The sequence below is a fragment of the Paractinoplanes durhamensis genome (assembly GCF_016862175.1).
Classification (GTDB): domain Bacteria; phylum Actinomycetota; class Actinomycetes; order Mycobacteriales; family Micromonosporaceae; genus Actinoplanes; species Actinoplanes durhamensis.
Window position 1 is genome coordinate 1 of sequence record NZ_BOML01000034.1, and the last position, 111336, is coordinate 111336.

Here is a 111336-nt window from a genome sequence, read left to right on the forward strand (position 1 = left end):
CCCAGCCCGCCCGGCTCGGCCCAGCCCGCCCGGCTCGGCCCAGCCCGCCCGGCTCGGCCCAGCCCGCCCGGCTCGGCCCGCCCGGCTCGACCTGCCAGCTCGGGCCTGCACCGACCCCTGGCCTGCACCGACCCCTGGCCCGCCCGGCCCTGGCCGGCCCGGCCCTGTCATGACGCGACGGTGAGATCGCGGCTATGGCACCACCAGCCCGTTTTCGTAGGCCGCGATGACGAGCTGTGCACGGTCGCGGGCGTGGAGCTTGGCGAGGAGATTGCCGATGTGAGTTTTGACGGTCCGGATGGCGATGGTCAGGACATCGGCGATCTCATCGTTGGACAGCCCTCGCCCGACGAGGGTGAGCACCTCGGTCTCCCGCTCGGTGAGGATGTCCGGCCCTCGGGCGAGCGCGGCCGCGGGCCGCCGCACGTAGTGCTCGATGAGCCGGGTCAGGATCGCCGGGGCGAACAGCGATTCGCCGGCATGGGTGCGGCGAATCGCGTCGAGGAGCTCATCGGGACGGGCGTCCTTGAGGAGGAAGCCGGAAGCTCCGGCGCGCAGTGCCCCATAGACGTATTCATCGAGCTCGAACATGCTCAGGACAAGCACCCGGCAGCAGCCGAGCGTCGAGTCGGTGGTGATGGTGCGGGTCGCGTCAATCCCGTCCCCGCCGGGCATGCGGATGTCCATCAGGATGACGTCCGGGCTCAGCGCCCGGCTGAGTGCCACCGCTTCGCCTCCGGTGGCGGCCTCACCGACCGTGGTCAAATCGGACGCTCCACTGATGAGCAGGCTGAGGCTGTGCCGCAGGAGGGGCAGGTCGTCCGCGATGAGCACCCGGATCGCAGCCGGCCCGTTCTCATCGGTCATGCCTCACCCCCACTGGCCGGCTCGCTCTCGTCGGTCATGCGTTACTCCCGCCGGCCGGCCCGTTGTCGCCGGTCATGCTTCAGCCCCGTTTGCTTTAGCCTCGCCGGCCGGGGAAGCCAGGGGATGCGGCTGTCTTGGCGAGGTGGCCGACTCGGGGATGCGGGCGACGAGCAGCCAGCCGCTGCCGGTGGCCTCGGCGTCGAGGGCGCCGGCAAGAGCGTTCAGGCGTTCGCGCAGCCCGTGCAGGCCGTGGCCGGCACCGGGTCGTGGTTGCCATCCGGGGCGGGGGCCTTCGTCCCGGACGGTCACGACGACGGTTTCCCGGTCGCGGTGGACCTCGACGCGAGCGTGGGTGGGGCCGGCGTGCCGGAGAGTGTTGTTCAGCGCTTCGCGGACCACGGCGCAGACGGTGAGTTGCACGCCGGGCGACATGTCGCCCGACTCATCGACGGCCAGGGCGGTGGTCACCCCGGCAGCGTTCGCGGCGGTGACGATCGCGGGGAGATCGGCCAGGGTGTCGCCGGGGCGCAACGGCGCCGGACCGGGGCTTCGGAGGACGGCGAGCATGCGCCGCAACTCGGTGGTGGCCTGCCGGCTGATGTGCTCGATGTCGGCCAGCGCGGTCACCCGCTCGGCCTCGCCCTCCGGCCCGGGCACGGTGCGAGCGGCGCCGGCCCGGACGGTGATCAGGCCGAGCCCGTGCGAGGCGAGGTCGTGCAGCTCGCGGGCGATGCGCAGCCGTTCACCCTGCGTCGCTCGCTCTGCCGCCCAGGCCGCCAACTCGTCTTCGTAGTGGCGGCGCTGCTCGCTGGTCCGGATGAGGGTCCAGCTGATCACCGCGACGGTGAATCCGGCAGCGGCCGCGAACGTCGCCCACGCGGAGACCGGATTGGCGAAGCCGGTGGTGGTGAGCACCAGCGCCAGGAAGACGAGCACGGTGACGGCGGTGATCCAGGCTCGTGATCGCCAGGCCGGCCGCTCGGTTTCCATGGCCCGAGTCTAGGTTTCGGCTCGATCCGGGGGATCGGTCCTGGGTCGGAGGGACCTGGGACCGAGACGGCAGCCGAAGGTCCGGACCACGGTCCGATGACGCCGCGGCAGCCGCCTGGTGGCATGGATCCATGCTTTCGATCAGCGGCCTCACCAAGCGGCACGGCCCCCGCACGGTGCTCTCCGACGTGACGTTCCAGGCGCGGCCCGGTCGCGTGACCGGCTTCCTGGGGCCCAACGGGGCGGGCAAGTCCTCGACGCTGCGCATCCTGCTCGGGCTGGACCGGCCGACCGCGGGGACGGCGCTGATCGACGGGCGACCATATCGAAAACTGCCCGACCCGATCCGTGCGGTCGGCTCCATGCTCGACGGTTCCGGAGCGCACCGCTCCCGCACCGCTCGCAACCATCTCGCCTGGGTCGCCCGCGCGGGCGGTGTCCCGAAGCGCCGGATCGATGAGGTGCTCGACCAGGTGGGCCTGGCCGGCGCCGGCCGCACCCGGGTCGGCAAGTTCTCGCTCGGCATGGGGCAGCGACTCGGGCTGGCGGCCGCCCTCCTGGGCGAGCCGGCGGCGCTCGTGCTGGACGAGCCGGTGAACGGCCTCGACCCCGAGGGCATCCGCTGGATCCGCGGCCTGCTCCGCGGCCACGCCGATGCGGGCGGCACCGTCCTGCTGTCCAGCCACCTGATGAGCGAGGTCGCCGAGATCACCGACGACCTGGTGATCATCGCCGGCGGCCGCATCGTGGCGACCGGTCCGCTCACCGAGGTGATCGCCGGGCACGCCACGCTCGAGGAGGCGTTCTTCGCACTGACCGGCGCCGACCGATGACCCGGCTTCGCGCTGACCGGCGCCGGCCGATGACCCTGCTCCGCGCGGTCGTCGCCGAGCTGCGCAAGACCGCGACCCTTCCGGCGAGCGCAGCCGCCACCGCGGTCGCGGTGCTCGGTCCCCTCGGCATCACGGTGCTCAACGCCTTCAGCGTCCGCAATGCGATCCGGTCCGGGCAGCCCGGCCTGGTCGCCTACACCTCCCCGGCCGAGGCGGCGTTCTCCGCGGCCCCGCTCGGCACGATCGGTGCCATCATCCTCGGCGTCGTGGTGATCAGCAGCGAGTTCACCGCGAACAGTCCCGATGCCGGCGGCGGACGTCAGATCACGGCGACCTTGGCGGCGACACCTCGCCGGCTCGTCGTTCTAGCGGCGAAGGCCGTCGCCGTCGTGCTCAACGTCCTCGCCGCCGCCGCGATCACCCTTCCCGCCTGCCTGTTCGTGGCCGACTTCGTGATCGGCGACCTGGCCACCCCAGACGACCTCGGGCCGACGGCGGCCCGCGCCGCCGGCGCGGCCCTCTACTGGACGCTGACCGCGTTGATGGCCTTGGCGATCACGGTCCTGACCCGCAGCGGCGTCATCCCGCTGATCGTCCTGATCGTGAACAGCTCCCTGGTGTCGGTGTCGATGGTGCTGACGCACGTCACGACACTGGCTTACTACCTGCCCGACGCGGCCGGGATGCGCCTGTTCGCCGACGACCCCTTGGGCGAGTTCGAGCACGCACTCGCCCCGCTGACCGGCGGACTGGTCATGGCGGCTTGGGCACTCGGGTTCCTCGCGGTCTCGTCCGCCGTGTTCACCCGGCGCGACGCGTGACCACCAAGCCGACCCGCACGGCGGCCGTCAGGCTGGCCCGCACGGCGGCCGTCAGGCTGGCCCGCACGACTGCCGCCGAGCTGGTCAAACTCCGCGGCCTGCCCGCCATACTCGGGACCGCGCTCGGAACGGTCGTCACCGGAGCGTTCCTCGCGGTGGCTTTGGCGTCCTCCGCGCCGACGGCCACCGACGCCACCGACGTGGTGACGCACACGGTGCTCTTCCTCCAGATCGGTCCGATCCTCATCGGCGTCCTGGCCGTCGCCACCGAATACGCCGGCCGGCAGATCGCCACCACGCTGACCGCGACACCGAACCGTCGCCTGCTCCTGGCCGGAAAGGCCGCCGCCTATCTGATCGTGGCGACCGCTACCAGCGTCACCACGATCGTCGCCGGCCTGGCAGCAGCGCAGCTCACTCTCATCGCCCGGGACCGGGCCGCCGAGGCTCGGGAGTTCGATCCGTGGCCCGCCGCCGGGGCCGTGACCTACCTCGTACTGATCGGGGTGCTCGCCCTGGCGCTGGCCACCCTCCTCAGGTCACTGATCCCACCGCTGGTGGGCATGCTGACCGTCGTTCTGGTCGTCTCGCCGCTGTTGTCCGGCTACACCGAGCACGCCCGATGGCTCCCCGACCGAGCCGGAGGCCTCCTGTACCTGCCGACCACCGACCCGGTCCTCGGAGCGCGGACCGGCACCATCGTCCTACTCACCTGGATCGCGCTGACCGGATCGGCCGCGATCGCCGCCTTCCGGTCGCGCGACGCGTGAAGGTCCAGGCCACTACATCGGGCCGTCAACGCCGTTTCAACAGATCCTGGAACGTCCGGATGGTCGACGCCGACCGGATCTCGGTCAGCGGCATGTCCGGTAGTTCGCGTTCGAGTCGTGCCCAGGCATTTCGTGCGGTGCGGACGCCGATCCAGATGAACGGGGATGGCTATGGCGCTGGCCAGCAGGAACCAGATGTTCAGATCGGCGAAGGCAACGATCAGGCCGAGATCACCATCCCGGCGAGCCCGCCCAGGTAGAACCGGGCCGCGCGGAGCGCGCGGGGATAGGAGGTGGCCTGCCGGACGACGTCGAATCCGGGATGGCTGGGCGGCGATATCACGGTCAGTTTCCCTACTGCGGCGGATGACTGATCGACCTTGTTCTGATGGCCGGTGCGCCGTCAAACATGCCCGGTCTATATCCCCGGGTATAGATGGATCTCCGACCGGCGCGGGATTCGCCGGTCGGCGGCGGCTGCCAGGCTGTTTCGCATGGAGAACACGAAAATCCAGGTCCCCGCCCCGGCTGCTCGGCCCAGCGTTTGGCTTCGCCGGGCAGTGGTGGGCGTTGCCTGCGCGCCGTTCGCGGCGATCGGCTTCCTGCACGCGTTGGGTCGCTCCGGCGACTTCGGCGTGCTGGGAAAGTGGTACGTGATGGTCCCACTGGCCGTGGCCGGATTCTTCGCGTGGCACCTGATCGAGAAGGCCGCCTCCTGGGCCACCCGTCGGACGGCGAGTGCCACCGAGCCCGCGTCGGCGGTCGGCAATCAGAGCCACGAGACGCCATAGGTGGCCCTGCTCATCGTCTCGGCCTGCGGCCGGTCCACACGGAGCCGGCCCGAGGGCCGGCCGGCCGATCTGCCGAATCTGTGAGCTTCACGCCGAGCGACCATGCAGACCGGCAGGGCGACGCAGACCGGCAGGGCGACGCAGACCGGCAGGGCGACGCAGACCGGCAGAGCGATGGCCAAGCCTTACCCCGCTGATGTCGGTTGGGTGGGCCGGGCCGTGAAGAAGCGGATGATGTCGTCCGCCGCGGTGGGGGAGAGCATCATCGCCTGGACCCGGGTGGACATCTCGGCGATCGGGTGAATGCGGGTGAACATCGCCTCCTCGTACGCCCGGATCGCGGCGTCCGGGTCGGTGGGGTCGGCGGCGAGTGCGGCCGCCAGTTCGGCGGCGTCGAGCATCGCCTGGTTGGCGCCCTCGCCGACCGGCGGCATGAGGTGCGCGGCGTCGCCGATCAAGGTGCTGCCCGGGCGGCTCGGCCAGCGCGTACCGATGGGCATCGTCTCGATCCGGCGTGGCGTCGGTGCGCCGACGCCGGCCTCGATGAGCGCGGTGAGGCCCGGGTCCCAGCCGCCGAACATGTCGAGCAGCGCACGCCGGTCGCGGTAGGCGTCGAGTGGGCGATCGCCGTCGCGCAGCGAGATGCCGACCTTGAGGCTGCCGTCGCCGAGGCGCTGCGCCGCGAGGATCTGGTTCGCGCCGAGACACCACAGGTTTCCGGGGCCGACCAACTCGGCGAGAGCCGGGTGGCGCCGGTCGACGTCACCGATGTTCAGCTCGACGAGAGTGGCCACATAGGACAACTCCGCGTCGGTCAGCAGCGGCCGGACGACCGAGCGAGCGCCGTCCGCGCCGACGAGGACGTCGCAGTCGGCGGTGCGGCCACCCTCGTACACCAGCTTGAAACCCCTGCTCGGACGAGGCGTCGCCTCGGTGAGCCGATGCCCCCACGCGATCGCGTCCGCGGGGAGCGAGTCGAGCAGAAGGTCGCGCAGCACGCTCCGGTCGATCTCGGGCCGCCCGGCGAACGAGCCGGGTCGGGGCTTGTGATGCAGGAGCGTCCGGCCGGTCGGGTCGAGGATGCGGAGTTCCTCGCCCTCGGGCCGAGCCTGCGACCGGAAGCGGGCGGTGAGACCAGCCTCGTCCAGCGCCCGCTGCCCGGACTCCGGATGCAGGTTGAGCATGCCGCCCTGCGATCGTGCGGATCGGTCGGCCTCCCGCTCGTAGACCACCGCGTCGATGCCGTGCCGATGCAGGATCCGTGCCAGCGTCAGCCCGCCGAGGCCGCCGCCGATGATCGCGATGCGCATTCCGATCTCCTTAGCGTACGATGTACGTCATGGATACACCGTACGGTAGCGAGGCGCTACCCGTCTGGGAGCGCCCCGAGCCGAGGCCGCGGGCGGCGCCGGTGGCGTTGAGCCGGGCGAGGATCGCCGCTACCGCGATCCGGCTCGCCGACGAGCACGGCCTCGACAACCTGTCGGTCCGCAAGATCGCCAAGGAGCTCGGCGTGGGTCCGATGCGGCTCTACGACTACGTCCTCAACCGGTCCGAACTGCTCGACCTGATGATCGACGACGTCCACGCCGGGATCGCCGAGGCCGGCCGGCGCGCCGAGGCCGACTGGCGGGCTACGGTGCTGGCCATCGCCCGAGCAACCCGTGCGGCCGCGCTCGAGCACGAGTGGTTCGCCGACCTGCTGGGCGGACGGCCGCACCTGGGCCCGCACGCCCTCGCCATCGGCGAGGCAACCGCGGCGGCATTCAGCCAGGCCCCGGGCGTGCGCGGCATCGAGGATCTCCAGCGGGTCCTGGGCGCCTTCAACGCTTTCCTGGCCGGTGCGATCCGCCGGGAGGTCACCGAGCGCCGCACCACCCGCGCCACCGGCACCGACGAGGCCGCCTTCCAGAAGAGCCTCGGCCCGTACCTGACCCGGATGCTGGCCACCGGCCGTTACCCGACCGTCGCCCGGCTCGTGATCGACGGAGCCCACCTCAACCCCGAGGAGACCTTCAACCACAACCTGGCCACCATCGTGGACGGACTCACGCCTACGACTTGAAATACTCCGCCATCACGCCGCTGACCCACTCCGGCTGGGCCACGCCGACCGGAAGGAACTCCACCAGCACCGGCTTCAGGTCGATGACCGGGGTGCCGGAGACCGCGTCGAGGCCGGACACCGTCAGTTCGCGACCGTGGACGGACTCGATGGCGCAGGAGGTCACGCCGATGCGGTTCGGCCGTCGCGGCCCGCGGCCGGCGAAGATGCCGACGGGCGGGAGGGCGGCGAGGCCGCGATAGGGGCGCGGTTCGCGGTAGTCGCCATCGTCCGGGAACTGATCGAAGACGAACAGGACCTCCACGTGCGAGAAGCCCTCGAGGCCCTGCAGGCATGCCTCGCCGAAGCGCTCATCGACGATGATCGTGCTGCGGACATCCCCCCAGTTGTCGGTGTGCTGGATATCCGTTCGTTCGTTCCGGACCGTACCGATCGAGGTGATCTCGAAGCTGGGCATAGCCGGCAGGCTAGCCCGGCCGGCCAACAGGGGAGTGGCATGACGATCTGGGAAGTGATGGCGGACGCGGACCGCGAGCGATGGACGTACGTGCCGTTGATCAGCGTCGGCCCGCTGCGATTCGGGATGAGCCCGGCCGAGGCGGCCGCCGCCCTGGAAAACCTAACTGCGGAATTGACGGAGGTACGAGCCGACAGTGCCCTGAAGGCCGAGTTCCGCCGTCCCGCCCCGCCGCCATGGTTTCGCGGTGCGGTCACGGCGTACTTCGGAACGCTTGAAGGCCTTTTCTGTGTCGTGGTGGACGCACAGTCCGGGCCGCAGGTGGTCATGGACGGCATCGAGCTGGTGGGCCGGGCGCCGTCGCACGTTGAGGCGGAGCTGAAGGCGCAGGACCTCGCCCTGCGGTACCAACCGGAAGGCGACTCGGAGGCCGAGGGGCTGGGTCTGACGATGCGCGCCCAACGGACCGGCGACGTAGTCCTGACCCGCCCCGTCTTCGCCGTGATGGGCGACCGTGCCTACACGCTGTGGGACGCCATCCCGGCCGACGAGCTGCACGTCCACTGACAAAAGACGAATGCCGTGCAGCTCGAAAGCTGCGGAGCGCAGTTTTGCGCGACTCCAGGGCATATCGCGCGGAGTAGACCCGCAGGGCCGCGCCCGGTACGGCGAGGAGGACCTCCGGTCGGCGTTGGATGGCGGACTGCCGGCGCTGGCGGCCGCGGTGCGGCAGATCTACGAACTGACCGCCGAGGACTACGCCGCGCGCGACTACCTGCGCGGCTAGTTTGGGTGCCGGCGAACTGAAGCTCGCCCGCTCGCGGAGTGCCATAAAGCGGGACATCGGAAAGATCGATGACTGTGATAACTTGCCGCCGCCTGCGCCGGGAGGCCGGTCGGGCTCACGGGGAGGAACACATGCGCCGATTGCTTGCGCGTATCACTATCTTGATCATGGCATTAGGCGCCGCCGGCGGTGGCTTGCCGGCCTCCGCCGATCCGGTGCCGATCACTGATCCGTATGCGTTCACGTCCGCCGATGTCGGCTTCAACGACGGCAGCGACCAAGAGGGCCAAGTCGGCCGGATCGCCGCGATGGACGCGTATGTCGGGGACAAGAAGCCGATCATCCGCGTCGACCTGTACTGGCACCTCGTACAGCCGGACCGCGACGTCGCGCCGGACTGGAGCAGGATCGACGGCGTGATCGACGCCGCCCACGAGCAGGGCGTTCGGGTGCTGCTGATCCTGGACTACTCGACGAAGTGGGCCAACGGCGGCCACGATGACACCAGCTATTTTCCGACGGACGACGCGGCCTGGGCCACCATCGTCCGGCAGACGGTGGCTCACTTCGGATCCAAGGTGCAGGCCTACGAGGTGTGGAACGAGCCGAACCTCGGCGGTCAATACGGTGACAACAGCCTCGACGTCCGTGCCGGGCGCTACTGGCAGCTGGCGAAGATCGCTTATCAGGAGGTGCACGCCGGCTGTTCCGGATGTGTCGTGCTGGCCGGCGGGTCGACGGGCGGCAACGTCTACGAGGACGCGAACCATGTCTGGCACGGCGACAACGAGGGTAGCGTCTGGCTGGAATGGGCCTACCAGCACGGGATGGGCGGATACCTGGACGCGGTCGCCTACCACCCCTACCCGGCCCACTACTCGGGCTACCTTCCCTCGTTCGCGCCGGACCCGTGCGAGGGAAGCCGGTTCTGGTTCTGGTTCGGACCGGATGACCCCAAGTGTGGCGGTCTGGCGGCCCTGCGCGAGGTGATGGTCCGCCACGGCGATGCGGGCAAGCAGATCTGGGGCACCGAGATCGGGTTCCCCACCGACGGCGACCGCGAGCCGCAAACGCCGGAGCACGTCCGCGATGCCCTCGAGGAGGGGGTCCGGATGTGGCGGTCCCGCCCCTACACGGGGCCACTGTTCATCTACTCCTTCCAGGACGTCCCCACGTGGGCCGCGCCCTGCGCCAATCCGCACAACAGCGAGTGCCACTTCGGGCTCCGCGACAGCAACGGAAATCCCAAGGAACCGATGTACAGCGACGTCCGCGCCGCGCTGATCGGTGACAACTGGCTGCCGACGCTCGCACCGGGCCGGTCGCTGTTCCGCGGTGCGGCGGTGAGGTCCGCGAACGGCCAGTTCACGCTGAGCATGCAGGCCGACGGCAATCTCGTGCTGTACGACAACCGCGGCGGGGTGCCGGCACCGATCTGGGTGCGGGGCGACCTGCGCGGGTACCGCCTTACCAACCAGCACGACGGGAACCTGGTCATTTACGACTACGCCAACCGGCCGCTGTGGGCCTCCAACACGGCGGGTCGGGGCGTCTCGACCATGCGCTTGCAGGACGACGGCTCCCTGGTGTTCGGCTCCGGCGCCGGCGAGAATTGGTCTGTCGCGTCAGGCGCAACGGCATACCGGCACGTGGCAGGAGCGCAAGCAGAGACAGGAACCGACCCGTACGAAGGGTCGATGTACACGTCAGTTGATGCCACCCAGGCCCTCGGAAGCATTTATCAAGATATCAACCGGACCGTCAATCCCGGCGATACCGTCTGCGCGAACACCCACGTGGTGACCGAAGGTGCAGCCACCGGTGGCGGTGGCACCTTCGCACTCTTTCTCACCGGGGGAAATGCTGAAACCTCGAACAAGAGCCTCGGCAACCTCCCGAACGGCAATAGCTGGACACCATTGAGTACGTGTGTCACTGCGACAAGTGGACATTCGGCCGTACGCGTTCAGTTCTACCCCGCTGTCGGTGGTCCGACGATTGGCGTCGATGCTGTCGACGTGCACCTCAGTATCGCCAAGAATGGCGGCTTCAACAACGGCTTCGACAGCTGGACGGATTCCCCCGGTTCACAGCATGCCGTCTATGGTCCCGGGGTCACCGGCAACAATCCGTATGAAGGTGCCGGGTTCGCTGCTACCAACACCACCGTGGTTGGTGGCGGCATTTATCAGGATGTCAGCCTGACCGTGAATGCGGGGGATACCTTCTGTGGCAGCGCTCGGGTCGCTTCGCAAGGCACGGCAAGGGGTGCCAGTGGCAGTTTCGCGATGTGGCTGATCGGTGGATCTCAAGAGAACTCGGTCACTACCTACGCGAACCTGCCTGGTGGTAACGACTGGACTCCCATCTCCGCCTGCATTACCGCGGCGGCTGCATACAGCAAACTCCGGGTGCAGTTCTATCCGGACCCGAACACCGGCACCGTGGTCATCGACGCCGTCGACATTCACAAGTCCATTGCCAAGAACGGCGGCTTCAACAAGACCTTCGACAACTGGACGGACGCCCCCAGCTCACAGCATGCCGTCTATGGTCCCGGTGTCACCGGCAACAACCCGTATGAAGGTGCCGGGTTCGCCGCTACCAACACCACCGTGGTTGGTGGCGGCATCTACCAGGATGTCAACCTGACCGTAAAAGCGGGGGACACCTTCTGTGGCAGCGCTCAGGTCGCTTCGCAAGGCACGACACGGGGTGCCAGTGGCAGCTTCGCGATGTGGCTGATCGGTGGATCTCAAGAAAACTCGGTCACCACTTACGCGAACCTGCCCGGTGGTAACGACTGGACTCCCATCTCCGCCTGCATTACCGCAGCGGCCGCATACAGCAAACTCCGGGTACAGTTCTATCCGGACCCGAACACCGGCACCGTGGTCATCGACGCTGTCGATGTCCGGCAAAGCCTGGCTGTCAACGGCGGATTCAACATGAAGGGCGATTGCATAGTCTGCTGACAGGTTTCTGAGCCGGGGTTACGCGAGCCGCATTGCCTCCGGGCCGCGGTAGCGGTCGTATCGAAGGCGCTTCACGAGGCGTATTCGTTCGAGATCTCGGTGGCGTAGTTCTTCCAGAGCGGCTTCATGGTCTCGGCGTTGACCGGCTGCCCGGAGTCGATCATGGCCTTGAAGTCGCGGAAGTACTGCACGTACAGGTCCGGCGTGAACGTGTTCAGCATGACCGCGTTCACGCCGCCCACGTTGGCGAACGTGTGCGGCGCCCCGGTCGGCACGATGACCCAGGTGCCCGGCCCGGCGTCATATTGGTCCTCGCCGACGGTGAACCGGAACGTTCCCGCCAGCACGTAGAAGCCCTCGTCGTGCTGGGCATGGCGGTGCTGCAACGGGCTCGGGGTGCCCGGCAGCGGTGTCTGCGGACGGTCCCGATGGGGGGAAGGCCGTCGTCGTCGACATCGTCAGCGCGAGCGTGCGGCGGGTGGAAGATTCAGCCGCCAATGACGCCCAGCTTGTCGCGGTCTCCGCCCACGGCGACCCGATTTGGGCCAAACCCGCGAACACCAGCGCGACCACGGTGCACTGGATCGTGGGAGGCGGGCAGCCCGGCACTGTCGACGCCGACCTGCGCTCCCACCTGCGGCCCGGCGAGATCGTCAACCCGACGGGATGGCCGGGCGAGGTGATGCTCGGCGACGGGATCACCGCCGTGGTGCCCATCATCCGGGCCGGCGGCGACCCACGAGAGGCCCCGTGGGCCGACGGCGATGCAATCCTGCTGGTCGACCTCACCACCGGCGTTGTCCGGCACCGCCTGGATCTGCCCACCAACACCGCACGCGTACGCCTCCACAGCAGTGGATGCGGACTCGGCCCCCACGCCCTCGTCCAGTTCGAGGGAGGCGACCCGACGACCGGGCAGCGGCCGACCGATCCCACCCATCCCACCGACGTGGTCGCGCTCGACCCCTGGACCGGCGCCCGCGGCAGCGGCTACCGCTTTCCCCCAGACGGGGTCCCTTTGCTCATCTGCTGACCAGCCGCAGACAACTCACCGTCGGACCACGACGGGCCGAACATGACGAATCCCTAGCGGGAGTTGCTCCGGTCAGTCGAGTTGACCGTTGTAGTCGGGGAGCTTGAACGTGCGCTCGGCGTGGCCACCGTCCAGGTCGGTGATGCTGTTGCCGATGTTCGCGACGATCGTGTAGCCGCGGCGCTCGATGTCGATGCGGGCGTTCGTCTTCAGGGTTTGGTTGTCGCTGAAGTCGAAGGTTTTGCGCGTGTAGAGGTCGGTCCAGGTGTAGCCGACGACGCTCAGGTTGATCACCGTGGGGCCGCCGATGATCTCGGGGCGGGCGGTGACGAAGAAGATCGCCGCACCGGCGGCCTTGGCCTGCTTAGCCAGTGCCAGGACGGTCGGCGTGGCGTCATACGGCTTGTACTTGCTCTGCAAGGCGGTGTTGTCGATGTCGAGCACAATGGCGGGCTTGATGCCGCTCGCCGGGAGACGCGTGCCGAGGAAGGCGGAGGCCTGATCGGTGACGACTTTGACGTCGGCGAGCCAGGTCTCGTAGGAGGGCAGCGCCTGCGCCACGAGGATTGAGCGCGGTGCCGCCTGGGCGGGCGCGGCGACGCCGGTGGCGAGCGCGGATCCGGCGGCGGCGAGCATGAGGCCGCGCATGATTACGGTACGCATGGGGTGTTCCCCTCGACGTTGTTGACGGGTCTCCGCGAACAGCTGATCGACGCTCGCCGACGCTCGCGGGACTTCGAGCGATCGATGTGGCTCGATTAACTTACCCGACGGTAACTTGCCTTCTCAACAGATCGCGGGATTAATCCGGGTCGATGTGGAGTGGCGTGGGGTAGCCGACGTCGACCTGGGGTCGGCGGGTACGAGGTCGGGAGCCCAGGAACAGCGTGAGTGTCCGGATCTGCCACGAGCCGCTCGATACGTGTGCTGGTTGCGCGGCTTGCCGCGGCAGCCGATGCCGGCGGCCGCACAGCATCCGGAAGCTGATCAGCTTCCAGCCGTTGGCCAGCACCATTGGTCAGCGACCGGGCCCTCCGTGACGTCAAGGTATGACCCACCAGGGATGCGGAAGCCCATTGATCCGCAATGACGGTCATATAAATTGATGCACGTGATTCTAACGCATTGATCCCCGTCTTTTGCCTCTATCGGGCAGGCGGCACGGGGTCGATGCTCGGGAAAGGAAACCACGTGCGCAAATCTCGACGTCCACTCTGGGCGGCGTGCCTCGCCGTCGGGATCGCGGTCCCGACCGCCGTCGCCGCCGGGGCGAACGCAGCGGCGGCCGGCACCCCCTCCGGTCTCACGACGACCGTCCAGATCGGCCAGGCGACCAGCGACGCCCTCTCCGTGCGTTTCACGGTGCGCAACACGTCGGCGGCACCGGTCAACGTGCTCTCCCGTGACCTGCCGCAGGCTCACGACTCCGGAGCGATCCTGGCCGTGACCAGGGACGGTGTGCCGGTGGCCTACCGAGGTAGGTTGGTGAAGCCGGCAGCGCCGACCGCGGCCGACTACACCAGCATTCCCGCTGGTGGCACCTACACCGCGACCATGGACCTGGCCGACGAGTATGACCTGTCGCAGCCGGGCACCTTCACGGTCACGCTGGCTTCGACCCAGGTGCGGGCCTCCGCGGGCACGCTGCGGGTCAACGCCGGTCGCGCCACCGTGCGCACCAGCGCCGGCATCCGGGGTGCCGCCAAGGTGTCCAGTGCCGCGCCGACAGCCACCGAGCAGGTGAACGTCGCCGCTGCGGCGGCAGCGGTCACCCTCACCTACCGTGGTTGCACCACGAGTGAGCAGACCTCGCTGAAGACGGCGATCAGCAACGCCACGACGATGTCGCAGAAGTCCCAGACCTGGCTGGCGGCGAACCCCTCCGGCGGAGGCGCCTACACCACCTGGTTCGGCACGTACAGCTCGTCGCGGTTCTCCCGGGTGACCTCTGCCTACAGCAAAATCACCGGCGAGCTGACCAGCAAGACTGTGACGCTCGACTGCACCAGCAACGAGGACTACTACGCCTACGTATACCCGGACGAGCCGTACATCATCTACCTCTGCAACGCGTTCTGGTCGGCGCCGGCCACCGGTACCGATTCGAAGGCCGGAACACTGATCCACGAGTCGAGCCACTTCACCGTCAACGGCGGCACCGACGACCACGCCTACGGTCAGACCGCGGCCAAGCAACTCGCCGTGTCGAGCCCGGCCAACGCGGTCGACAACGCCGACAACTACGAGTACTTCGCCGAAAGCCGCTGATCCAGCCGTCGGCTCACCCCGTGTTCTTCGGACACCCCCCGGTGAGTGCCGCACTCACCGGGGCGGTGTCCCGCCGGCTCAGGGCCGGCGGGACACCGGATCAGGCGTCCAGCGCCGGGTAATCGGCGTAGCCCTGGTGGTCGCCGCGGCGGCCCGCAATCCCGGCCACCGGCGCAGTCGAAATGGTCCACCGGCAAAAATCCGCTGGGGCACCCGAGATCGCCTCTTCGGAACGGCCCGTGACCAGACGCTCCGGTCGTCGTAAAGGTTCGAAGAACGGCCGCCCACCTGCGTCCCACAAAGATCAAGGCCGTATAGCTCGAAAGCTATACGGCCTGGTGAAGCTGTGGTGCGCCGCGTAGGACTTGAACCTACAACCCGCGGATTAAGAGTCCGCTGCTCTGCCAGTTGAGCTAGCGGCGCTCGTTGGCAACGACGAAAACGTTAGCACGCACCCCCATGATCCTTGAAATCGGCCCCCTCCCATGAGCTTCACAGCTTGAATCAGCCTCAGGGATGACCCGCCGGCTTGCATCCATGCGGCAGGATGTGCCCGCAAACTTCAGAACGGGGTGCTCAGGGATGGTCGGCATGCGGCGCTCGCTGGTGATGGTGGTGGCTGCGGTGGTGCTCGCGCCGCTGGCCCTCGCCGGCTGTGGTGACAAGAAGTCCGGCGGCACCGCCGCCTGGGCGGAGCCCGGTGCCGACGCCAGTGCCAGTGCCGGCGCGGCGCCCGGTGCCAGCCAGGGGCCGGTCACCGAGTCGGCCGACGTTCCGATCAACCTCACCGTGACGCCGGCCGTCGGTAAGAAGGACGTGCCGGTCAGCTCCGAGGTCGGCTTCACCGTCTCCGGCGGCAAGGTCACCACGGTCAGCCTCACCGATGCCGCCGGCAAGGCCGTCGCGGGCGCGCTGCGGGCCGACGGCTCGAGTTGGGTTCCGGCCGCCACCCTCAAGGCCAAGACGACGTATGCGGCGAGCGTCACCGCCACCACGGACAGCGGGCTCACCAAGACCGCAACCACCACGTTCACGACGATGGGCGCGGTCGGTAAGAAAACCGGCACCGGTCTCTACCTGTTCGACGACCACACGTACGGCGTGGGCATGCCGGTCGTCGTCGAGTTCAACCCGGGCATCAAGAAGGCGGACCGCGCGGCGGTGGAGAAGCGGATGTTCGTGGAGACCACCCCGTCCCAGTTGGGCGTGTGGTCGTGGACGTCGAGCGGCACCCAGGCGTATTACCGCTCGAAGGAGTATTGGCAGACCGGCACGACGCTGAAGGTCCGGATCGCGGTCGGCGGCCTGCCGACCGGCGGCGGGCGCTACGGCGACCGGGACCGCGCGGCCACCGCCAAGATCGGCCGGGATTTCCGGATGACGGTCGACAACGCCACCAAGAAGATGGTGGTGACGCAGGACGGCAAGGTGGTCCGGACGGCGCTGGTGAGCCTGGGGCGCAAGAGCAAGCCGTCGGTCAGCGGCACGATGGTCGTGATGGACAAGCTGGCGTCGACGGTTTTCGACACCACCGACACCGACGGCGCGGCCGGTTACAAGACCAAGATCGAGTACGCCCAGCGGATCACCTGGAGCGGTCAGTACGTTCACTCGGCTCCGTGGTCGGTCGGCGCGCAGGGGCACACGAACGTGTCGCACGGTTGCGTGAATGTCTCGCCGTCGAATGCGCAGTGGCTGTTCGACAAGACGCTGATCGGTGACCCGGTGGTCGTGAAGGGCACCGGCGACAAGCTGGCGTACGGCGACGGCTGGACCGCATGGAACGTGAGTTGGGCGGAGTTCGTCAAGGGCAGCGCCCTGCCGGTCCCCGACAGTCTGAAGTGACGAGCCACGCAACGGTTGGGTAGGGCTGACGCGTCTTGGGGGTAGAGAACATGAAACCCCTGCGCCAGAAGCCCCGAATCGGGCGATATGCGGTTTTAGCCTGTGTGACGGTTAACCCCGGCGGCACGAATCCGGGATTGGTCGCATCGCCTTCATAGAGCAGTATTGGGCGCCGGGGACGAACGACGCCGTGAGAGGGACCATGAGGATCAGTCGAGTTCGCCGGCCGTGGCGTTTTGCCGCGGTCGCGTTGATCGCAGGCACTGTCCTGCTCAGCTCCGGCTGCGGTCGCGGCGACAAGTCGCCGTCCTGGCAGGGCGGCGGCACCAACCAGGCCGACGGCGGCAGCGCATCTGCCGAGCCGTCGCCGACGCCCACGTTGAGCACCGTGGCTGTCACCGAACCGGCCGCCGACGCGAAGGATGTCGTCGCGATCACCGCGGTGAAGTACACGAGCGAGGACCCGGAGAACACCACGGTCACCGTGACCGACGCCAAGGGCTCCGAGGTCAAGGGCACGCTCGACAAGGACGACAAGACCTGGAAGCCGGAGAAGGCCCTGGCCTACGGCACTCAGTACACGGTGACCGTCAACGGCACCGCGACCGAGGGCAAGAACGGCTCGGCCACCAGCACCTTCACCACGATGGCGAAGCCGGCGAAGACCATTCGGGTGACCAGCTTCCTGGGTGACAACCAGAAGGTCGGCGTGGGCATGCCGCTGATCATCAAGTTCAGCAAGTCGATCCCGGAGAAATACCGGGCCGAGGTCGAGCGGCGGATGACCGTCACCGCGACCCCGGCGCAGGAGGGCACCTGGGGCTGGGTCAGCCCGACCGAGGTGCACTACCGGCCGAAGGTGTTCTGGCAGGCCAACTCCAAGGTCTTCTACAAGGTGCAGCTGGCCGGCGTGCCGCTGGGCAGCGGTTACTACGGCAAGAGCGACCTGACCGTCGACCTCAACATCGGCCGCGCGTTCGTCATGACGGTCTCCAACAAGACCAAGCAGATGACGGTCAAGGAGAACGGCAAGGTCATCAAGACCATCCCGGTCAGCCTCGGCAAGTCGAGCACGCCGTCGTCGAGCGGCACGATGGTCGTGATGGACAAGCAGCGCCACACGATCTTCGACACCACCGACACCGATCCGGTAAACGGTTACAAGACCCCGATCGACTACGCGCAGCGCATCACGTGGAGCGGCCAGTTCATCCACGCGGCGCCGTGGTCCGAGGGCAAGCAGGGCCACGTCAACGTCTCGCACGGCTGCGTGAACGTCTCCGAGGCGATGGGTGCCTGGCTCTTCTCCCGCACGATGATGGGCGACCCGATCACGGTCTCCGGCACCGAGGAGAAGCTGAAGGACGGCAACGGCTGGACCGACTGGAGCCTCAGCTACGAGCAGTTCAAGAAGAAGAGCTACCTCTAGGCACGACGCAAGCTCGGTTCGAAAAGGCGCGGTCGGCGACGACCGCGCCTTTTTGGTGCGTACGGCGTAAGCACTCTTAATATGGATAAATGCGACTTCTGATAGTTGCCGGTGTCCTTCTGGCGGCCGTGTCCACCGCCGGTTGTGGCGGTGAAGATCAACCCATAGTGACCGCCGCGCCGTCCGGTTCGGCGGCCCGGCCGGCCGATCCGAGCGCCGCCGACGACCCGCCCGGCTCGGTCGGCTGCGCCCAGTTGGCGGTCGCGGTCGAGGCGGGCAGCCTGATGGACGCCGGCATCGTCGACGCGATCGTCACGGCGAGCGGATCCGCGGACGCGCCGCTCGCCGATGCCGCCGGCCGTCTCGGGACCGCCTATCGGGCCGCGGTCGCCGCCCACGGGAAAGCGGATGAACCCGACAGGATCGCGGCGGTTGGTGCCGCTGCTTCCGATATGTCCGGCGTGTGCGCGGACAGTGGCCTGCAGACCGCCGGGTGATCTTCGAGTGATACCCCTCGATGCCGTCTTGACCAGGGATTTCGAGGCTTGCGCGGGCTTCGCGCGTTGTTTCGACATCTGTAGCCGGAGCGTGACACGAGTTCGGTCACAATCCTTCCCAGCCCGGTGATCCAGCAGGCAGGATGCATGCCCGGACCAAGGTCACCGGGGGCAGCGACCAGGTCCTGGGGGAGGAAAACGAGTTATGGCGCAGATCCATCACTTCGACCATGGGTGGATCACACCCACGGTCAGTTACCTACTGTCGGTGCTCGGATCGTTGCTGGGTCTCACCCTCGCGGTGCGGTTCCGGACGGCCAAGGGCAGTGGCGAGCGCACCTGGTGGCTGATCCTCTCGGCGCTCGCCATCGGCGGCACCGCGATCTGGAGCATGCACTTCGTCGCGATGATGGGCTTCAGCGTCACCGGCACGCCGATCCGCTACGACGTCGGCCTCACCGCGGCCAGCGCGATCATCGCGATCGTCGCCGTCGGGATCGGCCTGAGCATCGCCCTGTTCGGCACCCGCGCCCGTAACGCCCGGGTCCTCACCGGTGGCGTCATCGCCGGCCTCGGGGTGGCCGCGATGCACTACACCGGCATGGCCGCGATGGAGCTCAACGGCGAGATCAGCTACTCCGCGACCCGGGTGGGCATGTCGATCGGCATCGCCGTGGTCGCCGCGTCGGTCGCGCTCTGGCTCGCCGTCACGGTCCACCGGCCGGTCGTCATCTTCCTCTCCGCCCTGGTCATGGGCATCGCGGTGAACGGCATGCACTTCACCGGCATGTCCGCGATGTCGGTCGTCCAGGACGACCCGGCCGTCACCCTGAAGGGGGCCACCGCGGCCGGCCTGATCGTGCCGATCGGCCTGGCCGTGGTCTTCGGGATCATCGGACTGGCGTACGCCCTGGCCGCCGCCCCCACCGAGGAGGACCGCGCGGCCGCGGCCTATCTCGCCGCCCGCCGCGAGGCCGGCACCACCGGCGTGATCCCGCGGCAGCCGGGCCCGGACGGTGTCGCCGACGCGCGGCGCGGCCCGTCGTCGCTCGGCGGCAGCTCCTGGACCTACCGCGACCGCTCGAACCGATAACCGGCGCCAGCGCAGGTGTGACGCAGATCGGCGGCTTTCCGGCCGCTGCAACCTGGTGGCACCCGTAATCGACCCGTCCCGCACCCTCCCGTTGCCAGATTCTGCTGAGTCAGGTTGCACGGGAGGAGCAGGACAGACGTGTCGACGCTGGGCGACCTCGGCCGGCCGGGTGCCGTGCTTGAACCGTGCACGACGATGGATCACGTCGCGACGCTGTTGCGGGAGAACCCGGACTGCCCCGGCGTGATCACCGTGCACAACTACGTCATCCACCTGTTCGACCGGGCCCGGATGGACTCGATCATGCTGGGCGGTCTCGGGTTCGGCCCGGTGCTGCAGGCGCGCCGGCCGCTCGCCGCCGTGCTCGACGAGCCGGCCCTGGTGCTGCCGGCCGCGATGGCCTGGGATGCCGCGGCCCGCGCCGCCCTGGCCCGCCCGGTCGGCCGCAAGAACATCCCGGCCGTCGTCGAGTACCCGGACGGCACGCTGGGCATCGCGCCGATCGGGCCGCTGGTCGAGTACCTGAGCGACAGCTACGCGGCGATGGCCCTGCGGGACAGCCTCACCGGGCTCGGCAACCGGCGGATGCTCGGCGAGATGCTGGCCGCGATCGACCCGGCCCGGCCGGTGGCGGTGATGCTCGTCGACCTCGACCGGTTCAAGGAGATCAACTCCGCGCTCGGCCATCAGGGCGGTGACCAGGTCATCCAGCACGCCGGCGCGGTGCTGGCCGAGCACTGCGCGCAGGCGTTCCGGCTCGGCGGCGACGAGTTCGTGGTGCTGGTCGAGGACCCGCTGGCCGACCTGGACGCACTGGCCCGGCGCATTCTCACCGCGCTGCACGAACCGATCACCGTCGACGGCGTACGCATCCAGGTCGAGGCCTCGCTCGGGATGGCCCGTGGGCCGGCCACCGAGGCGCTGCTCGCGAAGGCCGACGCGGCCATGTTCGCGGCGAAGCGGGACCGCACCGTCATCGAGCGCTGGCGGCCCGAGCTGCGCGCCGAGCACGAGACCGACCTGAGCCTGCAGGCCGAGCTGCGCAGCGCGATCGCCGACGGCCAGCTGGTCCTGCACTACCAGCCGCTCGTCGACCCGGCCGGCCGCGTACGGTCCGTGGAAGCCCTTGTCCGCTGGCAGCACCCGGACCGTGGCCTGCTCCCGCCGGGAGCGTTCCTGCCGCAGGCGGAACGCTCGGCGGTGATCACCGACCTCACCGACCGGGTGCTCGCCGACGCCGTCGCCCAGGCCGCCCGCTGGCGTGCCGCCGGGCTGCATCTGCCGGTCGCGGTCAACCTGGCCGCGCCGGTGCTGGCCCAGGACCGGTTCGTCGGCGTCATCCGGTCGCTGCTGGAGCAGTACGACCTGCCCGGCGCCGCGCTGATCGTGGAGATCACCGAGAGCGCCGTGGTGACTCGGCCGGAACGCGCGGCACGGCGCCTGGACGCGGTGCGCGACCTGGGCGTACGCGTCGCCATGGACGATTTCGGCACCGGCTACACGTCGCTGGCGTTGCTCACCCGGCTGCCGCTGGACGAGCTGAAGCTGGACCGGGCGTTCGTGAACCGGATCCACCACCCGATGGAACGGGTGATCGTGGAGGCGGTCGCGCGGATGGCGAACGGACTCGGCCTGACCCTGGTGGCCGAGGGTGTGGAGGACCAGCACACCGCCGATGTGCTCAACGGGCTCGGGTTCGACCTGCTCCAGGGCTTCCATTTCAGCCGCCCGGTGCCGGCCGATCAGCTAGCCGTCGGGGAACGCACTGCGGCCTGACCCTCAACTCGGGCGTTTCGGTGCCGATCGGGTGCGGTATGGCTGTTGGCATCCTGGGCACCGGCTCCTACCTCCCGGCTGAGGTGGTGACGAACGCCGACCGGACCACCCGGCGGCTCGCCACCCCCGACGAGGCCGCCTCCGATCTGTCCGCGCACGCCGCGCGGGCGGCGATCGCGCACGCCGGTCTCACCGCCGGTGACATCGACTTCCTGATCGTGTCGACCTCGACGCCGGACTCACCGCAGCCGCCCACGGCGAACCTGGTGCAGTCGGCGATCGGCGCGGACCGCGCGGTCTGCTTCGACATCAACGTGGGGTCGGCCGGCTTCGTCTTCGGCCTGGGCCTCGCGCACAGCCTCGTCGTGGTGAACCCGTCCGCGCGGGTGCTGATCATCGCGGCGGACGTCTACTCCCGGATCGTCGACCGCGATGACCTGGAGACGGCGGCGCTCTTCGGCGACGGCGCGGGTGCCGCGGTGGTCGGCACGGTCGGCCACGGGTACGGGATTCTCGACCTCGAGCTGGTCTCCCGGGGCGCCGGGACCGGGCTCATCCGGGTCGACGCCGGCGGTAGCCGGCTACCGGCGTCCGAGAAGACGCTGGCCGACGGGGACCACTTCCTGCGGATGGACCGGGCGGGCCTCCGCGACTTCGTCGCGTCCGAGGTGCCGTGGGCCCTGGAGGCGCTGCTGCGGCGCACCGGGGTGTACGCCGCCGCGATCGATCACTTCGTGCCGCATCAGGCCGACGGCGTGCTGGTGAACGAGCTGGTCGGCCTGGCCGGCCTGCGCAACTCGCGTACCCACGTCACGTTCGACCGCTACGGCAGCCCGGGCAGCGCGTCGGTGCCGGTCACCCTGGACGAGGCGGCCCGCGCGGGCGCGCTGCGCGACGGCGACCTGGTGCTGCTGGCCGGGTTCGGCGGCGGCATGTCGGTCGGCGCGTGTCTGCTGCGGTGGCACCCTATCGAGGCTGCACCAGCCAGTCCCATGCCTTCTTGAGGCCGGCCCCGAGCCCTTCGTCGTTCTCGGCGGCGCGAGCCGCCGGGTCGGCGCTCGGCTCGGGCAGCTCGGCGGCCGGCACCGAGATGATCACGCCGTGCTCGAAGAGCCCGTCGATCACGCCGGCCCGGGCGAACCGGTGCCCGGCCGGGGTCTTGACGATCAGGCCGTGGAACACGTCGGACTGCTCGTCGTCGAGCACGTGCACGACCTCGCCGGCCCGGTCCCCGGACGTGTCGAAGGCGGGCGTGCCGTCGGCGAGCACCAGGTAGGAAACCGGGGCGCCGAGGTCCTCGGGAGCTTGGTTGTCGGTCATGCCTCCGGGTTACCCGGCGCGGACCGCGACTACACGGGCCGCTCGCCCGGAAGCGTCGCGATCTCGCGGTAGAACCGGTCGATCTGGCGCACCGTCGCCTCGAAGTCGTCGAGACCGAACGGCTTCGTCACGTACGCGTTGGCTCGCTGCTGGTAGCTCGCCACGATGTCCGGAGCCGCGCCCGAGGTGGTCAGAATGACCACCGGGATGGCCTTGAGCTTGTCGTCCGTCTTGATCGCGGCGAGCGTCTCGCGCCCGTCCATCCGGGGCATGTTGAGGTCGAGCAGAATCAGGTCGGGACGAGGCGCCTCGGCGAACCGGCCCTCGCGGTGGAGATAGTCGAGCGCCTCGCGGCCGTCGGCCACCCGCTCGATGGTGGTGTTCCGCTCCGACTGCTCCAGAGCCTCGGAAATCATCAGGGCATCGGCGTCGTCGTCGTCCACGACGAGGATCTGCAGACTGCGCACGCACGTCCCCCTTGTTTGCTGTGCCGCAAGCATAGGGGCAGGTGTCGATCCTAACTACGGCTGGGTGCTGGGAATCAGTGTCTTCTCCGGCTTGGCGGGTTCGGGCTCCAACTCGGCAAACCAGCGCAGCACCTGACCGGGTGTCAGGTCGTAACCGGTGGCCCGCGCGCCGGCCCAATTCACCCCCACGAGCAGGCCGTCGTGCTCCAGGCTCACCATCCAGTTGGACAGCCAGTCGTCGACGCTGATCGGCACGACCTCGAACCCCTGATACGCCGTGACGTGCTTGACGACCAATTGGGCGCGGGTGGGTTTCGACCAGAACGGCACCGCGCGGTGCGCGCCGTCCGGATCGGCGGGCGCCGGGAAACCGCTGGGGTCCCGAATGGCGAAGACCCGGCCTTCGGCCGAAACCTCCCGGCGGAACGCTGCTCGGTGAGCTCCGCTGAGCGACATGAGGTCTCTCCTTCCTAGGCGTACGCCTATTCATGGTGGCCGTCGTTTCGCGGCCATGCAGGCACTCAGCTTTTCGGCCGATGCCCACTAAACATTTTGTACAGGAAAGAGGGTATAAGTCCGAAACGCGCCTGAAAAGCGCACCCCCTTGCTGACATCCACCTAGTGTCCGTTTTGCCCGTAACGTCTGCCGGCGTCGGGCAGTTCAAGCAGCCACCGGAGGAATTGGGATGAACAAGAGTCGGCGAATCGCAGCGATGGTCGCACTGGCCACCGCTTCCGTGGGGATGGCGTCCGCTACCGCGGCCGCACCCGCCGCGGCGGCATCGCGTGGCCCACAACCGGTGTCCACCTGGCTTCGTGCGGTGCAGGCCAACACCGACAGTTGGGTCAGCATCAACTGGCGCACCGACCGGCGTATCTGCGGCGCGGCCGTCCGGGTCTTCGCCCGTGACGTCGACGTCGACTACCGCGGTCGCCGCAACTTCGCGACGTTCGCCCGCGGTGGCGACACCCTCCGCCCGGGTCGCACCGACGCCACGGTGATCACGGTCAACCCGGACTACGACCGGGCCGGCATCGCCCGCCTGCGGGTCGCCATCTCGTTCGACAACTGCAGCCGCCGGGCACGCACCGAGTTCCGCACGTTCACGGCGACCCTCCCGGTCCTGCGCAACAACGACTGGCAGCACCCGGGCATCCCGGGCTGGCCGGGTGGTCCGGGCCAGCCCGGCCGTCCGGGTGGTCCGGGCGCCCCGGGTCAGCCCGGCCGTCCGGGTCAGCCAGGTCAGCCTGGATGGCCGGGTCAGCCGGGTCAGCCGGGTCAGCCGGGTCAGCCGGGTCAGCCTGGACAACCGGGTCAGCCGGGCAAGCCGGGTCAGCCGGGTCAGCCGGGACAGCCGGGACAGCCGGGACAGCCTGGATGGCCGGGCAAGCCGGGTCAGCCGGGCGGTCCGAACAAGCCGAACCTGCCGAACCTGCCGAACGTGCCGGCGCAGCCCGTCAAGCCGGACGCCCCCTTCGCGCCGGTGAAGCCGGACGCGCCGACGCAGCCGGATGCTCCGGTTGCTCCCGCGCGGCCGGACACCCCGGCCAAGCCGGACGCTCCCACGCAGCCGGACGCTCCGGCCAAGCCGGACACCCCCGCGCTGCCGGACACCCCGGCCAAGCCGGACACCCCGGCCAAGCCGGACACCCCCACGCAGCCGGACGCCCCCGCGAAGCCGGACACCCCGGCCCAGCCGGACGCCCCTGCGCAGCCCGACGCCCCGACCAAGCCCACCAAGCCGGGCAAGCCCGGCGGCCCGGGCCACACCCCGGGGCAGAACAACGACGGTCCGGGCCAGGACGGTCCGAACAAGCCCGCCAAGAACTGACCCGTACCCGGGTGATCCAGTTCTGACGCGGAAAGCCGGCGGGTGGGCGGGGTCTGGTGACGGGCGGCGCCATGCCGTCACCCGTCCACCAGCGCCGGCCGCAAAACACCGGGCAAATCAGCAAAGAGCAGCATCCAGTGCTGCGGGCTTCTAGGCTCGGAGACTGGCGCGTCCGGTAGCCGCACAAACGGGGTCCGACCCGTGCGGCACCGGCGAAATGACGGCCGACGACCTGGCTCTCGGCTATGAGGATTGTTCAGGCCGGCGGAGATCGAGCCGCTGACCTGCGGCCCTCTGCAACTCAAGGTGGGTCCTGAATAACCCTCGATGTCACTACCCGGCGATTACGCCGAATACATAAAAAGGGATGCGCCCGGCCGGCTGGGGGGCAGTACCGGCCGGGCGCAGGTCCTGATCTACCAGCGGGCCATGATGCCCGCGGGATTGGTGCACACCACGTCCAGCGCCCGCGTGATCACGTCGGGGTCGTAGGTGGAGGCATGGAACGTCGCTTCCAGATGTAGCGCACCGTCCAACTCGCTCGTGGTGAGCGTGATGCCCTCGGGGCCACTGTGAGTGGGAACGCTCAGATTGGCGCGTGACGCGGCGTCAACCGTCCACGGCAAGTCCGACAGAATGTCATGACGGCCCTGATTGCTGAGCGTGAGCTTCGGCCGCGGCGTCGTCGAGATCTTGCCGGGATACGGTTCGGGCACGGCCGGGGCGCCGGCCACCATGATCCGACCGGCACGCCGCAGCATCATGCCGAGCACCCGGCCCGACGCCAGTTCGGCCTGCAGGGTCTCGTTGACGGCCCGCGGATCGGTCAGGTCGCGCGGACTCAGGCGTACCCCGATGCTGAAGTTGCTGTCGATCCGGACGTCCCGGTCGAGGTAGCGGCGCGCGTCGATGTGGAAGACGGCGCCGCTGAGATCCGGGTCCAGGCCGAGGTCGCGCAGTGCCGCCGCGAACGCCGCGAAGGTGATGGCCGTGGTGGTGACCCCGGGCGCGGCCCGATCCCGCCACTCCCGGATGTGCCGCAGGATCTCGCCGGACCGGTCGCTGCGCACGGTGAGCTGCGGTGACCAGTCGCGCTCGGCCGGCGCGTCGATGACCCGCGGGCCGGCCACCTCCTGCCGTGGCCACAGGCCGAACCGCTGCCACCAGGCCCGGACCAGGCGATACCGGATGTACCGGCGGGCCGCCGGGAAGCTCGCGGCGCGGTCCTCGGCGGCCGCGTGCACCAGCTCGTACAGGAGCTCGTTGACCGGTTCGGCATCGCCGTAGGCGTGCGAGACCTTGAACGCCACGTACCCGGCCCCGACCACGATGCGCAGCGGGTGCTGGCCGCGCGGCTCGGCCTGCAGCCGGCTGGTCGCCTCCTCGAAGTCGACCGTCCAGTCGCCCAGATCGCTGACCGCCGCGTTCACGTGCAGCGCGAACTCCTCGGCGCTCAGGTGCTCCCAGCGCGGGGTGGTCCGGTCGAGCCGGGACACGGCGCGGTGCGTGGGGTCGGCGGCGTGCAGGCCGATGAGCGCGTTGCGCATCCGTTCGGCGGTGACGCCGTAGAGCGGGCCGACCGTGCGAATGCTCTCCAGCGACAACCGTGCCTCTTCGCTGAGCGTGAGATCCGTCGCGGCCACATACCCTCCCCCCGGCTCAGAACGCGGTCACTGGGGTACCACGCTAGTTACCTGGCGTAGTGGGTTGTACGGGAGAGCGGATGGGATCACCGGCGCTGTCCGGAGTGGACACCGCGAAATCGTGTGACCGTCGGTGACCGTTCGGCGGACGTCAGAGCCATCCGGCCCGTTTGAGTCGCCAGTACAGCCCGCCGCACACCACCGCGATCACCCCGATCACCGCCGGATAGCCATAGTGCGAGTCGATCCCGGGCATGTGGGTGAAGTTCATCCCGTAGATCCCGGCGAGCACGGTCGGGACGGCGGCGATCGCCGCCCACGCGGCGATCATGCGCATGTCGTTGTTCTGGTCCATCGACACCTGCGCGAGCCGGGCCTGCAGGATCGAGTTGAGCAGGTCGTCGAAGCCGGCGACCCGGTCGACGGCGCGGGCGAGCCGCCCGCGCACGTCGACGAAGTAGGGCCGGAGGCCGACCGGCGGGCCGGCCAGGTCGAGGAGCCGGTCGAGGGGTTCCTGCAGCGGCAGCACGGCCCGCTTGAACTCCACCATCTCCCGTTTGAGCTGGTAGAAGTGGGCGATCTCGGGGGAGCGCTGCGGCCGGAAGGTCTCCTCCTCGAGGCGTTCCAGGTCGCGTTCCACGGCGGCGGCCACGTCCAGGTAGTCGTCGACCATCCGGTTCCCGATCGCGTACGCCACCGCCCACGGCCCCAGCTTCAGCACGGCCGGCCGTTTCTCCAGCTCCTGGCGCACCGGCCAGAGCGCACCGGCCGCGCCGTGCCGCACCGTGATCACGAACCAGTCGCCGATCAGCACGGTCACGTCACCGGTGTCGACCACCTCGGAGGTGGCGGTCAGCTCCTCGTGCTCGACATACCGGGCGGTCCGCAGCACCAGCCGGGTCACGTCGCCGATGGTCTCCAGCGCCGGCCGGTGCCCGCCCTCCACGGTCTGCTCGACGAGCAGCTCGTGGAGGTCGAACGCCTTGGCGATAGACCGCATCGTGACCAGGTCGGGCTCGTGCAGCCCGAGCCACACGTAGGTGCCGCGCCGCCGCGCCTGCCGGACGGCCTGGGTGTAGTGCACCGTCCCCGGCTTGCGCGCACCCGCGGTGTAGATCGCGCAGTCCACCACCGCATCCGGGTTGTGCCGCCGAGGCCGGGGAGTTGCCCGTTCCGGCCGCGGGTTGATCCCCTCGATGAGCCGCCCGATCGCTCGCGGAAGGATCTCCGCCGTCCCCCGCCGCTGCCACCCGAACATGTAGCCCCTCCGCGTTGTCCATCGCCGCGGCTCGACGGTAGCGGTCAGGTGGAAGTCCGCATCGCGCGCACGCCGACGAACAGCCCGAAGGCCGCGACTCCGGCCGCCGCGACCAGGCCGGTGACCGTGGTCGCCTGCCAGATGTCGCCGTCGAACAGCGCCCGCTCGGCATCCACCACGTAGCGCAGCGGGTTCCACGCGGCGAGCGTGCGCAGCCAGCCCGGCCCACCGTCCAGCGGCAGCAGCACGCCCGCGAGCAGCAGGATCGGAAAGAGCACCGTCTGCTGCACGGTCCAGAACAGCCACTCCTGATTCTTCGACGCGAGCGCCAGCGTGTAGGAGAGCGCACCGACGCCGATGCTGAAACCGGCCATCACGACCAGCCCGAGCAGCGCACCGCCGAGGTGGAAGCGGTAGCCGAACGGCAGGCAGACCAGCACGATCAGGGCCGCCTGCGCCACCATCGGCACGATCTCCTTGAGCGCGCGCCCGATCAGCAGGGCCGGCCGGCGCAGCGGGGTGACCAGCATCCGCTCGTGCGAGCCGGTCTGGATCTCGAACAGCAGGTTGGACCCGGTCATCGACGCCGAGAACAGGCAGGACATCACGATGATGCCGGGCACGAACCATTGCAGCGCCGCGCTCCTGTCGCCGGGCAGCAGCGGCGCGAACAGCCCCAGGAACACCAGCGGCTGCACCATCGCGATGATCATCGTGAACGGGCTGCGCAGCGTGGGCCGCAGCTCGCGGCTGAACACGGTGCGGGTATCGGTGACGAGTGACGTCATGGCTCAGACCTCCACGAGTTCCGGGACCGGCGTGCCGTCGGTCTTCGAGCCGCCTTCGCGCAGGCTGCGCCCGGTGAGCGTGAGAAAAACGTCGTCCAGCGTCGGCCGGGTGACCTCGACCGACGCCACCGGCAGGCCGGCGGATCGCAGATCTTCGAGCATCCCCGGCACCTGCCGCGGCCCACTCTCCGTCCGAATCGTCAGTTCCTTGCCGTACGCGGACCCGCCGCGCCCGGACAGCACGGTGGCCGCTCCCGCCGCCGCGTGCTCGGTGTCGAACCCGAGCCGGATGGTGTCGCCGACGTGCTCGGCCTTGAGTCGCGCCGGCGAGTCGTCGGCGATGACCCGCCCGTGGTCGACGACGATGACCCGCTCGGCCATCGAGTCGGCCTCGTCCAGGTAGTGCGTGGTCAACACGATCGTGGTGTCGTGCTCGGCGCGCAGCCGCAGGATGTGCTCCTGCAGGTTGGCCCGGTTCTGCGGGTCGAGCCCGGTCGACGGCTCGTCCAGGAACAGCAGCTCGGGCGCGTGGATGAGCCCCATCGCGATGTCCAGCCGCCGCCGCTGCCCGCCGGACAGCGTCGACACGGTCCGGTCGGCCACGTCGCCGAGCCCGAGCGAGTCGATCAGCTCCGCCGCGCGCGTCCGGGCCTGCCGCAGCCCCATCCCGTAGGCCCGCCCCTGGCTGAGCAGCTCGTCCCGGCCGCGCTGGCTGTGCCCCGCGCCGTTGCCCTGCCCGATGTACCCGATCCGCTGCCGCACCTCCCGCTGCTGCCGCACCACGTCGAAGCCGGCGACGCTCGCCGTCCCCGAGGTGGGCGGAATCAGCGTCGTCAGCATCCGCAGCGTCGTCGACTTGCCCGCGCCGTTCGGCCCGAGCAGCGCGACCAGCTCGCCGCGAGCGACCGTGAGATCGATCCCGTCGACCGCGCGAACGTCCTTGAAGTGCTTGGTCAGCCGTTGTGTCTCAATCATGTTCCCCACGCTAGAAACCGTTGCGGACAGTTCCTGGCCGCAATGTGATGGACTCTGAACCCATGGCGAACACGAGTGCCCGCATGCTGCGTCTGCTCTCCCTGTTGCAGACCCATCGCTACTGGCCCGGCGCCGAGTTGGCCGACCGCCTGGAGGTCAGCCCGCGCACCCTCCGCCGGGACGTGGACCGCCTGCGCGACCTCGGCTACCCGGTGGACGCCAACCGAGGCACGGCCGGCGGCTACCAGCTGCAGGCCGGCGCCGCGGTGCCGCCGCTGCTGCTGGACGACGACGAGGCGGTGGCCATCGCCGTCGGCCTGCGCACCTCGGCCGCGGGCGCGGTAGCCGGCTTCGAGGAGATCTCGGTCCGCGCCCTGGCCAAGGTGATCCAGCTGCTCCCACCCCGCCTGCGCCGCCGGGTGGACGCCCTGCAGGCGATGACCGCCCCCGGCGTCTTCGGCGGCGGCCCGACCCTGGACGCCGAGGTGCTGACCACGCTGGCCCTGGCCTGCCGAGGCGAGGAGCGCCTGCGCTTCGCCTACACCCCCAAGGAACGCGACGCCGCCGCCCGCCACGTGGAGCCCCACCGCCTGGTGTCGCTGGGCCGCCGCTGGTACCTGATCGCCTGGGACCTGGACCGAGCCGACTGGCGAAGCTTCCGCGTGGACCGACTGACCGAGCCGGCCCCCACCGGAGCCCGCTTCCGCCCACGCGAGATCCCCGGCGGCGACCCCGTGGCGTGGCTGCGCTCCCGCATGGCCGCCATCCCCACCCGCTACGACGTAGCGGTCCTCCTCCATTCCCCGCCCGCCGAAATCCGAGCGGTAGTAGGCCATTGGGGCACAGTCGAGCCCCTGTCCCCAACCGAAGCGGCCACCCACCCCCACGCCCCCAAGTCCGCCACGCCTCCCGACCGCGCGGCGCCTCCAGTGGGCGCGGCCTCCGCCGACCGCCCGGCGTCTCCGGACCGCACGGCGTCTCCCGATCGCGCGGCGTCTCCCGACCGCGCGGCGTCTCCGGACCGCGCGGCGTCTCCCGAGGGCGCGGCGGAGTCTCAGGTCTGTCGGTTGCGGATGAGCGTGGATGACCTCGCGTGGCCGGTGATGGTGCTCGGGGTGATGGGGGTGCCCTTCACCGTGGAGTCGCCGCCGGAGCTGCGAGATCGCGCTCGCGCGGCGGGCGAGGCCCTGCTGCGCGGCACTGCCTGACCGTCGTCTCCCGAACCCGCATCAGGCTTTGGACGGATCGGCGCCCCCGTGGCGCCGATCCGCATGAAGAAACTATCGAGCGCCTACGACATTTTCCGGCTGATCCTAAGCCGCTGCTTATATAAGAATCGGCGGATTTCCGAAGGCGGCGCGGACGGTGGCTGGCGGCGGCTCTCTATCGTTCAGGTATGCGGTTCGCTTGCCCGCCTGGAGGGCTCTGACCTGCGATGACGCTCGTCGATGACCTATATGATCCGAACGGCGACGTTCGGCTCACCTCCGCGTCCCGGGCCGGCGACAGCGAGGAGCCGGGTCTGATCGAGGCGCTCCTCGACGTGGCGCTGCACGACCACACCGAGATCCGCACCGGCTTCGGCCTGAACGACGACACACAGTGGATAGATGCGACCGCGGCTTACTCCCTTCGCTGCTTACTGGACCGTCAGTCCGCTATCGGCCGGCCCGCCGCCGGCCGGGGTGCTGCCAGATCGAGTGACGCCAGCCGGCCCGCTGCCGGCCATGGTGCCGCCGGCCAGGGTGCCGCCGGCCACGGTGCCGGTCAGGCGGATGCTGAGGCGGCGGGGGAGTCGATGGCGGATGGGTCGGAGTGGCGCGCGGCGGTGTGTCGCTGGTGCGGGATGCGCTGTTCGATCTCGCGCAGGATGACAAGCAGGCGGGTGAGTTGCTGCGTGTTCTCGGTCCGCGCTTTGCGTGGCTGCGCGAGGAGTTGGCCGCCGACCCCGAGCCCAGGCTGCGACTTCGTGCACTTCGGTCGTTCCCGGAGCGCACCCCCGACGTGACCGCGCGTTTCCTCGGCGATCCGGCCCCGCTGGTGCGAGTAGCAGCGGTCGAGGAGGCCACCCACTCGATCGACCCCGCGATGATGCTTCCGTTGCTTGCTGACCCCGACCCGATGGTGCGCTACTGGGTTGCGAGCCGCTTCGTGCACGCCGAGGTCGACGCCGAGCCGTTCCTGGCCGCGATCCGCGCCGAGTCCGACGTTCTCGTATTGCGCGCGCTGTTGCGCGCTCTGGCCCGGCGACGCACGCAGCCGGGCGCCCTGCCGGTCGTGACCGGTTTCCTGGCGGCCGGCCCGCCACTGGCCGAAGAGGCCGCCATCCTTCTACGCAATGTGGACGATCCCGGCGTGGCCGCCGCGATCGCAACGGGAATCCTGGTGACCGAGGATCGCGCGGAGCTGTCCGGCTTCCTTCGGTACCGGCATCTGCTGCGGCACGCGCCGGAAGTCCGCGACCTGGTGGAGCACCTCCTCCTGGGATCAGCTCACCAGCAGGCCATGGTGCGGTTGGTGCTGTCCCGGCCGGACGGCGTCCCGGAACCGCCACCCACCGACCTGACCGGCGAGCAGCGCACCCGCCTGCTCCGCGAGGTGGTCAGCTGGGCAGCAGCGTCCCTGTCCCGCACCGAGCCTGCCGCCGCTGCGCTACAAACCTGGCTGGATGCCGCCGCCGAAGCCGCCGCCGCCGAAGCCGCCGCCGCCGAAGCCGCCGCCGCCGAAGCCGCCGCCGCCGAAGCCGCCGCCGATGAGGCGGACGCCGCTGCAGCCGCCGCCGATGAGGCGGACGCTGCTGCAAACGCTGCTGGCGCCGACGCTGCAAACGCTGCTGGCGCCGACGCTGCAAACGCTGCTGGCGCCGACGCTGCAAACGCTGCTGGCGCCGAAGCCGCCGGCGGCGGCAATGGCGATGCCGGTGCGGCTGGACCGTCGGGTGACAGCCTGCAGTCGGCGGCGATCGCCTGCCTGCGTGCGGCCGTCCGCGGAGACATCGAGGGAGCCATGACCGCGGGGATCCGGGCAGCGGCCGAGGCCGCACGCCAGGACCCCGATCTCGGCGAGATCATCGAGCCGGACCTGCGGTCGGCCGCCAGGGAAGCCGTCGCCGGCCATGCGGCCGAACTGGCTCGCCTCGCACATCACTACACGGCCGCCCAGATCCGGCACGGCCTCGAGCCGCTTCCGGCCGGGCGCATCCGCCATCTTCGGCCGGCCGGCGAGGATCCACGCGTACCCGAGCTGGTTGTTCGTCTGGCGGAAGGTCTCGCGTTCCTGGCGCCGGGCCGACCGACCGCGACGGAACCGGATGCCCGCCCGCAGCATGCGGCGACTCGCACAGCGTGCCCGTCCTGTGGTCTTCGGCATCGGGTGGCCGGGGCGTTGACCTGGCAATACCGGGACGACGACCGCTATGCGGAATCGGAGGACGGCCTCGCCGGCACCCTCACCGGCGACTGTCCGGCCTGCGCCACCCCGGCCGCCGCAGAGGTACGCGTCTCGCTCATCCGCAGCCGCGGGGACGGCAGCGCCGAGCTCACCTGGGATCGCCGCGACGGAGCGGGCCGAGCAGCAGCGCCGGGTCCAAACTGGACGGCAGATCGCTGACCTGGCCGTCGCCGACCTCGACCACCCGCCACACCCCGTCGGCGCGCAGGGCCAGATCCGTCGTCACGAAGCCGGGGATCCGCGGAACGCCGCCCAGGTCCGGCGCCGGCGTCACGGCGGGGGTGTCGGGGTGCGGTCCGATCAGGATCGGCGTGCGGTCGAGCCACCACACGCGGGCCTCGCCGGGCTCCAGCTTCTCGAAGCGGCGGATCACGATGCCGCCGGCCAGCGATTCGGCCTGGCGTTCGACGAAGGTCGCCACCACGGCGGCCAAGCCGGCGGTGTCCGACAGATCAGGCAGGTAACAGGCATCGTCCCACTCGTGTTTGCGGGACTTGACGAAGTCCTTCACGATGCCGGCGCCGGAGCCGAGCGGGGCGACCAGGGCGGCCAGGTCGGCGTCGAGGTCGGTGGTCCACACGCTCGGCGGGGTCACCGCGGCGAACGTCGGGTACCAGCCGGGAAGCTCGTGCGCCTGGCGATAGGCCGCCGGCTGGGTGCGCAACCGCACGCCACGGGCGGTCAGCGCGGCGGCCAGCTCCTCGTACTCCGGGGCCGGGATCATCCAGCCGCGGTACCACGCCGGACCCAGGTCGGCGGGCACCCGGCGTACGGCCGCCTCGATATCGCTGCGCAGCAGCGCGTCGTGGTCGATCAGCGCGACCGGCGCGCCCAGCTCTCGGGCCGCCGCGGCCTGCGGTGCGAAATGGTCGTCGACCCGCCGCCCGCGCAGTGGGTCGGCCGGGAACAGAAATGCGGTCACCCGATCACCCTAGGGCGCGCAGAATGGCCGGGTGAACCCGCCGAGCACCGTCGACGACCTGATCTCCCGGCCCGGGCCGGTCAAATATCTGCTGTTCTGGGGGCATCGGCCGCAGCGGGACGGCAGCGTCGGTGCGGGGTGCCTGAGCCAGTGGTGGCCGGTCGAGTTCACCGTGGACGGTGTGGTTTTCCGCAGCGCCGAGCACTACATGATGTGGCGCAAGGCGATGCTGTTCGGCGACGAGGAGATGGCCGCGCGGATCGTGGCGGCGGGGCATCCGCGCGACGCGAAGATGCTCGGGCGTGGGGTGGCCGGCTTCGACGACCGGGTCTGGGTCGAGCAGCGCTTCGCGATCGTGGTCGAGGCGAGCCGGGCCAAGTTCGGTCAGCACGACGACCTGCGGGCCTGGCTGCTCGGCACCGGTGACCGGGTGCTGGTGGAGGCCAGCCCGACCGACCGGGTGTGGGGGATCGGCCTGGCCGCGGCCGACCCGCGGGCCACCGAACCGACCCGGTGGGAAGGGCTCAACCTTCTGGGCTTTGCCCTGATGCGGGCCCGCGCCGACCTGGCAGAGTGGGCGTCATGATTGCCGTCGGAGCCATCGTGCTGCCGCAGAACCCGCCGGAATCCCTTCGCGCCATCGCCCGGGCCGCCGACTCGGCCGGCCTCGACGAGCTGTGGCTCTGGGAGGACTGCTTCCTCAGCGGCGGGGTCGCGGCGGCCGCGGCCGCGCTGGCCTGGACCGAAAATCTCAAGGTCGGCATCGGCATCATGCCGGTGCCGTTCCGCAACGTGGCGCTGTGCGCCATGGAGGTGGCCGCGCTGAGCCGGCTCTCCGGCGGCCGTGCCCTGCCGGGCATCGGGCACGGCGTGCAGGAATGGATGGGCCAGGTGGGTGCCCGCGCGGCGTCGCCACTGACGCTCCTCCGGGAGTACGCGGTGGCACTGCGTTCCCTGCTCAGCGGGGAGTCGGTGACGACCCACGGGCGGTATGTGAAGCTCGACGACGTGAAGCTGGACTGGCCGCCGGACGAGGTTCCGCCGATCTACATCGGCGCGACCGGGCCGAAGACCCTGGCCCTGGCCGGCGAAGTGGGCGACGGGACGGTCCTGACCGGCGGCACGTCCTCGGCCGGGGTGTCGGCGGCACTCAAGCACATCGCCGGGCCGGCCTCGCACGAGATGGTGGTGTTCATCCCGGCCGCGTTCGGGCCGGACGGCGGCGAGCGGCTGCTCGACCAGCAGAAGCGGTATGGCATCGACGTCCCCGGCGTGTCCGGCACGCCCGAGGAGATGGCAGCCGGCCTGCGCGAGTTCATCGACGGCGGGGCCACCCGGCTGATCCTGCAGCCGACCGCGGACGATCCCGACCCGGTGGCGTTCGTGGCGCGGGTGGCCGAGGAGATCCGGCCGCTGATCAACTGACCGAGCGATGCCCGTCACGTGTCGCATACTCGCGCCCGGCCGGTTCGATAGCCTCGGATCGGGCGGCCGCGGTGATCATGCCGCGGCAGACAGGGGGACGTGGTGACGCGGTATGTGGCGATCGGGGACAGTTTTACCGAAGGCCTCGGGGATCCACTTCCGGACGGCACCCAGCGGGGCTGGGCCGATCTCGTCGCCGCCGGCTTGGCGGCCGGCCAGAACGAGACGATCGAGTACGCGAACCTCGCCATCCGCGGGCGCCTGCTGCAGTCGATCGTCGACGACCAGCTGACGGCGGCCCTGGCGTTGACGCCGGCGCCCACCATGCTGTCGCTCAACGGCGGCGGCAACGACATGATGCGTCCCGGCGGCGACATGCCCCGGCTGGTCAAGCTGACCGAGCAGGCGCTGGCCCGGTGCGCCGACGCCGGTGTGCACGTGGTGCTGCTCAGCGGCGCCGACCCGTCGGCCCGGCTCCCGTTCGGCAGCATGATGCGCCGTCGCGGCGAGGAGCTGACCACCGAGGTCGCGAAGTTCGCCGACCGGGACGGCATCACGTTCGTCGACGTCTTCCACGACGTGGAGATCCGCCGCGCCGGATATTGGTCGGCGGACCGCCTGCATCTGAACACGAACGGCCACCGCCGGGTCGCCGGCCTGGTGCTGGCGGCGCTCGGCCACACGACCGAGGCGCACGTCATCGACGCGGGGCCGGACGAGCGGCGCGGGGTGCTGACCGAGGCCGGCTACTACCGCGAGCACGTCCTGCCCTGGCTGAACCGCCGGGTCCGGGGCCAGTCCTCCGGCGACAACCGCACCGGCAAATACCTCGACTGGACCCCGATCAAGATCCCGGCCTGACAGGGCCGGACCGCGGGCCAGGCCGGTCAGACAAAAGGCCGGTCAGGCCGGTCAGACCGGTCAGACCGGTCAGACAAAAGGCCGGTCAGGCCGGTCAGGCCGGTCAGACCGGTCAGACCGGTCAGACAAAGGCTGGTCAGGCCGGTGGCAGGGCGCGCAGCCGCACGTGGTCGTCGTGCCAGACCTCGCCGACCCGGAACCGCTTAACGCCGATCACGTCGAAGCCGTGCTTCGTGTAGAACTTCGCGGCCCGCTCGTTGCGCTGGTTGACCCCGAGCCAGGAGAACTCCACCCCGGTGCCGGCCGCCGCCGCGAGCGTCGCCGTCATCAGCGCCGCCGCGGCCCCGGACCCGTGCCGCTCCGGCGCCAGGTAGAACTTGCTCAGCTCGATGCTCGGCTTGTCCCCGATCGAGCCCGCGACCGCCGCCGCCACGTCGGCGTCACCGATCGGCCCGCCGATCAGCATCGAGTAGCCCACCGCGACCCCCTCATCCGCCACGATCAGGATGATCCGCGAAGGATCGCCCAGATAGTCGCGGAAACTCTCCCGGGACAGGTTCGTCGCGATGAACGCGTCGATGTCGCTCTGCAGCGTGCCAGGCGGGCAGGCCAGCCCGAACGTGCGCGCGGCGAGGTCATGCAGCAGGTCGGTATCGGAAAGCTCGGCCCGACGGGTCGTGATCGACATGGAAAGACAGTTTAAGGTTTCTCTGGTGCGCGCAACCTTGAGACGGCTCGGCGACGTCATCCCCCTCCCGGTCTCGGTGCGGCCCGACCCGGCCGCGAACTTCCACCTGTCTCCCACGGTCTCGGTGAGCGCTGCCCCGGAGGCCGCCGACATCGCCGAACAGCTGGCCCAGCTGCTGCGGCGAGCCACCGGCCACCCCGTGCCGGTGACCCGGGACGGCGGCTCGATCAGGATTCTGCTCGAGGGGTACGACAAAAATGAGGCGTACCGGATCGACATCACCGCCGAGAGCGTGACGCTCCGCGCCGGAACCGGAAGCGGCCTCTTCGCCGCCGTCCAGACCCTGCGCCAACTCCTGCCCGCGGAAGCCGCGGAAGCCGCGGAAATAGAGGTAGTCCCCGGCGGCACCATCGAAGATGAGCCGAGATTCGCCTATCGCGGCGCGATGCTCGACCTGGCCCGCCACTTCTTCACCCCGGCCGAGATCCGCTCCTACATCGACACGATCGCCCAGTTCAAGATCAACCACCTGCACCTGCACCTCACCGACGACCAGGGCTGGCGCCTGGAGATCCCCGGCTGGCCCCGGCTGACGGAGATCGGCGGCGCCGAGGGCACCGGCGTCGACGGCGCCGGCGGCGGCTTCCTCACCCGGCCGGAGTACGCCGACCTGGTCGCCTACGCCGAACGCCGGTTCGTCACGATCGTCCCCGAGATCGACCTGCCCGGTCACGTCAACGCCGCCCAGGTCGCCTACCCCGAGCTGACCTGCGACGGCGAGCCGGTCGGCCCGCGCACCGACGCCGAGGTCGGCTACAGCTCGCTGTGTGCGAACCGCGAGGAGACGTACGCGTTCGTCGAGGACGTGATCCGCGAAGTGGCCGCCCTGACCCCCGGCCCGTTCCTGCACATCGGCGGCGACGAGGCGTTCTCCACCCCGCCCGAGGACTACCGCACCTTCTTGACCCGGGTGCTGCCGATGGTCGGCAAGTACGGCAAGCGGGTGGTCGGCTGGCACGAGATGGCCGCGGTCGACCTGCCGCCGACCGCGGTCCCGCAGTACTGGCGGGTCGAGCCGGCCGACGACGGTGTCGCCCGGGCCGCCCGCACCGGCCACCAGGTGATCATGTCGCCGGCCGACCGCAGCTACCTGGACATGAAGTACGACAAGGACAGCCCGCTCGGCCTCGACTGGGCCGGCGTGGTCGGGGTGGAGCGGTCCTACGACTGGGACCCGGCCGTCCGGCTGCCCGGCGTGGGCGAGGAGTCGCTGCTCGGCGTGGAGGCCCCGCTCTGGTCGGAGACCCTGCGCTCGGTGGCCGACATCGAGTTCATGGCGCTGCCCCGGCTGCTGGCGATCGCGGAGATCGGCTGGACCCCGCGAGCGGCCCGCGACTGGTCGTCGTTCCGGGCCCGGCTGGCCGGCTTCGGCCCACGCTGGACCGCCGAGGGCGTCAACTTCCACCGTTCCCCGGAGATCGACTGGGAAGGTTAGGCGACCACGATCCGTGGCCCGTCGGTGACCCGGGCCGGGATCCGCCCCAGGGAGATCGACAGGTCCTGCGGCGGCAGGTAGTGCTCGAGCCGGGCCAGCCGCTGCGCGATCGTGCCGAGCAGCGCGACGGTGATCTGCTCGCCCGGGCAGCGATGCCCGGCGCGCGGGTCGCCGCCACCCTGCGGGATCAGCTCGAACTCGCCGACCGGCCGGTCGAGGAACCGCTCCGGCCGGAACTCGTAGGGCTCCGGCCAGACCCGCGGATCGTGGTGCTGACCGTAGACATCGAGCAGCACCAGAGTGCCCGGCCGGATGTCGGTCCGCTGGAAGTGCAGGTCACGGGCGGCCCGCCCGCCGATGAACGGCACGAACGGGTAGAACCGCCGCACCTCGTGGACGAACGCGAGGGCATACCGATCATCGCTCGCCAGCCGGGCCCGGACCCGCGGCCACCGCTCCATCGCATGCGCCGCGAAGGAGACCAGGTAGGTGACGGCGGTAGCGGGCCGGACGATGTTGATGAGCTCGACGGCCGCGGTCCGAGCGTCCAGGAGATAACCGTCGGCGGTGTGGTGCGCGATCGCCGACAACGCGGTCGGACCAGGCTCTTCACGGCGTACATCCGCAATAAGCCGAGCCCACCGACGCTCCCGCCGCCGTCGCGCCAGCCGGGCCCGCGCCTGGCGCGGCCCCGCGGCCGCAAACCCATCAACCATCGCCACCATGTCCCGGGCCAGGGCGTTCCGGTCACGCTCATTTTGAGGTACGCCCACCCAGCGGCCCACCGCCACCGCAATGACCCGGGCGACCTCGTCGAACAGTGAAAAAGATGGTCCACCGCGCCACTCGTCGGCCGCTTCGTCGAACGCCCCGCCCACCTGCTTGGCCAGGGTTTCCACGCCGTCGCCGGCGAGCAGCGCGACGAACAGGGCCTTGCGCAGCTCGTGCGCCCGCCCGTCGAGGGTGTGCACCGCGCCCCGGCCGAACAGGGTGTCGAGCCCCGGGATCGCGTCGTGCCGTTCGATGTTGCCGTCCGCGTAGAAGAACCGGGCCGCGGCCGGCCCGCCGATCGCCACCGCCGGCCGGCCGAGCACCCGCATCGGCGTCGGCTGCCCGTGGGTGCGCCGCCGCAGATCCGGCAACCAGGCGTAGCCCTTGATCGGAATGGCGAGGGTCTGGTCGAGGCCCACCGTGGCCATCCGTATCCCCTTCCATGACTGCCTGGAATCGGCGCGCAAGATTTCCTTAATTCTTCCCGCCACCGGACTCCGCGTCTGGCGTTTGTGTCGGTGGGCCGTTTTAGGCTGTGCCCCGTCCTGTTGGGTAGAGACGACGGAGGTCGGGGTGCGCGACGGCAACCGGGCGACGGTCACCGCAGCCATGTTCGCCGGGTTTTTGCTGGTGGCGTGGCTCCAGGTGATGGCGGCGCTGCTCATCGTGTTGCTGGTGCTGAAGGTCCTGCCCGGCGCCGCCGCGGTGCGGATCGCGCTCCCGCTCGTGATCGCTACTGCGGGTTTGTTGTGGTATGCGACGGTTCGTGCCCTCCGGCTGCGCCGCCCGAGCCTGGCCGGCGTGGCCGTCACCCGAAAGGACGCGCCCGCGTTGTGGGCGATGATCGACGACGCGGCCACCGCTGCCGGGGTCAAGGCGCCCGACGCGGTGACGGTGGTGGCCGGCGCCGCGGTCACCCTGGTCGAGCACGTCCGGCTGACCGGCCTGCTCGGCGGCCGCCGCGAGCTGTTCATCGGCATGCCGGTCCTGCTGGCCTGGGACGAGTCGTGGCTGCGGGCCGCGGTCGCGCACGAGCTGGCGCACGGGTCGCCCAAGCTGGGCCGGTTCGCCGCGATGGCCTACCGCGGCCGGGGTGCCCTGGGCCGCATCGTGCCGCGCATCCCGCGGCGCAGCCCGGCCGGCCCGGCGCTGCGCGCCTACGCCCGCTGGTTCCACCGGGTCGACGCACCGTTCGCCCGCGAGCAGGAGCTCCTCGCCGACCGGATCGCGGCCGAGTTCGCCGGTGGCCGGGCCGCGGCCGGGGTGCTGCGCGACGGCCCGGCTCTCGAGGGCCTGCAGCAGCTCTTCCACGCGGAATACCTGAGCCCCGGCTGGCAGTCCGGCTTCGTGCCGGACGACGTGTTCGGCGGTTTCCTGCGGGTGCTGGCGGCCCGCGCCGACGACCTGGCCATGCTGCGCGCGGTCGAGCCGGAGGCGCCGGGGGAGTGGGACCCGCATCCGCCGCTGCCCGAGCGGCTGGCCGCGCTGTCCGCGCTGACCATCGAGGGTCCCGACCGGGCCGAGCCGGCCGCGGCCGGCGATCTGCTGCCCGAGCTGCCCAGCCTGGGCAAGGCGCTGCAGCTGGTGGCGTTCCCGCCGGCCGGGCGCACGGTCACCGGGTGGGACGAGTTCTTCGGCGCCGCCCGGCTGGCCGAGATGGAGCGCGAGGCCGATGCGTCGCTGCGGGCCGTCTCCCGGGTGGCCGGCAGCCCGGTGACCGGCGCGTCCGACGTGCTCGACCTCGCCACCGACGGCCGCCTCCGCAAGATCGCCGAGACGGTCTTCGACGACCTGCCGGCCGAGGAGACGACCGCCCGGATCGCCGAGCTGATCGCCCTGCTGCTGGCGCTGGCCGCGCTGCACGGCGGGGTGGCCCGCTGGCGGCACAGCTGGATGGGCACGGCCGAGGTGGTCGCGGCCGACGGCTCGCACCTCGACCTGACCGGCGCCGCCGAGCTGGTCACCGACCCGGCCACGGTCGCCGAGGCCCGGGAGCGGATCGCCGCGATGGGCATCGACCCGGCGGCCGCCGCGGCGGCCGGCACCCGGCCGCCGGCCCGGGTTCCGGTGATCGGTGGGGTGGTCAATGTGCTGGTCGACGGCGTGCGCAGCGACCTGCTGATCGTCGAGACCGGCCTGGTGCTGGTGCCCGGCCTGCCGCGCTCGCGCAACGGCGAGGCGAAACGGCGGCTCAGCCGGCTGGCCGCCGACGGCGTGCTGTCCGACGGCAGCCCGGCCGGCCGCGAGGCGCCCGCCGAGGGCGTCAGCCGGTTCGTGCCGTTCACCGATCTGGCCGGTGCGTCGGCGAACCGCAACGGCCGCCGTTCCTGGGCGATGAACCTGCACGACGGCGGCACGATCAATGTCCGGACGGCCCTCGACTCCGACGAGCTGCCGGGCGGTTGGACGGCGCTCGACGACGCTGTGGCGTTCCTCACCAGCACCCGCTGATCACGAGCCAAGCCGCCCGTTGATCACGAGCCAAGCCGCCCGTTGATCACGAGCCAAGCCGTCCGTTGATCAAGAGTCGGCCCGCGTCGGTCAAGAGCATCCTGGCGCGTTCCAGACTGCGCCGAAACCGGCACTGCCCAGCCTGAACTTCCGCACCTGCGGTTCCGTGACCCAAGTCAGGCGTCTCATCCGCGACGAATGAGCAACCAGGCGATCACCTTCAGTCACAATAGCCTCAGCGGTTGTTCGCTTGCCGTTTCCGGAAATGGGTAGTGATGTGCCGGGATGTGGCCGGATGATCGTCTTGACACGGGGGAGGTCACTGATGGATCGGGGACCCGCGGCGCTCTTCGGGGCGATCGTCGCGGTGGGATTGGGTCCGGCGATGTGGTTGGGGGTGCGGCTCAGCACGGTCGAGGTCGCGCCGTCGAAGCCACCGGCAGTCGTCGGCGAGCACACTTCCGGTCCGGACCGCCTGGTCGGCGGGACGGGCGCGGGCGACAGCCCACTCGGGGACGAGCCCGAGGTGCAGGGCACACCGCGCGGCAAAATATTGCCGCTGACCAGGTCGGCGTCGCCGACGCCGTCCGTCACGAGCACCTCGCCGTCGCCCGCCGCGACCTCCGCGTCGCCGAGCAGCGCGCCGGCCACCGATCCGCAGTCGACGCCACCCACCGAGTCCACGACCACCCCGGCCACGCCGCCGACCGAGAGCACCACCCGGCCCACCGCGGCGCCCGACCCGCCGCCCGTCGGCAGCAGCGGCCCGGCCGGTCCGGGCGCGGGGCTGACCCAGAGCGGCGAAAGCGGCGGGATCGCCGCCGGTTCGGCACTGGGCTGACCTGGGGTTTCCGCAAACGGCAGCAGGACGACAGCGAGACGGCAGTGCGAATCCGCACTGCCGTCTCGCTGTGCGACCCATAAACGAAGCCGGGCACGAAGCCGGGCACGAAGCCGGGCACGAAGCCGGGCACGAAGAAGGGGAGCCGAGGCTCCCCTTCCGTGGTGCGTTGCGCCGGTCAGAGGCTGGTCAACCGGTTGAGCAGGTCGCGGTAGCCGCGCAGCCGGACGCGCTGCTGCTCAGTGTCGTCGGAGTCGCCGCCCAGCGAGTCCTTCTGCGAGTTGAGCGCGGCGGTCAGCCTGTCGACGGCCTCGCCGACCAGCACCGCGGCGTCGTCGGCGGCTTCCTTCGGGCTGTCCACGAAGCGCAGCTGGATCTCCCGGAACCGCTCGGCGAACGAGTCGCCGTCGGCGAAGAGCCGATCCACGGTGGGCTCGGGCACGCTGCCGGGGGTCGCGGCGGCGGCCGCGACGGGTACGGCGGCCACGACCGGGGTCGCCTCGGCCTCGTCCTCGCTCACGTCCGAGTCCGACTCCACCGGGGTGACGAGGGCCGGCACCGGCTCGGTGTCGACGGCCACGGGAGCGCCGTTGACCTCGTCCGTCCGCTCGTCCTCGACGACCGACTCCTCGGCAACCGGCTCGGCAAGAGGAAGGTCAACTTCGTCGTCATCCTTGTCGGACTCCGACTCGTCGGTGTGCGCCTCGACCGAGTCCGGCACGCCGTCGCCGTCCCGGTCGTCGTCGGAATCCAAGTCGTCGGAATCCAGGTCGTCGGAATCCAAGTGGTCGGAATTCCGGTCGGCGGAGTCCTCGAGGGTCTCGCCGGTGGTCGGCTCGACCGCCTCCGGGCTGTCGAACGTCCCCTCGTTCTTGAGCGCCTCGTCCTTGTCGGTGTCGTCCTCGGCGCGCAGGGTGTCGTCCTCGGTGCGCAGAGTGTCGTCCTCGGGGCGGACGGCGTCGTCAATCGATTCGTCCGAGGTGGTCACCGAGCCGTCCGGGCCGTACGTCGTGGTGACCGACTCGTCCGAGCGCTCGTCGGTGTACTCGTCCGTGCCGTCCCGGCGCTCCCGGTCGGCGAGCTCGCCGTCCGGGTTGTCGCCGTTCTCGGCGTTCTCGGCGTTGTCGGAGCGGTAGTCCGGGGCCGGGTCGCCGGGAGTGTCGTTCCACGGCGAACCGGCCCGCTGCTGGGGCACGGCGTGCTCGGACGTGGCGACGTCCGAACGGTCGTAACCGGGCTCGTTCTCTTTGGCCTCGTTGGAGAAGAACTTCATGGCAGGTGACTCCCTCAGCGGCTCGTGTCGGTGGCGGCGTCGGTGTCGGCGGCCGTACGGGGAGCGGGCGCCGGCGCTTCATCGGGAACGGATTCAGTAGTAGCAGGAGTCGACACCGGGTGGGTACCGAGCAGATCGCCGAACAGCGCCCGGTAGTGAACAAGGGCGAGGCGGAGGTCCTCGGTGCTGGCCGAGCCGTCCTTGCTCCGCTCACTGATCTCGTGGGCGTCGCGGTAGTGCTGGAGCGTGTTGGCGTGCTCGACGGACAGGTCGGCGAGCCGCTCGTCGTACTCGCCGGTCGGGTAGCCCCGCTCGGCGATCAGCCGGGTGACCAATTCGTCGGCGGTGCCGACGGCCTCGGTCGGGTCGTCCACGAACTGGATCTGCACCTCTTCCCACGCGGCCCGGTACTTGGCCTGCGACTCGGGGGTGAGCTCGGTGAGTTCCAGTTCGGCGTGCCGCTTCTCGCGCTCGCGCAGTTCCTTCTCGGCCTCGTTACGGTTGCCGGTGTCGGCCACCACGCGGTCGTACTCCGGCCCGAAGGTGCTCTGCAGCTTCTTTCGTCTACCGGTCTGCACGCCGTACACGATCGCGGCGATGACCACCAGGACGACGATGATCAGGACGATGGTGAGTATGGGGGACATCGGCCTCCTCCTTCTTCACTGCCGATATGCCCACTCACTGCCGGTCGTCAATCCCCTTTCCTCCGGTCCGGGGAGTCTTGTTGCGGGTCTGTCACATGCACGACTGTGCGAGCGGGCTCTCCAGGATGCCAATCTCCCAGGACAATTAGGACAGTTAACTCATATTTCAGTTCCTGGATGGTGGCTCCGGGTGAAGGTTTTACGTATTCTCCGGAAGGCGCACGCGGCCGGTGACGTCCGGTAGCTTTCCGGTCGCGTTGCCGGAACCTGCCAACCCTCGGGCGGAGCCTGATGAGAACCCGCAACTGGTCGATCCGTTCGAAGATCATCACCATGGTCACCGTGCCGTTGGTGGCGCTGCTCGCACTGTGGATTTTCGCGACCGCGCAAACCACCGGCCCGGCGCTCAGCCTGCTGTCCGCGCGCAACCTGGCCGACACGATCGGCAACCCGGGTGAGGTCATCGTCGGCGAGCTGCAGCGGGAGCGCCGCCTCACGGTGCAGTTCCTCGCCGACTCGAGCGCCTCGGTCGGTCAACTCACCCAGCAGCGGGCCGCCACCGACCGGGCGATCAGCGACTTCCGGTCGGCCACCCGCGGCGGGGACGCCTGGAGCAACGAGAGCGGCACCCTGCGCCGCCGGATCGAGCAGTTCTTCACCGAGATCGGCGCCCTGCCCGCGCAGCGCTCGCACGTCGACACCCGCACGCTCGACCCGATCGGCGCGCAGAACCTCTACAACGGCATGATCCAGGCCGGCTTCGACATGTTCGCGGCCACCGCGACCTTCCCGGACGACGAGATCGACCGGCAGATCCGCGCGCTGTCCACGGTCAGCCGCGGCCAGGAATACCTCAGCCGGGTCGACTCGCTGCTGGCCGGCGCCACCGTCAGCGGCCACTTCACCGACCCGCTGCGGGCGGCGATGATGCAGGACGTCGGCACCGCCCGGTTCCTGCTCGCCCAGGGTGTCGAGGACATGCCCGACGCGAGCCGTGCGCAATTCCAGAAGCTCAGCGCCGGCGACGCCTTCGTCCAGCTCAACCGCATGATGGACAGGCTGATCCTGCAGAGCCGCTCGGGCGAGCTCAGCCCGGTCGGCGCGGACAGCTGGCACCCGGCCTTCGAGAAGTCCGCCGAGCAGCTGCGCGACTTCGAGAACGACGCGATCGACGCGCTCGCCGACCGCGGTTCGTCGCTCGCCCTGACGATCATCCTGCGCCTGCTCGCGGCCGCCCTGCTCGGCCTGCTCGCCTTCGCCGTCTCGGTCACCGTCTCGGTGCGGGTGGGCCGGTCGATGGTCGGCCGGCTGCGGCGGCTGCGCGGCGAGGCGCTGGAGATGGCCACCGAGCGACTGCCCAACGTGGTGCGCCGTCTCCAGCGCGGCGAGAACGTCGACGTCGACGTCGAGACACCCCCGCTGGAGTACGGCCGGGACGAGATCGGCCAGCTCGGCCACGCTTTCAACGACGTGCAGCGTACGGCCGTGCAGTCGGCGGTCGAGGAGGCGAACGTCCGGCGCGGCCTCAACGAGGTGTTCCTCAACATCGCCCGGCGCAGCCAGACCCTGCTGCACCGCCAGCTCGCCCTGCTCGACCGGATGGAGCGCCGCGAGACGGAGCCGGAGGAGCTCGAGGATCTGTACCGCGTGGACCACCTCGCCACCCGGATGCGGCGGCACGCGGAGGACCTGGTCATCCTGGCCGGCGCCGCGCCCGGCCGGGGCTGGCGCAACCCGGTCCCGGTGATCGACGTGGTCCGCGGCGCGATCAGTGAGGTCGAGGACTACAAGCGGATCGACATCCGCGCGGTCGAGTCCTCGGCGGTGCTGGGCCGCGCGGTCGGCGACGTCATCCACCTGCTCGCCGAGCTTCTGGAAAATGCCACCTCCTTCTCCCCGCCGCACACCCGGGTGCAGGTCTCCGGCCAGGTGCTGCCGAACGGGTACGCGATCGAGATCGAGGACCGCGGCCTCGGCATGACCCACGACGCGATCGACGAGGCCAATCGCCGCCTGGTCGAGCCGCCCGACTTCGACCCGGCCGACAGCGCCCGGCTCGGCCTGTTCGTGGTGGCCCAGCTGGCCAACCGGCACGGCATCCGGGTGTCGCTGCGGCCGTCCGGCTACGGCGGGGTCACCGCGATCGTGCTGGTCCCCGGCGAGCTGGTGGTCACCTCCCCCGGCCCGGCCGAGCTGCCGTCCGGCCCGGACCGCCCGCTGGTCGGCTCCGGCCACCAGGACCCGTCCCGGCGCTCGCTGGCCGCGTTGCAGTGGCAGGGCGCCGAGCAGTTGCTGGAGCTCACCGCCGGCGGCAAGCCGATCACCATCAACGGCATCACCCGGGCACTCCAGGAGGCCGAGCCAAAGCCGCGCGCCATCCCGGCTCAACGGGAGCCGGTCGCCGAGGAGCTGCCGGACACCGCGCCGAGCGGACCGACGCCGTCGTCGGTCGCGGACGGACTGAGCGCTGATGGCCTGGTGCAGCGCCGGCGGATGCGCCGATCATCCGGCCGGCCGGCAACCGCCCCGGTGGAGAAAGGGCCGGCCGAGACCACCCAGGCCCTGCCGCCCGGGCCGGTCCGGAAGTCGAAGACCGCCGCGGTGACCCCGACGTCGTCGGCGCCGCTGTTCCCCGGCACCCACCCGCCGGCGCCCTCACCGGTGGCGCCCATCTCGGCGGCCCCGATGTTCGTGGCCCCGACGTCGGCACCGCCGTCGGACGCGGCGGCGGAGGCGGCCGGCGACGACGGCTTGCCCAAACGGGTCCGGCAGGCCAACCTGGTGCCGCAGCTGCGCCGCCCGGCCTCGGCCGAGTCGGACGAGCCGACCATGCCGATCCGCTCGCCGGAGCAGATCCGCAGCATCATGAGTGCGTTGCAGCACGGCACGACCCGCGGGCGCATCGATGCGTCCAAATACGTCGAGTCTGAAGATCGCCCGAAGCCGATAAATCCGGGCAACGGGGGATCTCCCGGAGGCGCGTCCTTCGAGGATGCGGCTACCGTCAGTTTCCCGGCGATCGTGAACGTCGCGATCGCCGACGGGGAGGCACCCGCATCGCCCGACGCGGTTGGCGACCGCGCGGGCAATGCCGAGCAAGACCCTGTGACCAGGCCGGAAAAGGACGCAAAGTGACGCAGACGACCAACCAGAGCGCGAACCTCGCCTGGCTCCTCGACGATCTCGTCGAACGGGTGCCGACCGCGCAGCAGGCGGTGGTGCTGTCCGCCGACGGGTTGATGATGGGCGCCTCCGCCGGCTTGAAGCGTGAGGACGCGGAGCACATGTCGGCGATGGCGGCCGGCTTCCAGAGTTTGGCCAAGGGCGCGAGCCGGCACTTCCGGGCCGGGCCGGTGCGGCAGACGGTGGTCGAGATGGAGTCGGCCTTCCTCTTCGTCACCGCGGCCGGCCAGGGCGCGTGCCTGGCCGTGGTGGCCTCCAGCGACGCCGACCTCGGCCTGATCGCCTACGAGATGGCGATGCTGGTCACCCGGGTCGGCCAGAGTTTGCGGGCGCCGGAACGCTCGGCGGTGGCACCCTCCGATGCCGGCTGACCCGCCGCGCATCGCGCACGACTGGCTCGACCACGACGCCGGACCGGTGGTTCGTCCCTATGCGGTGACGCAGGGACGGGTGGCACCGACCGGCGGCGCGATCGACATGATGGCCTTCGTCGTGGCGACCACGACGGAGAGTCGTCCAGGTGCCCGGCTGCAGCCGGAGCACCACGCCATCGTGGCCGCGGCCTGGGAGCCGATCCCGGTCGTCGAACTGGCTTCCACGCTCGACCTGTCGGTCGGCGTGGTCAGGGTCTTGCTGGGTGATCTACGCTCGGCAGGGCTCATCTCGATGTACGAACCCCCGGCGGCGTCCCGGCCGCACGATGTCGACGTACTCAAGGCGGTTGTCAATGGACTCCGTGCGCTCTGACCGCAACGGCGCATCGTCGCGCATTCCGGTCGCGCTCAAGATCCTGATTGCTGGTGGCTTCGGCGCCGGCAAGACCACCATGGTCGGATCGGTCAGCGAGATCCGCCCGCTGCAGACCGAGGAGATCCTCACCGGTGTCGAGGGGGCCGACCGTGTCGACGGCGTGGAGAGCAAGACCACCACGACCGTGACGATGGACTTCGGCCGCATCACGATCACCGAGGATCTGCAGCTCTACCTGTTCGGCACGCCCGGGCAGGATCGCTTCTGGTTCCTCTGGGACGAGTTGTCGCAGGGTGCGCTGGGCGCGGTGGTGCTGGCCGACACTCGGCGGCTGGCCGACTGCTTCCCGTCGATCGACTACTTCGAGCAGCGCGGCACGCCGTTCGTGGTGGCGGTCAACTGCTTCGAGGCCGAGCAGCGCTTCGCCTCGGACGCGGTGGGCCGGGCCCTCGACCTCGACCCCGGCGTCCCGGTGGTGCTGTTCGACGCGCGGGAGCCGCTGGGCGCCCGCAACGTCCTGATCGAGCTGGTTGAGTATGTTGCGCGGCGCCAACTCGCGTCGGCCGGGTCCCGCTGATCAGCGGGGCACCGGCCAGGGCGCCGCGACCGGTGCCGGTCCGGGCGGCAGGCAGATCAACCGGGAGCTGAGCCGGCGAACCGTGCGCTGGTCGGCCAGCCCTCGGGCGACGAGGTCCTCGGGGCGGTAGAACGCGCCCCGGGCCTGCCGGTCCCGCTCGATCGCCAGGCACACCTCGGCCGGCAGCCGGGCCACCCGGGCCAGCTCGGGCCCGCTGACGTGGTTGAGGTCGATCAGGCCGCCGTCGTCGATCAGGCGCATGTGCAGGTCGGGCCGGCCGATGCCGACCTCCCGGGCCCGGTCGGGGGCGAACGCGGCGAACTGCCGGGCCTGGTCCCGCCGGTAGTAGCCGTCCGCCTTGCTGGCCACGATCACGCTGTGCACGGCGGTGATCACCATGAGGCTGACGAAGTAGAGCATCTCGATGTTGTCGCCGGTGCTCATCTCGTCGCTGTCGATGGTGGCCATCGTCCCGAACGGGTCGATGAAGGTGAACACGAAGAATCCGATCACGACCAGCGCGAGGTAGGTGCCGGCCGCGACGACGTGCCAGGGGTTGCGGCGCCGGATCCCGGCGTAGGTGAGGTAGATCCAGCCGGCCACGCCGCACGTGAAGAACGGTGCGATCAGCGCGAAGACGATCTCCAACGCGGTGTGGAAGGCCCGCCGGGGCGGGAGGTAGCGCGGCGGTTCGGGCACGTACATCGGCATCGGCATCGGATCCGGCGGTGGCGGTATCACCGGCGCGGGCCGGGGCGCGGGAATCGCCGGGGCCGGCGAGGCCGGGCCGTCGTTGCGCAGGATGGTGAGGTGGGCGGCCCGCATCCGCTCGCCCGGCTCGGCACCGACCTCGTCGAGGAAGAACTCCCGCGCGTCCCGATAGGCCGCGAGCGCCTCCGCCTGCCGCCCGGCCTGGTGCAGCGCCAGCATCTGCTGGGCGCGCAGCCCTTCGCGCAGCGGGAACTCCTCGATCAGCCGGGCCAGCTCGCCGATGAGCGCGGCCGACCGCCCTTGGGCCAGTTCCACCTCGGCCCAGCGTTCCCAGGCGGTGGCCCGCGTGTCGGCCAGCCGGGTGCGGGCCGAGTCGAAGACCGGCCCGGTCAGCCCGGCCAGCGCCTCGCCCCGCCACAGCGCCAGCCCGCCGCGCAGGGTCGCGGAGGCGGCGGCGGGCTGCCCGGCGGCCTGCTCGGCCTCGGCCCGGGTGATGGTGGCCTGGAAGTCGTCGGCGTCCACCCGGCCCTCGGCCCGCAGCAGGTAGCCGCTGCCGGTGAGGGCGAGCAACTCGCCCGGGGTGCGCGGGGCCCGATCGGGGTCGAGCACGCGGCGCAGCCCGGCCACGTATTTCTGGACGACGTTCGCACCGTTCTCCGGCGGGTCGTCGCCCCAGACCGCGTCGACGATCTGGTGGGTCGGCACCGGACGGCCCGCCTGCAGCAGCAGCACGGCGAGGACGGCCTGCTGTTTGGCCGGGCCCAGCGGGAGCGAGACGTTGTCGCGCAACACCCGCACCTCGCCGAGGATCTCGAACCGAAGTGGCGCGCCCACGCGGCCGTCATTCACCGCAGCCCCCTGACCTGCACTGACCTGTCTGCCGCAGCGTAACCGCAGCGGGCAGCAGCATAACGGCAGAGGTTCTGGTCCCGCGCTCCTCCAGTCTGTGATCCGTCGGCTGCGACACCTCATCACCCCGAGAAAGACGACCATGAATACTCTGCGCTCGAACCGCTTCGCCGCCCTTGCCACGATCACTGTTGCTTCCTCGCTCGCGCTGACCGGCTGCGGCGCAAGCGCGGCGGACACCGGCACCACCACCCCCGCCGGTGCCGCGACGAGTGCCCCCGCGGAACCGCGCGAGGTCCTCCTGAACGCCATCCCGGACGAGAAGACCCCCGCCTACGCGTTCAAGGTGGCCGGCGGCACGGTCCCGCTGACCGGCGTCTCCGACCTGCCGAACAAGGCGGTCGACGTCACCCTTCTCCAGCACGAGGAGGAGGTCGGCTTCACCATGCGGATGGACCTCCGGTTCGTCGCGGGCAAGGCCTGGGTCAAGTTCAAGTTCACCCCGGCCAACCTGGCCGGCCTGCCGAAGCTGCCGAACAAGTGGATGCTCGTCGACGAGTCGAAGCTCAGCGACAAGACGTTCATGGAGACGGCCGAGGAGAGCGACCCGGGCGACACCCAGCTTCTGGTGGAGAGCGCGGCCGGTCTCAAGGAGACCAGCCCCGGCCACTACAGCGGGACCACCGACCTGACCAAGGACACCGAGGAGAGCATCCTCGACGCGGCCACCCTCAAGGCCCTCGGCGAGAAGGCGAAGACCGTGCCGTTCGCGGCGGTCGTCGACAGCGCCGGCCACCTCACCAGCGCGGTCGTCAAGATCCCGGCGGCCGGCAAGACCAAGGCGCAGACCTACACGGTCACCTACAGCGGCTTCGGCAAGACCGCGAGCCCGATTGCGCCGGCCGCCGGCGACCAGCAGAAGGCTCCCGCGGCGGCCTACGAGTTGCTGAACGGCTGACCTGACCCGGGGGAGATGGCGGTCGCGCGGGTCACGGGGCTCGCGCGGCCGCCGACCGGATTGGGGATCCGTGACCGAATGCACCCTCTGCGGCCGTCTGGTCCTGGGCCTGACCGGCCATGACTGGACGGCCCTGCCCTGGATGCTGGCGCCCGGCACCGGCGTCCTGCCCGGTCCGTGCCACGTCCGCTGCCTCCAGGAGCTCGGCGCGGCCCGGAGCTGGGCGGCGGCCGTCGACGCGTACCACCGCCGGCGATGGCCTCGCTGGCTGGCCGGCCTCGACGCCGGTGTCGGCTGGCGGCTGCACAGCAGCCGCGCCGCCCGGCGTTTCCACCTCTGGCGCTCGGACGGTGGCCTGGCCTCCTTTCCGTACGCCGCCCTGGCCGTCACCCCGGTCCGGACCGGCACCGACCTGGCCGAGGCCGGCACCGCGCACGCCGCCGCGCTGCTGACCGCGATGGGCACCGATCGGCCCGGCATCGAGGTCCCGCTGCCCCGGATGATCGAGCGGCTGCGGCTCACCGACCGCTACCCGTTCGCCGAGGGCACCGTCACACTTCGCCGCGGAATCCTGGTCGCCGACCACCCGCTGGCCCTGACCAGGTCATGTCTGCTGGCGGCCGGCCGGCTCGCGGCAGAAGCCGCCGACATGTACCGCTCGCCGGATGAGGAATGACACCCGGATGTGATGGGATCTGCGCATGGGTTCACACGGTGAGTTCGTCTTCGTCGGTGGCTACACGGGTGACAAGGGCGGAGAGGCGGAGGGCATCACCCTCCTTCGCCGCGACCCGGCCTCGGGCGTGCTGACCCGCCTCGGCGTGGCGGCCCGCACCCCGTCCCCGTCGTTCCTGGCGCAGCACCCGACCCTCCCGATCCTGTATGCGGTGAACGAGCTCGACACGGACGGCACGATCAGCGCGTTCACCGTGGCCGTCGACGGCGAGCTGGCCCCGCTGTCGAGCCGGCCGACCGGCGGGTCCGACCCGGCCCACCTGTCGGTCACCGCGGACGGCCGCTTCCTGCTGGTCGCCAACTACTCGTCCGGCTCGGTCGCGGTGCACCCGCTCGATCCGGAGGGCGCCCCCGGCGAGCGCACCGACCTGCTCGATCTGGCCGGCAGCGGCCCGGACGCCGAGCGGCAGCGCGGCCCGCACGCGCACATGGTGGTCGAGGACGGGCACGGCGTCCTGATCGCCGACCTGGGCTCGGACCGGGTGTGGCGCTGCCGCCTCGACCCGGTCAGCGGCCGGCTCACCCTGCTGCCCCCGGCGGTCACCGCGAAGCCGGGCACCGGCCCGCGTCATCTGCGCATCACGCCGGACGGCACGCTGCTGCTCGTCGGCGAGCTGGCGGCCAACCTGACGTGGTACCGCCCGGCGGCCGACGGCTCGCTGGCCGCGGCCGGTGAGGTGGCGACGAGCGACCAGGGCGGTCCCACCTATCCGTCCGAGATCGTCTGCGGCCGCGACGGCCGGTTCGTCTACGTGGCCAACCGCGGCCCGAACACGGTGTCGACCTTCGCGTGGGACGGCGGCGGGGCGGTCAAGGTGGCCGAGGCGGCGACCGGCGGGGAGTGGCCGCGGCACATGATCCTGCTCGGGGATCACCTCTACGTAACCAATCAATTGTCACACAGCGTGACGACGTTCCGGATCGATCCCGAGAGCGGCGTCCCGGCACCGCAGGGTGAGCCGATGGCCGAGGCCAGCCCCACTTGCCTGTTGCGCTGGACATCGACGGCCGTCAGATGATCCGCGAGATAGTGCGTTAACGACCCTTCCGGCAAATCACCAAAAACCGGCCAGAGGCCCGTACTGATCGAGAGGGCGTCACTACCCAAGGTCACTTTGTCGGGCAACTGACCTAATCCGAGTAACTTTCCGCCAAACGTATATGGCGCTCAGGTTCAGCGATGCGCACTATAGAGCGCGTGTCAGGTCGCCATCGTCGAAACTTCAATTTCCGAGGGGCGGGCGTCGTTGGAGCCGCGATGGCGATTGTCGTCGTGCTTGCCGGGTCTTACCTGGGCTACCAACAACTCTCCGACTCCGGGTGCACCGGTTCAGTCCGGTTGACCGTCGCTGCGGCGACGGAGATCGCGCCTGCCATCGATCAAGCGGCACAACGCTGGGTCCAGGAGGGCGCGAACGTCAACGGGACGTGCATCGCGGTCTCCGTCAACCCGGTCAACCCGGCAACCATGGCCGCGGCCGTGGCGAGCGAGCACAAGGTCACGCTGACCGGGCTCGGCGCCGCTCCCGAGTCGGTCAAGGTGCCGGACGTGTGGGTTGCCGACTCATCGACGTGGCTGCTCCGCCTCAAGACCGAGGCCCCGGGCTTCGTGCCCACCGACGGCAAGCCGGTTGCGCAGAGCCCGGTCGTCGTCGCCATGCCGCAGCCGGTCGCCGAGGGCGTCGGCTGGCCCAACAAGAGGCTCGGCTGGAAGGACCTGCTCGCCCAGCTGAGCACCAGCACGCAGCTGCGCGTCGGCACCGTCGACCCGGCCCGTGATGCGGCCGGTCTGGCCGGTCTGCTGGCGTTCGGCCAGGCGGCCGGCACCGGTCCGGCGGCCCAGGCGGCCAAGGTCGGTGCGATCAAGGCGCTGGCCCAGTCCGCTTCCGCGCTGCGGGACGACCTTCTGCAGAAGTTCCCGCACTCGGCCGACGCCAACGACATTGCCACCAGCCTGAGTGCGGCGCCGCTGTCCGAGGAGGACGTCGTGGCGTACAACTCGGAGAAGCCCCCGGTGCCGCTGGTCGCGCTCTACCTCGACCCGAGCCCGCCGCCGCTGGACTACCCGTACGCGATCATGCCGGAGGTCGACCTGCAGAAGTCGGCCGCCGCGACCGGCCTGCGCCAGCAGCTGCAGACCGCTTCCTTCAAGAACGCTCTGGCCAGCGCGGGCCTGCGGGCTCCGGACGGCACGGTCGGGTCGGGCTTCGCCGCCCCGCTCGGCGCGCCGGACGCGTCGCCGGCCGTCAGCGCCAGTTCCTCCACCAAGTCGGAGGGTGGCGGCTCGGCCGCCGCCGGTCTCGACCCCAGCACGCTGAGCCAGGCGCTGGGCAGCTGGGCCGCGATCACGCTGCCCGGCCGGGTGCTCGCCGTCTTCGACGTCTCCGGCTCGATGCTGGAGCCGGTGCCCACCGCCGGTGGTGCCGACCGGGCCGCGGTCACCAGAGGTGCGGCGTCCGGTGGTCTGGCCCTCTTCGACGACAAATGGGCCGTCGGGGTGTGGTTGTTCTCGACCGAGATGAACGGCAAGAAACCGTACAAGGAGATCGTGCCGATCAGTCCGCTGTCGGCGAAACGCCAGCAGCTTCAAGACTCGATCAAGCAGATCGTGCCGAAGGCCAACGGCCAGACCGGTCTCTACGACACGTTGCTCGCCGCCTACCAGAACGTCCAGAATTCGTGGCAGGCCGGAAAGATCAACTCGGTCATCCTGTTCACCGACGGTGAGAACCAGAACAAGGACGGCATCAGCCAGCAGACGCTGGTCGCCAAGCTCAAGGCGCTGAACGACCCGAAGCGCCCGGTCCGGGTGGTCATCGTCGGTATCGGTACCGGCGTCAACCGGCAGGAGCTGGAGACCATCGTCAAGCCGACGGCGGCCGGCGGCGTCTTCATCGCCGAGGACCCGGCGAAGATCGGCGACATCTTCCTCGAGGCGATCGCGACGCGCTCCGGCGCCAACTAAAACCTTCAGGAGTACGCGGCGGCCGTCACCGAAAGGTGGCGGCCGTCGCCGTGTTTCCGGCATCCGCAAATCGCGACCCGGTGCTCGGTGTGCGACTCGCACCGGGAACACGAAGCCCGGGCCGCCGCAGGGTAGTCTCTGCTGCACCATGGCGGTTCACGACGGCCCGGACCCGATGAACGCGGCGGCGATCGACGACGCCGCGCAAGCGTTGCTGTCCGCCTGGGATGCCGCCCGCGAGCAGGCCACCCCACGACTGTCCTCGGCCCAGCTGAACGCCCTGCTGGCGGTCGAGCGCGCCGAGGGCGTCAACCTCGGTGGCCTGGCCGCCGAGCTGCACATGCTGCTGTCGTCGGCGAGCCGGCTCTGCGATCGGCTGGTCGCCTCCGGGTTGGTCGAGCGGGCTCCCGGCCGGGCCGACCGGCGCGAGATCGCCCTCTATCTGACCCCGTCGTCGCGTGCCCTGCTCGCCGAGCTCCGCCGGGTCCGCCGGCTGGCCCTCGCGGTGACCCTGGAGCGGATGTCCGGCTCCGGCCGGGCCGCCCTGCTGCGTGGCCTGAGCGAGTTCGCCTCGGCCGCCGCCGACAGCAACGGCGCCACCGCGTCCGCCCGCACCGCGTAACCCACGCCCGCACCGCGGCTCGCCGCACCGGGCGCGGCCGTTTCCGGAAGCTCGCGCCGGACGAGCAAGCGGGCCGCGGTCCGGCTGCGGTTGGGGTGCGGCCTACGCCGTACCGTTCAAGAAAGCCGCCGGGTCGTCGATCAGCTGTTGGATCACCGCGCCGGCGGCGCCGCGCATGGCCGCGTCCGGGCCGAGCGTCGCGGCACGCAGGGTGACCGGCGCCAGGCCCGCGGTCAGCACGCGGCGTGCCAGCTCCGCCTCGATCCCGGCGCGCAGCCGGGGAAACTCGGGAGCGTAGGCGCCACCCAGCACGATGACCGAGATGTCGAGAAGATTGACCACCGCGGCCAGGGCGATGCCGAGCGCGGACGCGGCGAGGTCGGCGTCGGCCGAGACCGCCTCCTGGCCGGCATATTGCTCCAGACAGCCGTTCGCGCCGCAGCGGCACGGCCGTCCGTCGGGAAAGACCGTGACGTGCCCGATCTCGCCGCTCCAGCCGCGTCCGCCCCGGTAGAGCTCGCCGTCGAGGACGATGCCCGCGCCGATGCCGATCTCGCCGGAGACGTAGAGGAAGGTCGGCTCGCCGTCGCCGGCCCGCAGCTCGCCCATCGCGGCCAGATTGGCCTCGTTGTCGACCGCGATCGGCAGCTCGCCGAGCCCGGGCAGCACGTTGAGCAGCGCGGGCGCGTCGACGTCCTGCCAGTCGAGGTTGGGCGCGACCCGGACGATGCCGTTCGGCGCGACCAGGCCGGGCACCGCGAGCGTGGCCCCGGCGATGGCGAGCCCGTCCGCGGTGGCCGCTTCCAGCGCCTGCAACGCCAGACCGCCCAGCTCGGCCAGGGAGGCACCGGGAGTGAGGTTGCGTTGATCACCCTGCGCGACGAACCGGTGCCGGACCTCGCCGGTCAGATCGAGCACGCAGGCGGCCAGATAGTCGACGTTGATCTCCAGCCCGAGCCCGGCCGGACCGCCCGGGCTGAGCGCCAGCCCGGCGGCCGGCCGGCCGGCGCCGGTGCGCGGGGCCGGGTCGTGCTCGGTGAGCAGCCCGCCCGCGATCAGGTCGTCGACGAGCGCGGAGACGGTGGCCCGGGTAAGGCCGGTCTGGGCGGAAAGTGCCGCCCGAGATGGCCGATCTGCGCTGTTCGCCACGGTACGCAGCACCAGCGCGAGATTATGGGCGCGCACGCTCGATTGCCGCACGGGGGCCCGGGAGGCGGTCATGATCCGGGCGTTCACGCCCTTGACAATGCCACACCGCCTCCAAATAATTCAACCAATAAACAAATCAGACCCGTTACGTGGAGGTAACCGTGCCGGTCCAACCCACACGCGAAGACAAGTTCACCTTCGGCCTCTGGACCGTCGGCTGGCAGGCCCGCGACGCGTTCGGTGACGCCACCCGTCCCGAGCTCGACCCGGTCGAGGCGGTGCACAAGCTCTCCGAGCTCGGCGCCTACGGCCTGACGTTCCATGACGACGACCTGATCCCGTTCGGGTCCGACGCCGCCACCCGCGACTCGATCCTCGCCGGCTTCAAGAAGGCGCTCGAGGAGACCGGCCTGGTCGTCCCGATGGTCACCACCAACACCTTCACCCACCCGGTGTTCAAGGACGGCGCGTTCACCAGCAACGACCGCTCGGTCCGGCGGTACGCGCTGCGCAAGATCCTCCGCCAGGTCGACCTCGCCGCCGAGCTGGGCGCCAAGACCTTCGTGCTCTGGGGCGGCCGCGAGGGCGCGGAGTACGACGTGGCCAAGGACATCTACGCCGCGCTCGACCGCTACCGCGAGGGCCTCAACCTCGTCGCGCAGTACTCCGAGGACAAGGGCTACGGCCTTCGTTTCGCGATCGAGCCGAAGCCGAACGAGCCCCGCGGCGACATCCTGCTGCCCACGCTCGGCCACGCCATCGCGTTCACGAACGAGCTGGAGCGCCCCGAGCTGTTCGGCATCAACCCCGAGGTCGGCCACGAGCAGATGTCCAACCTCAACTTCTTCGCCGGCATCGCGCAGGCGCTGTGGCACAAGAAGCTGTTCCACATCGACCTCAACGGCCAGCACTCGGTCAAGTTCGACCAGGACCTGGTCTTCGGTCACGGCGACCTGCTCAACGCGTTCGCCCTGGTCGACCTGCTGGAGAACGGCCCGGCCGGTGGTGGCCCGCTGTACGACGGCCCGCGCCACTTCGACTACAAGCCGTCCCGCACCGAGAACTTCGACGGGGTGTGGGAGTCCGCGGCGGCCAACATGCGGATGTACCTGCTGCTCAAGGAGCGGGCGCAGGAGTTCCGCGCCGACCCGGTGGTGCAGGAGGCCCTTGCCGCCAGCAAGGTGCTCGACCTCGCGAAGCCGACGCTGAACGAGGGCGAGACCTACCAGGACCTGCTGAACGACAAGAGCGCCTGGGAGGACTTCGACGTCGACGCCGTCGGTGCTCAGGGATACGGTTTCGTGAAACTGCACCAGCTCGCGATCGACCACGTTTTGAGGGCCAGCTGAGATGACTCTTGTCGCCGGGATCGACAGTTCCACCCAGTCCTGCAAGGTGGTCATCCGCGACGCGGAGACCGGCAAGCTGGTCCGGCAGGGCCGGGCCGCACATCCGGACGGCACCGAGGTGCATCCGGACGCGTGGTGGGCCGCGCTGCAACAGGCGATCGAGGAGGCCGGTGGCCTGGACGACGTGGCCGCCGCCTCGGTGGCCGGTCAGCAGCACGGCATGGTGGTGCTCGACGAGAACGGCGAGGTGGTCCGCCCGGCGCTGCTGTGGAACGACACACGCAGCGCCGGGGCGGCCGCCGACCTGATCCAGGAGCTCGGCGGCGGGGACAAGTGGGCCGACGCGGTCGGCATCGTCCCGGTCGCCAGCTTCACCCTGACCAAGCTGCGCTGGCTGGCCCGCAACGAGCCGTCCAACGCGGCCAAGGTGGCAGCGGTGTGCCTCCCGCACGACTGGCTGACCTGGAAGCTGTCCGGGTCGACCGACATCAGCACGATCAAGACCGACCGCAGCGACGCCAGCGGCACGCTGTACTGGTCGGCCAAGACCAATCAATACCGGCCCGACCTCCTTGAGCTCGGGTTCGGGCGTCTGCTGCAAACACCCGAGGTGCTCGGCCCCACCGGCATCGCGGGGCACCTGCCCAACGGGGCGCCGCTCGGCCCGGGCGCCGGCGACAACGCGGCCGCCCTGTTCGGCACCGGCGCCGGCCCCGGCGACGTGGTCGTCTCGATCGGCACCTCCGGCACGGTCTTCGTCTCGGCCGAGGTGTCGCCGGACGACCCGAGCGGCACGGTGGCCGGCTTCGCCGACGTCACCGGCCGGTTCCTGCCGATCGTGGTGACGCTCAACGCGGCCCGGGTGCTCGACGCCGCCGGCAAGCTGCTCGGCGTCGACCACGAGCAGCTGTCCCGGCTGGCGCTGTCCGCCCCGGCCGGCGCCGACGGCCTCGTCCTCATTCCCTACCTGGAGGGCGAGCGCACCCCCAACCTGCCGGACGCCACCGGTTCGCTGCACGGGCTCACCCTGAAGACCTCCGACCCGGCCCACCTGGCCCGGGCCTCGGTCGAGGGCATGCTCTGCGCCCTCGCCGACGGTCTCGACGCGCTGATCGAGCGCGGCGCCGAGGCCAACCGGATCGTGCTGGTCGGCGGCGGTGCGCGCAGCGAGGCGGTCCGCCGGGTGGCGCCGGAGCTGTTCGGGCTGCCGGTGCTGGTCCCGCCGCCGGGGGAGTACGTCGCGGACGGCGCGGCCCGGCAGGCCGCCTGGGTGGCGCTGGGCACCGCGGAGCCGCCGGTCTGGTCGGCCGAGCCGCCCGAGTCCTACGAGGCGGTTTCCGTCCCGCTCATTCGGGAGCAGTACAAAAAGGCCGCTAACCTTCTCGGGTGAACAAGGGCGGGCCGGCGCACCGGGTCTACAGCGTCGTGGTCTTCGTGATCCTGGCGTCGCTGGACAACGTGGCGATCGGCCTGGTCCCGCCCCTCTACGGCAGCATCGGCGACTCGCTCGGGGTCGGCGAGGGCCACATCGCCCTCGCCACCACGATCATGTTCCTGATCAGCGCGGTGGCGGCGATCGGTTTCGCGTACGCCGGCGATCGCACCGACCGTAAGCCGGTGCTGATCGCCGGCACCGCCATCTGGGTGGTCGGCACCGTCTGGTCCGGCCTGGCCGGGAGCTACGGTCAGTTCCTGCTGGCCCAGGTGATCGCCGCGTTCGGTCTCGGCGCTGTCGCGTCGGTCAGCTTCGCGGTGGTCAGCGACCTCATCTCGCCGAAGCGGCGCGGGCTGGTGATGAGCTTCTGGGGCCTGTCCCAGGGGGTCGGCACGCTGGCCGGCACGATGGTGGGCGGCCTGCTCGGGCACACCGACTGGCGGCAGCCGTTCCTGGTCACCGCGGCGGCCGGGGTGGTCGCGACGGTCGCCTACCTCTTCACCTACAACGTGCCGCGCGGCGACAGCCAGCCGGAGCTGGCCGGGGTCGAGTACGACGAGCGGATCCACGCCGGCGACCTGCCGGTGATCCTCGGCCGGCGCACCAACATCTGGCTGATCCTGCAGGGCGGCACCGCCCAGATCGCGCTGGGCTCGCTGGTGTGGCTGCCGGTGCTGTTCCGGTCCCGGGCCGAGGACCAGGGCTACTCGGCCGGCACCGCGGTGCTGGTCGGCAGCGTCTTCGCCACCCTGTTCCAGCTGGGCGGCGCGCTCAGCATCCTCGGCGGCCTGGTCGGCGACCGGCTGCAACGGCGGACACCGCGCGGCCGCGCCCTGGTCGCCGCGGTCGGCGTCACCGCCGCGGTGCCGTTCTACGTCGTGCTGTTCTTCGTCCCGATGACCATCGACGTGCCGGACGGGGCCGGCGCCGGGGAGGTCATCCGGGCGGTGCTCGCCGACGTCTTCACCGAGCCGTCGGTCGGCCTGTGCCTGGCCACCGCGGTCTTCGCGCTGATGCTTACGTCGGCGAACTCGCCGAACTGGTTCGCCCTGATCGCCGACGTGAACCCGCCCGAGCACCGGGGCACCGTCTACAGCCTCGGCAACCTGGTCAACGGCTTCGGCCGGGCCGGCGGCAACGCGATGGTGGCGGTCGTCTTCCGCGGGCTGGCCGGGGCGTTCCCGCCGCCGCTCAACTACGCGGTCGGGCTGGCCGGCTTCCAGTTCTTCTGGCTGCCGACCGGCGTCATGTTCTGGCTGGCCAGCAAGACGGTGGCGAAGGACATGGCCGATACGCACACCGCCCTGCTGGCCGCGGCCGCTGCCGAGTCAGAGCACCGCCCAGACGGTGACGTCGCCGGGGAGGCGGCCGTCGGCGTCGAGGGGTTCGCTCGTGAGCAGGACCCGAGCCCCGGCCGGTAACGCCACCGGCGCGGTGCCGAGGTTCGTCATCACCAGCACGTCACCGTTGCGGAAGGCGAGCACGTCCGACGACGTCTCCTGCCAGCCGAGGGAGCCGAGCCCCAGGCCGTGCTCCTTCCGCAGCGCGAGCGCCCGCCGGTAGAGCTCCCAGGTCGAGCCGGGCGCGCCCTGCTGGCGGTCCAGGGCGTACTCGGCCCAGGTGGCGGGCTGCGGCAGCCAGCTGGCGTCGGCCGGCCCGAAGCCGTAGGACGGGGCGTCGGCCTCCCACGGGATCGGCACCCGGCAGCCGTCCCGGCCCCGCTCGGTGTGCCCGGATCGGGCCCAGGCCGGGTCCTCGCGTACCTCGTCGGGCATCGTGGTGTGCTCCGGCAGCCCGAGCTCCTCGCCCTGATAGAGGTAGGCGGAGCCGGGCAGGGCCAGCATCTGCAGCGTGGCGGCGCGGGCCCGGCGCAGGCCGAGGGCGGTGTCCGGCTGCGGGTCGCCGGCGCCGATGCCGTTCATCCGGCCGGTGCCGACCGGGTAGCCGAGCCGGGTGGCGTGCCGCACCACGTCGTGGTTCGACAGCACCCAGGTGGTGGGCGCGCCGACCGAGTCGTTGGCGGCCAGCGTCGAGGTGATCACCCGGCGCAGATCGGCGGCCCGCCACGGAGCCTCCAGGTATTCGAAGTTGAACGCCTGGTGCATCTCGTCGGCGCGCACGTAACGGGCGAGCCGGTCGGCCGGCGACACCCATGCCTCGGCCACCAGGATGCGCTCCGGCTGGTACTCGTCGAGGATCGCGCGCCACTGCTGGTAGATCTCGTGCACGCCGTCCTGGTCCCACATCGGCGGCGGCGGGCCGGCCGGGTCGAGACCGCCCAGGATCGCGGTGGGGTGCGTCCAGTCGGCCAGGGTCTCCTCCTTGATCAGGCCGTGCGCCACGTCCACCCGGAAGCCGTCGACGCCGCGGTCCAGCCAGAACCGCAGGATGTCGGCGAACTCCGCGCGCACCTCGGGGTTGCCCCAGTTGAGGTCGGGCTGGCTGACGTCGAACAGGTGGAGATACCACTGCCCGTCCGGCACCCGCTCCCAGGCCGGGCCGCCGAACATGCTGGTCCAAGAGTTCGGCGGCTCGTCTCCTTTACCGGAGCGGAAGATGTAGCGCTCGCGCTCCGGGCTGCCGGGCGCGGCGGCCAGCGCGGCCTGGAACCAGACGTGCTCGCTCGAGGTGTGGTTGGGCACCAGGTCGACGATGAACTTCAGGCCCAGGTCGTGCGCCTCGCTGATCAGCTTGTCGGCGTCGGCGAGGGTCCCGAAGCGCGGGTCGACCGAGCGGTAGTCGGCCACGTCGTAGCCCGCGTCGTGCTGCGGCGAGGGGTAGAAAGGTGACAGCCAGACGGCGTCGATGCCGAGCTGCTTCAGGTGCGGCAGTCGCCCGGTGATGCCGGGCAGGTCGCCCATGCCGTCGCCGTCGCTGTCGGCGAACGAGCGGGGGTAGACCTGGTAGATGACGGCTTCGCGCCACCAGTGGTTGAGCATGCCGCCAGATTAATCGTCCAGAATGGCGGCGAACCGCTCCTCCGCCAGGTCCAGTTGATCGAGGATGTGGTCCTTGGCCGCCATCGACAGCGGGGTGTCCGCCCGCCCGACCAGCTCGCGCAGTTTGGGCACGAGTGGCCGGTATTTGGTGGCCGAGGAGAACGCCTTCTCCGCGGTGGTGTGGATGACGCCCACGCCGTTGTCGGTGAAGTCGGAGACCTTGATCACCCGGGCCCACGGGTCCCGGTCGAGGCTCGCCGCCACGTGCTCGCGGTACTGCTCGTGGCGGTCGCGGTCCGGGTCGTACTCCGGGTTGGTGACCGAGCGGACCAGCTCGGCCACCCTCGGGTTGAACCGGCGGGCCAGCTCGGCGATGGCCGCGTCGGTCAGCTCCTGGTGCGTGCCGTCGGCCAGCAGGCCCAGCTCGGACGGGTGGTCCTCGACCGCGTCGTGCAGCAGCGCGGCGGCGAGCACGTCGACGTCCCGCACCCCGTAGTACCTGATGATCCGGATCGCGACCCGGAGCAGGTGGTTGAGGTAGGGCTCGCGGACCCGCCGGTCGTCCGCGTGCAGTTTGGTGGCGAGGTCGAGCGCGGACACCAGCTCGGCCCGGTCGTCGGGCGGGAAGGTGTCCACCTCCATCAGGAAGCGGTCCCGCAGCCCCGCCTCGCCGTAGACCTCGGTGATCGCATGCAGTGGCATCGACAGCAGCATCCGGGTCGCCATGCGCTCAGCATAGGTTTTACCCGTTGGTAGTGGACCGTGCGGGAACGGGCCGGGGTGACGGACGCCGGGACTGGGTGGCCATCGACGCCTGCTTGAGTGACCACGGACTGGTGGTTCCGGCATGCATGCCCCGCTTCGGAGTGACGGCGCCGTCGGTGAATTCCTCCTCGGTCATCGCCTGCAGTGCGCTCAGCGCGACCCCGATGATGGTGGCCGCGGTGATCACCGTGATCGGCACGATCATCGTGAGCGGCCGGATGCCGTGCACGTCCTCGACGCGGTTGTCGAGCGTGACGTTCATGGCCGCCATGCCGGTGTAGTGCATGCCGCACACCGCGATCGCCATGATCGCGGCGGCGCCGGAGACCGGGAGCCAGCCGCGCACCGAGATGGCGAACCAGAGCGCCACCGTGGACGCCACCACCGCGATGATGGCCGAGGCCAGCACCAGCGCCAGGTTGTAGTGGATGGTGCCGGCCACGTGCATGCCCTCCATGCCGCTGTAGTGCATGGCCAGCACGCCGCCGCCGGTGAGCAGGCCGGCCCCGATCACCCGGGAGAGCCGGCGCGGGCCGTGCCCGACGATCATCAGGCCGAAGCCGACCGCGATCACCGCGAAGACCAGGCTCAGCAGGGTCATCCCGAGGTCGAACCGGACCGGGCTGGCCGGCACGTCGAAGCCGAGCATCGCGGAGAAGTGCATGAGCCAGATCGCGCCGCCGCCGATCGCGAACGCGGCGATCCCGAGCCACCGGGTGCGCCGGCTGCCGGTACGGGCGTCGCGGGCGCGGGCCGTGCAGAGCAGCCCGAAGAAGGAACCCAGGAACGCGAGCAGGTACGCCGCGAGCGGATTGAAGACCCCGTACGTGAAGTGATGGACCTCGGTCACTGCGGTACCTCGAGAGGATCGACGGATATGCCCGAGTGATTTACGGCCAGAAACTCGGACATTCGTCGCACCGCATGTGCGGTCCATCACAAAGAGTCCCGACGCCGGGACAAAGAAGAACCGGGACCACCGATTGATCGGTAGTCCCGGTTTCGGGGGATTCAGTTGTTCTTGGGCCGGGGGGATCAGGTGAAGATGCTGACGCCGCCGGGACCCACCAGGAGACCGACGATGATGAGCACGATGCCCCAGAGGAGCTGCCGCCGGAACAGCGCGAGGATGCCGGCGACCACCAGGATGACTGCGAGGATCCAGAGGATGACGTCCATGCGATCGGGTTACCCGGACCCTCGAAATCGGAAACCCACCTAGTTGGCGACCAATGCGGAGTCCACGCTGTCGGACAGCAGTTGGTAGACGTTGTACGCCTGCTTGATCACCGGATGGGCGACGTTGCGCACCGGAACCCCGCCCGGAGTCCGCCCGCGTTCCGAGCCGTGGTGCGCGTGCCCGTGCAGGGCCAGCGCGGCCGGCGTGGCGTCGATCGCCCGCCCCAGCTGATAACAGCCGAGGAACGCATAGATCTCCAGCGGTTCGCCGACCAGCGTGTCCGGCACCGGGGCGTAGTGGGTGAGCGCGACCAGGGCGTCGACCTGCACCGACATCAGGGCCGCCTCGAGCCGCTGGGCGATCACCTCGGTGGTGCCGACGAACTCCTTCATCTCCCGCTCGCCGAAGTTGCTGGCGCAGGCCCCGGCGAACCCGCCGCCGAACCCCTTCACCCCGGCGATGCCGAGTCGATGCCCGTGCAGCTCCAGGACGGTCGCCTCGCCCTCCAGCACGGTGATGCCCGCGTCGGTGAGCACATCGGTGACCCGGGCCTGCTGGTCGCTCTGATGGTCGTGGTTGCCCAGGACCACCACGACCGGCACGCCCAGCCCGCCGAACTCGGTGACGAAGCAGCGCGCCTCGTCGACCGTGCCGTGCCGGGTCAGATCCCCGGCGATCAGCAGCGCGTCGGCCCGGTCGGGCAACTCCTCGAGGGCCGGCCGGAACCGGCCGAGGACGTCCTTGTCCACGTGCACGTCGCCCACGGCAGCGATCCGGATCATGAAATCTCCTCCACCTCGCTGGGCGCCTGGGCCCGGGTGATGCCGATGTCGCAGACGATCTGCACGTCCGGGAATCGCTCGTTGATCTGCAGGCAGATCGCGTCCCGGCGCTGGGTGCTCTCCACCTCGCCGCCCAGCACCAAGTGGTGCTCGCGGCGGTTGACGGTGATGCCCAGTTCGGCGATCCGCCCGTCGGTGAGCAGGCTCTGGATCTCGGCTTCCAGGTACTCGTCGAGTTGAGTGCTCATCTCATCCCCCTACTCCCATGGCTTGGTCCCCCGGCAAGGGGACGACGTCCAAGCGATCAAGCAAGATCAAGAACGCTTCGGCGTACGGCGATCCGGTCGTCTCCCGCCGGACCCGGTTCCAGTCGATCTGCTCCCGCAATGAGCGGGCCACCGGGAATCCGGTGGCGAAGTCGCAGTAGTGCTGGCTGTAGCTGAGCAGCTTGTGCACCATCAGCTGGGTAGCCGAGATCACCGGCATGTTGATCGCCTCGACCGAGATCATTTCGCAGTCGCGCAGCGTCTCGTCGGTGACCGGAGTCTCCACCGGGCGGTAGATCAGATCCACCATCCGGTCCTCCTCGTAGACCTTGACCAGCCAGTCCTCCGGCGGCTGCTCGGTCTTGAAGCCGACCCCGGCGAGCGCGGTCAGCGCCGCTTCCTTGTCCTGTTCCCGGATCAGGAAGTCGACGTCGTGATCGCTGGAGTGGCCACCGTGCGCGTAGACCGCGAAACTGCCGCCGAGAGCGAACGGGAGGTCGGCGGATTTGAGGGTGGCGGCCACCCGCTTGAGCGTGGTGGCCAGCCCGGCATCCACGTGGTGCGGCATGGCGTTTCCCCCTGTCGGCGTGTTCGGTCCGTGCCGATATCTCCTACCCGGGCGCGCTTCCCCGTGAACCTCACGCCAAGGGGTCCAGCGAGCCATTTCAACTGCTTGACCCCATTTTGGTACGACGTGGCGAGCGCTTGCTGTGAAACGCTATGGGCAGGCCCGGTTACCGTTGGTGGGCATGACCCGCCAATCGCGCACGATCGCCCTCGTCGGGATCGACGGAAGTGGCAAGACGACCCAGGCTCACCGGCTCGCCGACGCCCTGGCCGCCGACGGTTTGCGGGCCTCCTACCGCCGGAACGCGGGCGGCCGGCGCTGGTTCGGCCGGCTCTCCGCGAGGCTGGGCCGCGGCGACGACGCCGAAGACCTGCTGGGCCGCAAGGCCATGCTCTTCGTCGAGTCGGTGCTGCGCTGGCTGGCCATCCTGCGCACGCTGCTGCGCCGCGCCTTCACCGGCGAGATCACCGTGATGGACCGGTACGCGGTCTGCCAGTACGCGAGCCTGCGTGCCCGGGCCGCGCAGCCCGCCGCCGAGCGCCGCGCCCGGCTGGCCTACCGGCTGTTCCCGAGCCCCGACGTGACCTTCCTGCTCACCGTGGACCCGCAGATCGCCCACGACCGCATCGAGGCCCGCGGCTACGACCACGAGAGCACCGACTACCTGTCCGCGGCCGCCACCGCCTACCGGTCCCTGCCCGAGTACCCGAGCTTCGTGGTGATCGACGCCAACGGCACCCCGGACGAGGTGGCCGCCGCGATCCGCAGCCGCCTCCCGATGCCGGCCACGGTAACCAGGGCCGGTTCCCGGGTCCGCACGTTGGTCCTGGCCGGCGGCCCGCTCCTGGCCGGCGCGACCGCCCTCGGCTGGCAGTTGGCTGAGTCCTTCTGAAGCGGCTACGCCTGCCCGTAGACCGGAACCTGCGCGCCGGTGGTGGGCGCGGAAGCGTCCGAGGCGAGGAACAGGATCGCCGGGGTGATCTCGTCGGGCCGCACCCAGCGCTCGAAGTCGGCGTCCGGCATGCTCCGCCGGTTGGCCGGGGTGTCGATCACACTGGGCAGCACCGTGTTGCAGCGCACACCGGCCTTCTTGTACTCGACCGCGACCGCCCCCGCGAACGCCAGCACCGCGGCCTTGGCCGTGACATAGCCGGCCGCCCCGGGGAACGGCGCCACCGCGGCCCGCGACGACACGCAGACGATCCCGCCGCCGCCGGCCGCGACCAGATGCGGCAGGGTCGCGGCGGTGACCAGATAGGTCGGCCGCAGGTTCACCGTCAGCATCCGCTCGAAGTCCTCGACGGGGGTGTCCGCGACGAGCCCGCCCCCGCCGTACGCCCCGGCCAGATTGACCACCGCCCGCAGCGGCGCCCCCGGCTCCCCGGCCGCGGCGGCGACCGCGGCGGCGACGTCGGCCGTGTCACTCAGATCACCCTCGACGCCGATCGCCCCCGCCGGCAGCACCGTCCGCCGTCCGGGCCGCACCGGCGCGACCACCCGCCACCCGTCCGCGAGGAAGGCCTCGACGGTGGCCGAACCGAGCCCGCCGGCCCCACCGGTGACGATTACCGTCCGCGAGTTGCTCATGGAACCCATGCTGCGCCTGTGTTTCTCGTCACTGTGTTCCGGGGTAGGAAACAAGCGTCACCTGCCCGGGCGTCACTCGTACGGGCGAGTGTTCTCCGGCGGGCCGTGCCGCATTGTGGCAGGTGGTCCCGTTCGGGAGGCGTGCATCGGGATCTTTTCGGCGAGGCTTTTGTTTCAGGCCGGTCGCGAAGCTGTCGATGCTGCACCTGAACCCGGGACGGCTACTGGCCGTACTGGGTAGTGACGAGCGTCCCAAGCACAGTGGTGATGCGTGTCGCTGCGACGGATGAGGGGCCGATGGTGTCATTGAGACCAACGCGGGTATGCGTCATGCTGCGCGACCGAGGTCGGCTGCAAAGATCGCCCGCACTGGACGAGCCCTTCCTCAGCAACATCGCACGCGGCTCTCAGGAATCGCTCAGGCATTCGTGACACTTTCGACCCACCAGCCGGAATCAGTGCGAGCAGCCATTTGTTGTGTAGATGCCAGTAGCCGCAATGTACGAACTGCGGACGTTACGGGGAGGAACTGATGAACACAGGGTTTGCCCGTAACGGGGTTAGTAGTGAACGCAATGAGGGGACCGTGGGCAACGTGGAGAAGAACACCGTCATGCGGACCGACCAGGTCGCCGAGGAGCGGGATCTGGTCGGCGTCTATCTGCACGAGATCTCCCGGACGCCGCTGCTGGACGCAGCTCAGGAAGTCGAGCTCTCCAAGCAGATCGAGGCGGGCCTCTACGCCGAGTTCCTGCTCGACGAGGGCAAGGCCAAGCCTGGTGTGAGCCGGGAAGAACTGGAGCGCCTCGTCCAGGAGGGGCAGCGCGCGAAGGACCTGTTCATCCGGGCCAACCTGCGACTGGTCGTGTCGATCGCCCGGCGTTACGTGCGCTCGGGCATGCCGATGCTCGACCTCATCCAGGAGGGCAACACCGGCCTGGTTCGCGCGGTCGAGAAGTTCGACTACGAGCGCGGCTACAAGTTCTCGACCTACGCGACGTGGTGGGTGCGCCAGGCGATCAGCCGGGCCATCGCCCAGCAGGAGCGCACCGTGCGCCTCCCCGTGCACCTGGTCGAGGACGTCAACCGGATGCGCAACGTCACCCGGCAGCTCGTCCGTGAGCTGGGCGCCGACCCGGAGCCCGAGCAGATCGCGACGGCGCTCGGCGTGACCGTCGAGCGGGTCAACGAGCTCACCCGGTGGGCGCAGGACACGGTCTCGCTGGACACGCCGGTCGGCGACGACGGCGACACCAACCTGGGCGACCTGGTGGCCGACAGCGACGCGCCGTCGCCCGAGGAGATCGTGCTGACCGCTCTGGAGCGGCAGCGCATCGAGGGCCTGCTCAACCACCTCGACGACCGGTCGGCCGGCATCATGCGGGCCCGCTACGGCCTCGAGGACGGCCGGGAGCACTCGCTGACCGAGGTGGCCTCGCGCTTCTCGCTCAGCCGGGAGCGCATCCGCCAGCTCGAGATCCAGGCGCTCGGCCGGCTGCGCGAGCTGGCCCGGGCCGAGGGCCTGCAGGCCGCGTAACCAAGCAACATCCCCCGACGAAAAGGCCGGTACCCTTCAGGGGTACCGGCCTTCCGCGTATCCGGGGGAGAGGAAGTTACTTGACCCGGCCGTAGCCGTACGGGGTCATGATGTTGATCGACCTCTTCTTGATCGGCTCGCCCTCGCGGGACGCGTCGATGATCATGCCGCCGCCGACGTAGATGCCGACGTGGCCGAGGCTGCGATAGAACACCAGGTCGCCCGGTTGCAGCTGGGACTTCGTGATGCGGGCGGTCGCGCTGTACTGCGCGGCGGCATTGTGCGGCAGCGACTTGCCGGCCTGCTTCCACGCCATCATGGTCAGACCCGAGCAGTCGAACGTGCTGGGCCCGGAGTCGCCGTAGCCGTAGTAGGCCGGCTTGTTGGCCTGCACGTAGGCGTAGTCGACCGCCTCGCCAGCCGAGCCCGAGATGTCCGGGGCGGTGCCCGCGGCGCCGGAGACGCCCTTCTCGGTGGCGCTGCCGTAGGCCTGCTCGCGCAGCGCCCGCAGCTTCTTGATGTCGCCCTCGATCTTCTTCTTGCGGGCGTCCATCTCGGCGAGCTGGGCCGCCTGCTTGGCCTGCGTCGTCTTCAGAGCGGCGGAGCGCTCGTTGAAGGTCTGCGTCGTGTTCGTGTAGGCGTCGATGTCGCGCTGGTTGGACTTCTGGATCAGGTCGAGGTAGCTCATCCGCTCGATGAGACCGCCCTGCTCACCGCCCAGCATCGCGGACATCGGGCCGACCCGGCCCTGCTTGTAGGACGTGGCCGCGATGTTGTTGACCTGAGCGCTGGCGACCAGGAGCTTCGCCTTGGCCGGCGCGATCGAGGCGGCCAGGTTCTTCTGGTCGGTCCCGGTCTTGGCCAGGTCGATCTTGAGCTTGTTGTACGACTCGGTGATGTCCTCGAGCTGGTCCGACGCAGTGTCGATCTTCTTTTTCAGCTCGGTCTCGGACGGCGCCGCGTGTGCCGAGGTCGCCATCGACCCGGTGAGTGCGAGCGCCATTGCCGCGACCACGAGTGACCGAAGCCTGGTTCGGGGGTGTGGCACCGGTTGCTGGCCTTTCTTCCGCTCGGCCGCCTACCGGGTTAGCTGTCGGATTCGGGCTCGGAAGAGTGCCCTACCGCTCGCGCGGATTCACCCCAGAAACGCGGTTCCCCGGTTCTGCCGCGACAACCTTGCGTGCTCGGGGGAGAGCATGCGGTTACCGCGCGGATTCGGCGACGTTGGCCGGTGCCACCGAGGGTTTGTGGCTGCGGACCGATCCAACCGCACTAACTTATCGGCGCGGAAAACAAAATCAAGGTCTGCGCAAGGGATTTAAGACAAAGGTCAGAGATGCGTAAATGATCCTGATAACACATTGTCATTTGCCGGAGACGCCGCGTTAATCAGCGGCTCAAACTGGACTTTTCGCCAGCTCGGCGGGGATCCACACCTGGCTCACCTTACGCTCCGCCCAGAAGGAGAGGAACGGGATCGTGCCCGCCGCCATCACCAGCAGCATGCGCGGGAACGCCCACCCGGCCCGGCGAGCGAGATCGAAGGTCAGCACCAGGTAGACCATGAACAGGAAACCGTGGGCCGGGCCGACGAGGGCGACCACGGTGTCGTTGTCGCCCAGGTATTTCAGCGGCATGCCGACCACGACGAGCGCGAGCAGGCACACGCCGACGATCCACGCGATGATCCGGTAGCGGGTCAGGGCTCCCTGCACGATCCACGTCCTATTTCGTCGAGCTTTGGTTACCGGGATAGTCGACCGGGCGGGCACCGGGGTGCGCGGCCAGCCAGACGAGGTAGTCGTTGTAGGCGGACAGCTCCGCGTCGTCCTCGGTCGCCGGCGCCTGGACCGCCACCCGGACCGGCCGGCCGACCGTAACAGGCCCACCTGGGACCCGTGGCGCCTCGTCCTCCTCGGCCGGCTCGTCGGCCGGCTTCGGCGGGCGGCGGGTCAGCTGCACCTCGCGCCACCAGAGGAAGGCGAAGAAACCGGCGAAGACCGGCCACTCGAACGTGTAACCCCAGCTGAGCGAATTGCCCCCGCTGGCCCGGCTGAACTGCCACCAGCCCAGGCCGAGGCATCCGACCACGACCACCAGGGCCGCGACGTGCCGCGCTATCCACGCCGGCGTCCACAGCCCCTTCATGCTCACGAGAATACCGACGAGGTGAGTGTGGCCCGCGTCACAACCACTAACGGAATCGCGGCCGGGGGTCGACCGTTGATAGCGGATGTCGGTGTGACCAGTGTCCCCGGGCCTCACCACTAATGCCTTCACGGAATACCGTTCGGCTGGAGCCGTGTCGTGCCAATCGCCGAGAGGCGACCTGCACACCGACATCTTTTGGGCAACGTCCCCGGGTTCACCCGGGGGCGTTGTTCTTGTTCCGGGGTCCCTTCCGCCGGGGTGCATGATCAGCACGAGCGCCCGGCGACGCCACCCGGTAGGGGCAACGAACTTCCGTGTCTGTCGATGGTCGTGGCAATATGCCCCGCGTGTCTGCACCGAATCGCCGGATTTCGTCCCCGCTGCGTGGTCCCGCACGTTTGCTGCGCCGCCCGGCCAAAACGCGTAGTGCGGCCCGTGCGGCGGCCCTGAGCGGCCCGCACGCGGTCGAACTGGCCGGACTCCTGCACGAGCTGTCGGTGCGCCTTCTCGGCGCGGAGAGCTTCGCTGTGGCGATCGAACGCCTGGCGGCCTTCGTCGCCGGTGCGGTGCCGGGCACGGTGCGTTGCTCGGTCACCCTGATCGGCGAGGGCGGCCCACCCACCTGCACCGCGAACGCTGCGATCGGAGCGAGCCTCGACACGCTTGCGTACGAGCTGAGCACCGGTCCCGGGCTCGACGCGGCCCGCAGTCGCGCCCTGACCACGGCGGACGACCTCTACACCGACGAGCGCTGGCCGCACCTGGCCGAGCCGGCCCGTGCGGCCGGGATCCACGCGGTGGTCGCCATCCCGCTCGACGTGCCCCGGGCCGAGGTCGGCGCGGTCAGCCTCTACCTCGATCGGGCCGGTGCGCTCGGGCCGGATCCGCTGATCACCGCGATGGCCCTGGTCAACCAGGCCGAGGTGCTGCTCGGCGAGCTGCGCCGGCGGGACGAGACGAGCACCGACGCGACGGTCGACCGGGCGGTCGGCGTGATCATCGCGCAGCGCGGTTGCGGCGTGCGGGAGGCCTACGACGTGCTGACCGAGACCGCCCAGCGACTCGGGATCGACCGGCACGCGGTCGCCGACCGCCTGGTCGCCGCCGCGGCCGCCCGCAACGCCTGAGGCTTACTCGGCACGTCAATCGCGTTGATCTTCACAACAGCCATGGCCAAACGCTGCTGCGGGCGGATACGGATCGAGCCGGGGGCCGCGCGTGGCGGCCCCGGCTCGACGGTGACGTGCTCCGGGCGTACACCCGGAACGCTTTTGATCTCTTAGGTGTCCTTGCCGGCCGGGATCTTGTCGTGGCCCGGGCCCGCGCCTACCTCGCCGGGCACGCCGTCGCTGTTCTCCGCGGCCAGGATGTCGTCGGCGCGCTGCTGCTGCGCCGAGCGCTGGGAGAGCGGGATCTCGGGCAGGAAGAAGACCACGATCAGGCCGATCACCATGATCGCGAGGGCCATCAGGAAGACCACCTGGATGCCGTCCGAGAAGCCGGTCTTGAACGGGTGGGCGAGGACGTCGGTGAGCTTGTTGATCCACGAGGTGTCGCTCAGGTCGTTGCTGCCGCCGCCGCTGGTGGCCTGCTGCAGGATCTTCGCCTGGTCGGGGTGGTCGGCCAGCGCCTTCTGGAAGTCGGGCGTCTGCGCGGCCGCGGTGAACGAGTTGCTGATCTTGCCGGGCAGCACGTTGAACAGCACGGACAGGAAGATCGCGGTGCCGAGCGTGCCGCCCATCGAGCGGAAGAACGTCACCGAGCTGGTGGCCACGCCGATCTCCCGCGGGTTGACCGCGTTCTGCACCGCCGTGATCATCGGCTGCATGTTGCCGCCCAGGCCGAGGCCCATGACCACCATGATCAGCATGGTCTGCCAGAGCGGGGTGTCCGCGCCGATCAGCGCGAAGAGTCCCAGCGCGACCAGCATCAGGGAGCTGCCGATGATCGGGAAGATGCGGTAGCGGCCGGTGCGGGCGATGAGCTGACCGGCGGTGATCGAGCCGGCCATGATGCCGAGCACGAACGGGATCATCTGCAGGCCGGCCTGCGTCGCCGATGAGCCCTTCACGATCTGCAGGTACAGCGGGACGGTCATCAGGCCGCCGAACATCGCCATGCCGAGGATGCTGCTGGAGGCTGCGCCGACGGCGACCGTGCGGTTGCGGAACAGCCGCAGCGGCAGCAGCGCCTCGTCGCCATAGGCGCGCTCGGCGAAGATGAACGCGACGATGCCGATCACGCCGACCGCGAAGCAGGCGATCGCCCGGCCGGAGCCCCATCCCCAGTCGCGGCCCTGCTCCGCCACGGTCAGCAGCGGCACCAGGCCGACGATCAGGCTGAGCGCGCCGGGCCAGTCGATCCGGTGGTCGGTGCGGTGGTGCGGCAGGTGCAGGACCCGGGCCACGACCGCCATGGCGGCGATGCCGATCGGCACGTTCAGGTAGAAGACCCAGCGCCAGCCGTCCACCCAGAGGATGGTGTCGGCGCCGGCGAAGAAACCGCCCAGGATCGGGCCGATGACGCTCGCGGTGCCGAAGACGGCCAGGAAGAGGCCCTGGTAGCGGGCCCGTTCGCGGGGCGGCACGATGTCCCCGATGATCACCAGGGCCAGCGACATGAGGCCACCGGCGCCGATGCCCTGGATCGCGCGGAAGGCGGCCAGCTCGTACATGTTCTGGGACAGGCCGCAGAGCATCGAGCCGACGATGAAGATGCCGATCGCGAACAGGAAGAACGGCCGCCGCCCGTAGATGTCGGACAACTTGCCGTACAGCGGCGTGGAGATCGTCGACGTGATGAGGAACGCCGTGGTGGCCCACGCCTGCAGGTTGAAGCCGTGCAGGTCGTCGGCGATCGTCCGGGTCGCGGTCGCCATGATGGTCTGGTCGAGCGCGGCCAGGAACATGCCCATCATCAGCCCACCGAGAATGGTGAGGATCTGCCGATGGGTGAATTCCGAGGAGGGCGCTGCCGGTGCTTCGGTCTTGGGGTTGCTCACGCGATCTCCCGTGGTGGTGTCGCGGTCGGTTCGCTGCGTAAGCGCGTCTCGACCGCCGTATTGAATTCGGTGAAGAGCTCGACGAACGCCTCGACCCGTTCGGCCGGCCAGCCGCTGAGCGCCTCGGCGAGCATTGCCTCGCGGGCCTCGTGCAGCTGACGGCAGGCGTCCAGGCCGGCCTCGGTGATCGCCAGCCGCGATGCCCGCCCGTCCTCCGGGTCGGCCTCGCGCCGGGCCAGGCCGGCTTTCACGAGCTGGGCGGCCTGCCGGCTGACCGTCGAGGGGTCGGCCTGCTTGACCTCGGCGAGGTCGGTCACCCGCATCGGACCGTGGAACCGCAGCGGGAAGAGCAGCATCAGCGCGGAGAACTCCGCCCCCATGTCCCCCTTGTTGAGCATGCTCTTGGCCCGTGCACCCAGCCGGAAGAACCGCACAAGTTCGTCGGCCAGCCGGGACGCCCCGGTTGCCGGGTTCTGCTGTTCCACCTGCGGCCTCGCTTGAAAGCTTGATTAATGCGTGCAGCCTACAACTGGTTGCGCGATGAAAACATCTTGGTTTTCGGCCAGCGGAGAGTGACGCTCATCGCATCCGCCAGACGGTGGTCACGAGCGATTCGGCTTCCTCCAGCGCGGCCGGTACCGGCACGGTGTACTCGGCCAGCGCAGTGAAGAGCCGATCCGGGAAGTACCCCCGTCCGGGGTCGCCAACCAGGACATCGACCGAATTTCGGCGGGCTTCGCGGAGAATTTTGGTGATCTGGGGCGCGACCGCCGGGCTGTAGAACACGTCGCCCGCCAGGATCACCTCGGGGCGATCCGGGGTGTCACCGACGGTGACGCCGTTCGCTCGCGCGTTGCGGAGGGCGGCGGCCACCGCGGCCGGGTCCAGGTCGGTGGCCGCGACATGGGCGGCGCCGGACCGGGCGGCGGCGATGGCGGCCACGCCGGAGCCGGTGGCCAGGTCGTGCACGCGCTTGCCGGCCACCGTTTCCGGATGGTCGAGGACGTATCGGGCCAGGGCCTGGCCGCCGGCCCAGACGAAGGCCCAGAACGGGGGCGGTTCGTCGCTGCGGAACTCGCCGCCGGTCAGATCGAACAGGCCGACCGGCTCCTTGACCAGGTGGAGCGAGATCTCGGGAGCGAGCGGGACGGGGAGCAACGCGGTGGTCGGCACCCCGCGATTCTGCTCTCCTGCGTTACCTCTTTTGGGTCAGAGGACCGGAGTCGGCTCGGTGCGCTGGGCCATCACGAGCTTGGCGCGGTATGCCGTGCGGGCCTCGGCGGCCCACGCGACGTCCTCGTCCTCCAGGAGCGGGCGGGTGGCCAGGAAGGCGGCGGCGGTGAGCGGCTTGACCGCCCGCGCGGCCGAGCGGCCCTCGGCCGCGGCGATCAGCTCCTCGAAGCGGGCCACGTCGACCCGGACCCGGTCGGGGTCGAGGCGCAGGCGGCCGCGGTGGATGCCGATCACCGAGTCGCGGGAGCTTACGCCCGGTTCGAGGTGCTTCCGAAGAACCGACAAGTCGGCCTCAACGGACTTCTTGCTCGTGCCCAGCAGCTCGGCCAGCTCCGAGATGGACGTCTCGCCACGCAGCGCGAGCAGGGCAAGCAGGTGCCTCGGACGGTCGCCGCCGAAGTCACGCCCCGCCAGGTGCTCGCCCCGAGTGCGAACCTCGACGCGGCCGAAGAGCTGGATGTCGAACATGAATCGAAACTCTCCGTCTGAGAGAGTTGTGCGGCAAGCCCCAACGCGAGGGGTGCAGATCAACCGAAAGACTGGTGATCGCGTCCGCTTGGCCTCATCCTGCTTCCGGGCGTACCGGCGGAACGGATCCGGCCCGACGCATCGCCAGCCTGTTGGTAGGGCAAAGATGAGTGCCGGTACTCCTTAGACTTCCGGGGTCCGTTCGGTTGAAAGGTGGCGCATGAACAACGGCGAAGCGATCAGCGTCCTCGTCGTCGACGGCCACCAGACGTTCGCCGAGCTGCTCGGACACGCTCTGGCCGGCCAGCCTGACCTTGAGTATGTCGGCCACGCACGCACCGGTGCGGAGGCCCTGCAGTTGTCCGCACAGCTCCAGCCCAATGTGATCCTCCTCGATCCAGAACTGTCCGATGCGGACGGAATTGCGATTGCTGAGCTGATTCGCGTACGGCAGCCGGACACACGTGTGGTGATCCTCACTGCGAGCAATGAATCGGCTCTTGTCGGTCGCGCGACGGCGGCCGGTGCGGCCGGCTTCCTGTCCAAGAACGGTGCGCTCGGCGACGTGCTCAACGCGCTACGCACCGCACACGGCGGCGGCATGACCGTCTCCACCGACATCCTCGCCCGGCTGCTGCGCAGCACCACCCCGGCGGTCGCGCCGCGTGGCGGCGGGCTGACCTCGCGCGAGGACGAGGTGCTCCATCTGATGGCGGCCGGACTCGACGCCCGGGCCATCGCCCGGCGGCTCGGAATAAGCCTCCACACCTGCCGCGGGTACGTGAAGGCGGTGCTCGCCAAGCTCGGCGCGCACAGCCAGCTGGAGGCGGTCGCGATCGCCACTCGGCGCGGTCTGATCCGTCCCGGTCGGCAGTAACTCTAAGTAGTTCACGCTTGCACTCATCCGCGTGAACTTCAGATCCGTACCTCCCGTCGGGGTAGCCGGAATTCCGGCGATGCGACAGGGGAGACTCGCTGTGGACCGAGAAGCAGCAGACGACGCGTCCGATGTGGCGGTGGCCGACCCGACGGCCTTCGGCACTCGGCGGGGGCGAGAGGGCGACACCCTCTACCGCCGCCCACCAGCACACCCGCCGGTCGACTCGACCACCGGCGGATCATGGTTCACCGACGGCACCGACGTGCCCGGGTTTTCGGCGATCCGGCCGTCATCGGGCGGTCCGTCATCGGATTCAGCCGCGGCCGAGCCGGCCGCGCCGGACTTCGGGCCGGCGACGCCCCGTGGTTCCGGGCGTGCGTCGTTCGGCTTCAGTGACGGGCCGATCTCACCGAAGCGCACCGCGCCGACCTCCGGGCCGCCCGCCGCGACCTCGGACGACGCCGACTACGCGGACTACCCCGACACCGGATTCCCGGAACCCGGGCTTTCGGACACCGGTTACTCGCGGTCCATCTACTCCGACGAGTTCACTCCCGCCGCCGGGCGCCGCTCGGCGGAGCCCAGCCCGATCGATCCCCGCCCGATGGAGCCGGCCCTTCCCGCCATCTCGAACTGGCCGCCGCCGGCCCGGCTCTCACCCGGGCTGGACACGCTCGACCGGGTGCCGGCCGCGACCGCGCTGAGCGGGACGTCCGACGAGTTCGCGAGCTGGCGGAGCGAAACCGGTGAGCGGCGGGCCGTCCGGCACGAGCGGGAACCGGCCGTCGAGCGGCCGGCCGCGCCCAAGCAGTCACGCGCGGTCACCATCGGCATGCTCGTGCTCAGCGCGATCGTGCTGCTGGCCGGCGGGGTCTTCGGCGTCGTGTACTTCGCCGGCTCCGACGACAACCTCGACTCGGTGCTCCAGCTCGGCGCCGGCAACGCGGGCAAGCGGACCGCGACGGCGCCGCTCGACAACCGCACCAAGGCGAGCTTCGAGCTGCTGGCCGGCACCAACTCGGTGCACGTGACCATCGGGGAGCTCGGCGACGACCTCTACCGGATCTCCACACCGGACGATGCCGGCTTCGTGCCCGACCCGACGATCCGCAACGACGACGTCAAGCTGCAGGTCAGCAAGGACGGCGACGGGATCGGCGGGGAGATCGAGGTGGTCCTGGCGGCCAAGGTGCGATGGGCACTGCGCTTCAGCGGGTACGCCGAGAAGCAGGTCATCGACGTCAGCGGTGGGCAGATCAGTTCGCTGGAGATGGTCGCGGGTATGCGTACCGCGCAACTGACCCTGTCCCGCCCCAGCGGGACCGTCCCGGTGAAGATCAATGGCGCGGCCGACTCGATGATCCTGAGATCGCCGTCGGCCAACCCGGTGCGGATCAAGCTGGGTGGCGGCGCGCAGCAGGTGATCGCCGGGTCGCGGACGCTGAAGGACGTGGTGGCCGGGTCGACGCTCACCCCGAAGGGATGGGACGTAGCGAACCGCTACGACGTCACGGCGGGCGCCCGAATCACGTCACTGACGGTAGAAAACGCCTGAGCCGGCCGGTTCCGCCGGCCGGCCCAGGTTTTTACTCTTTCAGGACAGGACACGCAGGCGGACCGTCTGCTCCATGTTGCGCAGCTGGTCCAGCACCTCGTCGCTGTAGTCGCCGCTGATGTCGGTGATCAGGTAGCCGTACTCGCCGCGGGTGCTCAGCAGCTGGCCCTCGACGTTCACCGAGTGCTGGGCCAGGATGCTGTTGACCTTGGCGAGGACGCCCGGGGTGTTGAGGTGGACGTGCACGATCCGGCTCATGCCGTCCTGCTCGGGCAGCGCCACCGACGGCAGGTTCACGCTGAGCGTGGTGTTGCCGTCCTTGATGAAGTGCGTGAGCTTGTTGGCCACGAAGTCGCCGATGTCCGACTGCGCTTCCTCGGTCGACCCGCCGATGTGCGGGGTGAGGATGACGTTCGGCAGGCCGCGCAGCTCGGAGACGAACTCGTCGCCGCGGCCCTTCGGCTCCTTCGGGAAGACGTCCACCGCCGCGCCGGCCAGGTGACCGCTGGTCAGGGCGTCCCGCAGGGCGACGTGGTCGACCACGATGCCGCGCGACAGGTTGAGGAACAGCGAGCCCGGGCGCATCCGCTTGAACTGCTCGGCGCCGAAGAAGCCGAGGTTGCCCGGCCGGCCGTCGACGTGCAGCGTGACGAAGTCGGACGTCTCCAGCAGCTCCTCCAGCGAGGCGCAGCGGTGCGCGTTGCTCAGCGCCAGCTTGTCGGCGGTGTCGTAGAACGACACGTGCATGCCGAGGTTCTCCGCCAGCACCGACAGCTGGGTGCCGATGTTGCCGTAGCCGACGATGCCGAGCCGGCGCCCGCGGATCTCGTGCGCGCCGTCCGCCGACTTGTCCCATACGCCCTGGTGCATGAGCGTGTTCTTCTCGGTCAGCCGCCGGGTCATCGCGATGATCTCGGCGACCGCCAGCTCGACCACCGAGCGGGTGTTGGAGAACGGCGCGTTGAACACCGCGATCCCGTGCGACGCCGCCGCCTGAAGGTCGATCTGGTCGGTGCCGATGCAGAACGCGCCGACCGCGACGAGGGTGTCGGCCGCCTCCAGCACCTTGGCGGTCACCTGGGTCTTGGAGCGGATGCCGAGCAGGTGCACACCCTGGATCCGCTCGATCAGCTCCGCCTCGTCGAGGGCGTTGCGGACGGACTCGACGTGATATCCCTCGGCCTCGAGCCTGGTCACCGCGTCACGGTGAATGCTCTCCAACAGAAGGACTCGCACCTTGGCCTGGTCGCTCATCATGTTCCGTTCCGTATAAGAGTTGGCCGTTCGGGCCGCCACGCCGAAGCCCAGAATCTCCCAGCCTAATGCGCGGCCGGGTGTGGTCCGGGCAGGTGTGCCGGACCTCCCATCTGGTGCGATAGCCGTAACCGCCCGGGTGTCAATACGGCTCTGAGCCGGATCGAGATCAGAGGTCAACAGCCGGCCGTCTGCCGCGACTGTCAGGTACCCGATCGTGGCAGGTGACGATCGGAGCGCGGAAGGCATTTTCCCCGGCCTGGGGTTGTACGCCGGTGGTTGCAGGGGTAGCTACACCGTCTGGATGACGCCAAGATCCCAGGAAATGGAGAGGCTGACACCCGGGTCGGTAGGGCAAGCTCGAGAAGGGGTGTTCATGGCGTCACTTGGTTGGGCTGTCTCGCTGTCCGTTTTGTCCGCTGCCAGTTACGCGGGTGCGGCCGTCGCGCAGGAGCGGCTGGCCAAGCACGGCCAGCGCGGCCTGGCCCGCTGGGCGGTCGCGCTGCTCCTCACCGCGGGCGGCGTGGGCCTGCACGTGGTCGCCCTCAACTTCGGCACGGTCGCGGTCGTCCAGGCCCTGGGCACCCTGACCCTGCTGTTCGCGCTACCCATCTCGGCGTTGCGCTACCGCACCCGAATAAGCATCCCGGCCTGGATCGACGCCGGCCTGACCGTGGCCGGCCTGGCCCTGATCATGTCGCTGTCGGTGGAGTCGGACGAGCCGGCCCTGATCTCGGACACCACCGGCCGGTACGCCGCCGTGGTTGCCGTGGTCGCGGTGGCGGCCCTGATCGGCGGCGCCGTCGTCGCCACCCCGAAGGTCCGGGCGATGCTGCTGGCCGGCGCCGCCGGTGTGGCCTTCGGCATCTCGTCGGTGCTGTCCAAGGCCGTGATGGCCGCGTTCACCGACGGCGGAGTCGCGGCCGTCTCGATGCTCCTGACCGGCACGGTGGTGATGCTGTCCATCGTCGGATATCTGCTGAGCCAGTTCTCCTACCGCGGCGCGGGCCTGGCCGCCCCGCTGGCCACGGTGAGCGTCACCAACCCGATCGTCGCCGCGATCGCCGGCGTGATCGTCTTCAACGAGAGCTTCCGCTTCGGCACCACCGGCCGGCTCGTGGTCGCCCTGGCCGCACTGGTGATGACTCTCGGCGTGATCGGCCTGGCCCGCCGCACCGCGGTCTCGGCCACCGACTCACCGTCGACAACCGACCCGTCCACCACCGACGCCGGGCGGGAGGACGTCCCCACCTCGGCCGCTCCCTGAGATGCCGGCCCACCCGGCCGGTGGCCGCGACGGCCCGGGCCATCTACGGCCTTTCCGCTGGGGCGGGGACTTGGCATGCCCGTACATCTAAAGGGCTTTTGGTAGCAGGACCGTGACTGTCAGGCCGCCCTCGTCGCGGGCGTCGGCCCGGACCTCGCCGCCGTGGGCCTTGGCGATCGCCCGGACGATGGAGAGGCCGAGGCCGGCGCCGGGGGAGTGCAGGCGTTCGCGGCCGTAGCGGTGGAACGGCTCGAACAGTCCGGGGACCTCGTAGCGGGGGATCACCGGGCCCGAGTTGCTGACCTCCAGGATCACCCGGCCGTCGAGGCGGGTGCCGGTGCGGACCAGGACCCAGCCGTTCTCGGCGACGTTGTGCCGGATGCCGTTCTCCACCAGGTTTTGCACCAGGCGCTCCAGGAGGACCGGGTTGCCGGCCACCGCGGCCTCGCCCGGCTCGGTGACCACCTTCACCGTGTCGGACACCGCGACGTGGTCGACGATGTCGGCCAGGTCCACGTAGGAGCGTTCGGAGACCGGGCGCTCGGACTGCGCCAGCAGGAGCAGGCCGTCGATCAGCCGGCCGTGCCGGTCGTTGATGGCGAGCAGCGTGGTGCCGAGCTGCCGCACCTCCTCGGAGACCTCGGCCGGGGTCAGCGCCACCTCCAGCAGGGTGCGGTTGAGGGTCAGCGGGGTGCGCAGCTCGTGCGACGCGCTGGCGATGAACCGGCGCTGGCCGTCGAAGGAATGGTCGAGGCGGGCCAGCATGACGTCGAACGTGTCGGCCAGCTCCTTGATCTCGTCCCGCGGGCCGGTCAGGGCGATCCGCTCGTGCAGGCCGCGGTCGGCGTCGGGGGCGGTGGCGATCCGTTTCGCCGTCGCGGTGATCTGGTGCAGCGGCTGGAGCATCCGGCCGGCCAGCAGCCAGCCGAGGGCGATCGCGGCCGTACTCACCACGGCCAGCGCGATCAGGCCCTGGGTCAGCAGGGTGTGCAGGGCGGTGTCCTGGGTTCCGTTGACGATCTTCTGGACGAACTGGGGTCCGGACTCTCCGCTGGGGCCGACGCCGACCGTATCGATCTGCTTGCCCTCGCCGGCGATCGCTACCGGCAGGCGCTGTTGCACCAGGATGTAGGTGGCGCCCAGCAGCACCATGCCGGCCACCACGAACAGGCCGCCGTAGAAGAGGGTCAGCCGGGTTCTTACGGTCAGCTTCATGGGATTCGGTACCCCACTCCTGGCTCGGTGAGCACCACGGCCGGGTCGCCCAGTTTGCGGCGCAACTTCAGGATCGTCATGCGTACGGCGTGGGTGAACGGGTCGGCGTTCTCGTCCCAGGCCTTTTCCAGCAGCACCTCGGCCGAGACCGCGGTGCCGTCGGCGCGCAGCAGCTCGGTCAGGACCGCGAACTCCTTGCGGGACAGCGGCACGTAGCGCCCGTCCCGGTGCACCTCGCGGCGGTGCGGGTCGAGGCTGATCCCGGCCCGCCGCAGGATCGGCGGGGCGGCCGGCCGGGCGCGGCGGCCGAGGGCGGTGACCCGGGCGGCGAGCTCGCGGAACGCGAACGGCTTCGGCAGGTAGTCGTCGGCGCCCAGGGACAGGCCGGTGACCCGGTCGTCGATGCCGGCCGCCGCGGTCAGCATCAGCACCCGGGTCTCGCCCTTCTCGACGACGGCCCGGCACACGTCGTCGCCGTGCACCGCGGGAATGTCCCGGTCCAGCACCACCACGTCGTAGTCGTTGACGTCGATGCGCTCCAGGGCGGCCGCGCCGTCGTACGCCACGTCCACCGCATGGGCCTCGTGGCGCAGGCCCTGCGCCACCGCGTCGGCCAGCAGCGGCTCGTCCTCGACCACCAGGATCCGCATGTCTCTATCGTGCCGTGCCCGGGCGTCAACTCGGCGTCACGTTTTTTCGTGACGGTGAGGAAACCTGTCGATCGCTGTACTTCGTCCCGTGGCGGCCGTCCGGCCGCCGGTGAAGGAGACGACGATGCGAACCCGGACGGTCGCGGCGCTCGCCCTGATGTCGGCCCTGGCGGCCGGCGGATGTGTGGGTGCCGCTGCGAACGATCCGCAGGTGGCGAGCGCGCAGTCGAGCACCGCCAAGCCGAGCAGCAGTGCCAGCAGTTCGGCCGATGACGACCAGGACGCGCAGCTGAAGTTCTCGCAGTGCATGCGGGATCAGGGCATCACCTGGTTCCCCGATCCGGTCGACGGAAAGATGGAGGTCTTCGCGCCCAAGGGCACCGACATGAAGAAGATGGAGGCGGCCCAGCAGGCCTGCCGGAAGTTCCTGCCGAACGGCGGCCAGCCGCCGAAGATGAGCGCCGAGGAACTCGAACAGGCCCGCAACATGGCCAAGTGCATGCGGGAGAACGGCATCCCGAACTTCCCGGATCCCGACCCGAACGGCGGGATGATGCTCGACGCATCCAAGCTGGGCACCAAACCGGGCGACCCGACCTGGGACAAGGCCGAGGCGGCGTGCGCGCAGTACCGGCCGAAGGGCGGCAAGCACGTCGAGGGCCACTCGGACGGCAACGGCGCCGCCATTCCCGGGACGGTGACCGGATGAGCGCCCGGCGTACCGCGGGAGTCGTCGCGGGCGTGCTGGCGGTCGGGGCGGTGGCCACCGCGGTCACCGTGTTCAACCTGCCGGACACGCCCAGCAGCAGTGCCGCCACCGGCAGCACCGGCACCAAGACGACCGAGATCAGCAAGGAGACGCTGGTCGACCGGGAGAGCCACGACGGCTCGCTCGGGCACGGCTCGACGTCCGTGCTGGCCGCCGGGTCGAACGGCACGGTCACCTGGCTGCCTACCGCGGGGGCGACGATCGCGCGGGGGAAGGCGCTGTACCGACTCGACAACAAGCCGGTGGTGCTGCTCTACGGCACGCTTCCGGCGTACCGGACGCTGGCGCCGGGGGTGAAGGGCCCGGACGTCAAACAACTCGAGAAGAACCTCTGGGCGCTGGGCTATCGCGGGTTCACCGTGGACAGCACGTACTCGTCGGCTACCGCCGACGCCGTCGAGGAATGGCAGGACGATCTCGGGCTCACCGAGACCGGCCGGGTGGAGAGCAGCCAGATCGTGTACGCCGCGACGGCGGTCCGGGTCGACTCGGTGACCGTCCAGAACGGCTCGGCCGCGATGGCCGGCACGGAATTGCTGAAATATACGGGTACGACGTTGGTGGCGACCGTGGATCTGGGCATGGACTCGCAGCGGCTCGCCAAGCAGGGCGTCCCCGTCCAGGTCGAGATGCCGGACGGCAAGAAACTTCCGGGCAAGATCATCAAGCTGGGTACGACCGTGCAGGCGGGCCAGGGCGATGAGCCGGACACCACGCTGATCGAGGTGACGGTCGGCTTCGCCGGTTCGCCGGCCGGGATGGACGAGGCGTCGGTGACCGTCTACTTCACCTCGTCGGAGCGCAAGGACGTGCTGACCGTGCCGGTCGCGGCGTTGCTGGCGCTCGCCGAGGGCGGCTACGGCGTGCAGGTCGTCGACGGCGCCACCACCAAGATCGTCGCGGTGGAGACCGGCCTGTTCGCCGACGGGAAGGTCGAGATCACCGGCGACGGCCTGGCCGCCGGGATGAAGGTCGGGATACCGGTATGAGCCAGGTGATCGAGTTGTCGGGGGTGACCAAGTCGTACCCGGGCGGGGTCACCGCGGTCCGGTCGGTGGATCTGTCCGTGGAGTACGGCGAGCTTGTCGCGATCGTCGGGCCATCGGGGTCGGGCAAGTCCACCATGCTGCACCTGATCGGCACGCTGGACCGGCCGTCCGAGGGCACTGTGAAGATCGACGGGCACGACGTGGCGACCCTCACCGACCGGCAGTTGTCGGCGCTGCGGGCCCGCCGGATCGGTTTCGTGTTCCAGCAGTTCCATCTGGCACCGGGGCGCAACGTGGTGGCCAACGTCGCCGACGGGTTGCTCTACGCCGGCGTACCCAGAAAGGAGCGGGAGCGGCGCGCCGAGGCCGCCCTCGTCCGGGTCGGCCTGGGTGACCGGCTCACCCACCGTCCGCACCAGCTCTCCGGCGGCGAGCGTCAGCGAGTCGCCATCGCCCGGGCGGTGGCCGGCGATCCGGCGGTGCTGCTCGCCGACGAACCCACCGGAAACCTCGACTCGGTCTCCGGCGCGGGCGTGGTCGAGCTGCTGCGCGAACTCAACGACGCGGGCACGACCGTCCTGGTCATCACCCACGATCACGAGATCGCGTCCGGGCTGCCCCGGCAGGTGCCGATGCGGGACGGGGAGGTGGTCTAGATGTTGCTGCGGCCGGCTCGGCTCAGCGCCTCCGACCTGCTGCGACTCGGCGGCACCGGGCTCCGGGCCAGACCGTTGCGGGCGGTGCTGTCGGCTCTCGGCATCGCCATCGGGATCGCGGCGATGACCGCGGTCGTCGGCATCTCGGCCTCCAGCCAGGCCAACCTCGACCGGGCGCTGGCGGCGCTCGGCACCAACATGCTGACCGTGACGCCCGGGCAGACGATGTTCGGCAAGGATTCGTATCTGCCGGACGAGTCGGTGTCGATGATCCGGCGCATCGGGCCGGTGCTGTCGGCCACCGCGACCGGCTCGGTGGATGCGCACGTCTACCGGACCGACCGGATCCCGGCCGCGCAGACCGGCGGGCTGGCCGTCCTCGCCGCGCAGCTCGACCTGCTCAGCACGGTCGGCGCCGCGCTGGCCGGCGGCAGCTGGCTGAACGCGGCGACCGCCCGCTATCCGGCCGTGGTGCTCGGCGCGGACGCGGCCCGGCGGCTGGGCAACCCGCCCACCGTCTACATGCAGGGCCGCTGGTGGAGCGTGGTCGGGGTGCTCGCCCCGGTGCCGCTCGCGTCCGAAATCAACTCGGCGGTGCTGATCGGCTGGCAGGCGGCGGCCACCTACCTGAGCTTCGACGGGCACCCGACCACGATCTACACCCGGGCGGTCGAGGCGCAGGTGGAGGCGGTCCGGGGCGTGCTCGCACCGACCGCCAACCCGCAGCAGCCGGACGAGGTGAAGGTGTCCCGGCCGTCCGACGCGCTCGTCGCGCAGCGCACGGCGAACGCCACCTTCACCGCACTGCTGCTGGGCCTGGGCGCGGTGGCGCTGCTGGTGGGCGGGATCGGGGTGGCCAACACGATGGTGATCTCGGTGCTGGAACGGCGGGCCGAAATCGGCCTGCGGCGGTCGCTCGGCGCGACCAAGGGACAGGTGCGGACGCAGTTCCTCACCGAATCGCTGCTGCTGTCGTTGCTCGGCGGCGCGGCCGGGGTATTGCTCGGCTATCTGGTCACCGGGCTGTATTCGACGACGCAGAGCTGGCCGACCGTGGTGCCGTTGTGGGCGCTTGCCGGCGGGGTGGGTGCGACGGTCGCGATCGGGGCGGTCGCGGGTCTTTATCCGGCCATTCGAGCCGCTCGATTGGCGCCGACGGAGGCGCTCGCGTCTGCGTGAGGGCACGACGTATCGCCGGCCGGAATACTATTCCGGTCGGCGATACGTATTTTCATTTGTGGATTACGGGCAGGTCTGCCACGCGAAGTGGTAGATCGTGTTCAGCGCGCCGTCGGTCGAGTCCATCGAGATGAAGCTCGTGGTCTTCTTCGGGTCCGAGGTGCCGGCCATCGCCCGCAGCTCGGTGTTGATGTTGAGGTTGCGCAGCGCGCCGCAGGGCGCGTAGATCAGCGACGCGATCGGGATCTCGTCACTGGACTGCCAGTCGTCGCCGAACGGGCCGTTGTAGGTGTGCGACACGTATGCGGTCTGCGACTGACCCTGGAAGTAGTAGTTGGCCCGCTCGATGGCGCTCGCGCCCGCCTCGAGCGACGCGAACCCGCGGTAGTCCACCTTGCTGATCGCGTAGGTGAAGCCGCTCGGGACGTGCACAACGATGTTGAGCTGGCAGTTCTTCCGCCAGTCGGTGGTCGTCGCGCCCACCCCGACGAGTGCCGTGTACTGCGAGTAGGTGACCGTGAAGGCCGTGTTGTCGGGCGATACCGCGATCGCCGCGGTGCCGGCCGGGCAGCCGGAACCGTTGACCGTCACCACGTCGATGACGATCCGGTCGGTCGGTGGCGGTACGGGGAGATCGAGATAGCCGACCGCGGATGCCGGACCGGCGACCAAAGCCGATGCGAACACCCCCAGCATGGCGCAGAAAATGTACAACGCCTTTCGCATTTTGACTCCTTCCAGAAAAGGCCCCAGCGACCTCTCGGGATGCGGTCATGCTATTTATGACATCGAGAAGCGTCAATGTCGTGTTTTTTGCTCCACCCACGGTGGCATCACGTGGGTGAGATGGGGTGAGCAGTATCTGCTATTTGATCAAGGCTTTATGATCAGCTTAAACTGTTCAGCAGAGAAACTTACAATAAAAGTCCTTGGCAGATTCAGATGAGCGACGCTAGCATTCGTTCGGCCCATCCATATTGATCAATGTCTAATCTCTTGGAACGCCGAGGAGGGAACCCCCGATGACCTTCAGGCTGACGGCGCTTGCATCCGTGACCGTGCTTGCCGCCCTTACGCTCTCCGGCCCGGCACAGGCTGCCGACGCCGCGCTCACTCCGCCCAGCGGTCAGGTCACGCTCGACGTGCAGACCGTCAACGGCTCCGGCTGCCCGGCCGGCACCGCGTCGGCCGCGATGCAGTCCGACAACACCGCTTTCAAGATCAGCTATACGCAGTACCTGGCCGAGGACGGCGGGACCACCGACCCCACCGCCTTCCGCAAGAACTGCCAGGTCAACGTGCTCGTGCACATCCCGCAGGGGTTCACCTTCGCGATCGCGCGGGCCGACTACTGGGGCAAGATGCACCTGGAGTCCGGCGCCACCGCGCTCGAGCGGGCCAACTACTACTTCCAGGGCTCGTCCGACAACAACTACGTCGACCACACCTTCACCGGGCCGTACGACGGCAGCTGGCGGTCCACCGACATCACCGAGACCGCCGATCTGGTCTGGGCGCCGTGCGGCGTCACGCGCAGCCTGAACATCAACACCGAGCTGCGGGTCAACGCCGGCACCTCGACGCGGCGCAGCTACATCTCGATGCGCGCCTCGGACGGCGAGGTCTACACCCTGGTCCAGTTCCAATGGAAGACGTGCTGACGCTGGGGCGGTCAGCACTGCACAAGGGGCGGGCGGCCGGCTGGCCGCCCGCCCCGCTGTGTCATGGGCTGTGTCGAGGTATGCGCGCCCGGCAGGATTCGAACCTGCGACCGACGGATTAGAAGTCCGTTGCTCTATCCGCTGAGCTACGAGCGCCCGGCCAGCCACATACTAAGCGGTCGCCCCGGACTTGTCGTCCGCCTTGTCCTCCGGTGCCGGTGGCACCTCGATCTCCGGGGTCCCGGGCGCCGGCACGAAGGCATCCACCCAGCGGCCCAACTCGCGGAACACCGACGTGCGCACGTCCTTGCCGGAGAGCGTCAGGTCGTGCATGCCGCCGTCGAAGCGGGCGATCGTCACCATCGGGCCCAGGCCCGGTGCCCAGCGGGCGATGTGCTCGACGTCCAGCACCGCGTCGGTCAGCCGGACATCCTCCGCCCAGCCGCGGCCCCGGAACGTGCGGGTCGAGCAGGCCACCAGCACCGGCGCGTCGATCGACAACCCGGCGCGCAGCCGGGCCTGGCCGCGGCGGATCGCCTGCAGCCAGCCGGCCGTCACCGGGAAACTCTCGATCGGCTTCCAGGCCAGGTCGTACGTCCACTCGCCACGGTGGTCGCGGTGCAGGCTCTCGCCGTAGACGGTCAGCCCGGCGGTGGGAATCTTCCGGTACGGCGTGCGGCCGCTCACCGCCAGCAGCGAGGCCATCAGCGGGCCCTTCATCAGCCACGGGATGTTGAAGTCGAAGAACGGGCTGTTCAGGAACAGGCCGTCGACGATGCCGCGGCCCTGCCGGGCGTGCGACCAGAGTGACGTGATCAGGCCACCGGTGGAGTGGCCGGCCACCAGCATCTGGTCGTGGCCGTCCACCTCGCGGATGATCCGGGCCGCCTCGTCGAGCTCCGGGAAGTAGTCGGTGAGGCTGCGGGCGAAGTTCGGCGTCTGGTGCGGCAGCAGGCTGCGGCCGTACTTGCGCAGGTCGAGGGCGTAGAAGTCCCACCCGCGCTCGACGAAGAAGTCGGCCAGATGGGTCTGGAAGAAGTAGTCCACGAAGCCGTGCACGTAGAGCACCGCGCGACGACTCGGCTGTTCGCCCCGGCGGCGGACCAGGGTCGCGACCACCGGACCCTCGTCGTCGGGAACCAGCTCGATCGTGTGCCGCTCATAGGGCAGTCCCAGGACGTCGATCTCCACGACCCCAGGCTACCCACACCGGGGCGCCGTCATAACAGATCCTTCAGCCTTGCGACCGATATCCCCAACCGGCGGTTGTCCACAGGCCCTCCGCCTTCGGTCCGCCGTTGCCGACATGCTCGTCCCCTCAACCGCACCAACACAGGAGGGCTCAGTGTTCGACACCAACCTCGTCATCGTGGGCAACGTGCTCGCGGCTCCCGAGTGGCGGCGCATCGCCAGCTCCGGATCGCTGGTTGCCAACTTCCGGGTCGCGTCCACGGCCCGGCGTTACGACCGGGAGAACGCCCGCTGGGTCGACGGCAACAATCTGCGGGTCCGGGTCACCGCCTGGCGCCGGCTCGCCGAGGGCGTCGCCTCGTCGGTCACCGTCGGCGATCCGGTGATCGTCTACGGCCGGCTCTACACCCGCGACTGGACCGACGAGAACAACAACCCCCGCGTCTCGTACGAGATGGAGGCGTTCTCGATCGGTCACGACCTGGCCCGCGGGAAGGCCCAGTTCTTCCGGACCAAGGCCGGCCAGGCAACCGGCGAGATCGAGGACGCCGAGGCGGAAACCGTGGTCGACGGCGAAATGTCGCTGCCGGTGAGCGCCGAGGAGATCCCGATCTCGTACGGCGACGGGCTGCCCCTCTCGGCCGCGGAGGAGCCCACCTTCCCCGAGGTCCCGCCCGCCCCGGACGACGATCTCACCCTGGAGGTGGAACGACTGGTCGCGGCGGAACCGGCGGCCGCCCGGCGGTCGCGCCGGCCGAAGCGGGAGCCGGTGGCGGCCTGAGGCGGATTCACCCGTCCGAACGGGGTGGCCCGAACGTTCCGTCGCATCGGGCCACCCGGCGGACCCGCCCGGGTGGGCCGCGCCCGGGCCGGGCGGGCAGACTGAACCCGTGCTGTTGAAGGAGATCCGCGCGATCGCGGGCGAGACACTGGTGATTTCGCCCAACGACCAGGACGCCGAGCACGCCAACACCAACTGGCTCGGCGCTCCACCGCACGAGCGCATGGGCTTGTCGGCCGACGAGGTGGTGGCCGCCTTCGAGGAGACGGCCGAGCTGCTGCGCGATCAGGTGGCGGGAAAACACCAGGGGCCGGTCACGTTCTACGTCTGGCACGACGGGCAAGCCGGGCAGTTGCGCTGCTCCGCCGGTTCGTGCCCGCACGACAAGCTGCCGTTCGGTTCGCCCTACCGGACGACCAGCGATCTGCACTCGATCGTCACCGAATTTCTGGTGGACCGGGCGCCGGGCGCCATCGCCTGGGGTCAACTGGAACCGGTGCCGATACCGTCCGATCCGGCGGCGGAGGCCGACGAGTTCCCGGTCTGGGTGTGCGATCTGCAACCGTAAGGTCGGAAATTTCAATACATGGGGGAAAGCGCGCATGGCCAAGAACAGTGGTTCGGCGGACGCCGTGGGGCTGATCGCCGGGTTCCTGCTCGACGCCGTGCTCGGTGACCCACGACGGTTCCACCCGGTCGCCGGCTTCGGCACGGCGGCCGGTGCGCTCGAGAAGAAGGTGTACGCACCGAACCGCCGGTCCGGTGCCGTGTTCACCGCCGTCGCCGTCGGCGGGCCCGCACTGCTGGGGCTCGCCGGGGCGGCGGCCACCCGGCGGCGGCCGGTCGCCCGGGCGGCGCTGGTCGCGGCCGCCACCTGGACCGTGCTCGGCGGCCGCACGCTGCGCCGGGAGTCCCGGATCATGGCCGGCCACCTGGACGCCGGGGATCTGCCGGCCGCCCGCGGGCGGCTCAACCACCTGTGCGGGCGCGATCCCTCGACATCGGACGAGCCGGAGCTGGCCCGGGCCACCGTCGAGTCGGTCGCCGAGAACACGTCGGACGCCGTGGTGGCGCCGCTGATCTGGGGCGGTCTGCTCGGGCTGCCGGGTCTGCTGGCCTACCGGGCGGCGAACACCCTGGACGCCATGGTCGGGCACCGCTCGGCCCGCTACGCACGCTTCGGCACCCCGTCGGCGCGGCTCGACGACCTGCTCAACCTGGTGCCGTCGCGGCTGACCGGGCTGCTGACCGTCGCGGTGTCGCCGGTCGCGGGCGGGTCGCCGGCCGAGGCGCTGCGAGTCTTCAAACGCGACCGCAACGATCACCCGTCGCCCAACGCCGGCCAGTGCGAGTCGGCCATGGCCGGGGCGCTGGGGGTTCGGCTCGGCGGGCGAAACGTCTATTTCGGACGAACTGAGGTGCGGCCGTTCCTCGGTGACGGCCCGCGACCGTCGGCCGGGCATCTGCGCCGGGCCGCGCGGGTCTCCGGTGCGGTCGGCGCGGCGGCCGCGGTGCTCGCCGCCGGGCTGGCGCTGAGCCGTGGCTTCTCCCGGATCTCCCGATGAGCGGCGGGCTGCTGGTCGCCGGGACCACATCGGACGCCGGCAAGAGCGTGCTGACCGCCGGGATCTGCCGCTGGCTGCACCGGCGCGGGGTCCTGGTGGCGCCGTTCAAGGCGCAGAACATGTCGAACAACTCGGCCGTCGTGGTCGGTGCCGACGGCCGCGGCGGCGAGCTCGGCCGGGCGCAGGCCATGCAGGCGGCGGCGTGCGGGATCGCGCCGGACGTGCGGTTCAACCCGGTGCTGCTCAAGCCGGGCAGCGATCGGTCCAGCCAGGTCGTGCTGCTCGGCGAGGCGGTCGGCACGGTCACCGCCGGCAACTACCGGGAGATGCGGGCGCGGCTCGCCGGCACCGCCTTCGCGACCCTCGCCGAGCTGCGTACCGAGTACGACGCGGTGATCTGCGAGGGGGCCGGCAGCCCGGCCGAGATCAACCTGCGGGACGGCGACTTCGTCAACATGGGCCTGGCCCGCGCGGCCGGCCTGCCCGCGATCGTGGTCGGCGACATCGACCGCGGCGGCGTCTTCGCGGCGTTGTTCGGCACCGTCGCCCTGCTCAGCCCCGAGGATCAGGCGCTGGTCAGCGGCTTCGTCATCAACAAGTTCCGCGGCGACCTCGGCCTGCTGCAACCGGGCCTCGACATGATCACCAAGGCCACCGGCCGGCCGGTGCACGGCGTGCTGCCGTTCCATCTCGAGGTGTGGCTCGACGCCGAGGACTCGCTCGCCTACGGGCGGACGCTCGGCCGGCCCGGACCGCCGCGCGGCACCGAGTGGCTGCGGGTCGCCGTGGTGCGGCTGCCGCGCATCTCCAACGCCACCGACGCCGAGGCCCTCGCCACCGAACCGGGCGTGCGGGTGCAGCTGACCATCGAGCCGGGCGACATCGCCGACGCCGACCTGGTCGTGCTGCCCGGGTCGAAGGCGACCGTCAGCGACCTCGCCTGGCTGCGCAAGCGGGGTCTCGACGACGCGATCCGGCGGCACGCGGCGGCCGGCAAGCCGGTGCTGGGCATCTGCGGCGGCTTCCAGATGCTAGCCCGCAGCATCGACGACGAGGTGGAGAGCGGCCTCGGCACGGTCGCCGGCCTCGGGCTGCTGCCGGTGGACATCGCGTTCGCCGCGCGCAAGACCCTCGCCCGGCCGGCCGGGGACGGGCTCGGTGCACCGGTGAGCGGTTACGAGATCCACCACGGGTTCGTGTCGGCCGGGTCCCCGCCGCCGCTGCTGCACTACGCCGACGGGCGGCCCGAGGGTGCGGTGGCCGGCAACGTGTTCGGCACGCACTGGCACGGCGCGTTCGAGTCCGACGAGTTCCGGCGGCGGTTCCTCACCTCGGCGGCGCGGCTGGCCGGCCGGTCCGGGTTCGCGGTGGCGCCGGACACCCGGTTCGCGGCCGTCCGCGAGCGGGCCCTCGACGTGCTCGGCGACCTGGTCGAGGAGCACCTGGACACCGACGCGCTGTGGCGGCTGATCGAGCAGGGGCCGCCGGCCGGGCTGCCGTTCGTGCCGCCCGGCGCGCCATGAGATACGCGGAGCTGGCCGCGCATCTTCTCGACCAGCCACCGCGACTCGGTCGCATCCGGCTCGCCGCCGTCGACGGGCCGAGCGGGGCCGGCAAGACCGTGTTCGCGGGCCGGCTCGCCGCCGAGCTCGGCGCCCCGGTCGTGCACACCGACGACCTGCTCGACGGGTGGGACGACCAGTTCAGCTTCTGGACGCGGCTCGAAGAGCTGGTGCTCGGGCCGCTGCGGCGCGGCGAGACCGCCGTCTACCGGGGTTACCGATGGGACACCGGGGCGTTCGACGGGCCGGAGCTCACGGTCGCGCCCGCTCCGGCCGTACTCCTGGAGGGGGTGAGTGCCGCGCGGCGCTCGATCCGGCCCGAGCTGAGCCTTTCGGTTTTCGTCCTGGCCCCTCCTGACCTGCGGTTTCGGCGCGCGGTGGAGCGCGACGGCGACGACAGCGTTGCTTTCCGGGCGTACCTTGAGCGGTGGCGTGCTGCCGAGGACCGGCACTTCGCCGAGGACCGGACCGCCGCTGCCGCCGACCTGATCGTCGACGGTGCCGCGGCGGTCGGCGACGATCGCTTCAGAGGGCGGGGACGATGACCGACGAAGAGAGCCGTCCGGTACGCCGGCGGGTGACGCTCACCGGAATCAGCTCGCGGGCCTGGGAACACCCGGCCGACCGCGGCGCACTGACCGCGCTGCGCGAGCTGCGCGGCTTCGACGACCTGGTGAAGGCGTTCTTCGGCATGTGGAACGAGCGGGGTTTCCGCCTGCAGTTCCTGGCCGGCGCCATCCGTGTCGACCACCGGCAGTACCCACGCGTCTACCAGCGCTACACCGAGGCGGCGGCCACCCTCGACGTGGCCGAGCTGCCCGAGCTCTACGTCAACCAGTCGCCGATCATCAACGGGCAGGCGATCGGTCTCAACAAGCCGTTCATCGTGATCACCACGGCCGCGGTGGAGAAGCTCGACGACGACGAGCTGCGCGCGGTGCTCGGGCACGAGCTGGGTCACGTGCTCAGCGGGCACTCCGTCTACAAGACCATCATGATGATCCTCACCGCGTGGACCGCGAACGTGAGCTGGCTGCCGGTCGGCGTGCTGGCGCTGCGCGGGATCATCGCGGCGATGCTCGAGTGGTGGCGCAAGGCCGAGCTCTCCGCCGACCGGGCCGGTCTGCTCGCCGGTCAGGACCCGGCCGCCTCGATCCGCCTGCTGATGAAACTGGCCGGCGGCGGCGACCTGTCGCAGATCGACACGGCCGCGTTCCTGGAGCAGGCCGCCGAGTACGAAAGCGGCGGCGACCTGCGGGACAGCATCCACAAGTTCGGCATGACCCTGGGCAGCACCCACCCGGTGCCGGTGGCCCGGGCCGCCGACCTGCGTAGATGGGTCGACTCGGGGGAGTACGCACGGATCCTCGGCGGCGAATACCCGCGTCGCGACGACGACGGCAACGCCTCGGTCGCCGACGACGTGAAGGCCGCCGCCAACTCCTACCGGGAGAGCTTCACCACCTCGCAGGACCCGTTGGTCAACCTGGTCCGCAAGGTCGGCGGCGGCGCTGCCGACCTGGCCGGCTCGGCGGCCCGCGGTGCCCGCGACTGGGCCTCCACCCGAGGGCGGGATTCCGCCGAATAAGCCCCTAGGATCGGCTCATGAGCTTGAGTGAAACCGATCTGCGCGCTGCGATCGCGCGCGAGATGCCCGGGGTCCGTGCCGACCTGGAAAACCTGGTCCGAATCCCCGGCATCGCCTTCGAGGGCTTCGACCACACCCAGGTCGAGCGGTCCGCGGAGGCCGTCGCCGAGCTGCTGCGCGGCTGCGGGCTCGAGACGGAGATCGTCCGGCACGGCGGCCAGCCCGCGGTCATCGGCCGCAGGCAGGCCCCGGCCGGCGCGCCCACCGTGCTGCTCTACGCGCACCACGACGTGCAGCCGGTCGGCGACGTGTCGCTGTGGACCAGCGACCCGTTCGAGCCGGTCGAGCGGGACGGCCGGCTCTACGGCCGCGGCGCCGCCGACGACAAGGCCGGCGTGATGGCGCACGTCGCCGCGTTGCGCGCGTTCGGCGACCAGCTGCCGGTCGGTGTGGTGGTCTTCGTCGAGGGCGAGGAGGAGTACGGCTCCGACTCGCTCAACGACATCATCGAGGCGCACACCGAGGAGCTGCGCTCGGACGTCATCGTGATCGCCGACTCCGGCAACTGGGACATCGGCCAGCCCGCGCTGACCACCTCGCTGCGCGGCATCGTCAACCTCTTCGCCGAGGTCCGGGTACTCAAGAGCGCCGTGCACAGCGGCATGTTCGGCGGCCCGATCCCGGACGCTCTGATGGTCCTGTCCCGGCTGCTGACCACCCTGCACGACGACGAGGGTGACGTCGCGGTCGACGGCCTGATCGGCCGGGAGGGCGCGAGCGTCGACTACCCGGAGGAGCGGTTCCGCGAGGAGGGCGGCGTCGTCGACGGCGTCAAGCTGCTCGGCCACGGCACCATCACCGACCGGATCTGGACCAAGCCCGCCATCTCGGTGCTCGGCATCGACGCGCCGCGCACCTTCGAGGCGGCGAACGCGTTGCAGCCCACCGCCAAGGCCAAGATCAGCGTTCGGCTGGCGCCCGGCGACGACCCCGATTCGGCGTACGCGGCGGTCCGCGCCCACCTGGAGAAGCACGTCCCGTGGGGCGCCCAGGTCGAGGTGACCCTGGAGGCCGGCGGCTCGCCGTGCGTGATCGACGCGACCGGCCCGGTCTACGACGCGGCCCGGGCCGCGTTCGCCGGCGCCTGGGACGGCACCCAGCCGGTGGACATGGGCGTCGGTGGCTCGATCCCGTTCATCGCCACCTTCCAGGAGCTGTTCCCGCAGGCGGCGATCCTGGTGACCGGCGTGGAAGACCCCTACTCCGGTGCGCACGGCCCCGACGAGAGCCTGCACCTGGGCGAGTTCGAGCGGGTCTGCGTGGCCGAGGCCCTGCTGCTCAAGAATGTGGCGGAGGCGCTGACGAGTTGAAGGAGGCGGGTCGCCGATGGCCGACCTGACGTGCGACGTGCTGGTGGTGGGAGCCGGCCCGACCGGGCTGATGCTCGCCAACTGGCTGGTCAAACTCGGGGTCGACGTGATCGTGGTGGACGGCAAGGACGGCCCGACCCGGGAATCCCGGGCCCTGGTCGTCCAGGCCCGCAGCCTCGAGATCTACGACCAGCTCGGCCTCGGTGACCTGGTGCTGTCGGCGGCCCATCGCGCCGACGCGGTCGCGCCCGGGTTCCTCGACCGGGTCTACGGGCGGGTGCCGCTCGGGCGGATCGGGGCGGGGGTCACGCCGTACCCGTACATCGAGATCCTCGAACAGAGCCGCAACGAGGAGATCCTCTACGAGAACCTGCAGAAGCTCGGCGTCGGCGTGCGCTGGGAGACGCCGGTGACCGCGATCGTGCAGACCGACCGGGGAGTGGAGGCGAAGGTCGGCAACGACACCGTGCAGGCCCGCTTCTGCGTCGGCTGCGACGGCGCCAACTCGGCGGTCCGCCGCGCCCGCCGGATCGACTTCGAGGGCATCACCAACCCGCACCGGTTCTACGTGATCGACGCGCTGGCCACGGCCGGCATGGTCGAGGGCGCGATCAACGTGCGGCCCGGCACCGACGACTTCCTGCTCGGCTTCCCGATGCGCGGCCACGGCACCTGGCGGCTGATCGGCCTGGTCCGCGACTCCGACGGCGACGGCATGCTCACCGAGGATGACGTCCGGCCGCGGCTGCGCCGGTTCGCGGTGACCTACGAGGAGGCCCGCTGGTTCGCCACCTACAAAGTCCACCACCGGATCGCCGCGCAGTTCCGGGACGGGCCGTTCTTCCTGGCCGGCGACGCCGCGCACGTGCACTCGCCGGTCGGCGGCCAGGGCATGAACACCGGCTTGCAGGACGCGCACAACCTCGCCTTCAAGCTGGCCGACGTGCTGCAGGGCCGGCGCAAGGACACCTGGCTCGACCGGTACGAGGCGGAGCGCCGCCCGGTCGCGAAACGTCTCGTCGGCACCACCGACCGGCTGTTCGGCGCGATCACCGCGCAGTCGCCCCTCGCCCGCGCCCTGCGCCGGGCGATCGTGCCGCTGGCCGCGCCGATCGGGGTCCGCGTCCTGCCGGCGAGCCGGGGCGGTTCCCGGCTGTTCCAGTACGTCTCGCAGACCCGCATCCACTACCGGATGACGCCCTTTCCCGGCGCCGGGCGCCGCGACCCGGTGGTCGGCCGCCGGTTGCCGTGGGCGGGCGACAACTTCGCCGTCCTGCGGTCGCTGCAGTGGCAGATCCACGCCTACGGCGGGGTGATCGCCACCGACGTGCCCGACTTGGGAATCCCCGTGCACGTCTTCCGCCCGGCCCCGGAGACGACGCTGCGACCAGGGCATCTGTACCTGGTGCGGCCGGACGGCTTCGTCGCCGCGGCGGCGCTGCCGGGCGACGCCGCGCAGGCTTTCGGCCATCTGCTGCCGGCCGGATAGGTGACGTTCCCGGCCGGGTGAAGCAGGTGCGGCCGTCGATCAGATCCTGTTAGGATCTCGAACATGCGTTCGAATGATGTGCCTGCCTCGGTGACCCTGGTGGTGCGTCCGATGCCCGTCGGGCCGCGCCACGCCATCGATCGACTTCGCTCCCGTGACCGCCTCGAATCCATCGTCCGGCTGCGTGCCGCCGTGCGCGCGCTCGACGAGGTCGACGTCACCGGGTGGGACGACTCCGCCCTGACCGAACACCTCGACGAGATCTCCCAGACCCTCTGTGCCATCGACGCGCAGCTGACCCGCGTCGCCGACGCGGTGCGAGCCCGCGGGTTCCGCATCGCCGAGCCGCTCGCGGCCTGAAACTCGCGCGTTTTCATACGGGGGAGCGCGCGTGATGCCCGCAACAGCGAAGAGACCGGGGGTCGGGAGCTTCGTGACAGGGCGAAATTGTCAGAGGTGGCTGCCAGGATGGGCCAGTGCGGTTCCTAGACTTGGCGGCCACCTCGGCGGCCGTGACAGCAACCTCGGGGCGTAAGGCCAAGGTCGAGCTCGTGGCCGACGCCCTCCGCCGGCTCGACCCGGGCGAGATCGCCGCCGGGTCGGCCTACCTCGCCGGTGAGCTGCGGCAACGGCAGACCGGCGTGGGCTATGCCAGCCTGCGTGACCGGCCGCCGCCGGCCGCCGAGCCGACGCTCACGGTCGGCGCGGTCGATGCGGCGATCGCCGAGATCTCGGTGGTGGCCGGGGCCGGTTCGCAGGCCCGCCGCCGCGACCTTCTCGGCGCGCTGTTCGGCGCGGCGACCGCCGACGAGCAGCGGCTGCTGATCGGCCTGTTCTCCGGCGAGCTGCGCCAGGGCGCCCAGGCCGGGCTGCTCGCCGACGCGATCGCCAAGGCCGCCGAGGTGCCGCTGGTCGCGGTGCGCCGGGCGCTGCTGCTCTCCGGTGACCTCAAGCAGGTGGCGGTGGCCGCGCTGACCGGCGGTGCGGCCGCGCTCGCCGAGATCCACCTGCGGGTCGGCACCCCGCTCACCCCGATGCTCGCGCAGAGCGCGCCCGACGTGGCGGCCGCGCTGCTGGCCACCGGTGCGCCCGCCGCCGTCGACGTCAAGCTCGACGGCATCCGCATCCAGGTGCACCGGTCCGGCGACGAGGTGGCCGTCTTCACCCGCAGCCTCGACGACATCACCAGCCGGATGCCCGAGGTGGTCGAGGCCGCCCGCAAGCTGCCGCTGCGCGAGGCGGTGCTCGACGGCGAGGCGATGACCCTCGGCCCCGACGGCCGCCCCCGCCCGTTCCAGGAGACGTCGAGCCGGGCCGCCACCCGCGGCGGCACCTCGGCGGTGCTGGTTCCCTACTTCTTCGACCTGCTCCACCTCGACGGCACCGACCTGCTCGACGAGCCGGGCCGGGTGCGCTGGCAGGCCCTCGCCGACACGCTGCCGGCGCCGCTGCTGGTCGGGCGGACGCCGGCCACCACTGAGGAGGAAGCGGCCGCGGCCTTCGCCGCCGCGCTGGCGGCCGGCCAGGAGGGTGTGGTGGTCAAGGCCCTGGAGGCGCCCTACGACGTGGGCCGTCGCGGCTCGGCCTGGGTCAAGGTCAAACCCCGGCACACGCTCGACCTGGTGGTGCTGGCCGTCGAGTGGGGGCACGGCCGCCGCAAGGGCTGGCTGTCCAACCTGCACCTCGGCGCGCTCGACCCGGCCACCGGCGGGTTCGTGATGCTCGGCAAGACGTTCAAGGGCCTCACCGACGAGTTGCTGCGCTGGCAGACCGAGCGGTTCCAGGAGCTGAAGACCGGCGACGACGGCTGGGTGGTGCGGGTGCGGCCCGAGCAGGTGGTGGAGATCGCCTTCGACGGGGTGCAGACGTCGCCGCGCTATCCGGGCGGGGTGGCGCTGCGGTTCGCCCGGGTGCTGCGCTACCGCGATGACAAGCCGGCGAGCGAGGCCGACACCATCGAGACGGTGCGGGCGATCGGCTTATAGGGCCGCCAGGGTCCGGACGTAGTTGACCTGCTGGTTGATGGTGGTCACGGCGCCCTGGTCGGTGACCGGGATGCGGGCCACGTACTGCCTCGTGCCGTTGGTCACGGTCACCTGCACCGTGCCCTGCGCCACCGTCTCCTTCACCAGCAGGAACAGCAGGCTGAAGACGGTCAGGACGCAGAAGCCGACGATGGCGGCGACGATCGCCCATCGGGGGATGCGCTGCTGACTGAACCAGTAGTCGCTGACCAGCCACTGCGACCCGGCCAGCGGGATGTCACCGGCCGGCGTGTGCACGGTCGTCGAGGTGACCGCGATCTCGGCGATCTGCACGATGACCGGGCCGGGCGCTGCGGCGACCGGGGGCGCGGAGATCGGTTCCGGCGCCACCGGCGACGGGTCGGGCGCGGTCCACGGATCATCCGGGGAAGGGCCCCACGGGTCGCTCGGGGAGGTCATGACAGTCGACCCTAGTCTTGGCCGCTCGGGGCCGCGAGCCTGGCTTCCGCCTCGGCGGCCGCCTTCCGGTCGGCCTCCTCGACCCGGTCCACCGGTTCGCGGAGCGCGGCCGCCCGGGCCGCCTCCCGCTTCCGGTCCGCCTCGGCGACCCGGTCGCGCAACTTCGGCTTGGCCGGGGCCGCCTCGGGAGAACCCGCGCCCTGCGCCTCCTTGCGCGCCTGCCACCCGTAGGCGATGAGGGCCATCCCGGCGAACATCCACCACTGGACCGCGTAGCCGCCGTTCTGCCAGGCGTCCTCGTGGTCGATCGGGATCCGGGTGAAGGCCGTGTCCTCGGCCGGGGTCTGCTCGGTGAGCAGCACGTACGCCCCGTAGACCGGGTAGGGCATCTCGCGCGCCAGGTGCGGCACCGCGATCCGCCGGGTGTCCAGCCGCCCGTCCCGGTGCTCGATCGCGGCCGGTCGGCTTTCCGACAGGTGAACCTGCCCGACCACGGTGACCTCGCCGGTCGGCGCCGGCGGCACGGTCGGCGCCGCGCTCGCGCCGGTCGGCGGGGCCGGCACCCAGCCGCGGTCGATCAGCACCGCGGTGCCGTCGGTCAGGACCAGCGGGGTCACGATCTCGAAGCCGACGTCGCTGTCCACCGTCCGGCCCCGGGCCTGGATCTCGTGGGTCGTGTCGTAGGTCCCGGTCACCGTCACCTTTGTCCAGGCCCGGCTCTTACCAGGGGAGTCACCGGCGGTGCCGGCGCCGGCGGGGGTGGCGAGGATCGAGGTGAGCGGGACCGCCTGCGTCGAGTCGGCCGCGTCGATCCGGTCGTTGATGGCGCTGCGTTCCTCATACCGCCGCAGCTGCCAGTTGCCGAGCATGACCATGATCACTGAGGCGGCGATCGTCAGCGCGGCAGCGCCCAGCCAGCGCGGCGTCACCAGGAACCGGTACACCCCACGAGGCTACCCGGCGACCGGGCGGCAGCCGCCGCAGCCGGGTACTCTCCCGTCCGGCGGTGCTGTTCACCCGCCCGCAAGTCCACGTCAGGAGACCCATTGATGAGCGCCCAGCCCCGTCTGGTCGTGAGCGCCCCCGCGTCGGGGCACGGTAAGACGGCCGTCGCCGTCGGACTGCTCGCGGCCTGCGTGGCTCGTGGCATCTCGACCGCCGGGTTCAAGGTCGGCCCGGATCACACCGACGCCGCCTATCTGGGCCTGGCCGCCGGCCGCCCCGGTCGCAACCTCGACCCGCGGCTGGTCGGTGCGCAGCGCATCGCCCCGCTCTTCGGGCACGGCGCCGCCGGCGCGCAGCTCTCGGTCATCGAGGGCGCGATGGGCCTGTTCGACTCGCTGACCGGCCAGCCCGAGATCGACGGCACGGCCGCGGTCGCCGCCGCCCTGCGGGCCCCGGTCGTCCTGGTCGTCGACGTCGCCGCGATGGGTCATTCGCTGGCCGCGCTGGTGCACGGCTTCCGGATGTTCGACGAGATGGTGCACCTGGGCGGGGTGATCCTCAACCGGGTGGCGTCGCCCCGGCACGAGCAGATGCTGCGCACCGCGCTCGACGACATCGGCATGCCGGTGCTGGGCGCGCTGCGCCGCGGCGACCTGCCGAACGTTCTGCCGGCCCGCGCGCACGGTCCGGTGCCGGTGGCGCATCGCACGGTCGAGGCGAGCCGGGCGGTGCGCCGGCTGGGCGAGGCGGTCACCGGCGGACTCGACCTGGAGCGCCTGATGGCGCTGGCCAACGCCGCGCCGGCCCTGCCGGGCCCGATCTGGACTCCCGGCGATGCCGTCGGCGGCGAGGTGTTCGAGCAGCGTCCGATCGTCGCGCTGGCCGGTGGTCCGGGCGCCCCTTACACGTACGTCGAGACGGCCGAGCTGCTCACCGCGGCCGGCGCCGACGTGGTGGTGGTGGACCCGCTGCGCGACGAGGCGCTGCCGGCCGGGACACGGGCGCTGGTCGTCGGTGGCGGCCTGCCCGAGGGGTACGCGGAGGAGCTGTCGGCCAATCGGCGGCTCTGCAACGCGGTCGCGAAGTTCGCCCACGACGGCTGGCCGGTGGTCGCCGAAGGGGTGGCGCTGCCGTGGCTCGGCCGCGACTTCGACGGGCGGCCGATGTGTGCGGTCCTGGACGTCTCGGCGGTCACCGGGGAGCAGACGGTGGCCGGCTACCGGGAGGCGACCGCACCGACCACGTCGTTGCTGGCCCCGGCCGGTGCCCGGATCACCGGATACAAGCAGCACCGCGCACTCGTGACGCCGCGGGCCGGCTCGGTGCCGGCGTGGACGTGGTCGGGTGGCAACCCCGAGGGCTTCGTCTGGCGGCAGGTGCACGCCTCACAGCTGGGGCTGCATTGGGCGGCCGCGCCCGAGATCGCGAAGCGGGTGGTGACGGCCGCGATCGCCGGCCCGGCCTCCCGGCCCGGCCAGTCTCAGCACCCCCAGTCCCAGCACCCGCAGCACACCCAGCCGATTCCGCTGCCGCAGCACCCCCCGCAGGTGTCGCACGCGCATGCCCTGCCGGCCGCGGCGTCCCCGGCGATGTCGCACGACCAGCAGGCGTACGACCAACAGGCGTACGACCAACAGTCATACGACCAGCAGGCGTACGACCAGCAGGCGTACGACCAACAGTCATACGATCAGCAGTCGTACGACCAGCAGCAGTCGTACGAGCCGCAGGCCTATGACCAGCAGCAGTACAGCCAGCCGGCGTCACCGGGGGTCACGGACGACCAGCACTTCGCCCAGGCCGCGTCCCCGGCCATGGCGCACGGACGGCAGCCCTCGCCCTACCCGCCGGGCCCGCACTCGCATCCACGGCCACCGGCGAGTGGCCCGAGACCCGCGTCCGGCCCGGCCCCGACCGGCGGCCCCGGGGGCGGTCCGGCAGCGGGCCACCCAGGCGGTCCGGCGGGTCCGGCTCCCGCGTCCGGGGTGGCGAGCGTCCCCGACCTGTCCGACACGGCGGACATCACCGTCTCCTGATCAGGCTGATCCACCAGGGCGCCCGGGGCCGGAAATGCTTGAACCGGAAACCCGCCCAGCCGCGAAATCGCCCCTCTTCGGCGACGAAAGTGTCGTACCTCACCCGTAACGTGGGGTTAACACCGACGACCCGAAGGAGGACGACGTGGCCGATCGTGTGCCGCTGGATTTCGACCCGCCGGTTCGTAGATTGCGAGCGCTCCTGCTGGGCATCGGCGACGCCGAGCTGGCCGGGCCCACCCCCTGTCCGGCTTGGACCGTTGCCGCCCTGCTCGATCATCTGATGGGCCTGTCCTATGCGTTCACTCAGGCCGCCCGCAAACGCACCGACGCGCCCGGCACCGACGGCCCGCCGCCCGACCCTTCGGCCCAGCACCTCGCCCGGCATTGGCGCAGCAGCCTCCCGGTCCTGCTGGAGGAGCTGTCCACCGCGTGGAAAGACCCGGCCTCCTGGGCGGGCACGTCCCAGGCGGGCGGCGTGACCATGCCGGCCGCGAGCCTGGGCATCGTCGCGATGAACGAGTTGATCATGCACAGCTGGGATCTCGCCCGTGCCACCGGCCAGGAGATCGCGGCCGACCCGCGCACCCTCGACGTCCTGATCGAGTTCCTCTCCCAGGGCCCGGCCGAGGGCACCCCGGGCCTGTTCGGCCCGGTCACCCCGACCGACAGCGAGGCCACCATGCTGGACCAGGCGGTCGCCCTGGCCGGCCGCGACCCGAATTGGCGCCGCCCACCACGCCGCCGAGCCGTGTCGGCCCCGGCGGCCTGAGTCAGTCGCCACCCCAGCTCGCCTTCGGGCGGTCCGGCTTGGGCGCCTTCGAGTGGGTGCGGTCCGGCTTGGGAGAGCGGGTCCGATCCGGCCGGGCGTCCTCCGAGCGGGTCCGGTCGCGGTCCGCATCGCCGGCTCCACTGCGGTCCGACCGCTTGTGGCCGGTGCTGGAGACGTCGGAGTCCGAGTCCGAGTCGTCGGAGAAACGGTCCCGGTCCCGGTTTCGCCCGCCGTAGGTCATCTTGCGCGTCGGCGGGGTGAACTTCAGCTTGGGCTGCCCCTTCAACGCGTCCCGCAGGGTCTCGGCGAAGGTGTATTTGGAGATCGTCGACCGGCTGGTCCCGACGAAGTCGTTCGGATCGTCCGGGTCGGCCACGAAGGCCGCGGCGGCCAGCTGTGGGGTGAAGCCGCAGAACCACGCCGTCTTGTTGCTGTCGGTGGTCCCGCTCTTCCCGGCGACCGGGCGCCTGAGGGTGGCGTACACCATCGGTGAGGTCCCCCCGCCGCCGCAGGAACCCTTGGCCGCGCCGTAACCAGTCGGGCAGCGCGCGGCGTCGGTCGCCGCCCGGGCGACGTCCTCGCTCACCACCCGGTGGCAGACCGGCGCCGCCACCAGGCGTCCCTTGAATTTGGTGTTGGCGCCGTCCCGGCCCCGGATGACCTTGACCGGCGACGGCGAGCAGTAGTTGCCCTCGGCGGCCAGGGTGGCGAAAACGTTCGCCATCTCGATCGGTGTCACGTCGCTGACGCCCAGGGTGAACGCGCCCCACCCGGCCGCGTGCTCCGGTGTGGCCAGCTTGCGGTCCACGTCGGTGCGCCAGGTCAGCCCGAGTCGCTCGGCCATCGCGACCGCCTTGTCCGCGCCGACCTTCTCCTCGAGTTGCACGAAGTAGGTGTTGACCGACTTGCCGAAGCCGCTCCACATGGTCTGGTTGCCGGTCATCGACTTGCTGGAGTTCTTCGGGCACCAGCGCCGCCCGCAGGTGGCCGGCCCGGGCGCGGTGATGTATTTCGAGTAGTACCGCTCGGGCGCGTTGTAGCTGGTGCTCAGCGGCATCCCGTCGTCCAGGGCGGCCAGCATCGTGAAGATCTTGAAGGTGGAGCCGGCCTGGTAGCCGGCCATCTGGCCGCCGCCGAGCAACGGGTTCACCGTGTTCGGGTAGTTGGTGTTCTTCTTCGGATTCGGGGCGAGCGAGTAGTGCCGGTTCACCGCCATGCTGAGGATCCGGCCGGTGTTCGGCTCGATCACCACCTGGCCGTGCGCGAAGCGGCTGCGCGCCTTCTCCTTGTTCAGCACGTGCTTCATCGCCGACGCCTGGATGCCCGGGTCGAGCGAGGTGATCACTCGGTAGCCGCCGCGGCGCAGGTTCTCCTCGCGCTCCTCGGGGCTGGTGCCGAAGGCCGGCTGCTCCCGCCACCAGGCCTTGAAGTAGTCGCAGAAGAAGCCCCAGTCGTTGTATTTGGCGCGGATCGACAGACAGTCGTTCGGCGGCGAGCTGAGCTTCAGCGTGATCTTCGCGGTCTTGGCCTCGGCCGCCTGCGTCGGGGTGATCGTGTGCATCTTGAGCATCTGGTCGATCACGTAGTTGCGCCGGTTGATCGCCGACTCCTGGTCGCCGGCCGCCGGGTCGTACGCGGACGGTGCCTTCACCAGGCCGGCCAGCATCGCCGCCTCGTTGAGGTCCAGGTATTTCGGCGCTTTCGAGAAGAACACCTGGGAGGCCGCGAAGATCCCGTACGCCCGGTGGCCGAAGTACGCCGAGTTCAGGTAACGCTCGAGGATCTCCTGCTTGGAGAGCCGCTTCTCCAGCTCGACGGCGAGCCGCATCTCGCGGAGCTTGCGCTCGGTGGTCTGCTCGGTGGCCTCCAGCGCCTCGGTCGGCGTCTTGGCGCTGTCCCGCAGGGCCATCCGTACGTACTGCATGGTCAGCGTGGACGCGCCCTGGGAGACGCCGCCGGCCTGCCGGTTGGCGACGAACGCCCGGGCCACGCCCTTGGCGTCGACCCCGTGGTGCTCGTAGAAGCGGCTGTCCTCGGACGCGACGATCGCCTGGGTGACGTACGGCGACATGTCGGCGATCCGGGTGGGCCGGCGGTGTTCCTCGTAGAACATCGTGAGCAGGGTTTTGCCGTCGTTGGCGTACACATAAGTGGTCTGTGCCGTAGGTACCTCGATGAGGTCGTCGGGCATGGCCTTGAGCGCTTCGGTGCCGGCTTTGACGCCCATGCCGGCGAGAGCGGCGAGGGGGTAGGCGAGGCCGGCGACCACGAGACCCGCGATCAGGCCCGCACGGACGAGGGGAGCAATCTTTCCGGCAGCCACAACACGAAGGTAAGACAAAAGTGTTCATGTCCGGATGAAACGGCCGAAGTGAGACCTGGAATACCGTGCGGCATCCTGTTGGGATGACGTTCGACCTGGGGCATCACGGCGACGCGGAGGTCGGCGGCGGGCTGATCGACCTGGCCGTCAACGTGCGGCACGAGCCCATGCCCGCCTGGCTGTCCGAGCCGATCGCCGCCGCGTTGACCCAGCTCAGGGCGTACCCCGATGATCGTGCGACGACCGCGGCGGTGGCGTCGAGGCACCGCCGCGACCCGGCCGAGGTGCTGCTGACGGCCGGCGCCGCCCAGGCGTTCGTCCTGCTCGCCCAGGCGTTGCGCGGTTTCCGGACGCCGGTGGTGGTGCATCCGCAGTTCACCGAGCCGGAGGCGGCCCTGCGCAATGCCGGCCACGAGGTCGGCCGGGTGCTGCTGCCGGCGGCGGACGGTTTCCGGCTGGATGCCCGGCTGGTTCCGGAGGACGCCGACCTGGTCTTCATCGGCAACCCGACAAATCCGACATCGGTGCTGCATCCGGCCACGGAGATCGCCAAGCTGGCCCGGCCGGGGCGGGTGCTGGTGGTCGACGAGGCATTCGCCGACATCACCTTCCGTGACGGCGCCGAGGGCGAGCCGGAGAGCCTCGCCGCGCGGACGGACCTGCCCGGCCTGGTCGTGCTGCGCAGCCTGACCAAGACCTGGGGCCTGGCCGGCCTGCGCATCGGCTACCTTCTGGGCCCGGCCGACCTGCTGCCGAGGCTGGCCGCCGCACAGCCGCTGTGGGCCGTCTCCACCCCGGCGCTCGCCGCCGCGACCGCCTGCGCGTCACCCACCGCGATCGCCGCCGAGCGGGAGATCGCGGCCCGCGTCGCCGCCGAGCGGGACCACCTGCTGCGCCGCCTCGCGCACGTGCCGAACCTCACGGTCGCCGGCACCCCGGCGGCCTCGTTCGTCGCGGTGCGCGTCCCCGGTGCCGACAAAATCCGCCTTGAGCTGCGTGAACGTGGCTACGCCGTACGCCGTGGCGATACCTTCCCGGGGCTGGGCGCCGACTGGCTGCGGATCGCGGTGCGCGACACTGCGATCACCGATGCTTTCGTGACGACCCTGACCGATGTGATCGAGGAGCGACCGTGACCCGCGTGACCCTGGAGTCGACCGTGGCGGCCGTCCGGCCCGCCGACCAGCCGGCCATGGCCGCCGCCCGGGAGCTGCAGGCCCGGCTGACCAAGCCGGCCGGTTCGCTCGGCGCCCTGGAGGAGCTGTCGGTGCGCCTGGCCGGGCTGGCCGGCACCTGCCCGCCGCCGCTGCCGTCGCCGGCCGCGGTTGCGGTCTTCGCCGGCGACCACGGTGTGCACGCGCAGGGGGTCTCGCCCTGGCCGCAGGAGGTCACCGCACAGATGGCGCTCAACTTCCTGGCCGGCGGCGCGGTGGTCAACGCGTTCGCCCGCCAGGCCGGCGCGTCGGTGACCGTGGTCGACGTCGGCGTGGCGACGCCACTTCCGGAGGGCACCGACCTGATCGAGGCCAACGTCCGCCGCGGCACCCTGGACATGACGGTCGAGCCGGCCCTGACCCGCGACGAGGCCCGGCAGGCCGTCGAGACCGGCATCCGGGTTGCCGAGGAGATGCTTGAAGCGGGTGCGAAATGCCTGCTCACCGGCGACATGGGCATCGCCAACACGACCCCGGCCGCGGCCCTGATCGCCGCGTTCACCGGCTGCACGGCCGAGCAGGCGACCGGTCGCGGCACCGGCATCGACGACGCCACGCACGCCCACAAGATCACCGTGGTGGCCGCCGCGCTGGAGCGGCACGCCCCCGACCCCGCCGACCCGCTCGGTGTCCTGGCCACGGTCGGCGGTCTCGAGCACGCCGCCATCGCCGGTTTCATCCTGGCAGCCGCCGCCCACCGGGTCCCGGTGATCGTCGACGGCGTGATCGCCGCCTCCGGTGCCCTCGCCGCCGCCGCGTTCGCGCCGGACGCGATCGCCGCCATGGTCGCCGGTCACCTGTCGGCCGAGCCGGGCGCTGCCGTGGCACTTGCCCACCTCGACCTCGAACCGCTTCTCGACCTCGGCATGCGCCTGGGCGAGGGCAGCGGTGCGGTCCTCGCCCTGCCGGTCGTCGCGGCGGCCGTGCGGGTGCTGCACGAGGTCGCCACGTTCGACTCGGCGGGAGTGTCGGAGAAATGAGTCTCTATCCGTTGGCGCTGCGGCTGACCGACCGGCGGGTTCTCGTGGTCGGCGGTGGCGCGGTGGCCACCCGGCGGGTGCCGGCGCTGCTCGCGGCGGGTGCCCGGGTGGAGATCGTCGCGCCCGAGCTGACCCCGTTCCTGCGCGGGCACGTCGACGCCGGCCGGATCGCCTGGCACGAGCGACGGTTCGCGCCGGCCGACGTCGACGGCGCCTGGCTGGTGCAGGTGGCGATCGACGACCCCGCCGCGGCCGCCGAGGTCTCCGCCGCCGCCGAAGAGCAAAGAATTTATTGCGTACGGGCGGACGACCGCGACGCGGCTACCGCGTGGACCCCGGCCGTGACCCGGCACGGGCAGGTCACCGTGGCGGTCACCGACGGGGGTGACCGCCGCCGGGCGATGGCCGTCCGCGACCTGGTCGCCGCCGCCCTGGAGGCCGCACCGCCGGCCGCGGCCGAGCACAAGGGCGTGGCCCTGGTCGGCGCCGGCCCCGGCGACCCCGAGCTGATCACCGTGAAGGGCCGCCGCCTGCTGGCCGCCGCCGACGTGGTGGTGGCCGACCGGCTCATCCCCGGCCTGCTGCTCGGCGAGCTGCGCCCGGACGTGGAGCTGGTCGACGCGGCCAAGATCCCGTACGGCCCGGCCGCCGCCCAGGAGGAGATCAACCGCATCCTGGTCGAGCGCGCGCTCGAGGGAAAGTTCGTGGTGCGGCTCAAGGGCGGCGACCCGTACGTCTTCGGCCGCGGCGGCGAGGAGGCCATCGCCTGCGCCGCCGCCGGCGTCCCGGTCCTGGTCGTGCCCGGGGTGACCAGCTCGATCGCGGCACCCGCGCTGGCCGGCATCCCGGTCACCCACCGCGGCATCGCGCACGAGTTCACGGTGGTCTCCGGCCACGTCCCGCCGGACAGCGCGCAGTCGCTGGTCGACTGGCCGGCGCTGGGCCGGCTGCGCGGCACGATCGTGGTGATGATGGGCCTGAAGAACCTGCCGAAGATCGCGGCCCGGCTGATCGCCGAGGGCCGCCCGGCGGACACCCCGGTGGCCGTGGTGCAGGAGGGCTCGACGCCCGATCAGCGCTCGTTGCGCAGCACGCTCGGTGCGGTCGCCGAGGACGCCGCGGCGGCGGGTCTGCGCCCACCGGCCACGGTCGTCATCGGTGATGTCGTGTCAGCCCTCGACTGACTCGTCCACCTTCTCCTCGTCGGTTTCGGCCGTCTCGCCGGAGGCGGTGGCGAGCTCGTCGAGGAAGGCGCGGGCCCACTCGGCGACATCGTGCTGCCGCAGGTGTCGCTGCATGACCCGCATCCGCCGCTTGAGCTCGGCCGGCTCGGCCGCGACCGACCGCAGCAGGGCGTCCTTGACCCCGTCCGGGTCGTGCGGGTTGCACAGGAACGCCTGCTTCAGCTCGGTGGCCGCGCCGGCGAACTCGCTGAGCACCAGCGCACCGCCGGTGTCGGCCCGGCACGCCACATATTCCTTGGCGACCAGGTTCATGCCGTCGCGCAGCGGGGTCACCATCATGACGTCGGCCGCCACATACATCGCGGCCAGCTCCTGCCGCGAGTACGACTGGTGGAGGTAGTGGACGGCGGGGACGCCGACCCGCGCGAACTCGCCGTTGATCCGGCCGACCTCGCGCTCGACCTTGACCCGCAGCGTCTGGTAGTGCTCGACGCGCTCCCGGCTCGGCGTGGCCACCTGCACCATCACCGCGTCGCCGACCTTGAGCTTGCCGTCGGCCAGCAGCTCGCGGAACGCCTTGAGGCGCAGCTCGATGCCCTTGGTGTAATCGAGCCGGTCGACGCCGAGGATCACCGTCTTCGGGTCGCCCAGCTCGGCGCGGATCTGCTTGGCCCGGGCCTGCACGGCCGGGTCGGCCGCCATCCGCTCCATCTCGCGGGTGTCGATGCTGATCGGGAACGCGCCCGCCTTGACCTTGCGGCCGTCGACCTGGATCGACTGGCCCTCGTAGCGCAGGCCGAGCAGGTGCCGGGCGAGCCGGACGAAGTTCTGCGCCGCGAGTCGCTGCTGGAAACCGACCAGGTCGGCGCCGAGCAGGCCGCGCAGCACCTCGGCGCGGAACGGCATCTGCATGAACAGCTCGATCGGCGGGAACGGGATGTGCAGGAAGAACCCGATCTTCAGATCGGGGCGCAGCTCGCGCAGCATGGCCGGGACCAGCTGCAGCTGGTAGTCCTGCACCCAGACGGTGGCGCCGTCCTCGGCCACCTCGGCCGCCGCCTCGGCGAACCGCTGGTTGACGATCCGGTAGGCCTCGCGCCAGCGCCTCTTGTACACCGGGGTCTCGACGGCGTCGTGGTAGAGCGGCCAGATCGTCGCGTTCGACTGGCCCTCGTAGTAGCGCTCCAGCTCCTCGGCGCTCAGCGACACCGGGTGGATGTTGATGCCTTCGAGCTCGAACGGCTCGGGGGCCTCGCCGGTGCCACCGGCCCACCCGATCCAGGTGCCGCCGTGCTCGGTGAGCACGGGATGCAGTGCGGTGACCAGCCCACCCGGACTCGTGCGCCACTGGCGCTCCCCGTCCGGGGTGGTGACCTCATCGACAGGCAGACGGTTGGCGACAACGACGAAGGAACTTCGTTCGGCCACGCTGAGTGCACCTCCGGGTCGATTTTGTTCCCGCCCCGAGCCTACTGTGCGTAGTAGCCCGGGGCGCGCCCAGTGTGGGGACAGCTGAGATGGACCTGGATGGCTGCCGGGTGCCATTCTGGGCGCGTGACACCGTCCGACGATCTTTCCCCGCGCAGGCGGCCGATTTTCTTTCCTGTGGTCATTGCCACCGTATTTCTCACGATCATCGGCATGACCTCCGGC

Annotated in this window: 107 protein-coding genes, 2 tRNA genes, 1 pseudogene and 1 riboswitch (1 of these 111 only partly in view); of the genes and pseudogenes, 64 read left to right on the forward strand and 46 right to left on the reverse strand. The window is 70.6% G+C overall.

Features of this window, described 5'->3' with window-relative positions:
• Nucleotides 1-192 precede the first annotated feature (192 nt).
• Both Adu01nite_RS20550 and Adu01nite_RS20555 read right to left on the reverse strand, forming a co-directional pair.
• A complete protein-coding gene (locus Adu01nite_RS20550) occupies nt 193-867 on the reverse strand; it encodes a response regulator (protein WP_203728534.1) in 675 nt (224 codons plus the stop codon).
• A gap of 72 nt (nt 868-939) precedes the next feature.
• A complete protein-coding gene (locus Adu01nite_RS20555) occupies nt 940-1857 on the reverse strand; it encodes a sensor histidine kinase (RefSeq protein ID WP_203728535.1) in 918 nt (305 codons plus the stop codon).
• 131 nt (nt 1858-1988) lie between these two features.
• Between Adu01nite_RS20555 and Adu01nite_RS20560 the strand changes: the two genes are divergently transcribed.
• The 5 genes from Adu01nite_RS20560 to Adu01nite_RS20580 all read left to right on the forward strand — a co-directional run bounded on the left by Adu01nite_RS20560 (nt 1989) and on the right by Adu01nite_RS20580 (nt 5072).
• The gene (locus Adu01nite_RS20560) at nt 1989-2690 is read left to right on the forward strand and encodes an ABC transporter ATP-binding protein (RefSeq protein ID WP_203728536.1); all 702 of its coding nucleotides are present in this window, start codon (nt 1989-1991) and stop codon (nt 2688-2690) included.
• Nucleotides 2691-2719: 29 nt separating this feature from the next.
• Nucleotides 2720-3511, forward strand: a complete 792-nt coding sequence (locus Adu01nite_RS20565; protein WP_203728537.1) for a hypothetical protein — start codon at nt 2720-2722, stop codon at nt 3509-3511.
• Complete coding sequence (locus tag Adu01nite_RS20570) at nt 3508-4281, forward strand: hypothetical protein (protein WP_203728538.1); 774 nt, start codon at nt 3508-3510, stop codon at nt 4279-4281. Before Adu01nite_RS20565 ends, Adu01nite_RS20570 begins: the two co-directional genes overlap by 4 nt.
• Before the next feature lie 59 nt (nt 4282-4340).
• Nucleotides 4341-4541: a hypothetical protein gene (locus Adu01nite_RS20575; RefSeq protein WP_203728539.1), complete on the forward strand. Its 201-nt coding sequence runs from the start codon at nt 4341-4343 to the stop codon at nt 4539-4541.
• 234 nt (nt 4542-4775) lie between these two features.
• Entirely contained in the window at nt 4776-5072 is a 297-nt protein-coding gene (locus tag Adu01nite_RS20580) for a hypothetical protein (RefSeq protein WP_203728540.1), read from the forward strand.
• A gap of 185 nt (nt 5073-5257) precedes the next feature.
• Here the strand turns inward: Adu01nite_RS20580 and Adu01nite_RS20585 are convergent, their stop codons facing one another.
• The gene (locus tag Adu01nite_RS20585) at nt 5258-6382 is read right to left on the reverse strand and encodes an FAD-dependent oxidoreductase (protein ID WP_203728541.1); all 1125 of its coding nucleotides are present in this window, start codon (nt 6380-6382) and stop codon (nt 5258-5260) included.
• 29 nt (nt 6383-6411) lie between these two features.
• On the opposite strand from Adu01nite_RS20585, the gene Adu01nite_RS20590 reads away from it, so the two are divergent.
• The gene (locus Adu01nite_RS20590) at nt 6412-7137 is read left to right on the forward strand and encodes a TetR/AcrR family transcriptional regulator (protein WP_239132572.1); all 726 of its coding nucleotides are present in this window, start codon (nt 6412-6414) and stop codon (nt 7135-7137) included.
• On the opposite strand, the gene Adu01nite_RS20595 is transcribed toward Adu01nite_RS20590, so the two are convergent.
• Nucleotides 7127-7594: an SAM-dependent methyltransferase gene (locus Adu01nite_RS20595; protein WP_203728543.1), complete on the reverse strand. Its 468-nt coding sequence runs from the start codon at nt 7592-7594 to the stop codon at nt 7127-7129. The two genes, Adu01nite_RS20590 and Adu01nite_RS20595, sit on opposite strands and share 11 nt — an antisense overlap.
• A gap of 39 nt (nt 7595-7633) precedes the next feature.
• On the opposite strand from Adu01nite_RS20595, the gene Adu01nite_RS20600 reads away from it, so the two are divergent.
• On the forward strand, nt 7634-8161 hold the full coding sequence (locus tag Adu01nite_RS20600; protein ID WP_203728544.1) for a hypothetical protein: 528 nt from the start codon (nt 7634-7636) through the stop codon (nt 8159-8161).
• Between the two features lie 351 nt (nt 8162-8512).
• The gene (locus Adu01nite_RS20605; RefSeq protein ID WP_203728545.1) at nt 8513-11356 is read left to right on the forward strand and encodes a hypothetical protein; all 2844 of its coding nucleotides are present in this window, start codon (nt 8513-8515) and stop codon (nt 11354-11356) included.
• A gap of 71 nt (nt 11357-11427) precedes the next feature.
• Here the strand turns inward: Adu01nite_RS20605 and Adu01nite_RS20610 are convergent, their stop codons facing one another.
• Nucleotides 11428-11763: a cupin domain-containing protein gene (locus tag Adu01nite_RS20610; RefSeq protein WP_203728671.1), complete on the reverse strand. Its 336-nt coding sequence runs from the start codon at nt 11761-11763 to the stop codon at nt 11428-11430.
• A gap of 71 nt (nt 11764-11834) precedes the next feature.
• Between Adu01nite_RS20610 and Adu01nite_RS20615 the strand changes: the two genes are divergently transcribed.
• Nucleotides 11835-12389 carry a hypothetical protein gene (locus Adu01nite_RS20615; protein ID WP_203728546.1) on the forward strand — a complete coding sequence of 185 codons (555 nt, stop codon included), beginning with the start codon at nt 11835-11837 and terminating at the stop codon, nt 12387-12389.
• A 72-nt stretch (nt 12390-12461) separates the two neighbouring features.
• Here Adu01nite_RS20615 and Adu01nite_RS20620 read toward each other — a convergent pair whose 3' ends face one another.
• Nucleotides 12462-13037: an HAD family acid phosphatase gene (locus Adu01nite_RS20620; RefSeq protein ID WP_239132574.1), complete on the reverse strand. Its 576-nt coding sequence runs from the start codon at nt 13035-13037 to the stop codon at nt 12462-12464.
• Nucleotides 13038-13580: 543 nt separating this feature from the next.
• On the opposite strand from Adu01nite_RS20620, the gene Adu01nite_RS20625 reads away from it, so the two are divergent.
• Nucleotides 13581-14657: a M35 family metalloendopeptidase gene (locus Adu01nite_RS20625; RefSeq protein WP_203728548.1), complete on the forward strand. Its 1077-nt coding sequence runs from the start codon at nt 13581-13583 to the stop codon at nt 14655-14657.
• A 347-nt stretch (nt 14658-15004) separates the two neighbouring features.
• On the opposite strand, the gene Adu01nite_RS20630 is transcribed toward Adu01nite_RS20625, so the two are convergent.
• Nucleotides 15005-15080, reverse strand: a tRNA-Lys gene (locus tag Adu01nite_RS20630).
• 159 nt (nt 15081-15239) lie between these two features.
• Between Adu01nite_RS20630 and Adu01nite_RS20635 the strand changes: the two genes are divergently transcribed.
• The 6 genes from Adu01nite_RS20635 (at nt 15240) to Adu01nite_RS20660 (ending at nt 22301) form a co-directional block, all read left to right on the forward strand.
• Nucleotides 15240-16502 (forward strand): L,D-transpeptidase, encoded by a 1263-nt coding sequence (locus tag Adu01nite_RS20635; RefSeq protein WP_203728549.1) that lies wholly within the window; start codon nt 15240-15242, stop codon nt 16500-16502.
• Between the two features lie 202 nt (nt 16503-16704).
• A complete protein-coding gene (locus Adu01nite_RS20640) occupies nt 16705-17931 on the forward strand; it encodes a L,D-transpeptidase (RefSeq protein ID WP_203728550.1) in 1227 nt (408 codons plus the stop codon).
• An 89-nt stretch (nt 17932-18020) separates the two neighbouring features.
• Complete coding sequence (locus tag Adu01nite_RS20645) at nt 18021-18428, forward strand: hypothetical protein (protein WP_203728551.1); 408 nt, start codon at nt 18021-18023, stop codon at nt 18426-18428.
• A gap of 205 nt (nt 18429-18633) precedes the next feature.
• Nucleotides 18634-19521, forward strand: coding sequence for an MHYT domain-containing protein (locus Adu01nite_RS20650; protein ID WP_203728552.1), 888 nt, complete (start codon nt 18634-18636; stop codon nt 19519-19521).
• A gap of 138 nt (nt 19522-19659) precedes the next feature.
• Nucleotides 19660-21297 (forward strand): putative bifunctional diguanylate cyclase/phosphodiesterase, encoded by a 1638-nt coding sequence (locus tag Adu01nite_RS20655; protein WP_239132575.1) that lies wholly within the window; start codon nt 19660-19662, stop codon nt 21295-21297.
• Between the two features lie 38 nt (nt 21298-21335).
• On the forward strand, nt 21336-22301 hold the full coding sequence (locus Adu01nite_RS20660; RefSeq protein WP_203728553.1) for a 3-oxoacyl-ACP synthase III family protein: 966 nt from the start codon (nt 21336-21338) through the stop codon (nt 22299-22301).
• On the opposite strand, the gene Adu01nite_RS20665 is transcribed toward Adu01nite_RS20660, so the two are convergent.
• From Adu01nite_RS20665 to Adu01nite_RS20675, 3 genes are read right to left on the reverse strand one after another with little or no spacing between them, the layout of a single operon-like run.
• Nucleotides 22264-22617 carry a hypothetical protein gene (locus Adu01nite_RS20665; protein WP_203728554.1) on the reverse strand — a complete coding sequence of 118 codons (354 nt, stop codon included), beginning with the start codon at nt 22615-22617 and terminating at the stop codon, nt 22264-22266. The genes Adu01nite_RS20660 and Adu01nite_RS20665 overlap by 38 nt on opposite strands.
• Nucleotides 22618-22646: 29 nt before the next feature.
• Nucleotides 22647-23084, reverse strand: a complete 438-nt coding sequence (locus Adu01nite_RS20670) for a response regulator (protein ID WP_239132576.1) — start codon at nt 23082-23084, stop codon at nt 22647-22649.
• 54 nt (nt 23085-23138) lie between these two features.
• On the reverse strand, nt 23139-23540 hold the full coding sequence (locus tag Adu01nite_RS20675) for a DUF2750 domain-containing protein (RefSeq protein WP_203728556.1): 402 nt from the start codon (nt 23538-23540) through the stop codon (nt 23139-23141).
• A gap of 230 nt (nt 23541-23770) precedes the next feature.
• Between Adu01nite_RS20675 and Adu01nite_RS47905 the strand changes: the two genes are divergently transcribed.
• On the forward strand, nt 23771-24916 hold the full coding sequence (locus Adu01nite_RS47905; protein ID WP_239132577.1) for a hypothetical protein: 1146 nt from the start codon (nt 23771-23773) through the stop codon (nt 24914-24916).
• A 416-nt stretch (nt 24917-25332) separates the two neighbouring features.
• Here Adu01nite_RS47905 and Adu01nite_RS20690 read toward each other — a convergent pair whose 3' ends face one another.
• From Adu01nite_RS20690 to Adu01nite_RS20705, 4 genes are all read right to left on the reverse strand, one after another.
• Complete coding sequence (locus tag Adu01nite_RS20690; RefSeq protein ID WP_203728557.1) at nt 25333-26559, reverse strand: hypothetical protein; 1227 nt, start codon at nt 26557-26559, stop codon at nt 25333-25335.
• 151 nt (nt 26560-26710) lie between these two features.
• Nucleotides 26711-27817: a magnesium and cobalt transport protein CorA gene (locus tag Adu01nite_RS20695; RefSeq protein ID WP_203728558.1), complete on the reverse strand. Its 1107-nt coding sequence runs from the start codon at nt 27815-27817 to the stop codon at nt 26711-26713.
• 44 nt (nt 27818-27861) lie between these two features.
• Nucleotides 27862-28605 (reverse strand): ABC transporter permease, encoded by a 744-nt coding sequence (locus Adu01nite_RS20700; protein ID WP_203728559.1) that lies wholly within the window; start codon nt 28603-28605, stop codon nt 27862-27864.
• 3 nt (nt 28606-28608) lie between these two features.
• Nucleotides 28609-29580 carry an ABC transporter ATP-binding protein gene (locus Adu01nite_RS20705; RefSeq protein WP_203728560.1) on the reverse strand — a complete coding sequence of 324 codons (972 nt, stop codon included), beginning with the start codon at nt 29578-29580 and terminating at the stop codon, nt 28609-28611.
• Nucleotides 29581-29642: 62 nt separating this feature from the next.
• Here Adu01nite_RS20705 and Adu01nite_RS20710 point away from each other — a divergent pair, with 62 nt between their 5' ends.
• Together Adu01nite_RS20710 and Adu01nite_RS20715 are read left to right on the forward strand one after the other, a co-directional pair.
• The gene (locus Adu01nite_RS20710; RefSeq protein ID WP_239132578.1) at nt 29643-30788 is read left to right on the forward strand and encodes a helix-turn-helix transcriptional regulator; all 1146 of its coding nucleotides are present in this window, start codon (nt 29643-29645) and stop codon (nt 30786-30788) included.
• A gap of 607 nt (nt 30789-31395) precedes the next feature.
• Nucleotides 31396-33189 (forward strand): hypothetical protein, encoded by a 1794-nt coding sequence (locus tag Adu01nite_RS20715; RefSeq protein ID WP_203728561.1) that lies wholly within the window; start codon nt 31396-31398, stop codon nt 33187-33189.
• Here Adu01nite_RS20715 and Adu01nite_RS20720 read toward each other — a convergent pair.
• Nucleotides 33119-33952, reverse strand: coding sequence for an ATP-grasp domain-containing protein (locus tag Adu01nite_RS20720; protein WP_203728562.1), 834 nt, complete (start codon nt 33950-33952; stop codon nt 33119-33121). The two genes, Adu01nite_RS20715 and Adu01nite_RS20720, sit on opposite strands and share 71 nt — an antisense overlap.
• Nucleotides 33953-33983: 31 nt before the next feature.
• Here Adu01nite_RS20720 and ybiA point away from each other — a divergent pair, with 31 nt between their 5' ends.
• From ybiA to Adu01nite_RS20735, 3 genes are all read left to right on the forward strand, one after another.
• Complete coding sequence (gene ybiA, locus Adu01nite_RS20725; RefSeq protein WP_203728563.1) at nt 33984-34538, forward strand: riboflavin biosynthesis intermediates N-glycosidase; 555 nt, start codon at nt 33984-33986, stop codon at nt 34536-34538.
• Nucleotides 34535-35377 carry an LLM class flavin-dependent oxidoreductase gene (locus Adu01nite_RS20730; RefSeq protein ID WP_203728564.1) on the forward strand — a complete coding sequence of 281 codons (843 nt, stop codon included), beginning with the start codon at nt 34535-34537 and terminating at the stop codon, nt 35375-35377. Before ybiA ends, Adu01nite_RS20730 begins: the two co-directional genes overlap by 4 nt.
• 102 nt (nt 35378-35479) lie before the next feature.
• A complete protein-coding gene (locus Adu01nite_RS20735) occupies nt 35480-36238 on the forward strand; it encodes an SGNH/GDSL hydrolase family protein (RefSeq protein ID WP_203728565.1) in 759 nt (252 codons plus the stop codon).
• Nucleotides 36239-36374: 136 nt separating this feature from the next.
• Here Adu01nite_RS20735 and Adu01nite_RS20740 read toward each other — a convergent pair whose 3' ends face one another.
• Nucleotides 36375-36926 (reverse strand): GNAT family N-acetyltransferase, encoded by a 552-nt coding sequence (locus tag Adu01nite_RS20740; RefSeq protein WP_203728566.1) that lies wholly within the window; start codon nt 36924-36926, stop codon nt 36375-36377.
• Between the two features lie 25 nt (nt 36927-36951).
• On the opposite strand from Adu01nite_RS20740, the gene Adu01nite_RS20745 reads away from it, so the two are divergent.
• Nucleotides 36952-38421 carry a beta-N-acetylhexosaminidase gene (locus tag Adu01nite_RS20745; protein ID WP_203728567.1) on the forward strand — a complete coding sequence of 490 codons (1470 nt, stop codon included), beginning with the start codon at nt 36952-36954 and terminating at the stop codon, nt 38419-38421.
• Here Adu01nite_RS20745 and Adu01nite_RS20750 read toward each other — a convergent pair.
• A complete protein-coding gene (locus Adu01nite_RS20750; protein WP_203728568.1) occupies nt 38418-39620 on the reverse strand; it encodes a cytochrome P450 in 1203 nt (400 codons plus the stop codon). The genes Adu01nite_RS20745 and Adu01nite_RS20750 overlap by 4 nt on opposite strands.
• 145 nt (nt 39621-39765) lie before the next feature.
• Here Adu01nite_RS20750 and Adu01nite_RS20755 point away from each other — a divergent pair, with 145 nt between their 5' ends.
• Nucleotides 39766-41643, forward strand: a complete 1878-nt coding sequence (locus Adu01nite_RS20755; RefSeq protein ID WP_239132579.1) for a M48 family metallopeptidase — start codon at nt 39766-39768, stop codon at nt 41641-41643.
• A gap of 325 nt (nt 41644-41968) precedes the next feature.
• Nucleotides 41969-42484, forward strand: coding sequence for a hypothetical protein (locus Adu01nite_RS20760; RefSeq protein WP_203728569.1), 516 nt, complete (start codon nt 41969-41971; stop codon nt 42482-42484).
• 178 nt (nt 42485-42662) lie between these two features.
• On the opposite strand, the gene Adu01nite_RS20765 is transcribed toward Adu01nite_RS20760, so the two are convergent.
• Together Adu01nite_RS20765 and Adu01nite_RS20770 are read right to left on the reverse strand one after the other, a co-directional pair.
• Nucleotides 42663-43757 carry a hypothetical protein gene (locus Adu01nite_RS20765; RefSeq protein ID WP_203728570.1) on the reverse strand — a complete coding sequence of 365 codons (1095 nt, stop codon included), beginning with the start codon at nt 43755-43757 and terminating at the stop codon, nt 42663-42665.
• A 14-nt stretch (nt 43758-43771) separates the two neighbouring features.
• On the reverse strand, nt 43772-44404 hold the full coding sequence (locus Adu01nite_RS20770; protein ID WP_203728571.1) for a hypothetical protein: 633 nt from the start codon (nt 44402-44404) through the stop codon (nt 43772-43774).
• Nucleotides 44405-44695: 291 nt separating this feature from the next.
• Here Adu01nite_RS20770 and Adu01nite_RS20775 point away from each other — a divergent pair, with 291 nt between their 5' ends.
• From Adu01nite_RS20775 to Adu01nite_RS20790, 4 genes are read left to right on the forward strand one after another with little or no spacing between them, the layout of a single operon-like run.
• Nucleotides 44696-47539: a sensor histidine kinase gene (locus Adu01nite_RS20775; RefSeq protein WP_203728572.1), complete on the forward strand. Its 2844-nt coding sequence runs from the start codon at nt 44696-44698 to the stop codon at nt 47537-47539.
• Complete coding sequence (locus Adu01nite_RS20780) at nt 47536-47958, forward strand: roadblock/LC7 domain-containing protein (protein WP_203728573.1); 423 nt, start codon at nt 47536-47538, stop codon at nt 47956-47958. Before Adu01nite_RS20775 ends, Adu01nite_RS20780 begins: the two co-directional genes overlap by 4 nt.
• Entirely contained in the window at nt 47948-48334 is a 387-nt protein-coding gene (locus tag Adu01nite_RS20785; protein WP_203728574.1) for a DUF742 domain-containing protein, read from the forward strand. Before Adu01nite_RS20780 ends, Adu01nite_RS20785 begins: the two co-directional genes overlap by 11 nt.
• Nucleotides 48315-48914 (forward strand): GTP-binding protein, encoded by a 600-nt coding sequence (locus Adu01nite_RS20790; protein WP_203728575.1) that lies wholly within the window; start codon nt 48315-48317, stop codon nt 48912-48914. The genes Adu01nite_RS20785 and Adu01nite_RS20790 overlap by 20 nt, the downstream gene beginning before the upstream one ends.
• On the opposite strand, the gene Adu01nite_RS20795 is transcribed toward Adu01nite_RS20790, so the two are convergent.
• Nucleotides 48915-50459, reverse strand: a complete 1545-nt coding sequence (locus Adu01nite_RS20795) for an AfsR/SARP family transcriptional regulator (RefSeq protein ID WP_203728576.1) — start codon at nt 50457-50459, stop codon at nt 48915-48917.
• A 157-nt stretch (nt 50460-50616) separates the two neighbouring features.
• Here Adu01nite_RS20795 and Adu01nite_RS20800 point away from each other — a divergent pair, with 157 nt between their 5' ends.
• The 5 genes from Adu01nite_RS20800 to Adu01nite_RS20820 all read left to right on the forward strand — a co-directional run bounded on the left by Adu01nite_RS20800 (nt 50617) and on the right by Adu01nite_RS20820 (nt 55754).
• Nucleotides 50617-51432: a hypothetical protein gene (locus Adu01nite_RS20800; RefSeq protein ID WP_203728577.1), complete on the forward strand. Its 816-nt coding sequence runs from the start codon at nt 50617-50619 to the stop codon at nt 51430-51432.
• 70 nt (nt 51433-51502) lie between these two features.
• Nucleotides 51503-52108, forward strand: coding sequence for a hypothetical protein (locus Adu01nite_RS20805; protein WP_203728578.1), 606 nt, complete (start codon nt 51503-51505; stop codon nt 52106-52108).
• A 25-nt stretch (nt 52109-52133) separates the two neighbouring features.
• Nucleotides 52134-53186, forward strand: coding sequence for a lactonase family protein (locus Adu01nite_RS20810; protein WP_203728579.1), 1053 nt, complete (start codon nt 52134-52136; stop codon nt 53184-53186).
• 239 nt (nt 53187-53425) lie between these two features.
• Nucleotides 53426-55132: a substrate-binding and VWA domain-containing protein gene (locus Adu01nite_RS20815; RefSeq protein ID WP_203728580.1), complete on the forward strand. Its 1707-nt coding sequence runs from the start codon at nt 53426-53428 to the stop codon at nt 55130-55132.
• 148 nt (nt 55133-55280) lie between these two features.
• On the forward strand, nt 55281-55754 hold the full coding sequence (locus Adu01nite_RS20820; protein ID WP_239132580.1) for a MarR family winged helix-turn-helix transcriptional regulator: 474 nt from the start codon (nt 55281-55283) through the stop codon (nt 55752-55754).
• 102 nt (nt 55755-55856) lie between these two features.
• Here Adu01nite_RS20820 and Adu01nite_RS20825 read toward each other — a convergent pair whose 3' ends face one another.
• Nucleotides 55857-56975 carry an ROK family protein gene (locus Adu01nite_RS20825; RefSeq protein ID WP_203728677.1) on the reverse strand — a complete coding sequence of 373 codons (1119 nt, stop codon included), beginning with the start codon at nt 56973-56975 and terminating at the stop codon, nt 55857-55859.
• Between the two features lie 89 nt (nt 56976-57064).
• Here Adu01nite_RS20825 and xylA point away from each other — a divergent pair, with 89 nt between their 5' ends.
• Genes xylA through Adu01nite_RS20840 form a run of 3 tightly spaced genes read left to right on the forward strand, consistent with a single transcriptional unit; the run spans nt 57065 to nt 61108 of the window.
• The gene (xylA, locus tag Adu01nite_RS20830; protein WP_203728581.1) at nt 57065-58252 is read left to right on the forward strand and encodes a xylose isomerase; all 1188 of its coding nucleotides are present in this window, start codon (nt 57065-57067) and stop codon (nt 58250-58252) included.
• Between the two features lies 1 nt (nt 58253).
• Nucleotides 58254-59642: a xylulokinase gene (gene xylB / locus Adu01nite_RS20835; RefSeq protein ID WP_203728582.1), complete on the forward strand. Its 1389-nt coding sequence runs from the start codon at nt 58254-58256 to the stop codon at nt 59640-59642.
• Nucleotides 59639-61108 carry an MFS transporter gene (locus tag Adu01nite_RS20840; RefSeq protein WP_203728583.1) on the forward strand — a complete coding sequence of 490 codons (1470 nt, stop codon included), beginning with the start codon at nt 59639-59641 and terminating at the stop codon, nt 61106-61108. Before xylB ends, Adu01nite_RS20840 begins: the two co-directional genes overlap by 4 nt.
• Here the strand turns inward: Adu01nite_RS20840 and Adu01nite_RS20845 are convergent.
• The 7 genes from Adu01nite_RS20845 to Adu01nite_RS20875 all read right to left on the reverse strand — a co-directional run bounded on the left by Adu01nite_RS20845 (nt 61016) and on the right by Adu01nite_RS20875 (nt 66187).
• Nucleotides 61016-62626 (reverse strand): glycoside hydrolase family 13 protein, encoded by a 1611-nt coding sequence (locus Adu01nite_RS20845; protein ID WP_203728584.1) that lies wholly within the window; start codon nt 62624-62626, stop codon nt 61016-61018. The genes Adu01nite_RS20840 and Adu01nite_RS20845 overlap by 93 nt on opposite strands.
• A 9-nt stretch (nt 62627-62635) precedes the next feature.
• Complete coding sequence (locus tag Adu01nite_RS20850; protein ID WP_203728585.1) at nt 62636-63352, reverse strand: HD domain-containing protein; 717 nt, start codon at nt 63350-63352, stop codon at nt 62636-62638.
• 16 nt (nt 63353-63368) lie between these two features.
• Nucleotides 63369-64241 (reverse strand): MHYT domain-containing protein, encoded by an 873-nt coding sequence (locus Adu01nite_RS20855; RefSeq protein WP_203728586.1) that lies wholly within the window; start codon nt 64239-64241, stop codon nt 63369-63371.
• 185 nt (nt 64242-64426) lie between these two features.
• Nucleotides 64427-64570 (reverse strand): GPGG-motif small membrane protein, encoded by a 144-nt coding sequence (locus tag Adu01nite_RS20860; protein WP_203728587.1) that lies wholly within the window; start codon nt 64568-64570, stop codon nt 64427-64429.
• Between the two features lie 39 nt (nt 64571-64609).
• The gene (locus Adu01nite_RS20865) at nt 64610-65353 is read right to left on the reverse strand and encodes a metallophosphoesterase family protein (protein WP_203728588.1); all 744 of its coding nucleotides are present in this window, start codon (nt 65351-65353) and stop codon (nt 64610-64612) included.
• The gene (locus Adu01nite_RS20870; RefSeq protein ID WP_203728589.1) at nt 65350-65601 is read right to left on the reverse strand and encodes a hypothetical protein; all 252 of its coding nucleotides are present in this window, start codon (nt 65599-65601) and stop codon (nt 65350-65352) included. The genes Adu01nite_RS20865 and Adu01nite_RS20870 overlap by 4 nt, the downstream gene beginning before the upstream one ends.
• Before the next feature lies 1 nt (nt 65602).
• Nucleotides 65603-66187, reverse strand: a complete 585-nt coding sequence (locus Adu01nite_RS20875) for a nucleotidyltransferase (protein ID WP_203728590.1) — start codon at nt 66185-66187, stop codon at nt 65603-65605.
• 181 nt (nt 66188-66368) lie between these two features.
• On the opposite strand from Adu01nite_RS20875, the gene Adu01nite_RS20880 reads away from it, so the two are divergent.
• Entirely contained in the window at nt 66369-67079 is a 711-nt protein-coding gene (locus Adu01nite_RS20880) for a dTMP kinase (protein WP_203728591.1), read from the forward strand.
• Nucleotides 67080-67084: 5 nt separating this feature from the next.
• On the opposite strand, the gene Adu01nite_RS20885 is transcribed toward Adu01nite_RS20880, so the two are convergent.
• Entirely contained in the window at nt 67085-67783 is a 699-nt protein-coding gene (locus Adu01nite_RS20885; RefSeq protein ID WP_438871088.1) for an SDR family NAD(P)-dependent oxidoreductase, read from the reverse strand.
• Nucleotides 67784-68306: 523 nt separating this feature from the next.
• Between Adu01nite_RS20885 and Adu01nite_RS20890 the strand changes: the two genes are divergently transcribed.
• Entirely contained in the window at nt 68307-69311 is a 1005-nt protein-coding gene (locus Adu01nite_RS20890; protein ID WP_203728593.1) for a sigma-70 family RNA polymerase sigma factor, read from the forward strand.
• Between the two features lie 76 nt (nt 69312-69387).
• On the opposite strand, the gene Adu01nite_RS20895 is transcribed toward Adu01nite_RS20890, so the two are convergent.
• The 3 genes from Adu01nite_RS20895 to Adu01nite_RS20905 form a co-directional block, all read right to left on the reverse strand.
• Nucleotides 69388-70314: a C40 family peptidase gene (locus Adu01nite_RS20895; protein WP_203728594.1), complete on the reverse strand. Its 927-nt coding sequence runs from the start codon at nt 70312-70314 to the stop codon at nt 69388-69390.
• Nucleotides 70315-70371: 57 nt separating this feature from the next.
• Nucleotides 70372-70502, reverse strand: a riboswitch (cyclic di-AMP (ydaO/yuaA leader).
• A 206-nt stretch (nt 70503-70708) separates the two neighbouring features.
• The gene (locus tag Adu01nite_RS20900; protein WP_203728595.1) at nt 70709-71026 is read right to left on the reverse strand and encodes a DUF3817 domain-containing protein; all 318 of its coding nucleotides are present in this window, start codon (nt 71024-71026) and stop codon (nt 70709-70711) included.
• Nucleotides 71027-71036: 10 nt separating this feature from the next.
• Entirely contained in the window at nt 71037-71459 is a 423-nt protein-coding gene (locus Adu01nite_RS20905) for a hypothetical protein (RefSeq protein ID WP_203728596.1), read from the reverse strand.
• A 350-nt stretch (nt 71460-71809) separates the two neighbouring features.
• Between Adu01nite_RS20905 and Adu01nite_RS20910 the strand changes: the two genes are divergently transcribed.
• Nucleotides 71810-72589 (forward strand): ANTAR domain-containing protein, encoded by a 780-nt coding sequence (locus tag Adu01nite_RS20910; RefSeq protein WP_239132582.1) that lies wholly within the window; start codon nt 71810-71812, stop codon nt 72587-72589.
• Between the two features lie 152 nt (nt 72590-72741).
• On the opposite strand, the gene Adu01nite_RS20915 is transcribed toward Adu01nite_RS20910, so the two are convergent.
• The 4 genes from Adu01nite_RS20915 to Adu01nite_RS20930 all read right to left on the reverse strand — a co-directional run bounded on the left by Adu01nite_RS20915 (nt 72742) and on the right by Adu01nite_RS20930 (nt 76164).
• On the reverse strand, nt 72742-74463 hold the full coding sequence (locus tag Adu01nite_RS20915) for an MDR family MFS transporter (protein ID WP_203728597.1): 1722 nt from the start codon (nt 74461-74463) through the stop codon (nt 72742-72744).
• The gene (locus Adu01nite_RS20920) at nt 74460-74948 is read right to left on the reverse strand and encodes a MarR family winged helix-turn-helix transcriptional regulator (protein ID WP_239132583.1); all 489 of its coding nucleotides are present in this window, start codon (nt 74946-74948) and stop codon (nt 74460-74462) included. The genes Adu01nite_RS20915 and Adu01nite_RS20920 overlap by 4 nt, the downstream gene beginning before the upstream one ends.
• Nucleotides 74949-75042: 94 nt before the next feature.
• A complete protein-coding gene (locus tag Adu01nite_RS20925) occupies nt 75043-75636 on the reverse strand; it encodes a class I SAM-dependent methyltransferase (protein WP_203728598.1) in 594 nt (197 codons plus the stop codon).
• A gap of 36 nt (nt 75637-75672) precedes the next feature.
• A complete protein-coding gene (locus tag Adu01nite_RS20930) occupies nt 75673-76164 on the reverse strand; it encodes an AfsR/SARP family transcriptional regulator (RefSeq protein WP_203728599.1) in 492 nt (163 codons plus the stop codon).
• A 220-nt stretch (nt 76165-76384) separates the two neighbouring features.
• On the opposite strand from Adu01nite_RS20930, the gene Adu01nite_RS20935 reads away from it, so the two are divergent.
• Complete coding sequence (locus Adu01nite_RS20935) at nt 76385-77041, forward strand: response regulator (protein ID WP_203728600.1); 657 nt, start codon at nt 76385-76387, stop codon at nt 77039-77041.
• Between the two features lie 100 nt (nt 77042-77141).
• Nucleotides 77142-78599: a hypothetical protein gene (locus tag Adu01nite_RS20940; protein WP_203728601.1), complete on the forward strand. Its 1458-nt coding sequence runs from the start codon at nt 77142-77144 to the stop codon at nt 78597-78599.
• 39 nt (nt 78600-78638) lie between these two features.
• Here Adu01nite_RS20940 and serA read toward each other — a convergent pair whose 3' ends face one another.
• The gene (gene serA, locus Adu01nite_RS20945) at nt 78639-79856 is read right to left on the reverse strand and encodes a phosphoglycerate dehydrogenase (protein ID WP_203728602.1); all 1218 of its coding nucleotides are present in this window, start codon (nt 79854-79856) and stop codon (nt 78639-78641) included.
• 373 nt (nt 79857-80229) lie between these two features.
• On the opposite strand from serA, the gene Adu01nite_RS20950 reads away from it, so the two are divergent.
• Entirely contained in the window at nt 80230-81120 is an 891-nt protein-coding gene (locus Adu01nite_RS20950) for a DMT family transporter (RefSeq protein ID WP_203728603.1), read from the forward strand.
• Between the two features lie 87 nt (nt 81121-81207).
• Here Adu01nite_RS20950 and Adu01nite_RS20955 read toward each other — a convergent pair whose 3' ends face one another.
• On the reverse strand, nt 81208-82335 hold the full coding sequence (locus Adu01nite_RS20955) for a sensor histidine kinase (protein WP_203728604.1): 1128 nt from the start codon (nt 82333-82335) through the stop codon (nt 81208-81210).
• Nucleotides 82332-82985: a response regulator transcription factor gene (locus Adu01nite_RS20960; RefSeq protein WP_203728605.1), complete on the reverse strand. Its 654-nt coding sequence runs from the start codon at nt 82983-82985 to the stop codon at nt 82332-82334. Before Adu01nite_RS20960 ends, Adu01nite_RS20955 begins: the two co-directional genes overlap by 4 nt.
• Before the next feature lie 124 nt (nt 82986-83109).
• Between Adu01nite_RS20960 and Adu01nite_RS20965 the strand changes: the two genes are divergently transcribed.
• From Adu01nite_RS20965 to Adu01nite_RS20980, 4 genes are read left to right on the forward strand one after another with little or no spacing between them, the layout of a single operon-like run.
• Nucleotides 83110-83694: a hypothetical protein gene (locus Adu01nite_RS20965; RefSeq protein WP_203728606.1), complete on the forward strand. Its 585-nt coding sequence runs from the start codon at nt 83110-83112 to the stop codon at nt 83692-83694.
• Nucleotides 83691-84743: a peptidoglycan-binding protein gene (locus tag Adu01nite_RS20970; RefSeq protein WP_203728607.1), complete on the forward strand. Its 1053-nt coding sequence runs from the start codon at nt 83691-83693 to the stop codon at nt 84741-84743. The genes Adu01nite_RS20965 and Adu01nite_RS20970 overlap by 4 nt, the downstream gene beginning before the upstream one ends.
• Before the next feature lie 5 nt (nt 84744-84748).
• Nucleotides 84749-85399, forward strand: coding sequence for an ABC transporter ATP-binding protein (locus Adu01nite_RS20975; protein WP_275414681.1), 651 nt, complete (start codon nt 84749-84751; stop codon nt 85397-85399).
• Nucleotides 85400-86578: an ABC transporter permease gene (locus tag Adu01nite_RS20980; RefSeq protein WP_203728609.1), complete on the forward strand. Its 1179-nt coding sequence runs from the start codon at nt 85400-85402 to the stop codon at nt 86576-86578.
• Nucleotides 86579-86641: 63 nt separating this feature from the next.
• On the opposite strand, the gene Adu01nite_RS20985 is transcribed toward Adu01nite_RS20980, so the two are convergent.
• Nucleotides 86642-87292, reverse strand: coding sequence for a DUF4360 domain-containing protein (locus Adu01nite_RS20985; RefSeq protein ID WP_379138161.1), 651 nt, complete (start codon nt 87290-87292; stop codon nt 86642-86644).
• A 308-nt stretch (nt 87293-87600) separates the two neighbouring features.
• Here Adu01nite_RS20985 and Adu01nite_RS20990 point away from each other — a divergent pair, with 308 nt between their 5' ends.
• Nucleotides 87601-88239: a DUF4360 domain-containing protein gene (locus Adu01nite_RS20990; RefSeq protein WP_203728611.1), complete on the forward strand. Its 639-nt coding sequence runs from the start codon at nt 87601-87603 to the stop codon at nt 88237-88239.
• Between the two features lie 83 nt (nt 88240-88322).
• Here the strand turns inward: Adu01nite_RS20990 and Adu01nite_RS20995 are convergent.
• Nucleotides 88323-88395: transfer RNA gene (locus tag Adu01nite_RS20995), tRNA-Arg, on the reverse strand.
• 15 nt (nt 88396-88410) lie between these two features.
• On the reverse strand, nt 88411-89430 hold the full coding sequence (locus Adu01nite_RS21000) for an alpha/beta hydrolase (RefSeq protein WP_203728612.1): 1020 nt from the start codon (nt 89428-89430) through the stop codon (nt 88411-88413).
• Nucleotides 89431-89584: 154 nt separating this feature from the next.
• On the opposite strand from Adu01nite_RS21000, the gene ssb reads away from it, so the two are divergent.
• The 10 genes from ssb to Adu01nite_RS21050 all read left to right on the forward strand — a co-directional run bounded on the left by ssb (nt 89585) and on the right by Adu01nite_RS21050 (nt 99770).
• A complete protein-coding gene (gene ssb / locus Adu01nite_RS21005) occupies nt 89585-90211 on the forward strand; it encodes a single-stranded DNA-binding protein (protein WP_203728613.1) in 627 nt (208 codons plus the stop codon).
• A 109-nt stretch (nt 90212-90320) separates the two neighbouring features.
• Nucleotides 90321-90779, forward strand: coding sequence for a hypothetical protein (locus Adu01nite_RS21010; RefSeq protein ID WP_203728614.1), 459 nt, complete (start codon nt 90321-90323; stop codon nt 90777-90779).
• 34 nt (nt 90780-90813) lie between these two features.
• Nucleotides 90814-91776, forward strand: coding sequence for a cobalamin biosynthesis protein (locus Adu01nite_RS21015; RefSeq protein ID WP_203728615.1), 963 nt, complete (start codon nt 90814-90816; stop codon nt 91774-91776).
• Entirely contained in the window at nt 91773-93299 is a 1527-nt protein-coding gene (locus Adu01nite_RS21020; RefSeq protein ID WP_203728616.1) for a cobyric acid synthase, read from the forward strand. The genes Adu01nite_RS21015 and Adu01nite_RS21020 overlap by 4 nt, the downstream gene beginning before the upstream one ends.
• Nucleotides 93296-93883: a uridine kinase family protein gene (locus tag Adu01nite_RS21025; protein ID WP_203728617.1), complete on the forward strand. Its 588-nt coding sequence runs from the start codon at nt 93296-93298 to the stop codon at nt 93881-93883. The genes Adu01nite_RS21020 and Adu01nite_RS21025 overlap by 4 nt, the downstream gene beginning before the upstream one ends.
• A complete protein-coding gene (locus Adu01nite_RS21030) occupies nt 93880-94926 on the forward strand; it encodes a M48 family metallopeptidase (protein ID WP_203728618.1) in 1047 nt (348 codons plus the stop codon). The genes Adu01nite_RS21025 and Adu01nite_RS21030 overlap by 4 nt, the downstream gene beginning before the upstream one ends.
• A gap of 17 nt (nt 94927-94943) precedes the next feature.
• Nucleotides 94944-96296, forward strand: coding sequence for a dipeptidase (locus Adu01nite_RS21035; protein ID WP_203728619.1), 1353 nt, complete (start codon nt 94944-94946; stop codon nt 96294-96296).
• 16 nt (nt 96297-96312) lie between these two features.
• The gene (locus Adu01nite_RS21040; RefSeq protein WP_203728620.1) at nt 96313-97785 is read left to right on the forward strand and encodes an FAD-dependent monooxygenase; all 1473 of its coding nucleotides are present in this window, start codon (nt 96313-96315) and stop codon (nt 97783-97785) included.
• A gap of 63 nt (nt 97786-97848) precedes the next feature.
• Nucleotides 97849-98145, forward strand: coding sequence for a hypothetical protein (locus tag Adu01nite_RS49145; RefSeq protein WP_379128710.1), 297 nt, complete (start codon nt 97849-97851; stop codon nt 98143-98145).
• Between the two features lie 116 nt (nt 98146-98261).
• Nucleotides 98262-99770: an ATP-dependent DNA ligase gene (locus tag Adu01nite_RS21050; RefSeq protein ID WP_203728621.1), complete on the forward strand. Its 1509-nt coding sequence runs from the start codon at nt 98262-98264 to the stop codon at nt 99768-99770.
• Here the strand turns inward: Adu01nite_RS21050 and Adu01nite_RS21055 are convergent.
• Both Adu01nite_RS21055 and Adu01nite_RS21060 read right to left on the reverse strand, forming a co-directional pair.
• Nucleotides 99765-100229: a hypothetical protein gene (locus Adu01nite_RS21055; protein WP_203728622.1), complete on the reverse strand. Its 465-nt coding sequence runs from the start codon at nt 100227-100229 to the stop codon at nt 99765-99767. The two genes, Adu01nite_RS21050 and Adu01nite_RS21055, sit on opposite strands and share 6 nt — an antisense overlap.
• Nucleotides 100230-100240: 11 nt before the next feature.
• The gene (locus Adu01nite_RS21060) at nt 100241-101173 is read right to left on the reverse strand and encodes an SURF1 family cytochrome oxidase biogenesis protein (protein ID WP_203728623.1); all 933 of its coding nucleotides are present in this window, start codon (nt 101171-101173) and stop codon (nt 100241-100243) included.
• A gap of 105 nt (nt 101174-101278) precedes the next feature.
• On the opposite strand from Adu01nite_RS21060, the gene Adu01nite_RS21065 reads away from it, so the two are divergent.
• A complete protein-coding gene (locus Adu01nite_RS21065; RefSeq protein ID WP_203728624.1) occupies nt 101279-103210 on the forward strand; it encodes a cobyrinic acid a,c-diamide synthase CobB in 1932 nt (643 codons plus the stop codon).
• A gap of 145 nt (nt 103211-103355) precedes the next feature.
• Nucleotides 103356-103982, forward strand: a complete 627-nt coding sequence (locus tag Adu01nite_RS21070; RefSeq protein ID WP_203728625.1) for a TIGR03086 family metal-binding protein — start codon at nt 103356-103358, stop codon at nt 103980-103982.
• 247 nt (nt 103983-104229) lie between these two features.
• Here Adu01nite_RS21070 and Adu01nite_RS21075 read toward each other — a convergent pair.
• Nucleotides 104230-106323: pseudogene (locus Adu01nite_RS21075) on the reverse strand (transglycosylase domain-containing protein); the annotation flags it as partial.
• A 65-nt stretch (nt 106324-106388) separates the two neighbouring features.
• Here Adu01nite_RS21075 and cobC point away from each other — a divergent pair.
• From cobC to cobA, 3 genes are read left to right on the forward strand one after another with little or no spacing between them, the layout of a single operon-like run.
• Nucleotides 106389-107441, forward strand: a complete 1053-nt coding sequence (gene cobC / locus Adu01nite_RS21080; RefSeq protein WP_203728626.1) for an Rv2231c family histidinol phosphate aminotransferase CobC — start codon at nt 106389-106391, stop codon at nt 107439-107441.
• A 5-nt stretch (nt 107442-107446) separates the two neighbouring features.
• On the forward strand, nt 107447-108499 hold the full coding sequence (gene cobT, locus Adu01nite_RS21085; RefSeq protein ID WP_203728681.1) for a nicotinate-nucleotide--dimethylbenzimidazole phosphoribosyltransferase: 1053 nt from the start codon (nt 107447-107449) through the stop codon (nt 108497-108499).
• Nucleotides 108496-109683 (forward strand): uroporphyrinogen-III C-methyltransferase, encoded by a 1188-nt coding sequence (gene cobA, locus Adu01nite_RS21090; protein WP_203728627.1) that lies wholly within the window; start codon nt 108496-108498, stop codon nt 109681-109683. The genes cobT and cobA overlap by 4 nt, the downstream gene beginning before the upstream one ends.
• Here the strand turns inward: cobA and Adu01nite_RS21095 are convergent.
• Entirely contained in the window at nt 109669-111111 is a 1443-nt protein-coding gene (locus tag Adu01nite_RS21095) for an alpha,alpha-trehalose-phosphate synthase (UDP-forming) (protein ID WP_203728628.1), read from the reverse strand. The genes cobA and Adu01nite_RS21095 overlap by 15 nt on opposite strands.
• Before the next feature lie 126 nt (nt 111112-111237).
• Between Adu01nite_RS21095 and Adu01nite_RS21100 the strand changes: the two genes are divergently transcribed.
• Nucleotides 111238-111336, forward strand: partial view of a hypothetical protein gene (locus tag Adu01nite_RS21100; protein WP_203728629.1) — the beginning only. The gene runs 453 nt beyond the window's last position; 99 of the gene's 552 nt are visible here — the first part of the coding sequence; its start codon is at nt 111238-111240; its stop codon lies beyond the right edge, outside the window.

What these genes read in the sequence shown, in the direction of transcription:
- Adu01nite_RS20550 (WP_203728534.1), bottom strand. Translation starts at nt 867, where the DNA reads ATGACCGATGAGAACGGGCCGGCTGCGATCCGGGTGCTCATCGCGGAC.
- Adu01nite_RS20555 (WP_203728535.1), bottom strand. Translation starts at nt 1,857, where the DNA reads ATGGAAACCGAGCGGCCGGCCTGGCGATCACGAGCCTGGATCACCGCC.
- Adu01nite_RS20560 (WP_203728536.1), top strand. Translation starts at nt 1,989, where the DNA reads ATGCTTTCGATCAGCGGCCTCACCAAGCGGCACGGCCCCCGCACGGTG.
- Adu01nite_RS20565 (WP_203728537.1), top strand. Translation starts at nt 2,720, where the DNA reads ATGACCCTGCTCCGCGCGGTCGTCGCCGAGCTGCGCAAGACCGCGACC.
- Adu01nite_RS20575 (WP_203728539.1), top strand. Translation starts at nt 4,341, where the DNA reads ATGGTCGACGCCGACCGGATCTCGGTCAGCGGCATGTCCGGTAGTTCG.
- Adu01nite_RS20580 (WP_203728540.1), top strand. Translation starts at nt 4,776, where the DNA reads ATGGAGAACACGAAAATCCAGGTCCCCGCCCCGGCTGCTCGGCCCAGC.
- Adu01nite_RS20585 (WP_203728541.1), bottom strand. Translation starts at nt 6,382, where the DNA reads ATGCGCATCGCGATCATCGGCGGCGGCCTCGGCGGGCTGACGCTGGCA.
- Adu01nite_RS20590 (WP_239132572.1), top strand. Translation starts at nt 6,412, where the DNA reads ATGGATACACCGTACGGTAGCGAGGCGCTACCCGTCTGGGAGCGCCCC.
- Adu01nite_RS20595 (WP_203728543.1), bottom strand. Translation starts at nt 7,594, where the DNA reads ATGCCCAGCTTCGAGATCACCTCGATCGGTACGGTCCGGAACGAACGA.
- Adu01nite_RS20600 (WP_203728544.1), top strand. Translation starts at nt 7,634, where the DNA reads ATGACGATCTGGGAAGTGATGGCGGACGCGGACCGCGAGCGATGGACG.
- Adu01nite_RS20605 (WP_203728545.1), top strand. Translation starts at nt 8,513, where the DNA reads ATGCGCCGATTGCTTGCGCGTATCACTATCTTGATCATGGCATTAGGC.
- Adu01nite_RS20620 (WP_239132574.1), bottom strand. Translation starts at nt 13,037, where the DNA reads ATGCGCGGCCTCATGCTCGCCGCCGCCGGATCCGCGCTCGCCACCGGC.
- Adu01nite_RS20635 (WP_203728549.1), top strand. Translation starts at nt 15,240, where the DNA reads ATGGTCGGCATGCGGCGCTCGCTGGTGATGGTGGTGGCTGCGGTGGTG.
- Adu01nite_RS20640 (WP_203728550.1), top strand. Translation starts at nt 16,705, where the DNA reads ATGAGGATCAGTCGAGTTCGCCGGCCGTGGCGTTTTGCCGCGGTCGCG.
- Adu01nite_RS20645 (WP_203728551.1), top strand. Translation starts at nt 18,021, where the DNA reads ATGCGACTTCTGATAGTTGCCGGTGTCCTTCTGGCGGCCGTGTCCACC.
- Adu01nite_RS20650 (WP_203728552.1), top strand. Translation starts at nt 18,634, where the DNA reads ATGGCGCAGATCCATCACTTCGACCATGGGTGGATCACACCCACGGTC.
- Adu01nite_RS20660 (WP_203728553.1), top strand. Translation starts at nt 21,336, where the DNA reads ATGGCTGTTGGCATCCTGGGCACCGGCTCCTACCTCCCGGCTGAGGTG.
- Adu01nite_RS20665 (WP_203728554.1), bottom strand. Translation starts at nt 22,617, where the DNA reads ATGACCGACAACCAAGCTCCCGAGGACCTCGGCGCCCCGGTTTCCTAC.
- Adu01nite_RS20675 (WP_203728556.1), bottom strand. Translation starts at nt 23,540, where the DNA reads ATGTCGCTCAGCGGAGCTCACCGAGCAGCGTTCCGCCGGGAGGTTTCG.
- Adu01nite_RS47905 (WP_239132577.1), top strand. Translation starts at nt 23,771, where the DNA reads ATGAACAAGAGTCGGCGAATCGCAGCGATGGTCGCACTGGCCACCGCT.
- Adu01nite_RS20695 (WP_203728558.1), bottom strand. Translation starts at nt 27,817, where the DNA reads ATGTTCGGGTGGCAGCGGCGGGGGACGGCGGAGATCCTTCCGCGAGCG.
- Adu01nite_RS20700 (WP_203728559.1), bottom strand. Translation starts at nt 28,605, where the DNA reads ATGACGTCACTCGTCACCGATACCCGCACCGTGTTCAGCCGCGAGCTG.
- Adu01nite_RS20705 (WP_203728560.1), bottom strand. Translation starts at nt 29,580, where the DNA reads ATGATTGAGACACAACGGCTGACCAAGCACTTCAAGGACGTTCGCGCG.
- Adu01nite_RS20710 (WP_239132578.1), top strand. Translation starts at nt 29,643, where the DNA reads ATGGCGAACACGAGTGCCCGCATGCTGCGTCTGCTCTCCCTGTTGCAG.
- Adu01nite_RS20730 (WP_203728564.1), top strand. Translation starts at nt 34,535, where the DNA reads ATGATTGCCGTCGGAGCCATCGTGCTGCCGCAGAACCCGCCGGAATCC.
- Adu01nite_RS20740 (WP_203728566.1), bottom strand. Translation starts at nt 36,926, where the DNA reads ATGTCGATCACGACCCGTCGGGCCGAGCTTTCCGATACCGACCTGCTG.
- Adu01nite_RS20750 (WP_203728568.1), bottom strand. Translation starts at nt 39,620, where the DNA reads ATGGCCACGGTGGGCCTCGACCAGACCCTCGCCATTCCGATCAAGGGC.
- Adu01nite_RS20760 (WP_203728569.1), top strand. Translation starts at nt 41,969, where the DNA reads ATGGATCGGGGACCCGCGGCGCTCTTCGGGGCGATCGTCGCGGTGGGA.
- Adu01nite_RS20765 (WP_203728570.1), bottom strand. Translation starts at nt 43,757, where the DNA reads ATGAAGTTCTTCTCCAACGAGGCCAAAGAGAACGAGCCCGGTTACGAC.
- Adu01nite_RS20770 (WP_203728571.1), bottom strand. Translation starts at nt 44,404, where the DNA reads ATGTCCCCCATACTCACCATCGTCCTGATCATCGTCGTCCTGGTGGTC.
- Adu01nite_RS20775 (WP_203728572.1), top strand. Translation starts at nt 44,696, where the DNA reads ATGAGAACCCGCAACTGGTCGATCCGTTCGAAGATCATCACCATGGTC.
- Adu01nite_RS20785 (WP_203728574.1), top strand. Translation starts at nt 47,948, where the DNA reads ATGCCGGCTGACCCGCCGCGCATCGCGCACGACTGGCTCGACCACGAC.
- Adu01nite_RS20790 (WP_203728575.1), top strand. Translation starts at nt 48,315, where the DNA reads ATGGACTCCGTGCGCTCTGACCGCAACGGCGCATCGTCGCGCATTCCG.
- Adu01nite_RS20800 (WP_203728577.1), top strand. Translation starts at nt 50,617, where the DNA reads ATGAATACTCTGCGCTCGAACCGCTTCGCCGCCCTTGCCACGATCACT.
- Adu01nite_RS20810 (WP_203728579.1), top strand. Translation starts at nt 52,134, where the DNA reads ATGGGTTCACACGGTGAGTTCGTCTTCGTCGGTGGCTACACGGGTGAC.
- Adu01nite_RS20815 (WP_203728580.1), top strand. Translation starts at nt 53,426, where the DNA reads ATGGCGATTGTCGTCGTGCTTGCCGGGTCTTACCTGGGCTACCAACAA.
- Adu01nite_RS20820 (WP_239132580.1), top strand. Translation starts at nt 55,281, where the DNA reads ATGGCGGTTCACGACGGCCCGGACCCGATGAACGCGGCGGCGATCGAC.
- Adu01nite_RS20825 (WP_203728677.1), bottom strand. Translation starts at nt 56,975, where the DNA reads ATGACCGCCTCCCGGGCCCCCGTGCGGCAATCGAGCGTGCGCGCCCAT.
- xylB (WP_203728582.1), top strand. Translation starts at nt 58,254, where the DNA reads ATGACTCTTGTCGCCGGGATCGACAGTTCCACCCAGTCCTGCAAGGTG.
- Adu01nite_RS20845 (WP_203728584.1), bottom strand. Translation starts at nt 62,626, where the DNA reads ATGCTCAACCACTGGTGGCGCGAAGCCGTCATCTACCAGGTCTACCCC.
- Adu01nite_RS20850 (WP_203728585.1), bottom strand. Translation starts at nt 63,352, where the DNA reads ATGGCGACCCGGATGCTGCTGTCGATGCCACTGCATGCGATCACCGAG.
- Adu01nite_RS20860 (WP_203728587.1), bottom strand. Translation starts at nt 64,570, where the DNA reads ATGGACGTCATCCTCTGGATCCTCGCAGTCATCCTGGTGGTCGCCGGC.
- Adu01nite_RS20865 (WP_203728588.1), bottom strand. Translation starts at nt 65,353, where the DNA reads ATGATCCGGATCGCTGCCGTGGGCGACGTGCACGTGGACAAGGACGTC.
- Adu01nite_RS20870 (WP_203728589.1), bottom strand. Translation starts at nt 65,601, where the DNA reads ATGAGCACTCAACTCGACGAGTACCTGGAAGCCGAGATCCAGAGCCTG.
- Adu01nite_RS20875 (WP_203728590.1), bottom strand. Translation starts at nt 66,187, where the DNA reads ATGCCGCACCACGTGGATGCCGGGCTGGCCACCACGCTCAAGCGGGTG.
- Adu01nite_RS20880 (WP_203728591.1), top strand. Translation starts at nt 66,369, where the DNA reads ATGACCCGCCAATCGCGCACGATCGCCCTCGTCGGGATCGACGGAAGT.
- Adu01nite_RS20885 (WP_438871088.1), bottom strand. Translation starts at nt 67,783, where the DNA reads ATGGGTTCCATGAGCAACTCGCGGACGGTAATCGTCACCGGTGGGGCC.
- Adu01nite_RS20890 (WP_203728593.1), top strand. Translation starts at nt 68,307, where the DNA reads ATGAACACAGGGTTTGCCCGTAACGGGGTTAGTAGTGAACGCAATGAG.
- Adu01nite_RS20895 (WP_203728594.1), bottom strand. Translation starts at nt 70,314, where the DNA reads ATGGCGCTCGCACTCACCGGGTCGATGGCGACCTCGGCACACGCGGCG.
- Adu01nite_RS20905 (WP_203728596.1), bottom strand. Translation starts at nt 71,459, where the DNA reads ATGAAGGGGCTGTGGACGCCGGCGTGGATAGCGCGGCACGTCGCGGCC.
- Adu01nite_RS20930 (WP_203728599.1), bottom strand. Translation starts at nt 76,164, where the DNA reads ATGTTCGACATCCAGCTCTTCGGCCGCGTCGAGGTTCGCACTCGGGGC.
- Adu01nite_RS20935 (WP_203728600.1), top strand. Translation starts at nt 76,385, where the DNA reads ATGAACAACGGCGAAGCGATCAGCGTCCTCGTCGTCGACGGCCACCAG.
- serA (WP_203728602.1), bottom strand. Translation starts at nt 79,856, where the DNA reads ATGATGAGCGACCAGGCCAAGGTGCGAGTCCTTCTGTTGGAGAGCATT.
- Adu01nite_RS20950 (WP_203728603.1), top strand. Translation starts at nt 80,230, where the DNA reads ATGGCGTCACTTGGTTGGGCTGTCTCGCTGTCCGTTTTGTCCGCTGCC.
- Adu01nite_RS20955 (WP_203728604.1), bottom strand. Translation starts at nt 82,335, where the DNA reads ATGAAGCTGACCGTAAGAACCCGGCTGACCCTCTTCTACGGCGGCCTG.
- Adu01nite_RS20960 (WP_203728605.1), bottom strand. Translation starts at nt 82,985, where the DNA reads ATGCGGATCCTGGTGGTCGAGGACGAGCCGCTGCTGGCCGACGCGGTG.
- Adu01nite_RS20965 (WP_203728606.1), top strand. Translation starts at nt 83,110, where the DNA reads ATGCGAACCCGGACGGTCGCGGCGCTCGCCCTGATGTCGGCCCTGGCG.
- Adu01nite_RS20970 (WP_203728607.1), top strand. Translation starts at nt 83,691, where the DNA reads ATGAGCGCCCGGCGTACCGCGGGAGTCGTCGCGGGCGTGCTGGCGGTC.
- Adu01nite_RS20980 (WP_203728609.1), top strand. Translation starts at nt 85,400, where the DNA reads ATGTTGCTGCGGCCGGCTCGGCTCAGCGCCTCCGACCTGCTGCGACTC.
- Adu01nite_RS20990 (WP_203728611.1), top strand. Translation starts at nt 87,601, where the DNA reads ATGACCTTCAGGCTGACGGCGCTTGCATCCGTGACCGTGCTTGCCGCC.
- Adu01nite_RS21015 (WP_203728615.1), top strand. Translation starts at nt 90,814, where the DNA reads ATGGCCAAGAACAGTGGTTCGGCGGACGCCGTGGGGCTGATCGCCGGG.
- Adu01nite_RS21020 (WP_203728616.1), top strand. Translation starts at nt 91,773, where the DNA reads ATGAGCGGCGGGCTGCTGGTCGCCGGGACCACATCGGACGCCGGCAAG.
- Adu01nite_RS21025 (WP_203728617.1), top strand. Translation starts at nt 93,296, where the DNA reads ATGAGATACGCGGAGCTGGCCGCGCATCTTCTCGACCAGCCACCGCGA.
- Adu01nite_RS21030 (WP_203728618.1), top strand. Translation starts at nt 93,880, where the DNA reads ATGACCGACGAAGAGAGCCGTCCGGTACGCCGGCGGGTGACGCTCACC.
- Adu01nite_RS21035 (WP_203728619.1), top strand. Translation starts at nt 94,944, where the DNA reads ATGAGCTTGAGTGAAACCGATCTGCGCGCTGCGATCGCGCGCGAGATG.
- Adu01nite_RS21040 (WP_203728620.1), top strand. Translation starts at nt 96,313, where the DNA reads ATGGCCGACCTGACGTGCGACGTGCTGGTGGTGGGAGCCGGCCCGACC.
- Adu01nite_RS49145 (WP_379128710.1), top strand. Translation starts at nt 97,849, where the DNA reads ATGCGTTCGAATGATGTGCCTGCCTCGGTGACCCTGGTGGTGCGTCCG.
- Adu01nite_RS21055 (WP_203728622.1), bottom strand. Translation starts at nt 100,229, where the DNA reads ATGACCTCCCCGAGCGACCCGTGGGGCCCTTCCCCGGATGATCCGTGG.
- Adu01nite_RS21065 (WP_203728624.1), top strand. Translation starts at nt 101,279, where the DNA reads ATGAGCGCCCAGCCCCGTCTGGTCGTGAGCGCCCCCGCGTCGGGGCAC.
- cobC (WP_203728626.1), top strand. Translation starts at nt 106,389, where the DNA reads ATGACGTTCGACCTGGGGCATCACGGCGACGCGGAGGTCGGCGGCGGG.
- cobA (WP_203728627.1), top strand. Translation starts at nt 108,496, where the DNA reads ATGAGTCTCTATCCGTTGGCGCTGCGGCTGACCGACCGGCGGGTTCTC.